This is a genomic window from Flavobacterium sp. GW821-FHT12A05, assembly GCF_058807735.1.
Map to the genome: position 1 here is coordinate 1 of NZ_JBXAQY010000007.1, position 115,343 is coordinate 115,343.

General features: G+C 33.7%; 104 protein-coding genes and 1 pseudogene (1 of these 105 running past the window's edge). 42 read left to right on the forward strand and 63 right to left on the reverse strand.

Translation table 11 applies throughout. The annotated features are described in order from the left end of the window. Positions 1-1,051: 1,051 nt before the first annotated feature. Entirely contained in the window at positions 1,052-2,287 is a 1,236-nt protein-coding gene (locus AC1RRQ_RS16470; RefSeq protein WP_493024126.1) for an ABC transporter permease, read from the reverse strand. 110 nt (positions 2,288-2,397) lie between these two features. Next, positions 2,398-2,892 (reverse strand): YkgJ family cysteine cluster protein, encoded by a 495-nt coding sequence (locus AC1RRQ_RS16475; protein WP_493024127.1) that lies wholly within the window; start codon positions 2,890-2,892, stop codon positions 2,398-2,400. 74 nt (positions 2,893-2,966) lie between these two features. On the opposite strand from AC1RRQ_RS16475, the gene AC1RRQ_RS16480 reads away from it, so the two are divergent. Both AC1RRQ_RS16480 and AC1RRQ_RS16485 read left to right on the forward strand, forming a co-directional pair. After that, positions 2,967-3,674: a class I SAM-dependent methyltransferase gene (locus AC1RRQ_RS16480; protein WP_493024128.1), complete on the forward strand. Its 708-nt coding sequence runs from the start codon at positions 2,967-2,969 to the stop codon at positions 3,672-3,674. Positions 3,675-3,697: 23 nt separating this feature from the next. Continuing rightward, positions 3,698-4,243, forward strand: a complete 546-nt coding sequence (locus tag AC1RRQ_RS16485) for a YfiT family bacillithiol transferase (protein ID WP_493024129.1) — start codon at positions 3,698-3,700, stop codon at positions 4,241-4,243. 78 nt (positions 4,244-4,321) lie between these two features. Here the strand turns inward: AC1RRQ_RS16485 and AC1RRQ_RS16490 are convergent, their stop codons facing one another. The 8 genes from AC1RRQ_RS16490 to AC1RRQ_RS16525 form a co-directional block, all read right to left on the reverse strand. Further along, positions 4,322-4,954 (reverse strand): 7-carboxy-7-deazaguanine synthase QueE, encoded by a 633-nt coding sequence (locus tag AC1RRQ_RS16490; RefSeq protein ID WP_493024130.1) that lies wholly within the window; start codon positions 4,952-4,954, stop codon positions 4,322-4,324. A 101-nt stretch (positions 4,955-5,055) separates the two neighbouring features. Beyond that, positions 5,056-6,726 (reverse strand): tetratricopeptide repeat protein, encoded by a 1,671-nt coding sequence (locus AC1RRQ_RS16495; RefSeq protein ID WP_493024131.1) that lies wholly within the window; start codon positions 6,724-6,726, stop codon positions 5,056-5,058. Between the two features lie 16 nt (positions 6,727-6,742). After that, positions 6,743-7,666, reverse strand: a complete 924-nt coding sequence (locus AC1RRQ_RS16500; RefSeq protein ID WP_493024132.1) for a PstS family phosphate ABC transporter substrate-binding protein — start codon at positions 7,664-7,666, stop codon at positions 6,743-6,745. 2 nt (positions 7,667-7,668) lie between these two features. Then, positions 7,669-7,899 (reverse strand): hypothetical protein, encoded by a 231-nt coding sequence (locus AC1RRQ_RS16505; RefSeq protein ID WP_056187437.1) that lies wholly within the window; start codon positions 7,897-7,899, stop codon positions 7,669-7,671. Then, complete coding sequence (locus tag AC1RRQ_RS16510; RefSeq protein ID WP_493024133.1) at positions 7,899-8,699, reverse strand: energy transducer TonB; 801 nt, start codon at positions 8,697-8,699, stop codon at positions 7,899-7,901. The genes AC1RRQ_RS16505 and AC1RRQ_RS16510 overlap by 1 nt, the downstream gene beginning before the upstream one ends. Positions 8,700-8,736: 37 nt before the next feature. Next, the gene (locus tag AC1RRQ_RS16515; RefSeq protein WP_493024134.1) at positions 8,737-9,294 is read right to left on the reverse strand and encodes an ExbD/TolR family protein; all 558 of its coding nucleotides are present in this window, start codon (positions 9,292-9,294) and stop codon (positions 8,737-8,739) included. Positions 9,295-9,313: 19 nt separating this feature from the next. Further along, positions 9,314-9,940, reverse strand: coding sequence for an ExbD/TolR family protein (locus tag AC1RRQ_RS16520; RefSeq protein ID WP_493024135.1), 627 nt, complete (start codon positions 9,938-9,940; stop codon positions 9,314-9,316). 56 nt (positions 9,941-9,996) lie between these two features. Continuing rightward, entirely contained in the window at positions 9,997-10,821 is an 825-nt protein-coding gene (locus AC1RRQ_RS16525; protein ID WP_056187425.1) for a MotA/TolQ/ExbB proton channel family protein, read from the reverse strand. Positions 10,822-11,200: 379 nt separating this feature from the next. On the opposite strand from AC1RRQ_RS16525, the gene AC1RRQ_RS16530 reads away from it, so the two are divergent. Beyond that, a complete protein-coding gene (locus tag AC1RRQ_RS16530) occupies positions 11,201-12,721 on the forward strand; it encodes a helicase HerA-like domain-containing protein (RefSeq protein ID WP_493024136.1) in 1,521 nt (506 codons plus the stop codon). Positions 12,722-12,890: 169 nt separating this feature from the next. Here AC1RRQ_RS16530 and AC1RRQ_RS16535 read toward each other — a convergent pair whose 3' ends face one another. Next, positions 12,891-14,234, reverse strand: coding sequence for an FAD-dependent oxidoreductase (locus AC1RRQ_RS16535; RefSeq protein WP_493024137.1), 1,344 nt, complete (start codon positions 14,232-14,234; stop codon positions 12,891-12,893). A gap of 225 nt (positions 14,235-14,459) precedes the next feature. Here AC1RRQ_RS16535 and AC1RRQ_RS16540 point away from each other — a divergent pair, with 225 nt between their 5' ends. From AC1RRQ_RS16540 to AC1RRQ_RS16565, 6 genes are all read left to right on the forward strand, one after another. Beyond that, positions 14,460-15,053, forward strand: coding sequence for a GNAT family N-acetyltransferase (locus AC1RRQ_RS16540; protein ID WP_493024138.1), 594 nt, complete (start codon positions 14,460-14,462; stop codon positions 15,051-15,053). A 76-nt stretch (positions 15,054-15,129) separates the two neighbouring features. Then, on the forward strand, positions 15,130-15,924 hold the full coding sequence (locus tag AC1RRQ_RS16545; protein ID WP_493024139.1) for a helix-turn-helix domain-containing protein: 795 nt from the start codon (positions 15,130-15,132) through the stop codon (positions 15,922-15,924). A gap of 75 nt (positions 15,925-15,999) precedes the next feature. After that, positions 16,000-17,508 carry a serine hydrolase domain-containing protein gene (locus AC1RRQ_RS16550; RefSeq protein ID WP_493024140.1) on the forward strand — a complete coding sequence of 503 codons (1,509 nt, stop codon included), beginning with the start codon at positions 16,000-16,002 and terminating at the stop codon, positions 17,506-17,508. Between the two features lie 43 nt (positions 17,509-17,551). Continuing rightward, positions 17,552-18,019, forward strand: a complete 468-nt coding sequence (locus AC1RRQ_RS16555; protein ID WP_493024141.1) for a nuclear transport factor 2 family protein — start codon at positions 17,552-17,554, stop codon at positions 18,017-18,019. 227 nt (positions 18,020-18,246) lie between these two features. Next, positions 18,247-19,707 (forward strand): serine hydrolase, encoded by a 1,461-nt coding sequence (locus AC1RRQ_RS16560; RefSeq protein ID WP_493024142.1) that lies wholly within the window; start codon positions 18,247-18,249, stop codon positions 19,705-19,707. Positions 19,708-19,855: 148 nt separating this feature from the next. Continuing rightward, a complete protein-coding gene (locus tag AC1RRQ_RS16565; protein ID WP_493024143.1) occupies positions 19,856-20,305 on the forward strand; it encodes a hypothetical protein in 450 nt (149 codons plus the stop codon). A 270-nt stretch (positions 20,306-20,575) separates the two neighbouring features. Here the strand turns inward: AC1RRQ_RS16565 and AC1RRQ_RS16570 are convergent, their stop codons facing one another. After that, positions 20,576-22,963, reverse strand: coding sequence for a penicillin acylase family protein (locus tag AC1RRQ_RS16570; protein ID WP_493024144.1), 2,388 nt, complete (start codon positions 22,961-22,963; stop codon positions 20,576-20,578). 117 nt (positions 22,964-23,080) lie between these two features. On the opposite strand from AC1RRQ_RS16570, the gene AC1RRQ_RS16575 reads away from it, so the two are divergent. Together AC1RRQ_RS16575 and AC1RRQ_RS16580 are read left to right on the forward strand one after the other, a co-directional pair. Then, positions 23,081-24,637 (forward strand): hypothetical protein, encoded by a 1,557-nt coding sequence (locus AC1RRQ_RS16575; protein ID WP_493024145.1) that lies wholly within the window; start codon positions 23,081-23,083, stop codon positions 24,635-24,637. A 192-nt stretch (positions 24,638-24,829) separates the two neighbouring features. Beyond that, entirely contained in the window at positions 24,830-26,641 is a 1,812-nt protein-coding gene (locus tag AC1RRQ_RS16580; protein WP_493024146.1) for a hypothetical protein, read from the forward strand. Between the two features lie 59 nt (positions 26,642-26,700). Here the strand turns inward: AC1RRQ_RS16580 and AC1RRQ_RS16585 are convergent, their stop codons facing one another. The 24 genes and pseudogenes from AC1RRQ_RS16585 to AC1RRQ_RS16700 form a co-directional block, all read right to left on the reverse strand. After that, complete coding sequence (locus AC1RRQ_RS16585) at positions 26,701-27,141, reverse strand: YMGG-like glycine zipper-containing protein (RefSeq protein ID WP_493024147.1); 441 nt, start codon at positions 27,139-27,141, stop codon at positions 26,701-26,703. 536 nt (positions 27,142-27,677) lie between these two features. After that, positions 27,678-28,955: a kynureninase gene (gene kynU / locus AC1RRQ_RS16590; RefSeq protein WP_493024148.1), complete on the reverse strand. Its 1,278-nt coding sequence runs from the start codon at positions 28,953-28,955 to the stop codon at positions 27,678-27,680. A 315-nt stretch (positions 28,956-29,270) separates the two neighbouring features. Further along, positions 29,271-30,320, reverse strand: coding sequence for a tRNA preQ1(34) S-adenosylmethionine ribosyltransferase-isomerase QueA (queA, locus tag AC1RRQ_RS16595; protein WP_071635323.1), 1,050 nt, complete (start codon positions 30,318-30,320; stop codon positions 29,271-29,273). A 350-nt stretch (positions 30,321-30,670) separates the two neighbouring features. Next, on the reverse strand, positions 30,671-31,900 hold the full coding sequence (gene aroA, locus AC1RRQ_RS16600; protein ID WP_493024149.1) for a 3-phosphoshikimate 1-carboxyvinyltransferase: 1,230 nt from the start codon (positions 31,898-31,900) through the stop codon (positions 30,671-30,673). 134 nt (positions 31,901-32,034) lie between these two features. After that, positions 32,035-32,361: a nucleotide pyrophosphohydrolase gene (locus AC1RRQ_RS16605; protein WP_012022600.1), complete on the reverse strand. Its 327-nt coding sequence runs from the start codon at positions 32,359-32,361 to the stop codon at positions 32,035-32,037. Positions 32,362-32,363: 2 nt separating this feature from the next. Then, complete coding sequence (locus AC1RRQ_RS16610; RefSeq protein ID WP_493024150.1) at positions 32,364-34,352, reverse strand: DUF3858 domain-containing protein; 1,989 nt, start codon at positions 34,350-34,352, stop codon at positions 32,364-32,366. A 4-nt stretch (positions 34,353-34,356) separates the two neighbouring features. Next, positions 34,357-36,375: a DUF3858 domain-containing protein gene (locus AC1RRQ_RS16615; protein WP_493024151.1), complete on the reverse strand. Its 2,019-nt coding sequence runs from the start codon at positions 36,373-36,375 to the stop codon at positions 34,357-34,359. 37 nt (positions 36,376-36,412) lie between these two features. After that, entirely contained in the window at positions 36,413-38,320 is a 1,908-nt protein-coding gene (locus AC1RRQ_RS16620) for a DUF3858 domain-containing protein (protein ID WP_493024152.1), read from the reverse strand. Positions 38,321-38,385: 65 nt separating this feature from the next. Next, positions 38,386-38,838: a D-aminoacyl-tRNA deacylase gene (dtd, locus tag AC1RRQ_RS16625; protein WP_493024153.1), complete on the reverse strand. Its 453-nt coding sequence runs from the start codon at positions 38,836-38,838 to the stop codon at positions 38,386-38,388. Positions 38,839-38,872: 34 nt separating this feature from the next. Further along, positions 38,873-39,235, reverse strand: a complete 363-nt coding sequence (locus tag AC1RRQ_RS16630; RefSeq protein WP_493024154.1) for a four helix bundle protein — start codon at positions 39,233-39,235, stop codon at positions 38,873-38,875. Positions 39,236-39,265: 30 nt separating this feature from the next. Next, positions 39,266-40,243: a ribosome small subunit-dependent GTPase A gene (gene rsgA / locus AC1RRQ_RS16635; protein WP_493024155.1), complete on the reverse strand. Its 978-nt coding sequence runs from the start codon at positions 40,241-40,243 to the stop codon at positions 39,266-39,268. Positions 40,244-40,512: 269 nt separating this feature from the next. Continuing rightward, entirely contained in the window at positions 40,513-41,595 is a 1,083-nt protein-coding gene (locus AC1RRQ_RS16640) for a bifunctional 3-deoxy-7-phosphoheptulonate synthase/chorismate mutase type II (protein ID WP_095928247.1), read from the reverse strand. 13 nt (positions 41,596-41,608) lie between these two features. Next, on the reverse strand, positions 41,609-42,469 hold the full coding sequence (locus AC1RRQ_RS16645; protein WP_493024156.1) for a prephenate dehydrogenase: 861 nt from the start codon (positions 42,467-42,469) through the stop codon (positions 41,609-41,611). 225 nt (positions 42,470-42,694) lie between these two features. Next, positions 42,695-43,840: a pyridoxal phosphate-dependent aminotransferase gene (locus AC1RRQ_RS16650; protein WP_493024157.1), complete on the reverse strand. Its 1,146-nt coding sequence runs from the start codon at positions 43,838-43,840 to the stop codon at positions 42,695-42,697. A gap of 183 nt (positions 43,841-44,023) precedes the next feature. Next, a complete protein-coding gene (locus AC1RRQ_RS16655; RefSeq protein ID WP_493024158.1) occupies positions 44,024-44,863 on the reverse strand; it encodes a prephenate dehydratase in 840 nt (279 codons plus the stop codon). A gap of 547 nt (positions 44,864-45,410) precedes the next feature. After that, positions 45,411-46,580: a DUF1501 domain-containing protein gene (locus AC1RRQ_RS16660; RefSeq protein WP_493024159.1), complete on the reverse strand. Its 1,170-nt coding sequence runs from the start codon at positions 46,578-46,580 to the stop codon at positions 45,411-45,413. 11 nt (positions 46,581-46,591) lie between these two features. Beyond that, on the reverse strand, positions 46,592-47,989 hold the full coding sequence (locus AC1RRQ_RS16665; protein ID WP_493024160.1) for a DUF1800 domain-containing protein: 1,398 nt from the start codon (positions 47,987-47,989) through the stop codon (positions 46,592-46,594). A gap of 182 nt (positions 47,990-48,171) precedes the next feature. After that, positions 48,172-48,396, reverse strand: coding sequence for a hypothetical protein (locus AC1RRQ_RS16670; protein WP_493024161.1), 225 nt, complete (start codon positions 48,394-48,396; stop codon positions 48,172-48,174). A 4-nt stretch (positions 48,397-48,400) separates the two neighbouring features. Beyond that, complete coding sequence (locus tag AC1RRQ_RS16675; protein ID WP_493024162.1) at positions 48,401-48,685, reverse strand: hypothetical protein; 285 nt, start codon at positions 48,683-48,685, stop codon at positions 48,401-48,403. A gap of 11 nt (positions 48,686-48,696) precedes the next feature. Next, entirely contained in the window at positions 48,697-49,002 is a 306-nt protein-coding gene (locus AC1RRQ_RS16680; protein WP_493024163.1) for a helix-turn-helix domain-containing protein, read from the reverse strand. Further along, positions 48,986-49,334: pseudogene (locus tag AC1RRQ_RS16685) on the reverse strand (type II toxin-antitoxin system RelE/ParE family toxin). Before AC1RRQ_RS16685 ends, AC1RRQ_RS16680 begins: the two are co-directional and overlap by 17 nt. 180 nt (positions 49,335-49,514) lie before the next feature. Continuing rightward, a complete protein-coding gene (locus AC1RRQ_RS16690) occupies positions 49,515-51,908 on the reverse strand; it encodes a ribonucleoside-diphosphate reductase subunit alpha (RefSeq protein WP_493024164.1) in 2,394 nt (797 codons plus the stop codon). Positions 51,909-52,175: 267 nt separating this feature from the next. After that, positions 52,176-53,153: a ribonucleotide-diphosphate reductase subunit beta gene (locus AC1RRQ_RS16695; RefSeq protein ID WP_493024165.1), complete on the reverse strand. Its 978-nt coding sequence runs from the start codon at positions 53,151-53,153 to the stop codon at positions 52,176-52,178. 337 nt (positions 53,154-53,490) lie between these two features. Then, positions 53,491-54,060 (reverse strand): DUF3109 family protein, encoded by a 570-nt coding sequence (locus AC1RRQ_RS16700; RefSeq protein ID WP_493024166.1) that lies wholly within the window; start codon positions 54,058-54,060, stop codon positions 53,491-53,493. A gap of 305 nt (positions 54,061-54,365) precedes the next feature. On the opposite strand from AC1RRQ_RS16700, the gene AC1RRQ_RS16705 reads away from it, so the two are divergent. The 3 genes from AC1RRQ_RS16705 (at position 54,366) to AC1RRQ_RS16715 (ending at position 55,859) form a co-directional block, all read left to right on the forward strand. Beyond that, complete coding sequence (locus AC1RRQ_RS16705; RefSeq protein WP_071635338.1) at positions 54,366-54,944, forward strand: MarC family protein; 579 nt, start codon at positions 54,366-54,368, stop codon at positions 54,942-54,944. 105 nt (positions 54,945-55,049) lie between these two features. Then, a complete protein-coding gene (locus tag AC1RRQ_RS16710) occupies positions 55,050-55,250 on the forward strand; it encodes a hypothetical protein (RefSeq protein ID WP_493024167.1) in 201 nt (66 codons plus the stop codon). Between the two features lie 3 nt (positions 55,251-55,253). Beyond that, positions 55,254-55,859, forward strand: coding sequence for an FAD-dependent oxidoreductase (locus AC1RRQ_RS16715; RefSeq protein WP_493024168.1), 606 nt, complete (start codon positions 55,254-55,256; stop codon positions 55,857-55,859). A gap of 114 nt (positions 55,860-55,973) precedes the next feature. Here AC1RRQ_RS16715 and AC1RRQ_RS16720 read toward each other — a convergent pair whose 3' ends face one another. From AC1RRQ_RS16720 to AC1RRQ_RS16740, 5 genes are all read right to left on the reverse strand, one after another. Beyond that, positions 55,974-56,291, reverse strand: coding sequence for a hypothetical protein (locus tag AC1RRQ_RS16720; protein WP_493024169.1), 318 nt, complete (start codon positions 56,289-56,291; stop codon positions 55,974-55,976). Positions 56,292-56,373: 82 nt separating this feature from the next. Continuing rightward, a complete protein-coding gene (locus tag AC1RRQ_RS16725; protein WP_493024170.1) occupies positions 56,374-56,739 on the reverse strand; it encodes a nuclear transport factor 2 family protein in 366 nt (121 codons plus the stop codon). Positions 56,740-56,757: 18 nt separating this feature from the next. Then, positions 56,758-58,335, reverse strand: a complete 1,578-nt coding sequence (locus AC1RRQ_RS16730; RefSeq protein ID WP_493024171.1) for a S41 family peptidase — start codon at positions 58,333-58,335, stop codon at positions 56,758-56,760. Continuing rightward, positions 58,335-58,766, reverse strand: coding sequence for a deoxycytidylate deaminase (locus AC1RRQ_RS16735; protein ID WP_493024172.1), 432 nt, complete (start codon positions 58,764-58,766; stop codon positions 58,335-58,337). Before AC1RRQ_RS16735 ends, AC1RRQ_RS16730 begins: the two co-directional genes overlap by 1 nt. A 5-nt stretch (positions 58,767-58,771) precedes the next feature. After that, on the reverse strand, positions 58,772-59,365 hold the full coding sequence (locus AC1RRQ_RS16740; RefSeq protein ID WP_071635344.1) for a HupE/UreJ family protein: 594 nt from the start codon (positions 59,363-59,365) through the stop codon (positions 58,772-58,774). Positions 59,366-59,534: 169 nt separating this feature from the next. Here AC1RRQ_RS16740 and AC1RRQ_RS16745 point away from each other — a divergent pair, with 169 nt between their 5' ends. Further along, complete coding sequence (locus tag AC1RRQ_RS16745; protein ID WP_493024173.1) at positions 59,535-59,966, forward strand: TerB family tellurite resistance protein; 432 nt, start codon at positions 59,535-59,537, stop codon at positions 59,964-59,966. 239 nt (positions 59,967-60,205) lie between these two features. On the opposite strand, the gene fbp is transcribed toward AC1RRQ_RS16745, so the two are convergent. Continuing rightward, a complete protein-coding gene (fbp, locus tag AC1RRQ_RS16750; protein WP_493024174.1) occupies positions 60,206-61,210 on the reverse strand; it encodes a class 1 fructose-bisphosphatase in 1,005 nt (334 codons plus the stop codon). 170 nt (positions 61,211-61,380) lie between these two features. On the opposite strand from fbp, the gene AC1RRQ_RS16755 reads away from it, so the two are divergent. From AC1RRQ_RS16755 to AC1RRQ_RS16765, 3 genes are all read left to right on the forward strand, one after another. Then, positions 61,381-61,869, forward strand: a complete 489-nt coding sequence (locus tag AC1RRQ_RS16755; protein ID WP_493024175.1) for a GNAT family N-acetyltransferase — start codon at positions 61,381-61,383, stop codon at positions 61,867-61,869. A gap of 129 nt (positions 61,870-61,998) precedes the next feature. Next, on the forward strand, positions 61,999-63,258 hold the full coding sequence (locus AC1RRQ_RS16760; protein WP_493024176.1) for an aspartate kinase: 1,260 nt from the start codon (positions 61,999-62,001) through the stop codon (positions 63,256-63,258). Positions 63,259-63,451: 193 nt separating this feature from the next. Further along, the gene (locus tag AC1RRQ_RS16765) at positions 63,452-63,802 is read left to right on the forward strand and encodes an SdpI family protein (RefSeq protein WP_493024177.1); all 351 of its coding nucleotides are present in this window, start codon (positions 63,452-63,454) and stop codon (positions 63,800-63,802) included. Between the two features lie 32 nt (positions 63,803-63,834). Here the strand turns inward: AC1RRQ_RS16765 and AC1RRQ_RS16770 are convergent, their stop codons facing one another. The 3 genes from AC1RRQ_RS16770 to AC1RRQ_RS16780 form a co-directional block, all read right to left on the reverse strand. Next, the gene (locus AC1RRQ_RS16770; RefSeq protein ID WP_493024178.1) at positions 63,835-66,234 is read right to left on the reverse strand and encodes a TonB-dependent receptor; all 2,400 of its coding nucleotides are present in this window, start codon (positions 66,232-66,234) and stop codon (positions 63,835-63,837) included. 121 nt (positions 66,235-66,355) lie between these two features. After that, complete coding sequence (locus AC1RRQ_RS16775; protein WP_493024179.1) at positions 66,356-67,402, reverse strand: helix-turn-helix domain-containing protein; 1,047 nt, start codon at positions 67,400-67,402, stop codon at positions 66,356-66,358. 3 nt (positions 67,403-67,405) lie between these two features. After that, a complete protein-coding gene (locus AC1RRQ_RS16780) occupies positions 67,406-68,467 on the reverse strand; it encodes a helix-turn-helix domain-containing protein (RefSeq protein WP_493024180.1) in 1,062 nt (353 codons plus the stop codon). A 184-nt stretch (positions 68,468-68,651) separates the two neighbouring features. Between AC1RRQ_RS16780 and AC1RRQ_RS16785 the strand changes: the two genes are divergently transcribed. After that, a complete protein-coding gene (locus AC1RRQ_RS16785) occupies positions 68,652-69,560 on the forward strand; it encodes a hypothetical protein (RefSeq protein WP_493024181.1) in 909 nt (302 codons plus the stop codon). A 563-nt stretch (positions 69,561-70,123) separates the two neighbouring features. On the opposite strand, the gene AC1RRQ_RS16790 is transcribed toward AC1RRQ_RS16785, so the two are convergent. Continuing rightward, positions 70,124-70,456, reverse strand: a complete 333-nt coding sequence (locus tag AC1RRQ_RS16790) for a helix-turn-helix domain-containing protein (RefSeq protein ID WP_493024182.1) — start codon at positions 70,454-70,456, stop codon at positions 70,124-70,126. A gap of 232 nt (positions 70,457-70,688) precedes the next feature. On the opposite strand from AC1RRQ_RS16790, the gene AC1RRQ_RS16795 reads away from it, so the two are divergent. The 3 genes from AC1RRQ_RS16795 to AC1RRQ_RS16805 all read left to right on the forward strand — a co-directional run bounded on the left by AC1RRQ_RS16795 (position 70,689) and on the right by AC1RRQ_RS16805 (position 76,111). Then, positions 70,689-74,120: a DUF8818 domain-containing protein gene (locus tag AC1RRQ_RS16795; RefSeq protein WP_493024183.1), complete on the forward strand. Its 3,432-nt coding sequence runs from the start codon at positions 70,689-70,691 to the stop codon at positions 74,118-74,120. A gap of 63 nt (positions 74,121-74,183) precedes the next feature. Continuing rightward, positions 74,184-74,729 carry a hypothetical protein gene (locus tag AC1RRQ_RS16800; protein WP_493024184.1) on the forward strand — a complete coding sequence of 182 codons (546 nt, stop codon included), beginning with the start codon at positions 74,184-74,186 and terminating at the stop codon, positions 74,727-74,729. 305 nt (positions 74,730-75,034) lie between these two features. Further along, a complete protein-coding gene (locus AC1RRQ_RS16805; RefSeq protein WP_493024185.1) occupies positions 75,035-76,111 on the forward strand; it encodes a glycosyltransferase in 1,077 nt (358 codons plus the stop codon). On the opposite strand, the gene AC1RRQ_RS16810 is transcribed toward AC1RRQ_RS16805, so the two are convergent. From AC1RRQ_RS16810 to AC1RRQ_RS16820, 3 genes are all read right to left on the reverse strand, one after another. Beyond that, positions 76,108-77,418, reverse strand: a complete 1,311-nt coding sequence (locus AC1RRQ_RS16810; protein ID WP_493024186.1) for a porin — start codon at positions 77,416-77,418, stop codon at positions 76,108-76,110. The genes AC1RRQ_RS16805 and AC1RRQ_RS16810 overlap by 4 nt on opposite strands. A 162-nt stretch (positions 77,419-77,580) precedes the next feature. After that, positions 77,581-78,666, reverse strand: a complete 1,086-nt coding sequence (locus tag AC1RRQ_RS16815) for a sensor histidine kinase (protein WP_493024187.1) — start codon at positions 78,664-78,666, stop codon at positions 77,581-77,583. Positions 78,667-78,984: 318 nt separating this feature from the next. After that, a complete protein-coding gene (locus AC1RRQ_RS16820) occupies positions 78,985-79,668 on the reverse strand; it encodes a response regulator transcription factor (protein ID WP_008465097.1) in 684 nt (227 codons plus the stop codon). A 233-nt stretch (positions 79,669-79,901) separates the two neighbouring features. On the opposite strand from AC1RRQ_RS16820, the gene AC1RRQ_RS16825 reads away from it, so the two are divergent. From AC1RRQ_RS16825 to AC1RRQ_RS16840, 4 genes are all read left to right on the forward strand, one after another. Then, positions 79,902-82,715 (forward strand): TonB-dependent receptor, encoded by a 2,814-nt coding sequence (locus tag AC1RRQ_RS16825; RefSeq protein ID WP_493024188.1) that lies wholly within the window; start codon positions 79,902-79,904, stop codon positions 82,713-82,715. A gap of 132 nt (positions 82,716-82,847) precedes the next feature. Continuing rightward, a complete protein-coding gene (locus AC1RRQ_RS16830; protein WP_493024189.1) occupies positions 82,848-84,065 on the forward strand; it encodes a beta-helix domain-containing protein in 1,218 nt (405 codons plus the stop codon). A gap of 108 nt (positions 84,066-84,173) precedes the next feature. Further along, positions 84,174-84,512: a T9SS type A sorting domain-containing protein gene (locus AC1RRQ_RS16835; protein ID WP_493024190.1), complete on the forward strand. Its 339-nt coding sequence runs from the start codon at positions 84,174-84,176 to the stop codon at positions 84,510-84,512. 244 nt (positions 84,513-84,756) lie between these two features. Then, entirely contained in the window at positions 84,757-85,737 is a 981-nt protein-coding gene (locus AC1RRQ_RS16840) for a LuxE/PaaK family acyltransferase (protein WP_493024191.1), read from the forward strand. On the opposite strand, the gene AC1RRQ_RS16845 is transcribed toward AC1RRQ_RS16840, so the two are convergent. The 3 genes from AC1RRQ_RS16845 to tyrS are packed head-to-tail and all read right to left on the reverse strand — an operon-like array spanning position 85,738 to position 87,529. Continuing rightward, positions 85,738-85,992, reverse strand: a complete 255-nt coding sequence (locus AC1RRQ_RS16845; protein WP_493024192.1) for a type II toxin-antitoxin system RelE family toxin — start codon at positions 85,990-85,992, stop codon at positions 85,738-85,740. It abuts the gene before it with no gap. Beyond that, positions 85,992-86,198 (reverse strand): RelB antitoxin-like protein, encoded by a 207-nt coding sequence (locus tag AC1RRQ_RS16850; RefSeq protein ID WP_493024193.1) that lies wholly within the window; start codon positions 86,196-86,198, stop codon positions 85,992-85,994. Before AC1RRQ_RS16850 ends, AC1RRQ_RS16845 begins: the two co-directional genes overlap by 1 nt. Before the next feature lie 35 nt (positions 86,199-86,233). Beyond that, positions 86,234-87,529, reverse strand: coding sequence for a tyrosine--tRNA ligase (gene tyrS / locus AC1RRQ_RS16855; protein ID WP_493024194.1), 1,296 nt, complete (start codon positions 87,527-87,529; stop codon positions 86,234-86,236). 184 nt (positions 87,530-87,713) lie between these two features. Between tyrS and AC1RRQ_RS16860 the strand changes: the two genes are divergently transcribed. After that, the gene (locus AC1RRQ_RS16860) at positions 87,714-88,715 is read left to right on the forward strand and encodes an NAD-dependent epimerase/dehydratase family protein (protein ID WP_493024195.1); all 1,002 of its coding nucleotides are present in this window, start codon (positions 87,714-87,716) and stop codon (positions 88,713-88,715) included. 2 nt (positions 88,716-88,717) lie between these two features. Here the strand turns inward: AC1RRQ_RS16860 and AC1RRQ_RS16865 are convergent, their stop codons facing one another. Genes AC1RRQ_RS16865 through AC1RRQ_RS16875 form a run of 3 tightly spaced genes read right to left on the reverse strand, consistent with a single transcriptional unit; the run spans position 88,718 to position 91,256 of the window. Continuing rightward, positions 88,718-89,170: a DUF4296 domain-containing protein gene (locus AC1RRQ_RS16865; RefSeq protein ID WP_493024196.1), complete on the reverse strand. Its 453-nt coding sequence runs from the start codon at positions 89,168-89,170 to the stop codon at positions 88,718-88,720. A gap of 9 nt (positions 89,171-89,179) precedes the next feature. Continuing rightward, positions 89,180-90,520, reverse strand: coding sequence for a dihydroorotase (locus tag AC1RRQ_RS16870; protein ID WP_493024197.1), 1,341 nt, complete (start codon positions 90,518-90,520; stop codon positions 89,180-89,182). Positions 90,521-90,530: 10 nt separating this feature from the next. Beyond that, positions 90,531-91,256 (reverse strand): polyprenol monophosphomannose synthase, encoded by a 726-nt coding sequence (locus tag AC1RRQ_RS16875; RefSeq protein WP_493024198.1) that lies wholly within the window; start codon positions 91,254-91,256, stop codon positions 90,531-90,533. 106 nt (positions 91,257-91,362) lie between these two features. On the opposite strand from AC1RRQ_RS16875, the gene AC1RRQ_RS16880 reads away from it, so the two are divergent. The 3 genes from AC1RRQ_RS16880 (at position 91,363) to AC1RRQ_RS16890 (ending at position 93,569) form a co-directional block, all read left to right on the forward strand. Continuing rightward, positions 91,363-92,031 carry a DUF4271 domain-containing protein gene (locus AC1RRQ_RS16880; protein ID WP_493024199.1) on the forward strand — a complete coding sequence of 223 codons (669 nt, stop codon included), beginning with the start codon at positions 91,363-91,365 and terminating at the stop codon, positions 92,029-92,031. Between the two features lie 14 nt (positions 92,032-92,045). Then, positions 92,046-92,795, forward strand: a complete 750-nt coding sequence (locus AC1RRQ_RS16885) for a uroporphyrinogen-III synthase (RefSeq protein ID WP_493024200.1) — start codon at positions 92,046-92,048, stop codon at positions 92,793-92,795. 303 nt (positions 92,796-93,098) lie between these two features. Next, the gene (locus AC1RRQ_RS16890) at positions 93,099-93,569 is read left to right on the forward strand and encodes an Lrp/AsnC family transcriptional regulator (RefSeq protein WP_035681816.1); all 471 of its coding nucleotides are present in this window, start codon (positions 93,099-93,101) and stop codon (positions 93,567-93,569) included. 224 nt (positions 93,570-93,793) lie between these two features. Here the strand turns inward: AC1RRQ_RS16890 and AC1RRQ_RS16895 are convergent, their stop codons facing one another. The 3 genes from AC1RRQ_RS16895 to AC1RRQ_RS16905 form a co-directional block, all read right to left on the reverse strand. Further along, positions 93,794-94,480 carry a zinc metallopeptidase gene (locus AC1RRQ_RS16895; protein ID WP_493024201.1) on the reverse strand — a complete coding sequence of 229 codons (687 nt, stop codon included), beginning with the start codon at positions 94,478-94,480 and terminating at the stop codon, positions 93,794-93,796. Between the two features lie 100 nt (positions 94,481-94,580). Further along, entirely contained in the window at positions 94,581-95,216 is a 636-nt protein-coding gene (locus tag AC1RRQ_RS16900; RefSeq protein ID WP_493024202.1) for a response regulator, read from the reverse strand. After that, a complete protein-coding gene (locus AC1RRQ_RS16905) occupies positions 95,209-97,221 on the reverse strand; it encodes a tetratricopeptide repeat-containing sensor histidine kinase (protein WP_493024203.1) in 2,013 nt (670 codons plus the stop codon). The genes AC1RRQ_RS16900 and AC1RRQ_RS16905 overlap by 8 nt, the downstream gene beginning before the upstream one ends. Positions 97,222-97,395: 174 nt before the next feature. On the opposite strand from AC1RRQ_RS16905, the gene AC1RRQ_RS16910 reads away from it, so the two are divergent. Next, on the forward strand, positions 97,396-97,797 hold the full coding sequence (locus AC1RRQ_RS16910) for a hypothetical protein (protein ID WP_493024204.1): 402 nt from the start codon (positions 97,396-97,398) through the stop codon (positions 97,795-97,797). Between the two features lie 61 nt (positions 97,798-97,858). On the opposite strand, the gene AC1RRQ_RS16915 is transcribed toward AC1RRQ_RS16910, so the two are convergent. The 4 genes from AC1RRQ_RS16915 to AC1RRQ_RS16930 form a co-directional block, all read right to left on the reverse strand. Continuing rightward, on the reverse strand, positions 97,859-98,455 hold the full coding sequence (locus AC1RRQ_RS16915) for a hypothetical protein (protein ID WP_493024205.1): 597 nt from the start codon (positions 98,453-98,455) through the stop codon (positions 97,859-97,861). After that, the gene (locus AC1RRQ_RS16920; protein ID WP_493024206.1) at positions 98,442-98,915 is read right to left on the reverse strand and encodes an RNA polymerase sigma factor; all 474 of its coding nucleotides are present in this window, start codon (positions 98,913-98,915) and stop codon (positions 98,442-98,444) included. The genes AC1RRQ_RS16915 and AC1RRQ_RS16920 overlap by 14 nt, the downstream gene beginning before the upstream one ends. Position 98,916: 1 nt before the next feature. Further along, on the reverse strand, positions 98,917-99,765 hold the full coding sequence (locus AC1RRQ_RS16925) for an alpha/beta fold hydrolase (RefSeq protein WP_493024207.1): 849 nt from the start codon (positions 99,763-99,765) through the stop codon (positions 98,917-98,919). 559 nt (positions 99,766-100,324) lie between these two features. Continuing rightward, positions 100,325-103,369: a leucine--tRNA ligase gene (locus AC1RRQ_RS16930; protein WP_493024208.1), complete on the reverse strand. Its 3,045-nt coding sequence runs from the start codon at positions 103,367-103,369 to the stop codon at positions 100,325-100,327. Between the two features lie 272 nt (positions 103,370-103,641). Here AC1RRQ_RS16930 and AC1RRQ_RS16935 point away from each other — a divergent pair, with 272 nt between their 5' ends. The 8 genes from AC1RRQ_RS16935 to truB all read left to right on the forward strand — a co-directional run bounded on the left by AC1RRQ_RS16935 (position 103,642) and on the right by truB (position 112,511). Continuing rightward, a complete protein-coding gene (locus tag AC1RRQ_RS16935) occupies positions 103,642-103,989 on the forward strand; it encodes a winged helix-turn-helix domain-containing protein (protein WP_493024209.1) in 348 nt (115 codons plus the stop codon). Positions 103,990-104,234: 245 nt separating this feature from the next. Then, positions 104,235-106,817 (forward strand): TonB-dependent receptor plug domain-containing protein, encoded by a 2,583-nt coding sequence (locus tag AC1RRQ_RS16940; RefSeq protein WP_493024210.1) that lies wholly within the window; start codon positions 104,235-104,237, stop codon positions 106,815-106,817. Between the two features lie 71 nt (positions 106,818-106,888). Further along, positions 106,889-108,889, forward strand: a complete 2,001-nt coding sequence (locus tag AC1RRQ_RS16945) for a TonB-dependent receptor plug domain-containing protein (RefSeq protein WP_493024211.1) — start codon at positions 106,889-106,891, stop codon at positions 108,887-108,889. A gap of 13 nt (positions 108,890-108,902) precedes the next feature. Further along, entirely contained in the window at positions 108,903-109,499 is a 597-nt protein-coding gene (locus AC1RRQ_RS16950; protein ID WP_493024212.1) for a molybdopterin-dependent oxidoreductase, read from the forward strand. Between the two features lie 207 nt (positions 109,500-109,706). Then, the gene (locus AC1RRQ_RS16955; RefSeq protein WP_493024213.1) at positions 109,707-110,582 is read left to right on the forward strand and encodes a cell division protein FtsX; all 876 of its coding nucleotides are present in this window, start codon (positions 109,707-109,709) and stop codon (positions 110,580-110,582) included. Between the two features lie 89 nt (positions 110,583-110,671). Then, complete coding sequence (locus tag AC1RRQ_RS16960) at positions 110,672-110,926, forward strand: DUF3098 domain-containing protein (protein WP_493024214.1); 255 nt, start codon at positions 110,672-110,674, stop codon at positions 110,924-110,926. Positions 110,927-111,021: 95 nt separating this feature from the next. After that, complete coding sequence (locus AC1RRQ_RS16965) at positions 111,022-111,819, forward strand: undecaprenyl-diphosphate phosphatase (protein ID WP_493024215.1); 798 nt, start codon at positions 111,022-111,024, stop codon at positions 111,817-111,819. Beyond that, positions 111,819-112,511: a tRNA pseudouridine(55) synthase TruB gene (gene truB, locus AC1RRQ_RS16970; protein WP_493024216.1), complete on the forward strand. Its 693-nt coding sequence runs from the start codon at positions 111,819-111,821 to the stop codon at positions 112,509-112,511. The genes AC1RRQ_RS16965 and truB overlap by 1 nt, the downstream gene beginning before the upstream one ends. A 354-nt stretch (positions 112,512-112,865) precedes the next feature. Here truB and AC1RRQ_RS16975 read toward each other — a convergent pair whose 3' ends face one another. Further along, the gene (locus AC1RRQ_RS16975; protein WP_493024217.1) at positions 112,866-113,483 is read right to left on the reverse strand and encodes a thioredoxin family protein; all 618 of its coding nucleotides are present in this window, start codon (positions 113,481-113,483) and stop codon (positions 112,866-112,868) included. A gap of 255 nt (positions 113,484-113,738) precedes the next feature. On the opposite strand from AC1RRQ_RS16975, the gene pyrH reads away from it, so the two are divergent. The 3 genes from pyrH to AC1RRQ_RS16990 all read left to right on the forward strand — a co-directional run. Then, complete coding sequence (gene pyrH, locus AC1RRQ_RS16980) at positions 113,739-114,446, forward strand: UMP kinase (protein WP_053472459.1); 708 nt, start codon at positions 113,739-113,741, stop codon at positions 114,444-114,446. 152 nt (positions 114,447-114,598) lie between these two features. Then, the gene (gene frr / locus AC1RRQ_RS16985) at positions 114,599-115,162 is read left to right on the forward strand and encodes a ribosome recycling factor (RefSeq protein ID WP_493024218.1); all 564 of its coding nucleotides are present in this window, start codon (positions 114,599-114,601) and stop codon (positions 115,160-115,162) included. A gap of 118 nt (positions 115,163-115,280) precedes the next feature. Beyond that, positions 115,281-115,343 carry the start of a DUF5686 family protein gene (locus tag AC1RRQ_RS16990; protein WP_493024219.1) on the forward strand. It continues 2,433 nt past the right edge of the window, so only the first 63 of its 2,496 coding nucleotides appear in the window; its start codon is at positions 115,281-115,283; its stop codon lies beyond the right edge, outside the window.

Below are 115,343 nucleotides of genomic sequence, written 5' to 3' on the forward strand. Positions count from 1 at the left end.
GCATGTGTTAAGCCTGCCGCTAGCGTTCATCCTGAGCCAGGATCAAACTCTTCATCGTATATTTTTTATATTATATTATCGATGCTTTATTCTAGTGGTCTTTTTCCGAATCTAACGATTCTATTACTCTTATTTTTGTTGTTTTGAAATCTCTTTCAAAACGGCTGTCAATTCAATATGTCTACGAACGTGTCTTCTTTTTTATTTTCGCTTGTTTCTCAAAGCGGGTGCAAAACTAAAACTTTCTTTTGTTTCTCGCAAGAAAAATTTAAAAAAATTTGAAACTTTTTTTCGTCTCATTTTCTTTGTTTTTCTTACCAGTCTATCAAGGAACTTTCCGTGTTTTACCTCACTTAACTTCTATTTAAAAAAGTGTTCGGTGAACTTCGTTTGCGGGGTGCAAATGTAACATCCGTTTTCCATTCTCACAAGCTTTTCTTAATCTTTTTTTTTCGAAAATTTCTTTTCGTCTTAATCTCGTCTGCTTGTCAGTCTTTCAGGGAACGTTTGTCGTTGTTGCGGGTGCAAAAGTACCACCTTTATTGAGTTAAACAAGCTTTTTTACGAGGTTTTTTTAATCTTTTTTATAAGTCGCTGGTTAGGCGTTTTTTACAAGGCAAAGTTTTTTTGGCTGTTTTATAAATATGTCCGTTTTCGGGCGGTTTTACCCTGCTCTGCCTTATTTTGCCGCGAAGACGCTAAGACACAAAGCTTGGTTTTCTACTCATGTTTTTCGAATCTCGCAAAGACGCAGAGGCGCAGAGTTTCTTTTTCAAGCCGTCTTTTCTTCTGGAAACCTGCTTTCTTCCCTGTATTTTCTTTTGGAAACGCATATCATAGCCCCGATAGTAGTGGAAATCCTTTTATTTTGGGGTTCAAAATAAAAGATTGCAGCGGATAGCAGGATTAAGCTCCTTATCATATATATATAAAAGGGCTTCGACTTCGCTCAGCCTGACAATTGAGAATCTATACTTATATGTTATATACAAAAAACAAACCCGACAGGTATTAGAAATCTGTCGGGTTGTGAGATGTCGTTTATCTAAGATCAATCGAAGCGAATTGCTTTTACTGGAGAGATTTTAGTTATTATATAAGAAGGAATTAATAAGACTAGGAAACACACTGTAATAGTTAATAAATTCAATAATGCAATATACCCCCAATTTAAGTATACGGGGGCTTGGTTGACATAGTAGTTTTCTGGATTTAAATGAACGATTCCGAATTGCTGTTGAATTAATAACAAAGAGATTCCAATTAAGTTACCCCAAAACAGGCCGCGAATTATCAAATAGAATGCATTGTAAAGAAATACTTTTCGGACTACCCAGTTGTTTGCTCCTACTGCTTTTAAAATTCCTATCATTTGTGTGCGCTCTAAAATAAGAACCAATAATGCCACAACCATATTAATTGTAGCAACCAAAATCATTATGCCTAGAATTACGATTATATTAAAATCGAAAAGCTGCAACCAATCGAAAATATAGCTGTACTTCTCTGTAATTGTTTTCGTATCGAGGTTTGAAGAGATTTTCTCGTAAATCTGATTTCCGGTTTGCTTAATTGCACTGAAGTCTTTAACAAAAACTTCAAAAGCGCCAACTTGATCCGGATTCCATTTATTGATTCGCTGGATATGACGAATATCTCCTATTATATAGGTTGCGTCAAAATCCTGAAATCCTGAACTAAAAATTCCGACAATTTTAAATCGGCGGCTGTTTGGTAATTTACCTTGTTCTTCTTTTATAAAAAAGGTATTAAAGCTGTCTCCTAATTTTAAATTCAGCCTGTCTGCAAGGAATCTTGAAATAATAACTTCTTCGTTTAATGTTTTAGAAAAATCAGGCAGTTTTCCTTCTACTAAATATTCTTTTATGTTATTCCAGTTGTAATCTGCTCCTACTCCTTTAAAAACAATTCCTTCAAAAGCATTTTCTGTTCTAATTATTCCGGCTTTACTTGCAATTGCCTGGATATGACTTACTTCTGGAACTGATTTGAAATTGGGATAAAAATCTTGTTTTTTTGAAATTGGAATTAAAGTTATCTCCGAATTATTATTGTCATAGTTCGAAATAATAATCTGTCCGTTAAACGCCGAAACTTTTTCACGTATTTTTTGCTGCAAACCAATTCCGGTTGCGACAGAAACAATCATCATAATAATACCAATTGCAATTGCCGAAATGGCAATTTTTATAATTGGCGCTGATATACTGCTTTTATAATCTTTGGCAGTAATGAGTCTTTTTGCTATAAAGTATTCTAAATTCAATTTAAGCTTTCTTATTATGGTTTTTACTTTCTGTACAATTTCAGATTATTCAAAAATACATTTAAAAAAGCATAATGTATAATCTTAAGGCAATAATGCGGGTGAAATGATTAAAGCGGTAATTTCTTTTTCATTTCTTCTACTATATTATAAGCTGCCGGGCAAATTGCAACGTTTTTTAAAGTTAAATCGGAAATTTGATGGAATTTCTTGCGGTCTGTATGCGGAAACTCTCGACAGGCTTTTGGTCTTACATCATAAATCATGCAATAATTTTCACTGTCTAAAAAAGTACAAGGAACACTTTTTAAAACATAATCTTTATCTTCATCGATACGTAAATACTGATCGATAAACTGCTGTGGTTTTTGTCTGAAAGATTTTGAAATTCTTTCAATATCAGCCAAAGTAAATAAAGGGCCAGTTGTTTTACAGCAATTAGCGCATTGCAAACAATCCGTTTTTTTAAATTCTGCATCATGCAAGTCCTGCATTACATAATCTAAATTCTTTGGCTGTTTCTTTTTCAGCTTATCAAAATACTTTTTGTTTTCGATATGCTTATCTTTGGCTAACTTATTTAAGTTATTTAAAATTTGTTTCAAGTTTACTCTTTAAAGTTGAACTGCAAAATTAAACAACTTTAAACTTGAAACCTTAAACTTTGAACTAAAATACGATGAAAGATCTTTTTGGGAAAGCGATGTACGATTTCCAGACTAATAATTCGCCCGAGGATATTGTTACCGAAACTTCAATTTCTGAAGAAGATGAAATGAGCGTGGAATATTTATTCCGTTCTTATGATGAAATGCCAAAAATTGAGCAGAAAGCTTTACAACTAGCTAAAGGAAAAACTTTAGACGTGGGATGCGGCGCCGGAAGCCACAGTCTTTCATTACAAAATGATCGTAATTTAGATGTTACCGCTATTGACATTTCAGAAAAAGCTATTGATACCTGTAAACTGCGAGGTGTAAAAAATGCTTTAGTAAAAAATATATTAGATTTTGAAGGCGAAAAATTTGATACTATTATTTTGCTAATGAACGGAACTGGTATTTTTGGAAAATTAGAAAACTGTAATACTTATTTATTGAAGTTAAAATCACTTTTAAATCCGGAAGGACAAATTTTAATTGACAGTTCGGACATCATTTATATGTTTGATGAAGATGAAGATGGCGGAAAATGGATTCCATCCGCGACAGATTATTACGGAGAATTGACTTTTACGATATCGTATAAAGGAGAAAAAGAAGAAACTTTTGACTGGTTATATCTTGATTATAATACGCTTCAAAATGCAGCAATTGCAAATGGATTAAAATGTGAGTTAGTTACAGAAGGCGAACATTACGATTATTTAGCCAGACTTTCTATTTAACACAATACAAAAAAATTGAGATCATGGAAAATTTAGATTTAGAAACGTTAAAATATCCAATAGGAAAATTTATTGCTCCTAATGAATATTCACTTGAATATATTTCAAACAAAATTGAAGAAATCGCTGCTTTTCCGGAAAAATTAAAAAACGAAACAAGTCATTTAAGCGACGAACAATTAGATACTCCATACCGTCCTGAAGGCTGGACCGTTCGACAAGTTATTCATCATTGTGCAGAAAGCCACATGAATTGTTATATCAGATTAAAATGGACTTTAACCGAAAACAATCCGATTATAAAACCTTACGACGAAAAATTGTGGTCTGAACTGCCGGATAGTTTAACTATGCCAATTGCTCCAACATTAAGTTTATTAGAAGCATTGCATTTTAGATTGTCTTTTATAATGAGAAATTTATCGGAGGCTGATTTAGCAAAATCGTTTATTCATCCTGAAAATAATTCCGAATACAGAATTAAACAAATAATTGGCATGTATGCCTGGCACGGAAATCATCATTTAGCTCACATTATCAATTTAAAAAAGTACAAAAACTGGAAATAAATAAAATTGTTTCTTTTTTACACAATGTGTATTTATTACATAAAAAACTCTCCAGAATTTGGAGAGTTTTTTTATGGCTTAAGGTATATTTAAATACTTATGTGTCTGGAGTGATACTCTCCATTTTGGATTGTTCATTACATAATCTACAATCAAAGGCGTCATTTCTTCTTTTTTACTCCATTCTGGCTGTAGAAATAAAATTGCATTGTCGTTAACCAATTCGGCCTGTTCTTCTGCAAAAATAAAATCATGCTTATTATAGATAATCACTTTTAATTCGTGTGCATTAGCATAAACATCCGGTGTTGGCAGTTTGTTTTTCTTTGGAGAAAGGCAAATCCAATCCCAGGTTCCAGTTAACGGATAAGCTCCAGAAGTTTCAATATGAACTTTTAAGTTTTTATCTTTTAATTCTTTTGTCAATAAAGTCATATCCCATGTAAGCGGTTCCCCGCCTGTAACTACAACAGTATTGGCATAACTTGAAGCATTATTTACAATTACATCGATATTAGTTGGCGGATGTAATTCTGCATTCCAGCTCTCTTTCACATCACACCAATGGCATCCTACATCACAACCTCCAATTCTAATGAAGTAAGCAGCAGTTCCTGTATGAAAGCCTTCTCCTTGAATGGTGTAAAATTCTTCCATCAAAGGCAGCATTGCTCCTTTATTTACTTCTAATTGTATTTCTTTTGATAACATTATTCTAATTTAAAGTGCAAAGATAGTCAATTAAATACGGAACAAAAAAACCGATAGTTCAAAGCGAACTATTGGTTTTTATAAATTAGTTTAAAACTATATTATTTTAAAGCTTTCACAGATTGAGAAGCGTAAGCATTTGTTGGATCTAAAACTAAAGTTTTATTGAAATATTCAACCGCTTTTGCTTTATCAGTATTAGCATAACTTGCACCAATACTATTGTATGCTTCAACTATTTTCTTAACTGTAGCTGGTTTTGCTAATTCTTCAGCACCTTTAGCAGTAATATTAGCCACATACGTTTCGTAGTTTTTAACAATCTGATCTTCTTTCTCTAATAAGTTACCTATTCTGCCTTTATAAAGGTAAGCTTCATCATAAGATGGAGAAGCTACTAAAACTCTGTCAAAAGCAGCATCTGCTTTAGCTAAATCAGCAGCAACTTCTGGAGAAGTCGCTTTTTTATCTAAATTGGCATAATAAAGAGAGATACCATAGTAAACATTATCAGTCAAATAATTTTTTGATTCTGAATTAGATGAGCTTAATTCATAAATAGCTGCAGCCTGTGCCCATTGCTTTTTACCGAATAATTCTTTACCATAATCACCAAGTTCTTCAACCACTAATGGCTCTAATTCAATAGCTTTTTTAATATTAGCAACACCAGAATCAAAAGAAACTTGATCTACAGCACCTGCAGCGTTTGTTCCTTTTTTAATTTTAGCTAATCCTAAGTACATGTAATCACTTCCAATTACTTTATTAGTTGGCACTTTAATGTAATCTTCTAGAGATTTAATTGCAACATCAACGTTTCCGTTTTCGTAAGCAGCATAACCTAAATATCTAAAGATTCTAGGATTTACTTTATCCTCAGCGATCATTTTGTTAGCAACAGTTTCTAAGCTTTTGTAATCTTTTACCAAGATTAAGAAATCTGCGTGACGCATTTTAGAATCTAAAGAGTAATCTGTTAAACTTAAGTATTTCTCGTAGTTTGTAATTGCATTTTGCAAATTAACTTTAGCTGTAGATGGTTTGTTTCTTCCCCATTTGTAGTAAGTCTCAGCTAATTCTCTGTAAACCGGACCATAATTTGGGTTTAAAGCGATAACTTCATTAAAAGATTTAATAGCTTCATCATAAGATTTTGCTCCTTTTAATAAAACACCTAACTGCATTTTAGCTCTTAAAAGAGTTGGATCTGCTGTAAAGGCATCACGGTAAGCTTTGTAAGCTTCGTTTTGGTTGTTTGCTCCGTAGTATGCATCACCAATAGCCAAAAGAGCACTTGCATTTTGCGGGTCAATTAATAATGCTTTTTTCAAACTTGCAATTGCATTATTATAATCAGGATTTACTGAGTTAGTATATGCTTTACCAATGTAAATGAATTCATCTACATCTTTACGTTTTATATCTTTTGTAGCCAAAGCAAAGTTAGCCTGAGCTCCTGCAGCATTTTTATTGTCAAGATCTAATTGTCCTAAACCAATGTAGTTTAAGTTTTTCTTATCTGATGCTTCTACTCCATTTAAATAATAAATTTTAGCAGAATCAACAATCGCTTGATTTAAATATACGTTTCCTAAAACAAAATTTGCTTCTCCATCAGAAGGCTTAGCCTTGATGATTGATTTAAGCAATGATTTTGCTTTCTGAAATTGCTCAGCATCGATTGCCTTTTTAGCTTCTTTGATATCTTGCGCTTTTACAACAGAAGCTGATGCAACTAAGGCAAGACTAAAAATTTTAAATTTATTCATCTCTAGTGTAATTAATTTATTCGTTATCTTTTAAAAGTTCATTTCTAATTTGAAGTTTTCTCCCCGGAGTTCTCACTGGCAGTAAACCTGATTTTAAAACTATACGCTGCCCAATATCTCCGGCAATAAATGAACCAAAGCCCATTCCTAAACCAGTATATCCCTGACAGTTTATAATAAACAAATCACGTGCCAAAGGATATTTTACTTCGGCAAGGTCATTTTGTGTAGGACTGTAATACGTATCGCTGTTTAGGCCTTTTACACTTAAAACATTAATTTTTTTCACGATGTCAACCATATTTGGTGACGGCTGTGACAGCCAATTTACTCCAACCACGCCAATCATTCCATTATTTTCAGAAACAAATTTAATTACTTCGTCATTTGTTTTGAAAGAAAAAACATTTTGTGTTGGAACATCTTTTACTTTAGCCAGTTCTTTCATATAGCGAACTGTGCTGGAATTAGGATTATCAAATACAAGACCTTTAATTCCGGTATTTGGTTTACCCTGCATAAAATCAATTACCGTTTTCAACGCAATTAATGTATCATTATTGCTTTTACTCGAAATAAATGCAATTGCATCTGTCGCAAAAGGAGTAACACGAGGTTTAATCTTACTTTTTTCAAACCTGCTTAACTCTTCTTTAGTTAAATTTCTGGTTGTTACAACAACACTCGTTTTTTGATTTAATAAATCGTTTATTAACTCTGCTTCAGATTTTGGTTTAACTGTAATCTTAGCCCCATAATAAGTTCCTTCAAAAACAGCAACCTGATCGTCTACAATTGGTTTTATAGTTTCATCAACTGTAATATCCAACGATCCTTTTAAAATTGTTTCTTTATCAGATTCCTTCTTGCTTGTTTGGTTGCACATGGCAAACAAAAAAACAAAAATAATCAAACCTAAAAACTTACTATATTTTAACATACTTATTCTGCATTTGAATTAATTAATCTTAGAAAACGTATTGCCGAATAAACGATTAGCAATCCGCCAAAAGCATATCTGTATTTAGGCTCCATATTCAAAGGGAGTTTTTCCCAAAACATAATCATTAAACCAAGCACAAGATATATTAAAAAAAACAGTATTCCTAAAACAAGAAGAAATCGCTCTTTGAGCGATTTCTTCTGAATATTATTAAGCATATCTTTTAACATTATTCTGCAGATTGAATAGTAATAGGCAGAGAGTAAAGTACCCTAACTTTTTTACCATTTTGCTCGCCGGGAGTCCATTTTGGACATTTTTTAAGAACACGAATTGCTTCTGCTCCTGTTCCGTAACCGATATCTCTTAAAACTTTAATATCTGTTAACGACCCGTCTTTTTCAACTACAAACGTAACGTAAACTTTACCTTTTAAACCTTCTTCTTCTGGAGTTTTATAATTGTTTCCTACGAATTTGTAGAATTTATCCATCCCTCCAGGGAAATCAGGTTTTACTTCGATACCAGCTGTGTTATATACACTGTTATCTTCTTCTACTACCTGAGAAACTGGTCCTTTACCTACTGGCTCATCTACAGTTAAAACTGCATCTGGATCTCCTTTGATAGTTTCAGAACCTACTTTTTTATCTTTAAGTTCTTCAATTTTAGGAGGATCTTCGGTAACCTCATTTGCCTTAGCAACAACCGGTTTCACAAACTTCACCTGATCCACTTTTGGTGGTGGCGGTGGTGGTGGCGGTTGGTTTGGTTTAATTTCCTCTTTTTTCGGAGGCAATTTTACTGTCGCAATCTTAATATCTTTATTCACATCTTCTTCTGTAGAATCTGGCAAAAAGCTTGCAATAAGAGGAGCTGCTACAGCAAAGCTAAAAATAACCGAACCTATGATAAGCGCTTTTACCGTAGTTTTTCCGTTCGATTTTCTTAACTCATATGCACCATATATCTTATTACGTCCTTCGAATACGATATCAAGCCACTGATTTTTTATAATATCTAATTTCATTTTTCTTGATTATTAGGATGTTAAAACAAGATAACTCTTATTTTTTATCTATCAATTTTGTTTCCTCAGGAGTAAACTCAGGAACAATCGCATAAGTATCAACTCCTGCAATCGCCATCTCATCCAACATATCAACTAAATTTCTATAAGTTGATTTTTTAGTTGGCTTAATAATAACGATGATTCCATTTTTAGGTTTCCCTTGAGCAGCAGAATATTCTAAAACTGATTTCTTTCTTTTAAGAACTTCTCTACGTATACCATCTTTACCATATGTGATGTCTTTAGGCCCAGCAATAGGAGACGCTAATAAACCCATATAATAAACCATTTTATTATTTTCTCCTAATATCACTGTCATCGTACGATTCTCATCTACTTTGATATCTTTGTTCTTAGTAGGATCATCGTCTTTATCTGGCAATGACAAATCCATCGATTGAGGTTTTGACAACGATGTGGTTAACATAAAGAATGTGATCAATAAGAATGCCAAATCCACCATCGCCGTTAAATCGACTTTCGAATTCTGCTTTTTACTTCTTACTTTGCCACCTTTTCCGCCACCACCGTCGCCGGTATTTAATTCAGCCATTTTAGTGTATCTTTTTTAATTAAAAGTCTTTTCCTCTCATACCTGTAACTAAGTTAAAGGAATTGATTTTTTGATCTTGTAAAATATCCATAATCTTTTTGATTTGTGGATATTGTTCTTTAGCATCTCCTTTAATTGCAATCTGCAATTCTTTATCATCAAGGTCAATCGCAGCTCTTCTTGAAACCAAAAGCCAGTCTTTTAATTGATTATCTAAAGAATCGATTGGAATTCCAGGTTGATCCGCTTTAACTCTATCGGAAGCTTTCAAATCGATGATTTGTTTTAAACCAGCAACTGGCACACCAAAATCATCCATTAAAGCAAATTTAGTTTTATCGTCTTCTGAAAAAGTCACACCAAATTTAGCTCCCATTCCTTCAAGAGTTCTTTTACGAATCTCTCTTCCTTTAATGTCGAAAAACACTTTACTTTTCCCGTCTTTTCCTTTACCTATTGTAATAATTGCCAAATCTGAATCTGGTAATTTACTTTGTACAGTAGAAGAAGGCATATCTACAGGAAGTGCTTCAGGCACCTTAGCAGTAGCGGTCAAGATAAAGAACGTAAGCAAAAGGAACGCAACATCACACATGGCAGTCATATCTGTCGATGTTGACTTCTTTTTCATTTTTATTTTAGCCATTATCTTTTATTTTTATTTTGATATAATTAATTGTAATTATTAATATCAAAAATTAATTATTGTTTCAAACTTCCTCTGAATCTTCTGTAAGTATTTACAATTGTAGTACCAGCCTCATCGATAGAGTAAGTTAAATCATCAATTTTAGCTGTAAAGAAGTTGTAAGAAACGATAGCTAAGATAGATGTAGAGATACCTGTTGCAGTGTTGATAAGTGCCTCAGAGATACCTGTTGCAAGAGCAGCCTGGTCTGGAGTTCCAGCAGAAGCTAACGCACCAAACGCTTTGATCATACCAGATACTGTTCCTAATAATCCTCCTAATGTACCTAAAGATACTAAAGTAGAGATAATAGTCATATTTTTTTCTAACATTGGCATTTCTAATGAAGTTGCCTCTTCGATTTCTTTGTGGATTACTTCTGAAGCTTCTTCACTGTTGAAACCTTCTTTTTTAACGTCTTGGTATTTAATTAAAGCAGATTTAATTGCATTTGCAACTGAACCTTGTTGTTTGTCACATGAAGCGATAGCAGCCTCGATGTTTCCTTCTTTAATACTTCCTTGAACACTTTTCATGAATTTGTCTAAGTTAGCTTTTCCTGCAGCTTTACCGATAACAATGAATCTTTCAATTGAAAAAACAACAACCATTAAAAACATACCTAATAATACTGGTACGATAAATCCTCCTTTATAAACTTGTCCTAATGTATTAATCGGATGACCTGTTTCTGGATTACCTCCTTCGAAGTTCGCAGCATCTCCCATGATTACTTTCCAAATAAACACCCCAACTAAAATACACGCTACAATAATGATTCCTGTAATCATTCCTCCTCCGTTTGAAGTGCTTTCTTTTTTAACTTTAACGTTTGCCATTTTTTTTAATTTTAATAGTTTTAAATAATTTTTATTTTTTAGTTATATTTAACTTGTAGAGGAGCAAATTTATACGTTTAGTTTAAATAAAAAAACTTTTTTTAATTTAATTGAACGAAATTTAACGTCAATTTAAAAAATATCTCATTAAATTGCCGGCATCATTTTTATGATAAAACAAAAATAAAGGCGAATAATAAAAAATTTACAACGTTTTAGTAATTATTCAAACAATCCTTTGAAATGTTCTTAAAAAGCTGCGAAATTATTTTTTATGTATTTTTCAATCAAAAAAGGCATTTTCCTACTAAAAAAAAGAAGTGAAAAATGTTAAAAAAACAAGCAAAACTCTTATAATCATCTAAATTACAAATAAAACATGAATAAAAAGGACAATTTCATTCAAGACATAAATAATGGATATTCATCTAAAGGCGACTCGATAATACTGGGAGGCGCCATCTTAGACGGAGAAGCAGTTGCTGAGGCTCATGTAAAAATTCCCTTAAAAACATTAAACCGCCACGGACTTATAGCCGGTGCAACCGGAACAGGAAAAACCAAGACAATTCAGGTTTTTTCTGAGCAGTTATCAAATGCAGGAATCCCGGTTTTAATGATGGATATTAAAGGTGACTTTAGCGGTATTGCAAAAGAAGGAAAAGAAGAAGCTTTTATTACAGAACGACATGCTAAAATAAACGTACCTTATAATGTATCCTCTTTTCCGGTTGAATTAATGTCATTGTCAAAACAAGACGGAGTTCGGCTGCGTGCAACGGTTTCTGAATTTGGCCCTGTTTTATTTTCAAGAATTTTAGATTTAAATGATACCCAGGCTGGCGTCGTGGCAGTTATCTTTAAATACTGCGATGACAAGCAAATGCCATTGCTTGATTTAAAGGACATTAAAAAAGTAATTAATTATATAACCGAAGAAGGTAAAGATGAAATTTCGGCCAGTTATGGCAAAATTTCTACTGCTACAACCGGAACGATTTTAAGAAAGATTATCGAACTGGAACAACAGGGCGGTGATTTATTCTTTGGTGAATTATCTTTTGAAACCGATGATTTAATGCGAATTGATGAAAACGGAAAAGGATACGTAAATATCATCCGCTTGACGGATATTCAGGATAAACCAAAATTGTTCTCCACTTTTATGTTGAGTCTTTTAGCCGAAATCTATCAAAAAATGCCCGAGAAAGGTGATGCTGAACAACCTGAATTAGTAATTTTTATTGACGAAGCGCATTTAATTTTCAATGAAGCCAGCAAAGCGTTATTAGAACAAATTGAAACGATTGTAAAACTAATTCGTTCCAAAGGTGTTGGTGTTTATTTTGTAACCCAAAACCCAATGGATGTACCAAGCGGGGTTTTGGCACAATTGGGATTAAAGATTCAGCATGCGCTGAGAGCTTTTACTGCAAATGACAGACAAGCAATCAAAAAAACTGCCGATAATTACCCTACTTCTCAATATTACAAAACAGATGAATTACTAACAAGTTTAGGAATTGGAGAAGCTCTTGTTACGGCATTAAACGAAAAAGGTATCCCTACACCGTTAGTGGCTACAATGATGCGTGCTCCACAAAGTAGAATGGATATTTTATCTGCTTCTGAAATTGAAGAAATAAACAGCAAATCTAAACTGGTAAAAAAATACAGTGAAGAAATTGACCGTGAAAGCGCCTTCGAAATCCTAACTAAAAAAATAGCCGATGCTGCCGAAGTTGCTTCTCAACAAGAAGAACAAGCCCCGGCGAAATCTACAAAAGCATCTGGGCCAAGTACTACAGAAGTTGTTACAAAATCAGTTTTAAAAGTGGTTACCAGCGCTACTTTTATAAGAGGTGTTTTTGGGGTTTTAACCAAAATCTTTAAAAAGTAAAAAAGGTATTTAAACCATATAAGTGATATAAGTTCATTTAATTTATATGTAGATTTCGTTGAGTATTTAAAATATCAAACCCGACAGATTTTAAAAATCTGTCGGGTTTATTATTTAGAAGCAAAGCATTTTATATAGACTTATACCACTTATATGGTTTAAAGAAAAATTATGCTTTTTCCAACAGCTCTAGAATTTTGCTTTCAACTTCTGGCGAGTTCCAGATATTTTCAATGTTATCTAGTTTTAAAACCTCTTCCATAATTCCGTTTTGGAAATCTCCAATTGCTAACGCTTCGGCATACGGACGGTCGCTAAAAGTAACACGGCTGTAAAGCGGAATCCATTTATCAGGATGTTTATCAGAAAAAACTTTTTCTATTTTCTTTTGCAATAAGAATTTCTCATCTGCCGTTTTGGTGCTCATTTCCATGAAATTTCGGTAAGAAAGTTCAGCAATTGCATCAGCATTTGGTTTACGAGAGATTTGGTATTCAGAAAAAATCTTTTTCCAGTCGTCTCCATATTTCTCGATCATTTCATTTAGAACCGTAATATCTTCAAAACCGGCATTCATTCCTTGTCCGTAAAACGGAACAATAGCATGGCAGGCATCTCCAATCAAAGCAATTTTATCTTCGTATGTCCACGGAAAACATTTCATGGTTACCAAAGTACTCGTAGGATTTTTAAAGAAATCATTTGCCAGTTCCGGAATCACTTCAATCGAATCCGGGAAGTTTTTCTCAAAGAAATCTTCCACCATTTTACGATCTGTAAGCGATGCAAAAGAGTTTTCGCCTTCAAAAGGCATAAACAAAGTACAAGTAAAACTTCCGTCAAGATTAGGAAGTGCAATTAACATATACTCGCCTCTTGGCCAAATATGAAAAGAATTTTTATCTAATTTATGTGTAGCATCAGCATTTGCCGGAATATTCAATTCCTTATATCCCATATTTAAAAATTCCTGCGAATAATTAAACATACTCTGACGCTGCATTCTGTGGCGGATTCTCGAAAAGGCTCCATCGGCACCAAAAACCATGTCGTATTTTCGTTCTTCCCACTCGCCTCTTTCGCTTTCGCCAATATGCAAAGTGGCATCGCTCAGGGTTACATCCCAGATTTTTTGCTCAAAATAAAATTCAGCTCCGGCATTTTCGGCCAAATCAATCATTTTTCTGTTTAGCTTACCTCTGGAAATTGAATAAATCGATTCGCCTTCCTGGCCATAATTCTGAAAATTCAGTTTATCGACCAAATGAATGGCGCGTTTATCCATTGGAATCGCGATTTCCCTAACCGAATCTCCAACACCAACGCCGTCAAGTGCTTTCCAGCCTCGGTTAGACATTGCCAGATTAATAGAACGACCAGAGAAATTTATTTTTCGAATATCAGGACTGCGATCATAAACATGAACCGTGTGACCTGCTTTTTTAAGATAAATTGCCAACAGCGATCCTACAAGTCCAGAACCTACAACAGCAATTTTTAGTGAAGTTTGCATCGGGGAAAATCTAATATATAAGATCGTAAAAATAAGTAATAATTGTACATGAGGTTTAAAATAAATAAATTATTTACCTCTTAAGTGTCCATAACGGTTTCGAATTTTTGTTAGGATTCAGAGTCGATTTAAAAATATAACAAAATGTTATTTTATTTGATTTATTTAAAGTTTTTAAACAATTAATTTCGCTTTCGGTTTTACCTTAATACATACATCAAAATTATGAACAGCGAAATCTTACAATCAGAAATTATTTTAGAAAACGACAAAGTAGTATTACTTCCGTTTGAAAATAAAAGAAACATCGAACTCAAAGAAATTATTTTCGATGATGAAATTTGGAAATATATGGGAATGTATGTTCGAAATGATCTGGATTTCGAGAATTATATACAAAATACATTAAAGCAAAAAGCAGACGGAATTTGTTATCCTTTCCTTATAATAGATAAAGCCACAAACCGAGTTGCGGGAAGTACCCGTTACGGATATTTAAATCACGCAAGCCAGAAATGCGAAATTGGCTGGACTTGGTATGGAAAAGATTTTCAGGGAACTGGTTTAAACAAAGCCTGTAAATACGAATTATTGAATTTTGGTTTCGAAAATATCCAATTTAAAAGAATACAATTCAGCGCCGATCTTGAAAATATAAGATCACAAAGAGCAATTGAAAACCTAGGCGCTTTAAAAGAAGGTTTATTTAGAAATAATTATATCGATTCTGAGGGAAACAGCAAAGACGATGTTTATTTTAGTATAATTTCAGAAGAATGGGCCAATACGAAACGGGATTATTTTGGGGAGTTTATTTAAATATTATGGTAATAGAAAAAATCTTAATTTAGTCTGGATTTTAAGATTTCAAATACCACATAGACAAAACCTCAAGATGAACCTATATTCAGAACATTATGTAACTCAAAAAACTGAAAGGTTTGTCAATAAAATTTGGTGTCTGGATAACAGCATCGGCGAAAGCCTGATCGAAAACAAACTCGTTCTGCCAAATGGCTGTTTTAATCTTGCTATTGTTAGCGGCAATGCAATAGAAGTTCATACCAGCAAAAAGAAATATGAAATGAACGAAGGCATTTACTTTTGTTCGCAAATGACCAATAACGTTTTGGTTAATATGCAGCCTAAAACTAAGGTTACGATTATACAGCTTCATGCTTGGACACTTTCGATGTTTCCTCAATATGATTTGAGCAATTTTACCGATTCTATTCTCAAAATTAATCCGTCAGAATTGCCTTTTGAAGTTCAAACCAGCTTTGAGATTGAGACTTTATTAGAAACTATTAATGTTTATTTTGAAGAATTAACGGCTTTACATTCGGATAAAAACATAATTGAAAAGATTTGCGAAATCATTAAAATTCAGGAAGAAGAAATCTCGGTTTCGGAAATCAGCACTGATTTAAATTCGTCTCAGCGATTACTTCAAATCAAATTTAAAATCGCAACCGGATTAACAATTAAACAATACATTCAGATTTTGAAATTCAGAAAATCGGTCGATCAAATGGTTAATTCTGATTTAGAAAAACTAAAACTGACTGATGTTGCGCTTTACAATAAATACTTTGACCAGTCGCATTTTATAAAAAAATTCAAAGATGTGACTAAAACGACTCCCAAAATGTTCGATCCAAAATCGTATTTTCTTTCTCAAAAAAGATAAGTTTTCGCATTTGTACAATTTTTGAAGTTTTGATTGCTGTATTATTGCACAATCAATCATCATCAATCAATCAAAATGAAAATCAATCACACTTTTTTCCAATTAAAAGTTTTTTTAGTTGGAATGCTACTCTTTCAAATCCAATTTGGATTTTCTCAGGAAGAAAAGAGTTCGGTTTTATACAAAACCATTATGTCAAAAGACAGTCTTCTTTTTAATATTGGCTTTAATACCTGCGACATAAAACAATTTGAAAATCTTTATACCGAAGATTTTGAGTTTTATCATGACAAAGACAGTATTTCGGACAAAGACAGGTTTTTAAAAACCTTTAAAAGTGGGATTTGTTCTCCAACAAGAAAATACAATTATCGTCGGGAACTACTTGACGAAAGCACCGAGATTTATCCGTTATATAAAAATGGTGTTTTATATGGCGCGATACAAATGGGTGTACATCGGTTTTATGAAAGTTCGTCTAATTCTACAGAACAAGCAGGAAGTTTTGCCAAATTCACACATCTTTGGCTGCTAAAAAACAAAGATTGGAAACTAGCCAGATCGCTAAGTTACAACCATCAAATGACGAGTTCTTCAGCGAGTAAACAGGATCTTTTTGATAACGATCAGGAAACTGAAAAATGGCTCAAAGAAAACAACGTTCCGGCTTTAGGAATTGGCATTATTACCGATGGGAAATTAAAACAGATTAAGGTTTTCGGAGAACTTAAAAAAGGCATTACTGCGCCATACAACACGATTTGGAATGTTGCTTCACTAACAAAACCTGTCACTGCCATAACGGTTTTGAAATTAGTAAGTTCCGGAAAATGGGATTTAGACGAACCGCTTTACAAATACTGGATTGATCCCGATATTGCAAAAGACCCGAATTTAAAATTACTGACAACAAGAATTGTTTTAAGCCACCAAACCGGCTTCCCGAATTGGAGGTCCTTTAACGAATCCGGAAAACTGGATTTTAAATTTAAACCTGGAACCAAATACCAATATTCTGGAGAAGGTTTTGAATATCTGCGAAAAGCATTGGAGAAAAAATTCCACAAAACTTTAGATCAACTAGCTGCCGAATTGGTTTTTGAACCTTTAAAAATGACAGATTCGCAATTGATTTGGAATGATAAAATTGATGTTTCGAAATATGCTATAAATTACGACAACAAAGGAAATCCTTATGAACCTACAAAAAACAAAACCGTAAATGCCGCCGATGATCTACTAACAACTATTGAGGATTACAGTAATTTTTTATGTGGTGTAATGAACAGCGAAGGCTTAAGCAAAAAAGTATTTGATGAGATGACTTCGCATCAGGTAACAACCAAAAAAGACAAATACTTTGGTTTAGGTTTTGAAATCTACGATTTAGGAAATGAGAATTATGCTTTATCACACGGCGGTGCAGACAAAGGCGTACAGACGATTTTTATTTTACTGCCAAAAACAAAACAAGGTTTGGTCATTTTTACCAATGTTGATGATGGTTATAAAGTTTACGAAAATATAGTCGTGCATTATCTGGGAGAAAATGGACGAAAAATAGTAGACATTGAAACCAAATAATCAGCCATAATAAAAACTTATAAAAAACACAGTCATGCCAAAAATGATCAATATACTAGTTCTCTTTATGTTATTTTTAAAAAGAGAAACCATCGCGCAAACAAATTCAGAAGTTTTAAAAATGGATCTTTTAAAAACTGAAATTATTAAAATGGACAGCTTGCTTTTTGATGTTGCCTTTAATCAATGTGATGCTGCTCTATTTAAAAAAATAATTTCAGAAGATGTTGAATTTTACGATGACCGCTCTGGATTGAATATATCGCAGGCCAATGAAATAAAGTCGCTGCTTTCAAAATGCGAAAGACCGGAAAAACTAACCCGAAAATTAAATTCCTGTACAATTGATAGACTAGGTGATTTTGGAGCTGTACAATTAGGAGAACATACCTTTTATGTAAACGATATTCCAAAAGGAACCGGGAAATTTGTTCATATCTGGGAAAGAAAAGATAACGAATGGAAGTTAAAACGAATTGTTAGTTACGAGCATAGACCTTATAAAAAGTAGCTTTGGTTTATGCTCAGATTCGTTTTGTTTTAAAATAAAATGAAAAAAATGGATGAATGTTGAAACCAAATCCTAAATCGATCGTCTAACATTTTAACAAGAGAGATCAATTCGAGGTAAAAAAATCGTAATTTCGATTCAACTTACTGAATATCTTTTTATTATAAGTTTCGATCATCAATCAAAAAGACAATCATTCATTAATTCTTTAACTACCATCATTAATCATGAAACAATCAATCAAACCAATCGCACTCTGTGTTATGTTCCTTCTTTTTGCAGTAACTATTTTTGCACAGGACAAAGCGCAGCAAATTGAACAGCTTTTGGCCAAATATAACGAATACGGGCAATTTAACGGTTCGGCTTTGGTGGCTCAAAACGGAAAAGTAATCTTTAAAAAAGGTTTTGGTTCTGCCAATATGGAGTGGAATATTCCAAACCAGCCCGACACAAAATTCAGATTGGGTTCTATTACCAAACAATTCACCGCCTTTTTAATTGTAAAACTGGCTGAAGACGGAAAACTAAAACTTGACGCGCCTATTACGACGTATTTACCAGATTACCCAAAAGAAACCGGAGATCAAATCACGATTCACCATTTGTTAACACATACATCCGGAATTCCAAATTATACGGCGACTCCAAATTTCCTTAGAGATAAAAGCCGTAATGCTTATGCTCCGGCAGACTTTGTAAAAACATTCAACAAACTGCCTCTTGAATTTAAACCAGGCGAGAAATTCAATTATAGCAATTCTGGTTATTTTTTACTGGGTTATATTATCGAAAAAGTTACCGGCAAAACTTATGAGCAGTATTTGCAAGAAACTATACTTACGCCTTTAAAAATGGAAAACACAGGTTTTGACCATAGTGAAGTAATTCTAAAAAACAGAGCGGCCGGTTATGAAAAGCAAGGCAAAAAAATGGTTAATTCTTCTTTTATCGACATGAGTATTCCGTATGCGGCGGGGTCTTTATATTCTACTGTTGAAGATTTATATATCTGGGATCAGGCGCTTTATACGACTAAACTGCTTTCAGAAAAATCGATGGAATCTTTGTTTAAGCCTTATATAAAAGCTTGGGATGAATCTTATGGTTACGGTTGGTTTATTTCGGAAGCAAATAACGGTGATAAAGGCAAGCTGAAAATTATTGAGCATGGCGGAGGAATAAACGGATTCAATACCATCATTTCGCGTGTTCCTGCTGATAAAAATCTAGTTGTACTACTAAACAATACCGGAGGAACTGTTTTAGGCGAAATGAACGATGCCATCCGCGCGATTTTATACAATCAACCATTTAATCAGCCCAAAAAATCTTTGGCTTTTGATTTATTAGATATTTTCTCTACAAAAGGTACAACAGCCGGAATCGATGCTTATAAAAAATTTAAAAACGATCCAACGTATGGTATTAAAGAAAGTGATATAAATCAGGCTGGATATCAGTTATTGCAAAGCGGCAAAAAGAAAGAAGCTATTGAAGTTTTTAAGATCAATGTGGAAACTTTTCCAAAATCTGGAAATGCTTATGATAGTTTAGGTGAAGCTTATTTAGCCGATGGAGATAAAAAACTGGCCATTGCTAATTATTCTAAATCGGTTGAACTAGATCCATCAAACGAAAATGGAAAAAAAGTATTAGAAGAAATTTCAAAAAGCAAAACGAAATAATTCTTAATTAAATCCTTAAGAAAACGCCGCTAAGATAGAATCTGATTCTGTTTTAGCGGCGTTTTTTGTTACAATTTCTAACATTCAATTTTGATGATTTAGTATTTAAAATAGTATTTTAGCCCTGCCCAAAATAACAATTTAACCTATGAAAAATTTTAAAAAACAGAGCTTTCTGGCTGTATGTTTATGCTTGTTTATTTCCTTCAATTGTTTATCCCAAACAAATACTCAGGCTCCGGCAATGCCTTCGCAGCAAAATAAAATTATAATTGACAAAATAGTCGAAGCCACACATTATAAAACCTATGTGATTGATTTTTGCGTATCTAAAATAAACGAAGCTTCAGCAAAAGAAGGGTGGAACGAACAAAAGTCAATGGAAATTACTCAAAGTATTAATTACAAAAATTTCAGAGACGCGATTTACAATAGTTTTGTTGTATTTGACGAGGTTGAATTAGAAACTTTATTAAATGCTTACGAAAAAGACACCACTTACCAAACTATGAATGTCATGACTAATAATAAAGTGTTAATTAATAATCTGAACATTTTTGCAAGTGATATTGTGAAAGGGAAGTATATTTCTAAGTAAAGGGTCTGAGGTTCTGAGTTGCTAAGGGGCTGAGTTTAGGTTCAAAGCTGCAAAGGTTCAGAGGGACAAAGGTTTTTTACTCTTAAACTTGTCAAACATTGCCCGTGGTTTCAACCACGGGTACGCAATTATCACACCTCGTATTGAATTCCCGTGGTTGAAACCACGGGTTATATTTGAAAATAGGACTTAAATTAGTTTACAGTTTTTCATTTCAGAGATGACAAAGATTGCGAAAACCTGAAACTTTAAACTTGAAACAAAAACAAACTATTTCCCTGGTTTTAAAACCAGCTTCGTTGATGTTTTTATAATCTCGTCTTTGTTCAATTTCATTTTTCTGAATTTCCCGGCATTGTACATTTCGGCTTGATCGCTGTAATGTTTACTGAACGGATTTCCGGATTGTCCGGTTGGGAGAATACTCCAGCTGTTTTCAATATCAGAGAAATCTACAATTCTTCTGGTCGAAGGACCTCCTTTTACGTAATACTTTCCTTCGTTGGTTAAACCAAAAAACAAATTATTAATTACTTCATTTGATCCCGGTGAAGCAAAAGGGCCAACGTTGAATAAACCGCGAAGCGCTGCTATTTTTCCTAACGGATGTTCATGTTCTACGGTATGGACTTTTTCCCATTTCCAATCGGCAATTGTGTTTCCTAATTGTTTTTGAAGATCTGAAATAGCTTCGTGAAATGATTTCGAGACAATATCTTTTCTAGTTTCTTTTACATTTTTAGTTTTGACGTTATCCCACCAAACCGAATTTTCGTTCTTAACCTGATTGGCAATTATTTGTTTCCCTGCAGAAATTCCTAAAAACAAATTGAAATTGTCTTCGCCCATTTCGTCTTCAAAAGTATTCTTCAAATAGAGATAAACCCATTTATTATAAATCGTTGGCGCAACATCTTCAAGATTTGTGGTCCCTTTCCATGATTTTAAAACAGTTAGAGCTTCTTTTTCTTCTGCCGAAATAGAAGAAATATCAATATTCGAAATTAGATTTTGAACCGTTTCAACCGCAACATCAGATGTATTGTCATAAATCATTTTGCTCATGGCTTCTTTATCCCAATCTGATTTGGCATCCATTAAACCTGAAATTCTTTTCGCACGATCCTCAGGAAGATAATATCCCGGATATAAATAACCATCAATCGCTTCGGGCTGATTATTTGCTGAATATACATAACCCCATTCTGGATTTTCAGCCGATGGATTTTTGGAGAAATCCAAATACTCCACAATATCCTCTTTTCCGCTTGAACCGTCCAAGATTAAATGTGTATTGACACCTTGATTGTGTTTGTACAATTTTCCGGTCGCCCACCAAGCCACATTTCCTTTTGCATCACCGTACATTACATTCAATCCCGGAGCTGCAACTAATTGTACTGCCTTCTTAAAATCGACTTTACTTTTAGCATGCGAAAGTCCGTAAACAGCATCTAAAATTTGAATTGGCTGATTCGTATACGTCCACAACATCGCAATTGGATTTTTGCGGTCTAATCGTTCCAGCAAATCATTCATAATTGGTCCGTGTCGGCTTGACTTAACCGTTAACACAACATCCGAAGTATCTTTTATCTTAATTGTTTTTTTTCTGATCTCGTAATTCGCAAAACCAGTCGGCGTTTGATATTGATTTGAATCTCCATCTTTATTTTTTTCCTGATAAAAATCGATATCATCATTTTCAAACATCGTTAAACCATAGGCATAATCACGATTGTGCGCCAATAACGGAAACGGAGTTCCAGCAAGATAACAACCATATAATTCATGTTTCGGTGTTACGATATGCGCTTCGTACCAAGTAGCCGGCTGCGAAAAAGCAATATGCGGGTCATTGGCAAAAATCACTTTTCCGCTCTTTGTTTTGCGCGGTCCGGCAATCCAGCTGTTACTTCCAATAAAAGGCGGAATTGGCGATTTGTCTAATAAAGCTGTAATCGATTTTGAAATAGTGGTATAATCTTCCGTATTTTCTTTTGAGCTTTTAATCTGCGTTGTATTAAATTCGCCTTCAACCCCTAAATCTTTCAAATAAGCTGCGCCATATTTATTACGAATGTCTGTCATCAAAGGATCGTTTTTTTGAGCCATCGCAAAACTAAAAGACATATAACCAAAGATATTGTAAACATCTTTTATGGTAAATTTTTCCTTTTTTACCCCAACAAGCGTAAACTCAATAGGAGTTGTACTTTCTTCTAAATATTGATTTATTCCGTCCAGATAAGCTTGAGTCAATTTATAACTTTCACTGTTTTTATCTAATTTGGTAATGGCTTTCGCCGAAGCTTCTTCGATACCAATTCCGGCAAAAAATTTATCATTCTTTAGCGCAACAGATCCAAATATTTCTGATAATCTCCCTGGCGCAATTCTGCGAAGCAATTCCATCTGCCATAATCTTTCCTGCGCATGAACATATCCAAGTGCTGTCATGGCATCCTTTTCAGAATCGGCATAAATATGAGGAACTCCAAATTCATCAAAATAAACTGTGGTTTCTTTTTCGAGATTTTTCAGCTGCAATTCCCCTTCATATTTGGGTTTCAAATGAAAAATATAGGCACATAAAGCTATTCCAATTACAACTATAAGTACTAATAAAACCAGCAGAAATTTTTTAAATCTTCTCATATTTTGCAAAAAGTATAAATAATTAGTTTTATAAAATGATGTAACCAAAAAGAAGAATAATGTAATAATCCTTCTTTTTAAAAGCCTAAATTTATGTATTTAAAATCAATCCTATAAATGTCAATCTATAAAAAAATAGCAATCGGTGTAATTTCTCTATTCCTTCTTGTGATTTTGGCCAATATTGGCCTGAATTACTGGATCAAAAAACAGCTCCCGATTATTATTCACGAGAAGAACAATACGCCATATAATATCAATTACGAAAAAATAGAAGTATCACTTTTATCTCGAAACATCAATGCACAAACTTTATTAGTAAGTCCGAAAAACCAGCCGAAAGACAGCAAGAATGGACTTTTCTCAAAAATAGAATCGGTAACCATTAAACATTTTAATATTTGGGATCTGGCTTTTCGCGATATTATTCAGGCCGAAAGTATCATCATCAATAAACCCCGCGTAATTTTATATAAAAAAGGCGAAAAACTTATAAATAACAGCAAGAGCATTAAAAACGAAATTATTGAACCGTTTCGAAAAATTGTTGCCGTCTCGAATATTTATTTAAATGACGGAACGGTCGATGTGGTTTCGTTAGATACGGAAAAACCTATTTTTAGCATCAAAAAAATTATTCTGAAATTAGAAGGAATTCTACTGACAGATGCTACTTTAAAAGAGAAAATTCCGATGCGATTTGAAAAATATACATTGGTATGCGACAGTCTTTTTTATCGTCCGAGTGCCTTTTACCATATTACAATTGGAAAAATAAGCTCCGAGAAAAACTTTTTAAAAATTAATAATTTCGCTAATCTTCCTCAATTTAACCGAAAAGATTTCATTAAACGTTTAGACAAAGAAAAAGATATTTATACCCTGAAATTTGATTCGGCTCAAGTTGCAAAAATGGATTGGGGGTTTAAAAATGATCAATTTTTTTTTAAAGCAAATTCGCTTGTAATCAATCATTTTGATGCCAACATCTATCGCGGAAAAATGCCGAAAGACGATTTAAGCAAAAAATATCTTTACAATCATTTATTGCGAAATATTAAATTTCCGCTTCAAATTGATACTTTACAGGTTTTGAAATCGAAATTGGTTTACGAAGAAGAAATTGATTTCTCTAAAGGCCCGGGAATTCTAAACTTTGACAAATTCAACTTGCAGGCAACCAACCTGCGAAGTGGTTTTGGATTGAAGAAAACCGACGATGTAAAAATCAAAGTCAAATGTATTTTCATGAAAACGTCGCCTCTTGATGTCGACTGGAGTTTTAATGTTCTGGATAAAAAAGATAGTTTTCATATTCAGGGCGTTATTTCAAATTTTGATGTTCGAGCGATGGGGCAATTCAGCAAGCCTTATATGAATGCTTCTTTTACCGGAGTTTTTAATAAATACCGATTCAATTTCTACGGAAATGATAATATCTCGAAAGGAAATGCTTCTTTAGATTATGACGATTTAAAAGTGAAATTATACAAAAAGAAACATCCGGAAAAAGAAGCTAAACTAAAATCAGCAATCGTCAATTTACTCGTAAAAGACGACTCAAAAGACAAACCCAAAACCGCCGATGTAGAACTGGAACGCATTCAGGAAAAATCATTCTACAACTTTTTATGGCGAAGCATTGCAGAGTCTTTGAAGAAGATTTTGATATAGTTTTTTTTTGCCACGAATTACACGAATTTTCACGAATTCATTTTTAATCTGTTAGAGAAAAAATTAGTGTAATTCGTGTAATTCGTGGCGAACATTTCCAATTAAATTCGTTGCCAATTTGAAACCTGACAATTATCAGGTTTTAAAAAAAGTTTTTTGTTTTCATTTGTCTCTATTTTAATTTGAAAACAAATGACAAAAAAGCCTTTACACACTTTTCATATACCGGTAATGGGTCTTGCTTATACTATTGACAGTCCTATTCGAGTGGCACAATATGGGATTTCGTCTGTTGTTTCGATCGCTGATGACGATTTAATTGAAAAGATGCGTAATTTTTACAGCACCAAATTCAATATTCCCTACGAAGAGATTACTCAGAAATTTCATGATTATCGGGCAGAAAGAATTACCTCTTACCTAAATTTGGTTGACAAAATTGTAAAAGAAAAATTCGAAAATTTTAAGACTGAATTATCCGAGAGCAAAACGGCACTTGACAACTTTATGTCAATGCTTCCTAATACTTCCGACATTAAAAAAGGATTTCAGAATTTATTAGATGATGGAATTGCTTTTAAAGAAAACATTCAAAACTATATTGAATCGCATCTTTTTCCGGGAGAAATTGATGTAAACATCATGACAAAACTGGATAAAGACAATTTTGTAAAAAACGAACAGCTTCCTATTGAGTTTAATGACGCTCATGCTGCCTTAAGAGGTTTTGCTAAAAGTAATTTAGAATCATCTGTTGTACTTTCTGCCGGAATGAATCCGAGATTGTACAGCTATTTTGAAAATTTCAAAGATTTTTTTCCAAATGAAAACAACAAGCTAAAAAAGAAAATTATTCTAAAAGTAAGTGATTTTCGATCGGCTATGATTCAGGGAAATTTCCTGGCTAAAAAAGGACTTTGGGTTTCTGAGTACCGAATTGAATCCGGTTTAAACTGCGGCGGACATGCCTTTGCTACGGATGGACTCTTATTGGGCACTATTTTAGAGGAATTCAAGCAAAAAAAAGAACAATTGGTACAATCGGCCCACGATTTAATGATTAAGGCTTTACAGCTCAAAAATCAAGTTTTTCCCGAAACGCCTTTAGAATTAAAAATTACGGTTCAGGGCGGTGTTGGAACTGCAGAAGAACATGAATTTTTATTAGACGAATACAAAGTTGATTCGATTGGCTGGGGAACTCCTTTTTTATTGGTTCCAGAAGCGACATCTGTAGATCAGGAAACGAGAAACTTATTAATGAAAGCCAAAGAAGATGATTTGTATTTAAGTCATATTTCGCCTTTGGGTGTTCCGTTTAATACTTTACGCGGCACAACAAACGAAGTTTTAAAACAAAAGCGCATTCACGAAAACAAAGCCGGAAGTTCATGCCCGAAGAAATTTTTAGCTTTAAGCAAAGAATATGATTCACACGGAATTTGTACAGCTTCAAAAAAATATCAGGATATTAAGCTGGAAGAACTAGAAAACATAAAAGATACTTTGTCTGCCGATGTATTTGAAAAAAGCAAAATCAAGATAACAGAAAAATCTTGTTTGTGTGTAGGTTTGGCAAATGCTTCTTATCTAGAAAATGGCATTAAAATAAAAGGCCAGGCTCAAGGCGTTGTAATTTGCCCGGGACCTAATATGGCTTATTTTGACCATGAAGTTTCTTTAAAAGAAATGGTACAGCACATTTATCAGGGAAAATCGGTTTTAAGAACCAATGAACGCCCGAATTTATTTGTGAAAGAATTAAAGATGTATGTTGATTATTTTAGAAATGAAATTGAAACAGTTTCTGGTGACATAACTGCGAATCAGCTTAAAAAATGGAATTCTTTTAAAGCAAATATTTTAGACGGAATTGAATATTATCAAAAACTGCTTTCTTCTACTTTTTACTTTAAAACGGAAGAAGAAAAAATCAAAAATCAATTTGAGTTCTATAAATCAGAATTAAATTCGATTAAGATTCCGGCACCGCAATTAGCATAAAATAAACGCCGATTTAGAAATTCTAAATCGGCGTTCTTTATTTATAGAGATTAAAAATCTTATTCTTTTTTCTTTTTACTGTCGATTACAGCTCCGGTTCCGGTTCCTAATGCAGCTCCGGCTAAACCACCAATAATAGCTCCTTCGCCTTTTTTCTTACTAACGATTGCTCCGGTTGCAGCTCCTACTCCGGCACCAATTACAGCACCTTTAGCAGTTGCACTCCAGCCTTTCTTTTTGGTAGTTGTAGTTGTTGTGGCAGTGTTTCCGTTGGCAGCCTGCTGATGTACAACAACGACTCTTTCTTTTTGAGATTCAACTTTTTGTTCCTCTTTTATCTTCGCCATTTCTGTCTTCATTGAATCGATAACACGTTGTTTGTTAATCTCAACTTTCATTGAATCAATACTGGCTTGTTTGGCTTTATTTATATCTTCCTTGCTCTGGTTTTGACAAGAACTTAAAAGAATTACTGCTAATATTATATATAAGCCTTTCATGATTGTAGTTTTTAATATTATACACTACAAAATACAGAATATCTGCTATATTAATTATTACAGAATTTTTCAGAAAGTTTATAAAATTAGAAGGTTTTGTTTTAATCTCGCAAAGTCGCAGAGTCGCAAAATTTTTTGTTTGCCACAGATTAAAAGGATTAAAAAAGATTATTTCTGAATTACCTTTAGCTGGAGGTATTAAAGATAAAACTATAAGAAGGCTTTAGCCAAACTATAGCCTTTTGGCTAAAGGCAGATTAAGCGCATTATTCTTTATCAAAAATCTGCGGAATCTGATTGAAACAAAAAAAATGCGATTTTATCTTACTAAGTTCAATAGCGTCCAGCGGGATGGGAAAATGACGAAAGAAAAAAGGCTTTAGCCAAACCTTTATTAAGTTTGGCTAAAGCCCTCTATAATTAATTCTAAATACCTCCAGCTAAAGCTAGAGGCAATTAAAAAATATCCTAATCTTTTTTAATAAAAAAAACTTTGCGTCTTGGCGACTTTGCGAGATTAATTCTTTTTTAAAGCTTTACTTCCCTAAAATTCCTTTTTTAAGAATTTGCCCAAAGTCGTACATATCTTCATAAGAACAATATAACGGAACTGGTGCAAGGCGAATTACGTTTGGTTCGCGCCAGTCTGTAATAACTCCGTTTTTCATCAAATAATCGAATAAGCTTCTTCCTTCTCCGTGAAGGAAAACAGATAATTGCGAAGCTCTTTCTTCTGGATTTGATGGTGTAATGATTTCAAAAGTACTTTCTACTTCTTTGTCGATTTCGTGTAAAATAAATTCCAAGTAAGAAGTAATATGATCGCGTTTTGCAATTAGCGCTTCCATACCAACCTCAGCAAACATTTCTACAGATGCCAAATAGGGCGCTAAAGACAGAACCGGAAGATTACTAATTTGCCACCCTCCTGCTCCGTGAACGGGATCAAAATTGGGTTCCATCTTAAAACGACGTTCTTTGTTGTGTCCCCACCAGCCGGCAAAACGCGGCAAGTCTGGATCGTTATGATGTTTTTCATGAACAAAAACTCCAGAAACATTTCCTGGTCCTGAGTTCATATATTTATAACTGCACCAAGAAGCGAAATCTACATTCCAATCGTGAAGTTCTAATTTGATATTTCCTGCAGCATGGGCTAAATCCCAGCCTACTTTTGCTCCAGCTTTTTGTCCGGCTGCAGTAATGGTTTTAATATCGAAAACTTGTCCGGTATAATAATTAACACCGCCAATTAAAACCAATGCCAATTCATCTCCAACTTCTTCAATTTTTGCTAAAACATCTTCAAGACGAATATTATGTTCTCCATCGCGACGTTTGATTTCTACGATTGCATCTTCTGGTTTGTATCCGTGAAAATGAACCTGGCTCTGAAACATATATTGATCTGATGGAAATGCTTTTTCTTCGCAGATAATTTTATAACGCTTCCCTTTTGGCTGATAAAAGGAAACCATCAACAAATGAAGATTAACCGTTAAAGTATTCATAACCGTAACTTCTGACGGAAGTGCTCCAACAATTTTACTCAACGGTTCTGCAAATCTTTCCTGATAATCCCACCACGGTTTTTGTGCATAAAAATGACCTTCGACAGCTAATTCTGCCCAATCGTTCATTACTTCATCTATATAGGCTTTGGTGCGTTTTGGCTGTAATCCTAAAGAATTTCCGGTAAAATAAATCACACGCTTGTCATTCACTTTAGGGAAAATAAACTGATCTTGATAATGATTCAATGCATCTTGTGCATCAAGTTGTTTCGCGAATTCGCGTGTATTTTGAAAAGTCATTGTGTTTTTGTTTTGTCTGCTAAAATAACAAAAATTGTTTGTTTTGTTTCAGGTTAAGGTTTCAAGTTGATATGCTTTGTGAAACTTAACCGCAAAGTTCGCAAGGTTTTTTTACTCAGTTTGTGTTTGCCAAATGCAAAAAGAACGCAAAGCTTTGCGAACTTAGCGTTTGTAAACGTTAACCTGAGTAAAAAAACCTTGCGAACTTTGCGTTTAAATTTTACAACAAACTTGAAACCTGAAACAAAACTATTAAAAACAAAAACCCGACAGGTTTTAAAAACTTGTCGGGTCTTTTTATAAGATAAACTCTAATTATAGAATTAACATCGCATCTCCGTAAGAATAGAATTTGTATCCTTCTTTGATCGCTTCGTCGTATGCTTTTTTCATTAAATCGTGTCCACAGAAAGCAGAAATCATCATTAATAATGTTGATTTTGGTGTGTGGAAATTGGTAATCATACAGTTTGCGATACTAAAATCGTGAGGAGGGAAAATAAATTTATTTGTCCATCCTTCGTAAGGATTTAAAGTATTAGCCGAAGAAACAGAACTTTCGATTGCACGCATAGAAGTTGTTCCTACTGCACAAATACGTTTTTTCTTTCCTTTTGCCTCGTTTACAATATCACAAGCTTGTTGGTTGATGATTAATTCCTCAGAATCCATTTTGTGCTTAGATAAATCTTCAACCTCAACTGGATTAAAAGTTCCTAAACCTACGTGAAGTGTTACTTCTGCAAAATTTACTCCTTTAATTTCTAATTTTTTCAAAAGGTGTTTTGAGAAGTGTAAACCAGCAGTTGGCGCTGCTACAGCTCCTTCTTCTTTTGCGTAGATTGTTTGGTATCTTTCAGCATCTTCAGCAGTAACTTCTCTGTTGATGTATTTAGGAATTGGAGTTTCTCCAAGTTCTGTTAATTTGTTTCTGAATTCTTCATAAGAACCATCGTATAAGAAACGTAAAGTTCTACCACGAGAAGTTGTATTGTCGATTACCTCAGCAACTAACGAATCGTCGTCGCCAAAATAAAGTTTGTTACCGATACGGATTTTTCTAGCCGGATCTACTAAAACGTCCCAAAGACGCTGCTCTGAATTTAATTCTCTTAATAAGAAAACTTCAATTCTAGCTCCAGTTTTTTCTTTGTTTCCGTACAAACGCGCAGGGAAAACTTTTGTATTGTTAAGAATTAAAACGTCTCCGTCATCAAAATAGTTGATAACATCTTTAAACATTTTATGTTCTATAGTTTGTTTTTGACGGTCAATTACCATTAAACGAGATTCATCTCTATTTTCTGCCGGGAATTCAGCTAAAAGTTCTTTCGGTAAATTGAAATTGAAGTGTGATAATTTCATATTTGAAGTTAGATTTTAAAATATCAATCTTAGACTTTTTTATCTAAAATTTTAAATCGAATGCAAATATACGATTGTGAGATAGGCGTTGTCAAGTGTTTTGACGTTTATTTTCAAAAGTCGTTGATTTAGTGGCATTTTGGCAACCATTAAAAATGTTTTTTGAACCATATAAGTTATATAAGTTCATTTAACTTTTATTTTTCTAAACAACTATTTAAACCCGACAGGTTTTAAAAACCTGTCGGGTTTGCTTTAGAATACGCATAAAAAAACCTCCGGTTAAAACCAGAGGCTAAGTTTTATTGAACTTTAATTAAATGAACTTATATAACTTATATGGTTCAAAACTACAATTCTGAAACTTGAAAATTTAAGGCTTTTAAATCGTTCCAGAAATCCGGATATGATTTAGAAACTACTTCGGCATCGTCTATAATTATTGGAACTTTTATCGCAAGAGGTGCAAATGCCATTGCCATACGGTGATCGTTGTAGGTTGCAATATGCACATTGTGATTAATATCTCCTGAACGCTCTAAAGTTAAACTGTCATTGGTAACCGAAATATTAGCACCTAATTTTGTAAGCTCAATTCGCAACGCTTCTAATCGGTCGGTTTCTTTGATTTTTAAAGTATGAAGGCCTGTTAAATGGCATCCAATTCCTAAACCTAAACAAGTTACTACAATTGTCTGTGCAATATCCGGCGTGTTATTCAATTCAAAATTTACATCTTCATAATTAAAACCAGCCACTTTTTCCAAAGTCATTTTATTGTTTTGGAAAGTCGTTTTGATTCCCATTTTCTCATAAAGAGAAACTAGTTCTGAATCTCCCTGCAGGCTGTTTTCTTTGTAACTGCTCAAGGTTATTTTTGCAGCATCGGCCAAAGCCGCAAGACTAAAGAAATACGAAGCCGAACTCCAATCTGATTCTACAACCATTTCTTTTGTTTCAACCGCATCTTTAGGAAAAACTTTAATTACGTTTCCTTCAAAACTGGTTTGAATATCTAAATCATTCAGCAAAGCTAAAGTCATTTTAATATACGGAATTGAAGTAATTTCTCCTTCCAGAGTCAATTCTAAACCATTTTCTAATTTTGAAGCTACTAATAAAAGTGCCGAAATATACTGACTGCTTACATTAGCTGCTAAAGTAACTTTTGAAGCGGTAACTTTTTTTCCTTTAATTCTTATTGGCGGATAACCTTCTTCTTTTTCATACGAGATTTCAACTCCCAATTGAGTCAAAGCTTCTACTAAAATTTTAATTGGGCGTTCCTGCATTCTGCTTGAACCTGTCATTACCACTTCTCTGCCTTCGTTTACTGCAAAATAAGCCGTCAGGAAACGCATTGCAGTTCCGGCGTGGTGAATGTCTACAATTTCGTCATTGCCAACAAGTGCTTTCTGCATTACTTCGCTGTCGTCTGAGTTTGAAGTATTGGCTAATGTAATATTTGGAAATAAAGCTTTTAGTAATAATAAGCGGTTTGTTTCGCTTTTAGAACCTGTGATATTTAGTTGCGAATCATCAATTGTGAATTGCGGATTCGTGCTTAATTTTAAATTCATTTTTTTAATTGTAAGTTGTGAACTATGAATTATGAATGATTAGAAACATAATTCAGCCCCGCAATTTACCACTCCCCATTCATAATTCAAAATTCAAAACTCATAATTCAAAACTTAGGAGTGATATTTCACAATTATTTTAATTTATCGTTGTTTTTATGACGATCTTTATCTCTAACTGATTTTAAGTCCATTTTTTTATCAAAAGCAGCCTGCAAATCGATTCCGGTTTGATTGGCTAAGCATAAAACTACAAAAACAACATCGGCTAGTTCTTCGCCTAAATCTTTATTTTTATCGCTTTCTTTTTCTGATTGTTCTCCGTAACGACGCGCAATAATTCTGGCCACTTCTCCTACTTCTTCTGTAAGCTGTGCCATATTGGTTAATTCGTTAAAATAACGAACTCCATGTTCTTTTATCCAGGTATCAACGTCTAGTTGTGCATTTTTCAAATCCATGATTATATTTTTTTAAGTACAATTTTTTCATTTTGACTGGCAATTATTTTCTGAAAAAAATCTTTCAGGCTGTCATATTGATTTGTTGCAAAAATACTACTGTTAATCTCTTTTGTGCAGCTAATTTGAATTTTGTTTCCTTCGGCAAAAAAATTAATTGTGTAAAGTATGGCTTTATCTTCCGAGGAAATTTTTACTGGTGTAGGCAGAGATTCTATTGCAAACCCTTCCGGAACTTCAATATTGATGTTGTATTTCTCTTGGTTTTTGTATCCAAAATAAACCGGCATAAGTCTCTGCTCCTGTTTAAATGGATTTTTACTTCTTGTAAAAAACAACAGCGGATTTACAAAAATTTTCCCCGCAATAATATCGGATTGACTATTTGATGTAAAAGAAAAAGTTTCTACTAAAGGATCTTTTAAGTTTGATTTTTGATTCTCGGTACGATAATTTGAAATATTTAAATTACCTAACTGTCCCTCTAGTTTCTCAAGATAACTATCTTGGCTTTTTGTATTATTCTCGACTCTAAATAGATAGGCATCATAATCTGTTCTCATGATTCTAACCTGGCCGTTCATTTTTCCTTCGCGATCTATTTTAACCATGACATTAAAGTTCTCTTTAGATGGATTTAAAGGATCTAAATCAATTTCTATAGAGGTTCCGTCATTTTTTATCAATCTGCCTTTCCAGTTTAAAACATTTAGAGGCAGAATATTGGGAGTTGTATATTTATGAGTTGCGTCGAGCAAGATTTGCTTACCGTTTATTTCTGCTGCCGCAATTACATAATTAAATCCTGTTCTGGTTGGGTAAACAGCTTGTCCGTTTTCGGTTGTACTAACCAAAACCGGATTTACCTCAACCCCAGCCAATCGAAGCATATTAATTAAAATAAAATTAATTTCGGCAACATTTCCTGTTTGTTCTGAATAGGCTTTTACAACACCTTTATCTGTATAATAACTACTGCTTTCATTCCAATTCATTTTGTTTTGAACATAGGCAAAAACAAGATTCAATCTTTCATTTAAAGAAGTTACATTGCCAATTAAACGCTTTACATCTTCTACTAAAAAGCTCTTTTCGTTTAGCTGTTTTCCAAAACTATCATCTTTGTAAATGGTTTTTGCAACTCCTTCCCAGGTCAAAGCATAATCTTTTACAGGCTGTTCCGGCATTCTTACTCTTTCGAGTTCGTGAATGATTCTTCCTCTGTAATTTTCAATATTATTTACATAGGGTTCTTCGATTAATGCGGGAATATTTTTTCCGGAGTAAAAGGCTTCAATTTGTCGATATGTAAATGAGGTGCTTTTACCGTGTTCATTATCGAAAGTTGTGCTGCCCGTAGAGAATTTAGATTCTGTTTCCAGCTGAATACCTCCAGTTAAAATGGGTTTATAAATGTAGAATTCCGGAATTTCAGTTTTATAGTAGAAATAGTTAACCGGTATTTCGTATTGAATATCAAAGTCAGGAAATTTTACAAGATTTTCAGATCTCAATATGTATTTATATTCGATAATAGATCCCACTTTTACATTAGGCAATGTAATTGCTTTTTCTTTCCAGTATTCATTGATTTTCTGTTTGAAGGCCCCTTGATTTTCAAGCTTAGTTTTTACAATTGCTCCTTTTTCGAGATTGTATGTAATAGCATCCTGAAACTGCAGTCTGTCTTCGTGTAAATTTTCATAACCAATATAAAATCGAACTTTTTGATTGGCCCATTTGAGTCCTTCTTTTTTGTAAATCTTGATTTTGATTTCGCAGACATGATTGGCAGAAAAACCAACATCTCTGTTATAGGTAAAAAAGGTTCTTCCTTTTCTAAACAAAACAGCAGCCGGTGCGCTGCTGTCTTTAGGATGTACTTTCTCTTCAAGTTCTGCAATAGTTACTTTTCCTAATTCGTAATTTTGGGATTGTACTTTTGCGATAAAAAGAAAAAATATTATGAATACAGAACTTAAAAATTTCATTTGATTAGATTCTTTTTAAAACTATTTTCTCTGTTTCTTTAGCAACCATTGCTTTGTAATATTCTTTTAACATTTCGTACTTTTCAGTACCAACGATTGCATCATTTATTTGATGCAGAATAGCCAATTGCAGCACATTACCGCTTGCCGCAATATTGTATCTAAAAGTTCCCAGATTTTCTTCCATTACTAATGCTGCCGGAGCTGGTAATGATTCTACAGAAAAACCATCCGGAATTTGAATCGTGATGTTGAATTTATCTGCATACGGATAACTAAAATCTACAGGATATTCGCGTACTTCCTGCTTAAACGGATTTTTGTCATTCGTAAAAAACAACATCGGATTTACATATATTTTACCTCCAATCACTTCGCACAAGTTTCCTGTAAACGAATAGGATTCAAGTGTTGGCATTAAAATTTCTTTTTCGTTTGTTCTGGTATATTCGCTGATCTCTATTTTATTATAATCATTTTCGAGTTTATCCAGATATTCTTCTTCTTTTAAACTGTTCATGTTTTGTCTGGTGATCATCGCATTATAATCTGTACATTGTCTTCTGGCTTTTCCTGTAACTTTCCCTTCTGCATCAATGGCATAATTCATAAATACATTATCGTTTGACGGTTTGCTTGGCATTAAATCTATTTCCTGCGATGTACCATCTTTACGTATTAATCTTCCTGACCAGTTTAAAACTTGTAGAGGCAGAATGTTTGGTGTTGAATATTTAGAAGTTGCATCGATCAAAATATTTCCTTCAGGTGTTTCGACAGCAGCGATTACATAATTAAAGGCTGTTCTGTTTGGAAATAAGGCAATTCCGTTTGAACGTGTACTTACTAATACCGGATTTGCTGTTAAACCAGCATAACGAAGCATTGCTGTAAGCATTAAATTAATATCAGCAATGTTTCCTGTTTTTTCTTTGTATGCTTTTTTCACACCGCTATCGCAGCTGTAGCCTGTATAACCGTTCCATTTTACATTCGATTTTACGTGGTTTAAAATAAGCCATATTTTTTCTTCCGGTTTTGTAATTCCTTTAAGCAAGTTGTTGATATCGTCTTCAAAATATCCGGTTTTATTTAATTCAGGTCCAAAATCATCGTATTCATAAATTGTTTTTACAACAGAATTCCAGTCTGTAGAATATTCTTTCATTGGAGAATTTGGAAATTTTGTCAAGGATAATTCATGCGAAACTGATGCCGTATAGTTATCAATATTATTTACGAAAGCTTCATCTTTCATTGCCGGCAGATCTGCAGCTATAAAAGTCGTTTGGTTCTCTATATAATCATGTTTCTCTGTTGAAAAACCAGTTTGTACAGCAGAAAACCCAGCTCCTCCAGTTCTTTCTTTATTAGTAAAAGTGATAGATTTTGGATTTTTTAATGTGGTTACTTTTGGAAAAAGATATCCTTTTTGTCTTGAATTAAAAACATAATATTCCGGGATATAAGTTGAAAATTCAGAATAATTTACAGGAATACTGGATTGAAAAGCCCATTCTCTAATCATTCTATCACTAGGACATTTTATGGTGTATCTAAACTCTATTACAGATCCTTCTTTTACATTTGGCATCGTCATTTTCTTCTGTCCTCTGTATTTACTCAATACTTCGTCAAAAACTCCGTCACTTTTCAGCTTCGTCTTTTCAATTTTACCATTTACCAAATTGTACGTAACAGCATCTGTAAAAAACACTTTTTCTTTAAAACTACTTTGATTATAATACCATACTTTTTGATTGGCCCAATCGTAGCCTTCTTTTTTATAAATTTTAACTCGGGTTTCAACATCCGTTAAAACAACAAATCCATCATTTGTGTCATACTCAATTCTTGATGCCCCTTTTCTATACAAGATAGCTGCTGCTGCAGATGAATCTTTGGGATGCACTTTTTGTTCTAGTTCTGCAATTGATACTTTTCCTAATTTAAATTCCTGCGCTGTTATTGTCGAAACGGCCAGCAATAGAAATAGTACGCTGAAAATTTTGATTGATTTCATTGGTTTTGTAATTTGATTTTTTTTTTTTAGTTTTTGATTAATTCTTGGTTAGTATGATTTTTGCATTATCGTTCTTAGATATCTGTTCTATAAAAAGGCGGTATTCCTCATATTCTTTATTTGAATATATCCCCTTATTTACAAACACAGATCGCTTGTAAACGAGTTTGCTATTGTCTTTTTTAATAATCTCCGTTTTATATTCTCCGAATTTTCCTTTCAGCTCAAAATTCTGAGGCAGAAATTCGATAGAAAAACCTGCCGGCAGATTAATTTCGATTTCATCTGTATCTAAATAACCACGTTGAATTTGGAATGGATTTTTGCGGTTTCTTATTCGCTTCACATTATCTGAATTTTTATTAAAAGCATCAACCGTAAAAATCATTTTATTTCCTGTAATGGCTCCATAATTTATGGCCGATAACTGCACCTCTTCAGAGAAACGAATATTCTCTTTATCGTTTGTAAATGTTATTTTTCCTAATTTGATGTTGTTTATATTATCCCAGTATTTTTTATAATGCGCTTCTTTTTCTGTTGGCTGCAACTTTTCAATTTGTTGTTTTAATCCATATTGCGAACCTTCAGAAATAATATTTACTTTTCCTGAAAACACCCCATTTTCATCTAAAGAATAGTTTCCTTTACTAAATTGAGTATTATCTTTTGGTTCATAAATCTTCGTTCTGATTATCTCTCCGCCATCAGGTTTAATCACAATAACTTTTCTATTATCTGTAAAATTTGCCTGATAACCAAACGGATCATATTGGCTTGTACATTCTAAAAAAACGTATTTGTCTTTATTTGGTACACATAAAATGGCATGATTTCCTTCTATAGAAAAGAAATCTTCATCAATATCTCTTAACTCGCGATCACCATATAATTCTGTGTAATAGGAAGGAACCCCAACAACATCTAAAAGTGCTCTTGTATAATTCGATAATGCTTTACAATCTCCGTATCCTAAACGGTCAACATCTGTTGCCAGCATAGGTTTAAAACCTCCAATACCTAATTGAATGCTTACATATCTGGATTTCTCCTGTACATATTGATAAATAATTTTTGCTTTTTTCATAGGATCTGATTCGTTTCCTACAAGCGATTTTATTTTAGTTTTAGTTTCCTCAGGTAATACTATAGTTTCTGTTAGTATTTTTTCTGAGAACCATTTTCCATATTCTTTCCAGTCTTTTGCATTCCCATCAATTCCTTCCAGGTTAAAATATTCCAGACTCATAACCACTTTTGGATATAATTCATTAAATGCAGGACTGTAATCCTCTGGTTTTTGAGCTAAAATATTTTTTGCGATGTATGAAAGCTGCTTGTCTGTATCATCTGTTTTTTTTATATCAAAAACAGATAAAAGACTTTCCTTTTTTCTGAATCCAAGATTATTAGGATATTTTACATTTAAAATTGATTTTTCTACACTTACATAATAGTTTTCCAAAGGATACCAACGCGGCAGAAAAGCTGTATTTGAGGTTTCTTTTTCACTAGTATAAACTATTGTAAACGGATATGAGGTTGGCGTATAATCTAAATAAACATATCTGGCATCTGAAGCCAGCGTAGCTCCGTCCGCAGCACTTACATCTTTAAAATCTTTTCGCTTGATTTTTTTTACCTCATTGCCAAATGCATCATAGACAATTGCCTCAATGTTTTTAACAGCACTTCTTTTGTTGTAATTTTCAACAGCATTAATGGCTCGTGTTCCTTTTTCATTAAAGACTGTAACAACTCTCTGCTTTTTGATATTCATGCTTCGCTGCGAAGCAATAGTAATGTCCATTTGGTCTAAACGAACAACGGCATTTGCATTTTCTTTAAGACTGTCAGAAATAGTAAGAGAAGAATATTCGCTTTTTTGAGCGGAAGAAATAAGGGTAAAAAGGAAAAAAGATAGCGCAAAAACGGTGCTTTTCATTAGTAAGTAATTTCGCCAAATATATATTATTTTTAGAAATTCTTAACATTTGTGAAGTAGATTTTTTATTCTCTGTTTTTACTGTCTATTACAATGGTTACAGGTCCGTCGTTCAAGAGATTAACTTTCATATCAGCACCAAAAATTCCGGTTTGAACTTTTTTATTAAACTCTTTTTCGAGCGATTTTACAAAGTTCTCGTACGTTGGAATTGCAAATTCTGGTTTTGATGCTTTTATATAAGATGGACGGTTTCCTTTTTTTGTAGAAGCATGAAGCGTAAATTGACTTACCACAATAATTTCCCCATCGATATCCTGAACCGAGCAGTTCATAACATCATTTTCGTCACCAAAAATTCTCATTTTTATGATTTTTCCAGTAAGCCAGTCAATATCTTCCTGAGTATCGGCATCTTCAATTCCAACTAAAACCAATAATCCTTTTTTAATATCGGCTGTTTTTTGGCCATCTACTGTTACAGATGCTTCGGAAACTCTTTGAAGAACAACTTTCATATGAATGGTGAATTGTGAATGGTAAATTGTGAATTTATGTAATACTTATTTTTTGCTTAGAAGTTATAATAATTGAAGCTAAAATTTTATTTATTTCTACAATATCAGACTTTATAGATTGAAATTGAGTCTCATTTAGGTAATTAGATTGGAAAAGCAATTCTAACCAATAATCTGTTTCATTTGCTTCTTTCTGGGCTATTGCAAGTTTATGAATAAAGTCCTTTTTACTTTCTGCCTGCTCAGATTCTCTAACTAATGCACCTATCGCTGTACCACTTCTTAGTAGTTGTTTACTTAGAGTATATTCTTTTTTATCATCTTTTAAAAATTGAAAAAGTTTAATTATCCTAAGTGCAAAATTAAAAGATTTCGTTTTTATTATGTTATCGGCCATAATTCACAATTTACCATTCACAATTCACAATTACTTGCGTGTTTCATCACTCGCAGCACGATCATCACCATAAATATCAGTACGGTAATGTTCTTCGTCGCCTTCGAGGATTTTAAGATAACTATTGTAGCGTGACCATGCTATTTCGTCTTTTTCTAAAGCTGCTTTTATAGCACAATGCGGTTCTTCTTTGTGTAAACAATTATTAAACTTGCATTGATCTTTCAGCTTGAAGAATTCCGGAAAATAACCGCTGATTTCTGTTGGCTCCATATCAACAATTCCGAAACCTTTAATTCCAGGCGTGTCAATAATTCGGGCATCAAAAGACAAATCATACATTTCGGCAAAAGTAGTGGTATGCTGTCCTTGTTTGCTTTGCTCTGAAATAATTGAAGTTTTTAAATGAAGACTTGGCTCCATCGCATTTACTAAAGTTGATTTCCCAACTCCCGAATGCCCTGAAAACATACTTACTTTACCCACCATCATTTCTTTAAGTTTATCAACTCCTTTATTTTCGGTTGATGATATTCTGAGGCATTTATATCCAATTTCGGTATAAATATGCTGTAAATAAAGCTGATCGTCTAAAGTCTGCTCGTTAAGTGTATCGATTTTGTTGAAAATCAAAACAGCTTCAATTCCGTATGCTTCTGCAGTAACCAAAAAACGATCTATAAAACTAGTCGTTGTTGGCGGGTTATCAATCGTAATCAGTAAAAAAACCTGATCGATATTAGACGCAATAATATGAATTTGCTTTGATAAGTTAACCGATTTACGAACGATGTAATTTTTTCTTTCGTGAATTTTATGAATTGTGCCCGTTAAGGTATCTGAAGTTTCTTCTAATTCATAATCGACAATATCGCCTACAGCAATTGGGTTGGTGCTTTTAATCCCTTTCATTCTAAACTTCCCTTTCATACGGCATTCTATAAAACCTCCTTTTTCAGATTTTACGGTGTACCAGCTTCCTGTAGATTTATATACGATTCCTGTCATTCTTTAATTTTAGATTTCTGATTTTAGATTTTTAGATTCGAACCATAAAATCTTTGCAAAGATAAATGAATAATTTAAACCATATAAGTAATATAAGTGAATATAACTGGGGAATATTCCTAAACAAAAAAATCCCCGCCACTTTTTTCAAAGCAATGGGGATTTTAAAAAAAACAATCTATTTTTAAAATTGTGATATAAGAAAACTAAATAACAAAGTTTAGAAAAAACTCAAACTATCTTATATCACTTATATATTTTAGAAAAAATTATGCATTGAAAATTTTCTCTTGATGACCAATACTTTCTTGGTGAATTGCTTTGAACATTCTCAAAACAAACTCTTCAGTAAGACCTTTTTTCTCTCCTTCAAGGATCATTTTTCCTAAGATTTCGTTCCAACGGTTGTTTTGAAGAATCGCAACGTTTGCATCTTTTTTCACCTGACCAATTTCATCAGCAACTTTCATACGTTTTCCTAACAATTCTAATAAGTTAGCATCAAGAACGTCGATGTTTGCTCTTAGTTTTGTCATTTTTTGACTGTACTCATCTGTAGTATCATCTGTTTTTCTGATAGTCAAATCTTTAATGATTTGTTTCAAAGAATCTGGCGTTACTTGCTGCGCAGCATCAGACCAAGCGTTGTCCGGATCGTAGTGCGTTTCGATAATCATACCATCGTAGTTCAAATCTAAAGCTTCTTGAGTTACTTCAAAAATCATTTTACGATCTCCAGTAATGTGAGATGGATCGATGATTAATGGTAAATCAGGGAATTTATTTTGTAATTCGATAGCAATCTGCCATTCTGGAATGTTTCTGTATTTTGTTTTTTCGTAAGTAGAGAAACCTCTGTGGATAACTCCTAATTTTTCGATTCCAGCCATATGTAAACGCTCAACACCACCTAACCATAAAGCTAAATCTGGGTTTACAGGGTTTTTAACCAAAACGATTTTATCAGTTCCTTTTAAAGTATCCGCAATTTCCTGAACAGCAAAAGGGTTTGCAGTTGTACGAGCACCAACCCATAAAACGTCAATATCATGTTCTAAAGCTAGTTTACAGTGCGCTGCAGTTGCAACTTCAGTTCCCATTAATAAACCAGTTTCAGCTTTTGCTTTTTGTAACCATTTTAAACCAATTTCTCCAACACCTTCAAACCCTCCCGGACGTGTTCTTGGTTTCCAGATTCCTGCTCTGAATACACTAACTTTTGAATCTTTCAATTCATGAGCAATTTTCAATACTTGATCTTCTGTTTCTGCACTACATGGTCCTGCTATCACAAGTGGGTGATTTAAATTGAAATCTTCTAACCACTTTCTCATTTCTTTCTTATTTTCCATCTTAATTTTAAATTTATTTCTTAGTTGTTGTTAATCCGTTTAATATTTCCTTGATCTTATTTGTGCTTTCCATTTCTTCAAAAATGGCGTTATAATTTTCATCTTTTAACAAATCCCTAAACCGACTGAGATTTGAAATATATTCTTCTAATGTTTCCAGAACATGTTCTTTATTCTGCTTAAAAATTGGTGTCCACATGGCTGGCGAACTTTTTGCTAAACGAACCGTACTTTCAAATCCACTTCCCGCCATATCAAAAATATCCTGTTCGTCTTTTTCTTTGTTCATTACCGTTTTCCCGAGCATAAACGAACTTATGTGCGACAAATGCGAAACGTAAGCGATGTGTTTGTCGTGCGAAGTTGGGTCCATATATCGAATCCGCATTCCTATTTCGCTAAAAAGCTTTAATGCCTTTTCCTGCAATTTAAAAGTGGTTTTTTCCACTTCGCAAATAATGTTTGTTTTCCCTCTAAACAACCCTTTTATTGCCGCCGAAGGCCCTGAAAACTCCGTTCCTGCAATTGGATGCGTTGCAATAAAATTTCTTCTTTTCGGATGGCTCGCTACAGCTTCACAAATTGGCTTTTTAGTCGATCCAACTTCAAAAACAATTGTTTTATCTCCAACCGAATCCAGAACTTTAGGCAAAACCGTCAGTGCAACATCTACTGGAACCGAAACGATTACAAAGTCGGCTTCTGCCAGATCTTCAAAGCTTCCTGCTTGATCGATAACGCCTAAATCAATGGCTTCCTGCAAATGTTTTTCGTTACTGTCGATTCCAAAAATTGTCGAATCAGGATGTTGGTCTTTGATGTCCAATACCATCGAACCGCCTATTAACCCTATTCCTATTACGTATACTTTCATATTTATTTTTATTAGAAGCTACTTCCTGCTATCCGTTTCAATCTTTTCCGCCGAACCCCGGCGCAAAAGGATTTCCACTACTATCAGGGCTAGGGCTTCTCGTTTTTTCAAGACCTTTAATTTTTTCTGTCACCCTGAGCGAAGTCGAAGGGCGCTCCAATTTGCACGGGCTTCGACTTCGCTCAGCCTGACAATTTAAAATCTAAAATCTGATATCTACAATTACTAAAATCGATCTATCGCTTCTTGAACCTTTTCTTCTTTTACACACAATGAGAATCTAATATATCCTTCGCCGTTGCTTCCGAAGATTGTTCCCGGTGTGATGAAAATGTGTTTCTCGTATAATATTTCATCTATGAACTTTTCTGCTGATGCTATTCCTTCGGGCAATTTTGCCCAAACAAAAAGCCCGACTCCCTCTTTATAAACTTCACAGCCTAATTTCTCTGCTAGTTTTTCTGTTAATTCTCTACGGCGTCTATAAATTTTGTTTTGATCTTCGAACCATGATTTATCGCAATTCAATGCTGCAACTGCACCTTTCTGGATTCCGTAAAACATGCCACTGTCCATGTTGCTTTTTACTTTTAGGACTGCATCGATAATTTCAGGATTTCCTAAAACCATCCCCACTCTCCAGCCAGCCATGTTAAAGGTTTTACTCAATGAATTCAATTCTAAAGCCACCTCTTTTGCACCTTCAACCTGTAGTAAACTCATTGGGTTATCATTCAAAACAAAACTATACGGATTGTCGTTGATCAATAATATGTTGTGTTTTTTAGCAAAAGCAACCAATTTTTCAAATAACGCTAAACTTCCTCTCGCTCCTGTTGGCATGTGAGGATATCCCAGCCACATAATTTTTACTTTCTCCAGCTCTAATTTTTCCAACGCTTCGAAATCCGGTTCCCAGGCATTTGCTTCTTTTAGATCATAATAAACTGGAACTGCTCCTACCAAATTCGTTACCGACGTATATGTTGGATAACCCGGATTTGGAATTAAAACGTGATCGCCTTCATTTAAAAATGCTAACGAAATGTGCATGATTCCTTCTTTAGAACCCATCAAAGGCAAAATCTCGTTATTCGGATTTAATTCAACACCAAACTGATTCTGATAAAAATCTGCCATCCCTTTTCTCAATTCCGGTAATCCCTGATAGCTTTGATAACCATGCCCGTTTTCGTCTTGAATTGCCGCAGCGACTGCTTCAATTACTGCTTTTGACGGACTCAAATCAGGGCTTCCAATTCCCATATTGATGATCGATTTTCCTTCAGACTGCAGTTGACGAACTTCTCTCAATTTTGAGGAGAAGTAGTATTCTTCAACTGTATCTAATCTTTTTGCTGTTGTAATCATGATTTCTATTTATATTTTGCTTTAGGCTTTAGGCCGTAAGCTTTATGCTTTTTCTCTTTTTGACTTGTCACTCTGAGCGAAGTCAAAGGGCTTTCCAATTGGAACGTGGGCTTCGACTTCGCTCAGCCTGACAATCTAAAATCTTAATTCGTTAATCTTCAATCTAAAATCAACTTTCCAACTTTATGACTCACTCAAAGGTTTTGTATTCTTATACTCTCCCAACACTTTAAAATATTCTGCCATTATGTTTAATAACGATTTGGCTTTTGCAAAATCTTCGTATTTCTCGAATGTTACATCTACGAAAAATGAATATTTCCAGGGCGTTTCAATTTTTGGAAGCGACTGGATTTTTGTCAAATTCAGTTTGCAGTCGCTCATTACATTTAAAACTGCAGCTAAACTTCCTCTTTTGTGATCTAATTCAAATTTGATTGAAGCTCTGTTGATTTCGTTTTCCGGCAAAAATGAATTTTGCTTTTTGATAATCACAAAACGAGTCATATTGTTTTTGATCGTTTGAATTTCTGGCGCGATGATTTCTAAATCATACATTTCCGAAGCTACTTTACTTCCAATTGCGGCAATTCCGGTTAATTGTTTTTCCTGAATTCTTCTTGCTGTTTCGGCTGTATCTTTATCCTCAACCAGTTTGATATTTGGAAATTGTTTCAGAAAATCCATGCATTGCAAAAGTGCCATTGGATGCGAATGAACTTCTTTTATATCTTCAATTTTCTGACCTTTCAGCGCCATTAAATTTTGGTGAATGCTTAAATAATGTTCTCCAATAATGTGTAAATTATTCTTGTCAATCAAAGCATAATTCGGAATAATTGGACCTGCAATCGAATTTTCAATTGCCATAACGGCCTGATCAGATTTTCCTGAAAGCAGGCTGTCAATCAATTCATCAAAAGACAAACACTCATCAATAGCCACATTTTCAGAGAAATACTCTTTCACAACCTGATGATGAAAAGATCCTTTTATACCTTGTATTGCAATTTTCGTTGTCATATATTCAAAAAAAAATCCTGATTTGCATCAGGATTGTATATTAGTTTTATTTGTCTTAAAATTTTTCTCAAATAACCATAGCACAATCCTGACTTCTACTAAAGAAGAAATAAAAATTGTTGCTAAAATAAAAACGGTTACTTGCCATTTTGTTTGTGTTATTTTGTAAATTCTTTGCGAATGTATAAATTATTTTTACCGCACCAAAAAAAATATTGCATTTTGTGAAACAAAAAAGGATTTCTTAACAAATTTAGCAGGTTTTGTATGATAATATAAAAATATCGGCTTAAAATGAGATATTTACAATTGGTTTTTTGAAGGTTCTGAGGTTCTGAGATGCTAAGGGACTAAGTTTTTTCGCCACGAATTCACGAATTAGCTCAAATCTTTGTGATCATTTAATTCAAGTTACACAAATTACTCAGTGTTTTGTCATTTCGACTGAAAGGAGAAATCACACTCATAAATCGACAAAGATTGGCGATATACTGTGTAGAATTTCTAGTGTGATTTCTCCTTTCAGTCGAAATCACAAAGATTGCGATTATGCAAACAACCCTGAAACCGGTTTATTCGAAATACCAATTTTAGAATAATCGAAACTCATTTTTTCTTTTAATAATGAAGCATAAACACTTCTAAAATCGATTTGGTGTTTTAAATCTCCGTTATCTAAGTCGGCTAGATTGGGGTTTGTTCCTAAAATGGCACCTTTATTATTTCCTCCAATAATAAACATTGGCGCTGCAGTTCCGTGATCTGTTCCGTTTCCGTTGTCTTTTACGCGTCTTCCAAATTCAGAAAAAACTACAATTGTAACATTCTGTAATAACTGAGCTTGTTTTAAATCAGAATAGAAACTAAATAAAGCATCATTCAAATCTGCTAATTTACGTTCGTGAATAGAAAGCTGATTATCGTGTGTATCGAATCCACCGAGCGATGTATAATATACTTTTGAATTTAGATTTCCTTTTATTAATCTCGCAATCCATTCTAGGTTTTTTGACAATTCGGTTTTCGGGTAACTGATTTCATTTTTAGATTTGGCCAAAGCTTTCTGAATTTCATCTGAACCTTCGGTAACGGAATTGGCAATTTTTCGAACAAAATCTAATTGCGGATTATCGGATAAGGTTATATTTTCTTCTTTATCTGATTTTACTTTAAATCGGTTTGGATCTTTTACCGTAATAAAATTGGGTTCATTTCCTTTTAAAGCCAAATTATCAATCGAATCTAAATTTATTCCGGCTGTTGCCTGATGTCCGTTACATTGAAGATCCAGAAATCTGCCCAGCCAGCCTTCATTTATATATTTATTAGAATCGGTTGCGGTCTGCCAGATTTCCTGACTTCTAAAATGCGACCGAATAGGCTCCGGATATCCAACATTTTGAATTACGGTTAAATCTCCGTTTTGCTGCATTTGAGCAAAATCTTTTAATGAGGGATGAAATGCCATTCCGTTATTCCTTCCAACAACAACATCTTTGTTTAAAGCAATTTTAGTTCTCAACTCATAATACAACGGATCTTCAAACGGAATAAAAGTATTCAATCCGTCATTTCCTCCATTTAACTGAACAAATACAATACACTGCTCGCCAATTACCAGATTGTTTTGCGAACCAAAAGCATGTAAAAAATCAGGAAGTACCAGCAATCCTCCGGTAAAAGTTCCTGTAAGCGTTAGAAAATTTCTTCTGTTCATAGCTGCGTTTTCTAAATTAATTGATATTCGGGCAGTTTTGTGATGTAATCAAAGAGTCGTATTACGGCAAAATTGGCGTGAGCTTCTTTTGGGTCAAAATCATACTTAAGTAAATTCTCCATGTCTTTTTGCATCGAATCATTTACTTTAAACAATAGTCTGTTTGACAATTCTGTAATAATGGTTTTATTATTTCCGTTAGGATCAAAATCTATTTTAACATCAATCTTTTCAAATTCTGCCTTTGGTTTTTCGGTATCCGACGTCATGGTATTCAATACTTTTCTGGTAATGCTTCTTCCGCTGCAAAGCAAATCAGATGTATTGTTTCGTTGTAAATAAATCTGCGAGGTCAGCCAGGAATTTCCGCCGTCCCAGCCTTTTACATTGACCTGATTGTACAAATCCATTCCTTGTTGTTTGAGAAAAAACAAAATAATTCCATCATCAAGATCGTCAATATGTAATTCATCCAGAAGCTGCAGTATATAAACCAAAGGGTCTTTGATTTTCGTTCCTGAATTTTCTTTTTTATATTCTTCGGTAAAAATTTTCGTTAGTAAAGGCTGTATTTCAAACTTTACTTTCCGGAAATAATCACCATAATAAGTCACTAAATCTTCTGATGGGTTATCGTAAATAAACCATTTTAGAATTTTTCGCGTAATGAGATATGGAATATTTTTCTGTTCAAAAATGATATCAACCAGATCATCTGAGTTCCAGTTTCCGGTTTTCCCGAAATAGGTTTTATTGGTATTGTCCTGCGCAAGACTTCTATACATTGCGCCATCGTCTCCGTAATTTAATCCCGCCAAAGCTCTTGCGCCTTCTTTGATATCACTTTCGGAATAATTTCCAATTCCGATGGTAAATAATTCTAGCAGTTCACGACTTAGGTTTTCGTTGTATTTTCCTTTTTTATTATCGACATTGTCCAAATATTTCACCATTGCATTCGATCTTACAATTTGCTTGGTGAGTTCTTTGAAGTTCCCAAAAGCATATTCACGCAAGATCATATTGTGCTGGTAAATCCAATAATTGACTTTTACTTTTTGAGAAGTTGAAACGAAATGATTGTGCCAGAAACAAACCATGTTTTCGCGTAACGGAAATTCATCGTTACGCATTTTAGCAATCCACCATTTCTTTAACTCAGCCGATGAATAAATTTCTTGCTTGAGAATTTTCTTTTTGGCTTCAGAATCTGCATTTTTTATCGATTCTCTCAGCTCTTTAAGTTCGATTAATGTTTTAGGATCGTCATTGAGAAAAGCCGGAAGCTGCGTGTCAAACTTGGAATCATAGGATTGCTTTAGAAATTTTTCTAATCCTAGTTTTTCAATTTTAGCGGCTTGTTTTCCTGAAAAACCTAATCGTAAGGACCAAAGATTGCTTTTTTTCATAATTCAGAAATTATTACAATAAGACTTGACTTTCTCTTAAAGGTTTAAAGAGAAGGTTCTGAGTTTCTTAGTTACTAAGGGACTAAGGGACTAAGCTTTAAAATCTTTGGTAATAATTAGAACGAGGATTTTTTGGGGATATTGCCGTTTTTAAAATTATGATTTTGTTTAATCCATTCTGTCTATTCCAGAATTTTACAATTTACACCAAGTCTATGTGCTTCAACTAAAAATTCTTGAGCAATAATTTCGTCTTCAATTTCGAGAATAACACTATGATCATCCAAAAGCATATCTACATTTCTTTTCGAATCTGTCAAAGACATTCCTAACTTTTCATTCTGTAATTTACTAAGAGATATTTTTTGAAGTCCTTCTCTCCAACTTTCTAAAATTACTTTTGTCATATCTTTAATTAAAGATTAAAAACTCATCTACAAACTCCTTTTTTTCATTAGCATATAAAATGTATTTACAATCACTTAATTCCTGTTCTTCTTTTTTATAAAGATCTAATCTAATTTCAATACATGGAGTTGGAATAAAATCGTGATCAATCAAAATCGAGATTGATTTTGAAATAATCTTATCGAATTGAATATCTTCATATTGTTCTGGATTTATATTACGAAAATATTCTAAAGCAAGATTGTAAAACTCTTTTTTATTATGGGATATTCTTTCTAATAAATCCATTTATTTTGAGTTTATAATTTAATTGACAGTTCTAGATGCCCTCCCAGACCAAGCTCTACAATTTTTTGAAGTGTCGAAAATTTAACTTCTTTTACATTATTCTCAATCTTAGAAATGTATGATTTTGTTGTCCCCGCTTTTACTGCAAGTTCTTCTTGGGTCATGCCTTTTTGAAGCCTTGCCTCTTGAAGTAATACTCCAATTTTAAAATTTTCATATCCAGCTTCTAGTTCATCACGTTTTGGTGTCCCAATTTTTCCGTAATGTTGTTCTACAAAATCGTCTAAACTAACTAAGTTTTTATTTTTCGTTTTCATATTCCTTTTTAATTTTCAAAGCTTTTTTTATTTCTTTCTTTGGTGTTTTCTGAGTTTTCTTTTGAAATCCATTAGCTAAAAACAACTAGTTTCCCTTCATCAAAAAAGCAAAAAACTCTAAATATGTTACTTCCAAGCTGAATTCTAATTTCAAAAAGTCCATCCGTATTTTCAATATGTTTTAAATATGTTGATGGAATTTTTTCAGCGTATTCAATTATTCTTATTGTCCAGATTATTTTTGCTTTAACTTTCTCTTCTTGCTTGTCAAAAAACTTTTTAAAATAATCTTTAAAGAAAAAAACAGACCGGAACTTTGAATTATCATTCATTTACAAATATATAAAAGTTGTTCTAAAGTGAAACTTTTTTGTTTTAAAAAAGCTTCTTTAAAACAAAAAATACAAGTAAAAAGCTACAAAATAAATATTCTTCATAAAAAAAGCAGCTATCATTACAATAACTGCTTTCATATAATTAAAATTCTAAAATCTTAAATCTAAACTCAAAAATTAACTTCCGCACATCTCACAATCTTCTGGATCTGCTGCTTGTGCTTTTAAAAGCATCGCTTTGTAATCCTCAACGCTGATTGCTTCAGTTTCTGCAACTAATGTTGGAGCTGTTTCTTCTTTTTTATCGTTGTTTAATGTGAATTTAATCGCATCTACAGCTGCTTTTGTTCTTAAGTAATACATTCCTGTTTTTAAACCTGACTGCCAAGCATAGAAGTGCATTGACGTTAGTTTAGAATAGTTGGCATCCTGCATGAACAAGTTTAACGATTGAGACTGGTCAATGAAATATCCTCTTTGACGAGACATATCGATAATATCTTTCATCGACATTTCCCAAACTGTTTTATATAAGTCTTTTAATTCTTGCGGAATAATGTCAATATTTTGAACAGATCCGTTATGACGCATGATTTCTTGTTTCAAATCTTCGTTCCATAAACCTAATTTTACTAAGTCTTCCAGTAAATGTTTGTTTACTACGATGAATTCTCCAGACAATACACGACGAGTGTAAATGTTTGATGTATATGGTTCGAAAGCTTCGTTGTTTCCAAGAATCTGAGAAGTTGATGCAGTTGGCATTGGCGCCACTAACAATGAGTTACGAACTCCGTGCTCTACCACTTCTTTTCTTAATGAAGCCCAGTCCCAACGGCCTGATAATTCTTCATCTTTCATTCCCCACATATTGTATTGGAATTCTCCTTGTGACATTGGAGAACCTTCAAATGTAGAATATGGTCCTTCTTCTTTTGCCATTTCCATAGAAGCGGTTACAGCAGCGAAGTATAATGTTTCGAAAATTTCTTGGTTTAATTTTTTAGCTTCATCACTTGTAAACGGCATACGCAGCATAATGAAAGCATCTGCCAAACCTTGCACTCCTAAACCTACCGGACGGTGACGCATGTTTGAGTTTTCCGCTTCTTGAACTGGGTAATAGTTTCTGTCGATTACTTTGTTCAGGTTACGAGTTACACGTTTTGTAACGTTGTAAAGCGCTTCGTGATCGAATTTTCCATTTTCAATAAACATTGGTAACGAAATAGAAGCCAAGTTACAAACTGCGATTTCATCTTTAGAAGTAAACTCCATAATCTCTGTACACAAGTTAGAAGAACGAATTGTTCCTAAGTTCTTGTGGTTCGATTTACGGTTTGCTGCATCTTTGTACAACATATATGGTGTTCCGGTTTCGATTTGAGATTCCAGGATTTTCTCCCATAACTCACGTGCACGGATTGTTTTTCTACCTTTTCCTCTAAATTCGTAATCTGTATATAATGCTTCGAATTCATCTCCGTAAACATCATATAATCCAGGACATTCGTTAGGACACATTAAAGTCCACGTTGTATCTTCCTGAACACGTTTCATGAATAAATCTGAAGTCCACATGGCGAAGAATAAATCTCTCGCACGCATTTCTTCTTTTCCTGTATTTTTCTTTAAATCCAAGAATTCGAAGATATCAGCATGCCATGTTTCGATGTAAATTGCAAAACTTCCTTTACGTTTTCCACCGCCTTGATCTACGTAACGAGCTGTATCGTTGAATACTCTCAACATCGGAACAATTCCGTTTGAAGTTCCGTTTGTACCACGAATGTAAGATCCTGTTGCACGAACGTTATGAATAGAAAGTCCAATTCCTCCCGCTGACTGCGAGATTTTTGCTGTTTGTTTTAATGTATCGTAAATACCGTCAATACTATCATCCTGCATTGCCAAAAGGAAACAAGAAGACATTTGCGGTTTTGGAGTTCCTGCATTAAACAACGTTGGCGTTGCATGCGTAAAGAACTTTTTAGACATTAAATCGTAAGTCTCAATTACCGATTTTAAATCGTCTAAGTGAATACCAACAGAAACACGCATTAACATGTGTTGCGGACGCTCTACGATTTTTCCGTTTATTTTTAACAAATAAGAACGCTCTAAGGTTTTAAAACCAAAGTAATCGTAATTAAAGTCTCTTGTATAAATGATATGAGAATCTAAAAAAGCTGCATTTTCCTGAATCACTTTAAATACGTCATCTGCAATTAATGGCGCATCTTGTCCATTTCTTGGATTTACGTAGTGATACATATCTTTCATCGTTTCTGAGAAAGATTTTTTAGTATTAGAGTGTAAGTTTGATATTGCCACACGTGCTGCCAATTGTGCATAATCCGGGTGTGCAATAGTCATAGATGCTGCAGTTTCTGCCGCCAGATTATCCAATTCAGAAGTCGAAACTCCATCATACAATCCTTCGATAACTCTCATCGCTACCTTTACCGGATCTACAAGCTCGTTTAAGCCGTAGCACAATTTTTTGATTCTTTCTGTAATCTTATCAAACATTACGGGCTCTCTGTGGCCATCTCTTTTTACTACATACATAAGCTTACCTTTTTAGTTATTGGAAAAAATGAAAGTAACTAGAAAACGAATTCCAGTACTTAAACATTGCGTGTTTTTAAATTATTTTTCGAGAATTACAGGATTCTCAATAGTTGTCCTTTCCCAGTTTGGAAATCAAACCGAAAAGCCGTTAAAATTGCCATTAAACCTCCGATTTGGGTGATAGAGATTTAACCTAATAAATTGTTCTGTAAATATTAATTCAGGCTTTAGATAAAATAGGCCGGAATTAATTTTGCTGTTGTTCTAAAAATCTGCGTCAAATGAAATTTTTTGAGCATCGCTGTCCGTGTTCATCACACCAGATTTTTGATACTCGGCAACACGTTTTTCAAAGAAATTAGTTTTTCCCTGAAGAGAAATCATGTCCATGAAATCGAATGGATTTGCTGATCCGTAAACACGTTCGCATCCTAATTCAACCAAAAGTCTGTCAGCAACGAACTCTAAATATTGTGTCATTAGAGCTGCGTTCATACCAATTAAACTTACCGGAAGAGATTCAGTTACAAACTGTCTTTCGATGTCCAAAGCATCAACAATAATTTCTTTAATTCTGTCTTTTGGTACTTTATTTACCAAATGGTGATTGTGCAAGTGAACTGCAAAATCACAATGTACGCCTTCGTCTCGAGAAATCAACTCATTAGAAAAGGTTAAACCTGGCATTAAACCACGTTTTTTCAACCAATAAATTGAACAGAAAGCACCGGAGAAAAAGATTCCTTCAACAGCAGCAAAAGCGATTAGTCTTTCGGCAAATGAATCAGATTCGATCCATTTTAAAGCCCATTCTGCTTTTTTAGCAATTGCAGGAAAAACTTCCAAAGCATTAAACAACTCTGCTTTTTCAGCTTCGTCTTTTACGTAAGTATCAATTAATAGCGAATAAGTTTCACTATGAATATTCTCCATCATAATTTGAAAACCGTAGAAAAACTTCGCCTCAGCATATTGAACTTCGTTTACAAAGTTCTCAGCAAGGTTCTCGTTTACGATTCCGTCAGAAGCAGCAAAAAATGCTAAAATGTGTTTAATGAAATATCTTTCGTCGTCATTAAGTTTATTGTTCCAATCTGTCAAGTCTTGGTGTAAATCAATTTCTTCAGCTGTCCAGAAACTAGCTTCCATTTTTTTATACCATTCCCAAATATCATGGTGTTTGATAGGAAAAATAACGAAACGATTTTTATTTTCTTGTAATATTGGTTCTACTTGCGACATGACGAATTCTGTTTAATTTTTATACCGAAATTTTACTTTTTCAGTAGACTACAAAGATTGTCATTTAACGCCAAAAATAAAAGTCAAACTTATTCACAATCTGGCGTAGTTTTTAACAACGCTAAAAATTTGAAACATTTTTCATACAATAATTAATTTACTGTAAATGAATAGCTTAAAACCAACAACTATACCTTAAAGCCCCGTAAAATATAGACTTTTTAATATAAAAAGCAAGAAATTTTTAATAGTTTTAAAAAAGTTTTTTTGAGTTAAAACTTTATTTTTTTGAGTCAAAATAGAATACCGCAAAAAGGTATTTATTACACTTCAAATTTTAAGAATTTTTAAGTTCCTCGGCTACCTTTTCGAGTTCCATATACCAATCCTGACCAAAACGACGAATCAGGGCTTCTTTTACAAATTTATATACTGGAACTTCTAATTCTTTTCCTAAAGAACAAGCATCGTCGCAAATATCCCATTTATCATAATTTACGGCTGCAAATTCCGTGAAGTCTTTTACACGAATTGGATACAAATGACATGAAACTGGTTTTTTCCAGTCTACAATTCCTTCGTTATACGCTTGCTCGATTCCGCAAAGAGCGGTTTTTCCATCAAAAATTACGTAGGCACAATCTTTATTATCGATAAGCGGTGTTTCAAGATCACCGTCGGTTCCGGTTACCCAGGTTCCTTGTGCTTCGATTGCAGCGATTCCTTCTTTTCTTAAAAAAGGTTTCACCTTTGGATAAATTTCTTCTAAGATTTTAGTTTCAGCCTCATTTAAAGGCGCGCCCGCATCTCCATCAACACAACAAGCCCCTTTACAAGCTGACAAGTTGCACACAAATTCTTTTTCCAGAATATCTTCTGAAATAATAGTTTTACCTAACTGAAACATGATAATAAAATACTCTAATTTATAAAGTGCAAAGATAGTCAAAGAAAGCAGATAAAACACTCTAAATATTTAACCGCAAAGCACGCAAGGAATTACGCAAAGAACACAAGCTTATTGCTTTTTTTCTTTGCGACCCTTTGCGTAAATCTTTGCGAATCTTTGCGGTTAAACTCTCAATTGTTACAAATATCACTTTTTTAACAAACAAAACGTGTTTTTATAACAAAAGTACATTGTATTGAAAAAACACCTAACTTTATTATCTACTTTTGCAGCAGTTTTTAAATCCTTAAAATCAAAGCAGTATGTTAGAAATAGACTTTAAAGAGATCGTTACAGTGAGTATGGTGCTTTTTGCAGTAATTGATATTGTAGGTTCAATTCCGATTATTGTAAATCTAAGAGCAAAAGTGGGTCATATCGAATCTGAAAAAGCTTCGATTGTTGCCGGAGCTATTATGATTCTTTTTCTTTTTGTTGGAGAAGGATTTCTAAACCTTATTGGTATCGATGTGCATTCATTTGCCGTTGCAGGTTCTTTTGTTTTGTTTTTCCTTGCTTTAGAAATGATTTTAGGAATTAGAATTTATCGCGACGAAGAACCGGGATCTGCTTCTATCGTTCCGCTGGCTTTTCCATTAATCGCCGGAGCCGGAACTATGACTACATTATTATCGCTTAGATCTCAATTTCATACTATTAATATTGTAATTGCAATTTTGCTTAATATTATATTGGTTTATATTGTTTTAAAGTCATCTAAAAAGATCGAAACTTTACTGGGAGAAAACGGACTTGGCGTAGTTCGCAAGACATTTGGAGTGATACTTTTAGCGATTGCTGTTAAATTATTCGCTGCTAATGTTAAAGGTTTGTTTGTCTAACATTTATTTTTATACTTTTACCCCCATTTAAATTTATAAATAGAACTTTAAGACATTTTTTTATTAAAGTTTTACTTTGATTTCGAGACAAACAAAACAACCAATATGAAAATCTTCACTTCAATCTTAGTGCTTCTGGCATTAGCTTTAATTGTTTTTAATATTACGCTATTAGACTTTTCAAATCCTTTTCAAGGGGATAGTATGGTAGCTTTTATTGGAATCGCAGCTTCGTTTTGCGCCGTATTGATTCTTTTGATTTTTAGAATTTCTAAAAGAATTGAAGAAAAAACAAACGGTCAATAATATATGTTTGACGTTTTAATTATCGGCGGAGGTGTATCGGGCATGTCTTGTGCCTTAGTTTTAGGATCTGCCAAAAATAAAGCTTTTGTTACCGATAAAAAGATCGGGATTTTTACTCATCAAAAGAATTCTTCTTTACAAGAAGCAATTTTCTACAATGCTTATGGCATTACGCCAGGAAAATTAGGCTCTGAATTACTGACGGAAAGTACGCAGGATTTAGCAGCAGCTTATCCGCATATTGAACAAATTGCAAACGAGAAAGTAATAAAAGTAGAAGGTTCTTTTCCTTCGTTTACTGTTATTACCAACAAAAACTCTTACCAGACAAAAAATATTGTTATAGGAATTGGTTCTGCCAATACTTTCGATATAGAAGGTTTAATGCAATACATAGAACCACACAAAAAAGCACTGCCGGAAAAACAACGCATTCAGCTTAAAAACGAAGATCATAAAGTTGCCGATGGCATTTATGTAATTGGAACTTTAGCCGGCTGGAGAAGTCAATTGGCTATTGCTGCCGGAAGCGGCGCCGCAGTTGCTACAGATATTCTGACTTTATGGAATAACGGTGTGCAGACTCACTCACACGACAGTATTCGATAATACTATATAAAATTATTAAACCATATAAGTTATATAAGTTCCTACAATTTATGCGTAAAGCATTAAATGAACTCATATAACTTATATGGTTATTTATTTTATTTTGTTCGAGTTTTATTTAACTGAAACAATCTGTGTTACCTTAATATGATTTTCGTCTTCGGATTTCCAGATTTCTCCTTTTACCGAAACTACATCTCCTATTTTCAATTGTTTGTAATTCTGCGGTCCGCCAAGATTTACAATGCTGATGGTTGCAAAATAAACTTCTTTGGTATCTGTATTTATTTTTGCTGTGTAACCGTCTTTTCCTCCTTCAATCGATTCTACTTTTCCTGAAACGGCATTGGCAGTATTATTTTTCATAGTAGTACAAGAGATTACAAAAGTCATTAGAACGACAAGGAAACTTATTCTTTTTAGATTTTTCATATTTTGATATTTTAACCGCAATCCCGATAGCTATCAGGAGTTAAGTTTAATTTATTATTAGTATTAAATTTCCTTTCAAAATTTATGCCAGCTGCGTACAGCTCCCGGCAATAACTTGTAAACTACCTTCAATTTGTTTCCAGACTCTAATATATTTTAAAACGCCGTTTATAGGATTTTGATCGTAAGTTCCTTTTAATGAAATTGTAACAGCCACAACTGCCGTATCTTCAATTACACTGATAATTTGATCTGTTGCTTCCAGCGAATCAACTTTCATTTTACCGGAACGATAGGAATTTAAATCGAATTCTTTCGTAATCGTTTGTCCATCGGGCAGATTAAAAAGCAGATCGTCGTGAAGCATTCGCTCTAAAACAGCTGTATCAGCATTTTTAATTGCGGTTAAAAGTTCGATTTCGGCAGTTACAATTAAATCTTTTTTCATCAAATATGGATTTTAAGATTATTTCTTCGGGTTCAAAATTGTTTTTATCATCGCGTCATCTTTTAAAATAACGTCATAATAATACATTTCGCCATAAAGCTGACGTGCAAATTCTGCAGTAATATATCTATTTACTAATGCTTTGGTTTTATCTAATTTAAGATCTAAACCAGTCATTAAAATATAGTTTTTAAACTTTTTAAAATAAGCATCTGAAGTTTTCATTTGATTTAAAAATTCAGCAAACTTAAGTCCCGCAAAAGCATCTCGGTTTTTATCTAATTCTTCAAAAACAAAATGACCAACGATTCCGGTTTGAAGCAAATAGGCCACGTTTTCATTTCCGTGCTCTGCTTCCATCGGAACAAAAATATCGGGAACAATCCCACCGCCGCCATAAACGATTTTACCTTTTGGCGTTTTAAACTTCAAAGAATCGGCTACTTTTATACTGTCTTTGGCATACAATTCTCCCGTTGTAATTCTGGATTCAGATTCTTTAAAGTACTCTTCATTTCCTTTTTTATACGGTTTTTGAATTGATCTTCCGGTTGGCGTATAATATCTCGCAACGGTAAGACGTACCGCAGATCCGTCGTTGAAATCCATTTCGCGCTGTACTAAACCTTTCCCGAAAGAGCGGCGTCCTACAATCGTGCCACGATCGCTGTCCTGAATGGCTCCAGCTAGAATTTCACTGGCCGATGCACTGTTTTCGTTAATTAAAACGTACACTTTTCCAGTTTCAAAACTTCCGGCTTTTGTGGCAAATGTTTTTTCGGTTGTTCCGTTTTTATTTTTGGTAAAAACAATCAGCTGTTTGTCTTTTAAGAATTCATCGGCAATTGCAATCGCTTCTTCCATATAACCGCCTCCATTGTCACGAAGATCTATTACAAGCGATTGGATGCCGCTTTGTTTTAATCTCGTTAAACCTGTTTTGAATTCATTAAAAGTAGTTTCGGCAAAACGATTGATTTTGATGTATCCAACATTATTTCCAATCAATAAAGAGGCATCAACACTTTTTATAGGGATAATATCTCTTTTTACTTTAAACTTCAATTTCTTTTGTTCCGATTTTCTAAAAACGGTCAATTCGATTTCAGAGCCTTTAATTCCTTTTAATTTCGAGAACAAACTGTCAGATGGAAGTCTTCTGCCATACAATTTCGTTTTTCCTGCATATAAAATTCTGTCTCCGGATTTTAATCCCGCTTTCGCAGAAGGTCCGTTTTCGACTGGTTTTATAATTGCAACAGAATCTTTGTACATATAAAAATTAATTCCAATTCCCACGAAATCCCCTTTCATGCTTTCGGCAACTTCGGCTTGTTCGCTTGACGGAATATAAACAGAATGCGGATCTAATTTTGAGAGTATATTATCGACTGTAAGGTTTACAATCGAATCTGTATTGACGCTGTCAACGTATTCGGTATTGATAAAATCAATTAATTTATTCAGCTTGGTTTTGGAGTAATTTTTAGCCAAAAGCTGATCATCTGCAGGACCGTTTGTTAAACTTCCTATCACCGTACCAAGAGCAAAAGTCGCCCCGATAACAATTGGCAGATATTTGGGATTAAATTTCATTATTCTTCTAAAACAGGAATATGTTCGACTTCGACACCCGCTTTTATTAAAAATTGAATTCCGGAATCATCACGATATCCGTCCTGATACACCACTCTTTTTATTCCGGATTGATGTATTAATTTACTGCATTCTTTGCAGGGCGAAAGTGTAATATACAATGTCGCTCCTTCGCAGGACTGTGTTGATCTGGCTACTTTCAGGATTGCATTTGCCTCGGCGTGCAAAACATCCCAGCGTGTTAATCCTTCTTCGTCTTCACAGCAGTTTTCAAATCCGGATGGTGTTCCGTTGTAACCGTCAGAAATAATCATTCTGTCTTTTACTATGATTGCGCCAACCTTCTTGCGCTTGCAATACGATAAAAGACTCCATTCTTTTGCGATTCGCAAATAAGCTTTATCGTATTTATTTAATTTTTTTACTTCCATTTATTTTATCTGTTCCAAATTGGACTTTCAATAATCATCGGAATTACAACTCCAATAATAAAAGCTGACATTACCAGTGCCCAATCGCGTTTTGAAAAACGAAATACTGTTTGTACAATATATGAGATTACCAAAACTACAAAAACAACCACCAATTGTGCCGCTTCAATTCCTAAAGCGAATTCTCCTAAAGGCAATAATTTTGAACTTGGCGAACCTCCTAAAATGGTTTTAAAATAGTTCGAAAATCCAAGTCCGTGTATGATTCCAAAGAACAAAGTCACAAAAAATATTAAATTTATTCCATCATTTTTAGTTGCTTTTCCTGCCGTAAAAAGATGAAACAAAGCCGTGATCAAGATCGTAATTGGAATTAAAAATTCGACAATGTTTACTTTTATAGCAATTATTCCGAAAACAGAAAGTATTAACGCCAAGGTATGACCGATTGTAAAAACCGAAACCAAAAGCAAAATACGTTTCCAATCTTTAAAAGAATATGGAACAGTTAATGCAATTAAAAAAAGAACGTGATCGTAAGCGTTAATATCTAAAACATGCTTTAATCCTATTTGAAAATAAATCCAAAATTGTGACATACGGGTAATACTATTAAATGATTAGGGGTTGTAAACTTACGATTTATTTTGAAGAATAAGTGATGTCATTTCTTAAAACAACAAGTAAAAATAAGTTAAATTTATGAGAATTTTAAAATTGTTAAATTAAAATAAGATTTATCTTTGTTCAACAAAAACACTTTTAATTATGCCATTTTCAGAATTATTTGATAACGAATTCAAACAAAGAAACAGAGGTCATTTCTCTGCAATTGTGCGTGTAGCATTTGCTGACGGTAAAATAAGCACAGAGGAACAGGAATTTTTAGATAAAATTGCTTCAACATTACAAATATCAGAAGAAGAATACAAAGAAATCCTTGCAGATCCGTGGAAACACCCAATAAACCCTCCTTATTTATATACACAACGTTTAGAGCGTTTATATGATTTAGCAAGAATGGTTCACGTAGATCACCATTTAGGAGATCAGCAGGAAGTTATGTTAGCCCGTATGGGATTAGCTCTTGGATTTACTCCAGGAAACGTAAATTATATTGTAGCAAAAGCCTTGTCTCTAGTCGATAAAAAAGTAGATTTAGATACTTTCCTTTTCGAAATGGAGAATATGAACAAATAGTGTTCAGTATTCAGTGTTCAGTTTTTAGTATTCAGTCGCAGTTTACAGTACTATACGAAGATTGAAATTTAATTGAAACCAAAAAATAAACCCGACAGGTTTTAAAAACCTGTCGGGTTTGCTATTTATAATTCAGACTGAATACCGCGACTAAAAACTGACCACTGTAAACTGACCACTGTAAACTGAGACTGAAAACTGAGACTGAAAACTGAGACTGAAAACTGAATACTGAATAGTTACTCAGCCGCCATAAACTCCTCTGCTTTTTCTACCATATTATAGCTTCCGCAGAAAAACGGAACCCTTTGGTGCAGTTCTGTAGGCTGGATTTCCATAATTCTTCCAAAACCATCTGTTGCTTTTCCTCCGGCTTGTTCTGCAATAAAAGCCATTGGATTACATTCGTATAATAAACGTAATTTTCCTTTTGGTGCTTTTGAACTTGTTGGATATAAATAAATCCCGCCTTTTATCATATTTCGATGAAAATCAGCTACCAGACTTCCTATATATCTAGAAGTATAAGGTCTGTCTTCTTCTTCACGCTGACAATATTTAATGTAGTTTTTTACTCCCTGCGGAAAATGAACATAATTTCCTTCATTAACCGAATAAATATTTCCGTTTTCCGGAAATTTCATGTTTGGATGTGAAAGGTAAAATGTACCAATTGCTGGGTTTAGCGTAAAACCATTTACACCATGACCGGTTGTATAAACTAACATGGTCGAAGTTCCATAAATTACATAGCCTGCTGCAACTTGATTGATTCCCGGTTGTAAAAAATCCTCGCTTGTTACCGGAGTTCCTATTGGCGTAATTCTTCTAAAAACAGAAAAAATTGTTCCCACAGAAACATTTACATCAATGTTTGAAGATCCGTCAAGCGGATCCATTAAGATCACGTACTTATTATTATGACTGTTGTCGCTCCCCTGAACAGTTATAAAATCGTCGTTTTCTTCAGAAGCAATACCACAGACAATCTCACGGTTTATTAACGTCTGGATAAATACTTCGTTTGCATAGACATCTAATTTTTGCTGGTCTTCTCCCTGAATATTCTGCTCGCCTGCGGCGCCAATAATATCCACTAGTCCGGCTTGGTTAACTTTATAGTTTACGACTTTTGCCGCCAAACGTATAGAGTTGATAATTCGGGAAAGTTCTCCCGACGAATACTGAAATGCTTTTTGGTTCTCAATAATAAACTCTCCCAGTGTTTTATTGCGTTCTTCCATTGCTATATCGTTATAGTTTTAATTTTAAGTCACAAATATCGCTTATTTTGTGAGAATGATTTAAAAATTATTTTGTTAGTTTGCTACTATTGTATATTTGCTAATTAATAGCAAAAAGTACCTTGTAAATAAATGCTTTTTTAGCTAATAAGTGATTAATAATAGGAATTATGAATATTAGAAAAGGAAATCCTGAAGACATGAAATCGGTTTTGGGATTAATACAGGAGCTGGCAATATTCGAAAAAGAACCAGATGCAGTTGTCATTACTGAAGAAGATTTAGTGCGCGACGGATTTGGAGAAAAACCTCTTTTTCAGGTTTTTGTAGCAGAGATTGATTCAAATGAAAACGAAAAGGAAATAGTAGGAATTGCATTGTACTATTACCGTTATTCTACCTGGAAGGGAAAAACAATACATCTTGAGGATCTAATTGTAAAAGAAAAAATGCGAGGAACGGGATTAGGATCTGCTCTTTATGCCGAAATTATGAAACAAGGAAAAAGAGATAATGTACGAAGAGTAGAATGGAATGTGCTTGCCTGGAATACCCCAGCCGTAAAATTCTATGAAAATTCAGGAGCTAAGATTCTTGAAGAATGGCAGGTTGTGCAAATGGATGAAGAAGGAGTTAATTCGTTTCTGGACAAACTGTAAAAATATATTTGCCACGAATTCCACAAATTTACACTAATTAAATTCGTGCTAATTCGTGAAATTGGCGGCAAAAAAAAGTATACTAGATTTCTTAATCTGAAATCTAAAATTAAAAATCTAAAATTAATAATGAGAGTATTTAAATTTGGTGGTGCATCAGTAAAAGATGCTGAAGGAATTAAAAACGTATACGACGTTTTACAAAAAGTGGGTTATGAAGATGTGATTTTGGTCGTTTCGGCAATGGGAAAAACCACAAATGCTCTTGAAGTTGTAATCAAGAATTATTTTGATAAATCGGCAGAGCTAAATGCCTCTTTGCAGGAAATAAAAAATTATCACAATCAAATCGTTGTAGATTTATTTAAAGACGAAAACCATGCTGTTTTTGCAGCTGTAAAAGCGCAATTCTCGGAATTAGAATATTTCCTGGCGCATAATAAATCTCCTAATTACAATTTTGTTTACGATCAGATTGTAAGTTTTGGAGAATTAATTTCGACTACTATTTTAAGTCATTTCATGAATTTCATGGGAATTCAGACGCAATGGCTGGATGTTCGCAATTTCATTAAAACCAACGCTAATTACAGAGATGCCGAAGTAGACTGGGAAATTACAGAACAAAACATCAGCAAAAATGTTCCAAGAAAAATCCTAAATATTACGCAAGGTTTCCTTGGTGCCGATGAGAATAATTTCACTACAACTTTAGGCCGTGAAGGTTCTGATTATACTGCCGGAATTTTTGCTTACTGCTTAAATGCCGAAAGTGTAACGATCTGGAAAGATGTTCCGGGAGTTATGAATGCTGACCCGCGTTATTTTGAAAACGCCAGTTTGTTAAACCAGATTTCGTATCGTGAAGCAATTGAGTTAGCTTTTTACGGTGCGACGGTAATTCACCCAAAAACACTACAGCCATTACAGAAAAAAGAAATTCCGTTATACGTAAAATCGTTTATTAACCCTTTACTAAAAGGAACTTGTGTTTCTAAAGGCGTTGATTTGGAACCGCAATATCCATGTTTTATCGTAAAAAGAGAACAGCTTTTAATTTCACTTTCTTCAATTGATTTCTCTTTCATTATGGAAGAAAACATCAGTGAGATTTTTGGTTTATTCCATGAATTTAAAATCAAAGTAAACTTAATTCAGAACTCTGCGATTAGTTTCTCTGTTTGCGTTGAAGATAAATTTGGAAATTTCAATGATTTGAATGCTATTCTTTCGAAAAAATTCAAAGTAGATTACAGTCAGAATGTAACCTTATATACGATTCGTCACTTTACGGAACAAGCCGCACAAACTGTTGAAGAAAACAAAGAAGTTTTATTGAAACAAGTGAGCCGCGAAACCATGCAGATTGTGACTAAAGAACTAAATTAATATCGCTTTATAAAAGGTAATTATTTCAATTCAAATATATTTTAGAAAGGCTTCACTTTATTGGTGAAGCCTTTTTAAGTTTCTGCCTATATTTAAATATTTGATAAATTTTCTATAGACAGTTAAGACTTGTAAGTTTTCTCCGTTTTATATAAATTTGAAAATAAAGTTTTCAAAAAGATTAAATATTAATATGGAAATAACAGCTCTTTTATTTAAAAATCCAATAGTAATTATCACATTACTCGTAATATTGACAACAAAACTGTTTCCGCCAAAAAATATAAATTCTTTATATGGTTACAGGACAGCTAATTCAATGAAGAATAAAGTTAATTGGGATTTCGCACAAAAATACAGCACTAACCTTTTCCTTCTATTATTGACATTTTTGTTATTTGTTCAAGTTATAGCATACACCATTTACGGCAGTACAACATTTACTGAATGCTCAATATTTGCTGGTTTGGTGTTATGTATTGCAATTGTTTTATATCAAACAGAAAGAAAGCTCAAACACAATCAATTTAAACATGACGAGTAACATCATTGCATTTAGAATACAAATAAAACAACCTATCTCGCCCTATTATTCTCACTCTGTTCAATTTCAGATTTTTTGTAAGTTGTCTTTTTTGAGTTGCCAAAACTATAGGTTGCAATCAGCTTAAAATAATTTGTAGTGTAGGTTCTATGATAATAAATTTGAGTCTGCCCTACTTCATAATTTCCCGAAACCATAAACTTATGAAAGATATCATTTGCTGTAAAATTGAGCTTTAAGGCATCTTTAAAAAAGTTTCTTTCGATGCCCAGCGTTACGGTTGAACGCGCATTTTCGCTTCGCAATCCGTAACTTTTATCGCCCAGATACCAGGTTAGTAATTGAATTTTAAAAAGATCCGGAATCGTAAAAGTATTATTAGAATACAAATAAATTTGAGGTTTTACCGGACCTAAAGCATATTCATAAAAATTATCGACTGATTTACTTAAGTTCATACTCACGGTATTGGTAGAATTCCACCATTTAACATTGAAAGATCTAGAAAGCGACGTAAAAAAAGTATGTTCTTTTTCGATGTTCAGTGATCTTAAAATATAGCTGTTTGGAGTATCTCCCCTTAAAGCGGCACCAGAAATGGGATCAATTTTATACGTATAACCAATTTTAAAATCAAACTTTTTATACATTGCTCCAATTTCAAAAGCGTGTGTTTTTTCAGGAAGTAAATTCGGATTTCCTTCAATTGTCGTAAACGGATCCTGATAAATAACATACGGATTTAAAGCTTGATATCGGGGTCTGGTAATTCTGGAAACATATGAAAAATGCGCTTTCCAGTCTTCGGAAATATCCATATTCAAAAGTAGATTTGGAAATAAGTTGGTATAATTTTTATCGAATTTCTGAATTCCGTTTACATTTGTATATAAATCATAGCTTGTTTTTTCAGCTCTTGCTCCAACTGAAAAATTAACTTTTTCATTCAGCGAAGTTCCATAACTAAAATAAGCCGCCGCAATTTTTTCGTTGTATGTAAAATCACTCGAAAGTTCTTCATTCAATTCAAAATTCATCACATTAGCATCGGCAGTAAAAAAATCCGTTCCTGATTTTATAGTCACATAACTGAACTTGGCTCCCATTTCCAGTTTTGTATTTTCGCTGATTTTCTTCGAGTAATCGGCTTGTGCAGCGGCGATATTTATGGTGTTTCCAACATTATTTTTCAAATATTTTTTGGCCTCTCCGGTTTCAATAAAACTATTTTCTTCAATAAAATCCCGAATTGTTTCGTTGTAATTAGAATATTGAGTTCCTATAAATAAAGACGATCCTTTGGCATCTGTTATGACATTGTAATTCAAATTAATAAACTGATTGAGCAGAACATCATTTTTAGCAATATCTGTAGCATAAAAACTACTCCCGGAATTATTTGTAATCGAATTTCTGCTTTTTACTGCGCCGCCTAAATCTTCAATATTGCCACTATAGGCCAATGAAATATAGCTTTTTTCAGAAAAAGTATATTGAAGTCCAAATCCAAAATTCGAGTAATTATTAAATTGTCTCTGCCAATCGGTTGTTAATACAGACTGCATATATTCGTCAGGATTTAGGCGTGTTCTTGTGGTGTACAATAATTCCCGCCCTTTGCCTAACTGGAGTCCGTAATTGGTAATAAAAGAGAATTTTCCTTTGCTATAATTAAAATCAAAAAACGTGTTGGTGCTTGTTCCTGCAAATTTTGAAACAGTCACATGCTGACTTGCCGATCCCAGAATTCCGTTTTCTATATTTTGTTTGGTAATAATATTGACAACCGCTTTTCCTTCGGCATCATATTTTGAAGAAGGGTTTGAAATTACTTCGATTTTGGCAATCTGCGAAACCGGAATTGCAGCAAAACGTTCGTAATTAATCAAAATTCCGTTGAGATAAATAATCGCTTCGCCTTTACCCAAAACGCTTATCTGCCCTTCTGAAACCACCACATTCGGAACCCGGCCCAACAATTCATTTACAGAACTGCTCGTTGCCAGAACTGTTCCTGTTACGTTAACATCGATCGTTCCATTAGCACCATATTTAAGTAATGACGGCTGGCTTTTTACTACTACTTCATTTAACTGATTGTTATTTTCTGAAACTATAATCGTTCCTAAATCGATGTTTGATGCATCTGAATAATTAACACGCACAAATCGATCTGTAAATTCTGCTGAAGTCAATTTTAGAATTACTTCTTTTTGATTAATATCAGATAATTGAAAAACGCCGTCTAAAAAATCCTGCTGTTTTATTACTAAAGAATCCCGAACAGACAGAACACTTGCCGTTCCCATCATCAATTCGCTATTTCTATTGACAACTTTTCCGGAAATTTTTAGAATCGTCTGCGCGTTCGAGACGAAAGAATTTAAAATAAAACAATACAGGTAAACGAGACCCAGAATTAAAAACCTCATAAAATTTAATGATTAAGATTTGACTTTTTGCAGTAACAAAAGTCAGCTCTAAATCGCGAAATGAGGTAATCGAAAGAGAAATCAGGAGTACGGATTTATAAATTAACACTCCATTTTATGGCTATAAAGCCTGAAGCTGATAATTTAAAGGCGTTGTTCCGGTATGTTTTTTAAAAGCCGCAAAAAATGTCGATTTCGAATTAAATCCAACATCATAACCTACAGATTCTAAAGTCAGTTTATAGTTTGAAGTAATAATTTCGCAGGCATTATTAATTCTGAATTCATTTATATAACTGGTAAAATTCTTTCCCAGATTGTTATTTAAAAATTGAGATAATTGATGACTTGACAGGTTTATTTCTTCGGATAAATCTCTTAAGCTCAAATTAGGATTTTTATACAATGCTTTTTCAATCATGATTTTTTCCAGTTTTTGAGATAAAACCAGTGCTTCTTCGTCATTTAGTTTTTTATCTTTTTGAATGTTGAGCACAAACAAATCATCGGTTCTTTTTCTGTATAAAAGAATTAAAACAATCAAATACAAAATAAAAGTAAAGGCGAATCCTCCGGTAATGCAGGAAACAAATGGAACTCTGACAAATCCTAAAAAGTAACTTATAAAGATCAGGACATTTCCTAACAACAGTGTTCCAAACCATTTTTCTGATGGAGCTGAACTATGGCGTTGCGTTATTTTTTGAAGTAACTCGCAGTTTTCAAAACCTGAAATAAAAAGATAAAAAAACCACTGAAAGAATATAAAAGCCACCAGATAATCGTTCCATAAAACGGAATAGTTTTGATACGGAAACAGGAAACCAACCAACAGAATTGCGAGGATCCAAATTGCTATATGCCATTTCCATTTTATTGAAGTTCGATTATTTCCCTGAATTCCTGATTTAAGCGAATAATACAAAAGAGGCCCAATTAACAAACAAGCCGAAAGACCAATTTGAAGATAGGTTTTAGCCAGATTGTTATTGAAATAAACGAAAACCGTAATGGTAATTCTAATACTCAATGCTAATAACGACGCACCAAGAAAAAGATTTGTGAGATATTTTTTCTTCGTAAAAAACAAAAAATACAGACTCAGAATAAATCCGTTGAAAGCGCCCAAAGCACCAAAAAAGAATAGTATTTCTTTACCAATACTCATATCTTAAGTTTGTAAAGCCTGAAGCTGATAATTTAAAGGCGTTGTTCCGGTATGTTTTTTAAAAGCCACAAAAAATGTCGATTTTGAATTAAATCCAACATCGTAACCCACAGCTTCTAAAGTTAATTTATCACTTGAAGTTATGATTTTACACGCTTCGTTTATTCTAAATTCGTTTACAAAACTGGTAAAATTCTTTCCCAGATTGTTATTTAAAAACTGCGATAATTGATGACTTGAAATGTTAATTTCCTTAGACAAATCCTGCAGATTCAAATTTGGGTTTTTAAACAAGCTTTTTTCGTTCATTATATTTTCCAACTTTTCGGCAATAATAACGGCTTCGGCTGCATCGATTTTTTTACCGGAATTTTTCTGACCATTCAATAAAAATAAATCATCCGTTTTCTTTCGGTATAAAAGAATAGAAATTATCAGATACAAAATAAAAGAAAAAACAACTGCACCGCCTATATAAGTTGCCGCCGAAGCGCCCATAATGGCCAAAAAGTAAAAAAGGAACAATAAAAAATTTCCCAGAAAAAGTGATCCAAACCAAATTTCTGACGGACTTGCTTTTTCTTTTCTGTTTACTATTTTCTTTAAAATTACTTTAATCGTAAACCCCGAAAAAACGATATAGGCAAACCATTGAAGATAAATGATTCTGACTAAATAAAAACTCCAAAGTGTTGGATAAGTTTGGTACGGATATAGTATTCCGATACCGAAAATTAGAATTGCCCAAAATAACAAAATCATTTTCCAGGATTTTGGCATTATGTTGACTTCTTCAACTGCCGATTTTAGAAAATAATACAAACAGGGCCCAATAAAAAAACAAGCTGTAAGTCCAAACTGCAAATACATTTTAGGCAGTTCCGGATCAAAATAAACAAACACCGATTTCCCTATCCGAATGCTTAATGCAAACAAAAGTCCTCCAAGGAAATAATTGGTCAGGTATTTTTTCTTCGTAAAAAAGAAAAAATAAACTCCCAGAATTAATCCGTTGAAAGTTCCCAATGCACTAAAAAAGAATAGAAGTTCTTTACCGGTATCCATAGTTTAACTTCGTTATATCCTGAACAAAGCTAAAAAAAAGATCGATTTCTCGAGAGAAAATAGTTTAATTCTATATAATTATGCAGATTCAGGTTTACAATACCCTGAATGCGCATAATACAATGACAATAAGACAACTAATTTTGCTTTTAAACTAATTATTAATCAGCAAAATTATTATCAGATGAAAAAAATTCTTTTAATTACAATCTTATTTATTGGTCTTTTATACTCATGCAGTAAAGATGAATCTATAAAAAATGAATCCGCAAAAAATATTAATTATACTGCTTTAAGTAAATCAGTAGACAATCAAATTAGTACATTTCAAAAATTAACCCTATCTAATATTGAGGATCAATATTTAAAATACTTTAAAATAAAACCAAAATCACCCAGTACAAACAAAAACATTCCAAAAGAAACAACAATTAAAATTGTATTAGCACCACATTACAATAACTTAGAGAGTCAATTTATGCTAAGCTTTTATCAAGATATGGCAAACTGTTATGATAATAAAATTATAGAACTTTTAAATTCAAAAAGAATATTACTTAACGCCGCTAATTTTTCATTAGACTTTAAAAATGAAGTAAATTTTATATTCAATACTATTGAGAAAACCACAAATGAAATAGGCAATATTCTAAACAAATCACAAACCAATAAAACAGGAAAAAGCGCAGGTTTTGGCGATTGTTTTTCTCAGAAAGGAAAAACTATAGGGAGAGCTATCGTTACTGGTGTCATCGTTGGTGGAGTAGGTGGAGCGATTACAGGTGCAACAGTAGGAACTGTATCGTTCCCCGGATTAGGGACTGCTAGCGGAGCCGTAGCGGGAGCAGTATTTGGTGCAGCAAAAGGAGCTATTACTGGTGGACTTGGTGAACTTACATGGGCGGCCTTAGATTGTGCAATGGAACGTCAAACCTTAGAAATTGAATATATGTTTGCCGATGATTTTTACAATGATTTCATAATTGCGTACGATTCAGATCAGCAAAATCTTTATATATTTGAAGATTACGAGTCTATACCAAATTTAGTTTTAAATACTTCAGAAGAAACGATTATAAAATTTATAGAGTAAATTATGACCTCAAATAATCTAAAAATACTTAATTTCATTAATAAGTACGTAATTAGCTTCATTTACATTATACTAATGTTTTGGTGCTTTTTCTTTGAAGGAGATTCTTTTTCTATAGAAAAAATAATTGCTCATAAAAATGATCCAAGAATGTACTTTGCTCTATTCTGGGCAATACTTAGCCTATTATTTTTTCGTTGGTGGATGAAATTTCCAAAAAAAAATAAAAATTAGACATTAACAGATAACTCTATAAATTAGAGAAAACTTCTTTTTTCTACCTTTATGAAATCAAATAATCAAAAGCATCAGGTTTTCATCTTTAACTACATTTGGAGTCCAATTATTGTCCTTATAATGACTGGTGTTTTCTTTTTTAAAGGAGGAGAAATATCAATTCAAAAAATGATTGATCACAAATCTGACCCAAAACTTTATGTAGCATTTGCATTAGCAATACTTTTTTTAGTATTACTTAGGCGAGGAATAAGGTTCCCAAAAAATAATCAAAACTAAAAATATTCTACAATTTTTTAATTAAAGCTTCATGATCATGAAGCCTTTTATGATTTACGTTCTCTCTTTAAATCCTTAATTACTTTTTTCAACTCCTTTATTCTCTTTTCATATTGTTCTATTACTTTTTCAGATAATTGAGAAACGGAATCAAACGGCGATTTAATTTTTAGTTCATCATCGATCTTTAATAATTCCTCTGGATTTATTTCAAAAATTTTAGCAATTTTTAAAATATGTGTCGCCCAAGAACTGCTTTCTCCGCTTTCTATTCTTGCATAAGCTGATTGGGATATATGAAGATAATCTGCTACTTCTTCTTGCGACATTTTTTTATTCTTTCTAAGTTCTTTCAATTTGTTACCAACAACCACATTCATAATATATAAATTTCTCCTTCAATATAATAGAGGACAAAATTGTAAATATATACTCACGAAAACATGATTATTTTTTAGTAAGACCATTAAAAACTTATACTACTTCAATAACAACATAATTGGCTTATAAGGAAAAAATCAAATTCAAATAAACATTATTCAGCATCCATATTCTACTTGAAGTTTTCCCAATTATAAATACTACTTTTGATTTTTGAGAGTTAATGTGTTTATGTTGAAAAAATTACTGTTTTTTGCGCTGCTGTTTTGGTATTCTGGGCTTATGGCGCAGGAAACAGAATCACTGTACAAAACAAAAAAAGTAATTGCCGTAAAAGATACAATCCGGCTAGAAAACGTGAGTATCAACTCCAGCTTTTTTGAACTTTTAAATAGTAAAAACCAACCTGTTGATTCGAGTTTTTATAAAATTGATTTTCAAAAAGGAACTCTTCTTTTAAACGAAAAATTCACTTCGGTTTCTGATACTTTAATTGTCAATTATCTTAATTATCCTGATTTCTTAACCAAAGAATATGGCCTTTACAAAGAAAGTCAGGTGGTAACGAATGATGTTAACTCTGAAAAATTATACAAAATCGACAACAGCAATGCTAAAAAAGTTACGCCGTTTGACGGCTTAAATACTTCCGGAAGTATTACGCGTGGTGTTACGATTGGTAATAACCAAAATACAGTTTTAAACTCCAACTTAGATTTACAAATTACAGGAAAAATTTCAGATAAAATCAGTTTGCGGGCTTCGCTTCAGGATAATAATATTCCGCTTCAGGATGGCGGTTATTCGCAAAAGCTCGATCAGTTTGATAATATTTTCATGGAACTTTTTACAGACGACTGGAATATTCGCGCCGGAGATGTTTTTCTTGAAAACCGGAAAACGCAATTTCTGAGTTTCAATAAAAAGGTTCAGGGACTTTCTGCCAGTTTTGATTTTGATACGGAGAGAAGCAAAACCAATGTTTTTGCCTCGGTTTCTTTTGTAAAAGGTCAATATGCCAAAAGTACTTTTACGGGACAGGAAGGAAATCAGGGGCCTTATAAACTAAAAGGACAAAACGGCGAATTGTATGTTTTGGTTATCTCGGGTTCTGAACGGGTTTATGTAAATGGTGTTTTGCTCAAACGCGGCGAAAACAACGATTATGTAATTGATTATAATGCGGGAGAAATTGTTTTTACTTCGCTTTTTACGATTACTTCCGAAATGAGAATTAATGTCGAATATCAATATTCAGAACGAAATTACAATCGTTTAGTGACTTACGCTGGTGCTACAACCGAAAGCAAAAGCTGGAGTTTTGGCGGTTATATTTATTCTGAAAATGATATGAAAAACCAGCCGTTACAGCAAAATCTATCTCCGGAGCAAGTTCAGATTTTGGCGCAGGCCGGCGATAATACTAATTTAATGAAAGCACCTTCGGCATTTGAAGACACGTATTCTGAAAATAAAATTTTATATAAAAAGATACTGGTAAATGCTGTTGAAGTTTATGAATATTCCAACAATTCTGTTGATGTTCTATATAATGTAAAGTTTAGTTTGATGGGGAATAATCTCGGAAATTATATCATTCAGAATAATACTTCTGTCGAAAGAATTTACCAATATGTTTCGCCTATTGGCGGAGTTCCGCAGGGAAATTACGAGCCTATTGTACAGCTGGTTGCGCCAATGAAAATTCAGGTTGCCACTTTTTTAGGAAAATACAATCCTGACGAAAAAACATTGGTCGATTTTGAAGTCGCAATGAGCAATAACGATAAAAACTTATTCTCCGGGATTGACGATTCTGACAACGAGGGAATTGCTTTTAAAACCAATGTTAAAAAACGTCTTTTTACCCGAGACTGGACTTTAGACGGTTTTGCCAATTATCAGTTTGTTCAAAAAGATTTTAGATCTGTTGAACGTTTGTATAATATTGAGTTTAACCGCGACTGGAATTTAAACGGAACGCTTTTAGGAAACCAAAGTTTATTGGTTACAGGTGTCAATTTTGATTTATTTGCTAAAAAAGAAACCTCAAATATTGGTTTGTTTTCGTATCAGTTTGAGAAATTAGATTTTAGCGAAAGTTATTCTGGAGCGCGCCATACGACAACGGCTTTATTCAAATTAAAAAAATGGACAATTGAAAATCAAGGCAGTTTTTTAAATTCTGATGCCACGGCTTCGACTTCAAAATTCATTCGAAATCAAACCAGAACGAAATATCATTTTGGTAAAAACTGGATTGGCGGCAGTTTACAAATTGAAGATAATCAGGAAAAAGATAAAGTAACCAATCAGTTTTCGGCTTTAAGCCAAAGATTCTCAGAATACGGTGTTTTCGTTGGGCGTGGCGACAGTACAAAAGTTTTTGTCGAGTTAGGATATTTACAGCGTAGAAATGACAGCTTGCAAAATGGTTTATTGCAGCACGTAAATAATTCCCAAACCTACTTTTTAAAATCAAAATTAATCCAAAACAAAACTACTGATCTGGCCGTTTATGCGAGTTATCGAAATCTGGATTTTACAGATTCAAACCGAAAAAATGAACCTTCGTTGAATTCCAGAATCTTATATAACGATAAGTTTTTTAATCAGTTTATGCAGATTGGAACGGCTTATGAAACCAGTTCCGGAACCATCGCCCAACAGGAATTTACCTATATTGAAGTTCCAACCGGACAGGGCGTTTATACCTGGAACGATTATAATGGCAACGGAATTCAGGAACTGGAAGAGTTTGAAATAGCGGCTTTTCCGGATCAGGCAAAATACATCCGGATATTTTTACCGAACCAGATTTACATCAAAACCAATCAAAATAAATTTTCACAGTCGGTTGTTTTAAATCCGCTGCAATGGCAAAACGAAAAAGGTTTTAAGAAACTGCTTTCTTATTTCTATAATCAGACTTCGTTTATTATGGACAGAAAGGTTCGCAGTAACGGCGATCGTTTAGAACTGAATCCATTTTATTCTTCAGATGAAAATATTCTGGGTTTAAATTCGAGTTTCAGAAATAGTTTGTTTTACAATCGCGGTAAACAAAAGCATTCGGTTACGTATTCTTATTTGGTAAATAATGGAAAAAATCTGCTTTCGGTTGGTTCTCAAAATGTCAAAAACAGTTCGCATCAATTGCAATACACACATCTGTATCAAAAAAGCTGGTTATTTAATTTCTTTACCAAAACCATAAAAACCAATTTAATCTCAGAAAATTTTGTCGAAAAGAATTATGATTTAAGAGGTTATCAACTGGCACCAAAAATCAGTTATTTATTTTCAAAAAACACGAGTCTGGATTTCTTTTATGAGTTTCAGAATAAAGAAAATCAAATTGGGAATTTTGAAACGTTGGTTCAAAACAGGTTGGGAACTTCATTTTCGTTTGCCGGAGAAAAAAAGGTTACTATAAATGGAGAGTTTTCTTTTTATGAAAATAAGTTTACCGGAAATGAATTTTCATCTGTAGGTTTTCAGATGCTGGAAGGGCTTCAGGAAGGACAAAATTTAGTCTGGAAATTGCTTTTGCAAAAAAACATTACCCAGTTTTTAGATGTTAATTTGAATTATCAGGGGCGTAAAAGTGAAACAGGAAATACGGTTCATACAGGAAATGTACAGCTTCGTGCTTATTTTTAATACTTTACGAAAAACATACGAATTAATTGCTTAATTTTAATTGGAATTTAAACTATAACCACCATGAAAAAATTATTATTACTTTGTTTTATAGTAGTTTTATCTACTAATTTCTACGCACAGGAAACTACTGCAAAAGCCGCTAAGAGCAAAACCGAGGCATCTGCTAAAAAAGCAAAATCTGACGCCGACAAAGCGAAGGCTGATGCTAAAAAAGAAGCCACAAAAGCGAAAAAAGAAGCTGCAAAAGCTACAGACGCATCTGCAGCTGCGAAAAAAGAATCGGCAAGTGCCACTAAAAAAACAGCCGACAAAGCAAAATCTGACGCTGACAAAGCAAAAGCCGATGCTAAAAAAGAAACAGCAAAAGCAAAAAAAGCTTCTGACAAAGCAGCAAGCGCAGCAGATGACGCGACAAAAGCTGTAAAAAAAGATGCTGCCTCAACAAAAAAGACAGCAACTAAAACGTTGAAAGAAACCAATGAAAAAGCTCCAAAAGTGGCTGATAAAGTTACAGGAGAATACAATGGTAAAAAAGTGTACACTGGTCCAAAAGGCGGCAAGTATTACATTAATAAAAACGGAAATAAAACTTATATTCAGGATTAGGGTTAAGGTACTGAGGTGCTAAGGTACTGAGATACTAAGATAGAAGACTTCGAAGCCGAACTTACGTTCGGCTTTTTTTATTTTGCTAAGTAAAAAATCTTAGAACCTTAGTATCTTAGCGACTCAGTATCTTATAAAGCGCTTAACATATAAGTAACCTTATTTTTCTAATCATCGTTTTTTCTTCTTCTTTTTAACGAAATATCAAGCCTGAAGCCTTGTATAGAGTTAATAATTTAGTAATATGTGCGAAATAACACAAAAAACATATTTCTTTATCTTCGTTTTTTAAAAGCGTTAAAAATATGAGCATTGACTATTCTGCTAACAAAACTATTTTAGTTGCTCCGTTAAACTGGGGACTAGGCCATGCCACAAGATGTATTCCTATAATTAAAGCGCTTCAAGAAAATAATTATATTCCAATTATTGCTTCTGATGGTGTTGCGCTGGCTTTATTACGAAAGGAATTTCCATACATACAAACTCTCGAACTGCCTTCTTATCATATTGAATATGCTAAAAACGGCAAAAACTTTAAATGGAAGCTGATTAAAAATCTTCCGAAAATGATTACGGCCATTTTAGACGAGAAAAAAATGGTAAACAGCTGGATTAAAAAACATGGTATTGACGGAATCATTTCAGACAACAGGCTGGGGGTTTTCAGTAAAAAAGTACCTTCTGTTTTTATGACACATCAATTGAATGTGATGACCGGAAACACTACTTGGTTTACAAGTAAATGCCATCAGCACATTATAAAAAAATATACGGAATGCTGGGTCCCTGATTCTGACGACAAAGTAAATCTTACAGGAGAACTTGGACATCTTAAAACTAATGAGTTGAATCTAAAATACATTGGCCCTTTAAGCAGAATGAAGAAAAAGGAAACGCCAAAAGTATACGATTTGATGATTATTTTATCTGGTCCTGAACCACAGCGTACTTATTTAGATGAGAAACTTCAAAAAGAAGCAGCAAAATATAAAGGTAAAGTTGTTTTTGTTCAGGGTGTTGTACAGAAAACACAAGAGAAATGGCAGGCCGGAAATGTTACTTATTATAATTTCATGAACTCTAAACAATTAGAGCAGACTTTTAACGAGAGTGATTTTGTTCTTTGCCGATCTGGTTACACGACGGTTATGGATTTGGCTAAATTAGGAAAGAAAGCCTTTTTTATTCCAACTCCGGGACAATATGAGCAGGAATATCTGGCGATAAAACTTCAGGAAGAAAATCTTGTACCGTATGCAATGCAAGACGACTTTACGATTGAAGATTTATCAAAAGTAAAGTCGTTTAATGGTTTGTCTCAATTTAAAAATGATATAGACTGGGACTTGTTATTTAGTGTTTTTGAAGATCACCTTTAGAAGTTAAACTGCGCTTGCAATCGCAATAAATTTCCTTGTTGTTTGTTTATTGGAAGCGCGCTGTCTTCAAAAGTTCTGTCAGCGATTACATATTCGGCTGTTAGTTCGAAAGCTTTGATTGGCTGCCATTCGATACCAAATTCGTAATCTCTTACGACATAACTTCTGGCGTCTTTTTCGTATTTTTTTCCTCCGTCGTAATATTGAAATTTGGCGAAAGGATAAATATGCTGTTTTTTAAGATCCCATTTGTAGTTTAATAAAACGTAACCTCCATTTAAATCTGTTTCATCAACAGTGTTGGTTAAGGTATTATAGCGAGGTCCTCGTCCTACATTATATTCTGTCTGAATTCCGAATGGTTTTGGATATAAAACAAAAGTTGCTCCTACCCTTTGATCTTTTACATATTGCGGATCATTTACTTTAACGCCTGGTGAAATTTCTCCGGTAAAAGCCCATTTTCCTGTATAAGCCTGGATTCCCGGTTCTATAATCTGATCACCAATTACGAATGGATACGTTACTCTGGCCACTACATTTATATCTCTGTTTCCGTCTAGTTTATTGGCAATTTGTCCGTTGTAAACTCCAAAAGCAAATACTCCATAATCACCTGAACCTTTATATCCATCTTTAACTAACATAGCAAAACGTTCTCTAATCTCGGCTGGAGCCCAATAAAAGAATATCCCCAAATCACGCTCATTTAATATGGCACTGTTCATTGCATCGTTTCGATCTAAAGCCAGACGCTGAGAACTTGACTGCATGTTTTCGAAACCGTAAGGAATTTTACTCTGCCCAACGCGAACGCGGTATTCTTTTTTCTTATCAAAAGATAGATCAAAATACAAGTCGCGAATTTGAACGAAATTCTGAATTCCGGTACTTGGAGAACTGGCAAAGTCGGGCTGAAAATAGAAAAATACATTAGGGTGAACCTGACCTGAAAATACTAAACGTGCACGACGAATAAAAAGTCCGTTGTTTGATTTTGCATTTGGTTCTGTAGAAGTTGTTCCCCAGGATTTATCACATTGTTCGCAGGAAACTTTGTCGTTTGTAGAGAATAAACCATTGTATCGAATTTGTGCGTAACCTCTCAAGGAGATTCTGTCGTACCAGTGTTCTTCGACTCCTCCACCAGATTTAGTCTCTGGAAGTTTTGCTTTGTTGATAGAATCTAAAATACGAAGTACTTCATTTTTTACATCCTGTTTGTTTATTTCCTTTTTGTCTGTTTCTTGTGCATTTGCAGCATAAGTAAGCAGCATTAAAACGGCTAATAGTTTTCTTTTTATCATTAGTTCTCTAATTCCCTTAATTTCAGGATGCAAAGATGACTCACCTATGTTAAGAAATCATTAACCAGATGTTACTATAATAAAAATTTAATGTTATGGCCGAAATTCGAATGTTGATTTATTGTTAAATACCCTGTTTTAAGGCATTTGACAAAAACTCAATTACAATTTTTTAACGTCGGCTTTTTGGCTTTTGAATGCTTTTTCGAGTGTAAAAGAGAATTCTGAACCAATTCCGAACTCACTTTCTACATAAACTTTCTCTTTATGCGCTTCAATAATATGTTTTACAATTGCTAAACCTAAACCAGAACCTCCTTCAGAACGTGTTCCGCTTTTATCAACCCGGTAAAAACGTTCAAAAAGTCTCGGAATGTTTTGTTTTTCAACTCCTTCACCATTATCACTTATACGAATTAAGACTTTTTTCTTTGTAAGGTTTACAACACCTACTTCGGTTAAACCGCCTTCTTTTCCGTATTTAATAGAGTTTACAATCAGGTTTTCTAAAACTTGCTGAATTCTGTCCTGATCTCCGCGAATAATAACCGATTGTACATTTTTGCTTTCAAAAGCTAATTTGATTTTCTTTTTATCGGCTTTCATTTCCAATAAATCAAAAACATTCTGAATTAGTTCTACGATATCAAAATCGGTCATATTTAAATCTAAATCTCCAGATTCTAATTTGGTAATCATATCCAGATCTTCTACAATATAAATAAGACGCTCTACTCCTTTTTCGGCGCGTTTTAAATATTTTTTTCTGATGTTTTTATCATCCATTGCACCATCAAGCAAAGTCGAAACATAGCCCTGAACCGTAAACAACGGGGTTTTTAATTCGTGCGAAACGTTACCAAGAAATTCTCTGCGGTATTGCTCACGAATTTCGAGCATTTCGATTTCCAGCTTTTTATCTGTAGCAAACTTTTTCACTTCTCGCGAAAGCGTTTCCATATCGGTATTAATAGGCTGGTTTATAAGTGTTGTAGATTCTAATAACGAAACCTCATCGTAAATTTTCTTTACTCTTCTGTAAATAAAGCGTTCTACACGATATTGTAAAACCAAAAAAGAGAATATATAAATCGATATTATGAAAATAATTCCAAATGCAATTTGATGTTTCAGCTGATTTTTATAAAATAACGACATTAATATCAGCACAAATCCTGTTGCAAAAAGACTGATATACAATGCCGATTTTATGGCAAACTTGTATGTTTTTTTAAAATTAATTTTCATTTAAATATTTAAAATAATAAAACTAAGAGGTTCTTTTTTTCTACCATATAAGTGATATAAGTTCATTTAAAAACAAGCTTACTTCTATGGATTACAAAACATTTTAAAACAGTAAATCTTTGTCAAAGTTCAAAACTTTGACAAAGATAAAATTAGATTTCAAAAGTATACACACTATCATTTAAATGAACTTATATCACTTATATGGTGCAAACTTTTACAGAATATATTTTAAAGCAATCTGAACAGATTTAAATTTTAACTAAAATTCAAAGCGCCTTAGCAGCTTAGTATCTCAGAATCTTAGTAACTTCAAATCTAAACTTCAAATTTATAGCCAACCCCTTTTATGGTTTTAAAAAGGTCTTCGCCTATTTTTTCACGAAGTTTTCTAATGTGCACATCGATTGTTCTTCCTCCTACTACTACTTCATTTCCCCATACTTTATCAAGGATTTCATCTCTCTTGAAAACCTTACCTGGTTTTGAAGCTAGTAAATAAAATAATTCGAATTCTTTTCTTGGCAGAGCAATTTCTACATTGCCTTTTATGATTTTATATTCCTCGCGGTTAATCTCAATTCCACCAACATTTAGGGTATCTGTAACGACTTCTTGTTCTTTTAACCTTCTTAACAAAGCCTTTACTTTAGACACTAATAATTTTGGTTTAATTGGCTTTGTAATATAGTCATCAGCACCTGCATCAAAACCAGCTACTTGCGAATAATCTTCGCTTCTTGCAGTCAGGAATGTTATGATAACATTATTTAACTCAGGAATTTTTCTAATGTGCTCGCAAGCTTCCATCCCGTCCATCTCTGCCATCATCACGTCCATGATAATTAATTCCGGCAATTCTTTCTGAGCCTTTGCTATAGCGTCTTTTCCGTTAGAAGCTGTAACAATCTGGTAACCTTCCTGAGCAAGGTTATAGCCAACGATTTCTAAGATGTCCGGTTCGTCGTCAACTAATAAAATCTTAGTTTGTGTTTTTTTCATAAATAGCAAAAATTGAGATTTTTACATCAAATATTCTTAATTATTTATCCGATGTTTTTTATTTCACGGGGTAAATATACTAACAAAAGGACCGTTAAAAATTAGTGTTAACGGTAATTTAATCTGGTAACAATTTGATAATCTAGAGAACACAAAAACATAACAAGTGGGTAACATGAACTTTACAGCGCGGTCATTTCTTTGCACAAAAATAAATTAAACACAACACACTAATGAAATTCAATTTAAGATTTCTATTTATTGCATTATTTATCTGTACGATTTCGGTCGCGCAAAACAAAGGTACAATTTCTGGAGTTCTAACAGACAAAGAAATGAACAATGATCCGTTACCTTTTGCAAATGTTTTGATTAAAGGTACGAACATTAACGTAAATACTGACGTTGATGGGAAATATTCCTTAAACGTAAATCCTGGTAACTATACTCTTATTTTTAGTTTTTTAGGATACGAATCTAAAGAAGCTCCAGTTTCTGTAAAGGCAAATGAAACTGTAGTTATGAATCAAGTACTTTCTTCTGGCAGTTTTACATTGAAAGATGTTGTAGTAAAATCAACAGCAAGTAAAGAAAAAGAAACTGCACTTTTACTGGAACAAAAAAATGCTGTTGTAATCAAACAAAGTATTGGTGCACAGGAAATGTCCAGAAAAGGTGTTAGCGATGTCGAAGAAGGTTTAACGAAAATTACCGGAATTACTAAAGTAGACGGAAGAGGTTTATTCGTAAGAGGCTTAGAGGATCGTTACAACAGTCTTTTATTAAACGACCTTGCTATTCCATCAAACAATCCATTTAAAAAAATTATTCCTTTAGATATTTTTCCAACTGATATTGTTAGTGTTTTAGAAACATACAAAACCTTCAATACTAACTTGTACGGAGATTTTGCAGGAGCTACTTTTAATATCATAACAGCTGCTACTGGAAAAAGTCAAACTAAAATTAATTTTGGTGCAGGTTATACTGTCAATAATAACCTGAAAAAATTCCTTATTTCTCAAGACGCAACTTCAACAGGTGATTTCTTTGGATTTTCAGGCAGCGAAAGAGATTTACCATCTGCATTGACTAAAACTCCAAGTAACCAAACCTTAACTACAGACCAAGCTGCAAACGGATTTGGTTCAGGGTTTGACGTTAAAAGTGACGTAGCTCCTTTAAATACAAGTTTTGGAATTACGCATTCAGAAAAATTCAACTTAGGCAAAAAACAAAACGTATTTCAATATCTAGTTTCTGTTAACTATGATAATAAATACCAAATTAGAAGTGGAGCTGACAGAATTTTCAATACTGCACAAGGTAACTATGATAATGATTTAGTTACAACGCAATATAAATTTATCACAAACTCATCTGTATTAGCAAGTTTAACTTATAAAACAAGCAGACTTTCTCTTACATCGAACACTATCTATTTAAAATCTACTGAAAACTTAATACAAGATCAGGTAGGTTATACAAACTCTAATGCTGCTCAAACAAATGGTTTCATTAGAATGAATCAATTGCAAGAGTCTACTTTTTTCAACACACAGTTATTTGGTAATTATAAAATAACTGAAGATGAAAGACATACTTTAAAATCTGGTATCTCATACTCTACAACACAATATGAGCTTCCTGACAGAAAATCTTTCAAGGGTATTAAAATGGACGACAATACAACGTCAATATCTTATACTGGTAACAGTATAACAAGACAATACCTTGATTTTAAAGGTGACGAACATGTTTCTGGTTTACTAGAATACAACTGGAAATTTGGAAATGAAGATCTAAGCAAATCTAACAAGTTTACAGCAGGTTACAGCGGATATATGAACAAAATGGGATCTGAATTTAGATTCCTGGTATCACAAAATCTAGACTCAAACAGTGCTACTTTCCCAACTAATACTCCTGATGCTACTCTAAAGGACCAAATCTTAAACAACGGTTTCACTTATAGAGAAGGAACAAACTCAACTTACAAAGCAATGTTAGAAGAGTTTATTAACGCTGGATATGTAGATTTAGCTTTAAAATTTTCTGATAAATTCGAATTAAATGTAGGCGCAAGAGCTGAACAGACTCATAGAGAAACAAAATACAAGTCAACAGGAAGTTTTGAAGATCCATATCAAAAAATAACTACTGATAAAACAGATATTTTACCATCTATAAACACAAAATATATCATAAACGATAAATCAAACTTAAGATTTGCGGCTTCAAAAACGATTACAAGACCTGTAATTATGGAATCTTACCCTCTTGAGTTCGTTAACCCTGATGGTACTATCGAAAGAGGTAATGAATTTTTGGGTAATAGTGCGAATTATAACTTTGATTTGAAATACGAATTATTCCCAACTAGTAAGGAATTAATTTCTGCTACAGTTTTCACTAAAATGATCGATAATCCTATTGAAAGATTATTTACAAACTCAGCAGGAAGCGGCGGACAAATTATAACATACGGTAATTCTAACAAAGCTGTATTATATGGTGCTGAATTAGAATTCTTATTCCAATTTGAAAGAATTTCAAAATCATTATCTAACTTCTCATTTGGTGCAAATGCTTCATTGATGGATACAAAAGTAACTATTGAAAAAGTTTTTGAAAATGGAGTTAACAATCCTGAAACCATTGCAGTTGATGCTAATCCATCTAGAAAACTACAAGGAGCTTCACCTTGGATCTTAAATGCTGATCTTAGATACGACTCTGAATTTAGTGAAAAATGGAAAAGCTCTATGACTATGGTTTACAACATCTACAGCAAAAGAATCTATGCCGTAGGTACAAATGGATTAGACAATTATTATGAAATGCCGTATGGTAAACTTGACTTCATCTGGCAAAACAAAATTTCAGACAAATTTGATGTTAAACTTTCTGTAGATAACTTATTAAACCCGGCTTATAAAATACAAATGGGTGACAAGAGCAGAATTCAAATAACTGAAAGCGACTTAACTGTAAGAGAATACAAAAAAGGAGTTGGTTTCTCTATGAATGTATCTTATACATTTTAAGAAACACTTAACAATTACAAAACACAAGCTTAAATAACGAGTAATGATTTGATAACATTCTCTTAAATAGATTGCAAGAGACTCAGATTAAATTTGTTGAAGATTGAAATAAATAAAACAAACACAAAACTTATGAAAAAATTAGTATTCTGCTTAGCAGTTTTAGGAAGTATCTTTACAGGATGCTCATCAAGTGACGATAATAACGATACACCGGTAAAACAACCAGTAACAGGAGAAATCTCTGCTAATATTACAGCTAATAAAACTTATGCTTACGGTAACTACACGTTAAAAGGAATGATTAAAGTTAGTAGTGGTGTAACTCTTACTTTCGAGCCTGGTTGTACAATTACTTGCGACAAATCTACAGGAGAAAACGGTCTTATTATATTAAACGGAGGAAAATTAATCGCTAACGGTACAGCAGATTCTCCAATCGTTTTTACTGAAAAATCAAAAGTAGGAGGTTCTTGGGCTGGTATCATTATGTATGGTGATGCTCCAATCGTAAACTCAGCAACTGCTCCTGCTCCACAAACAGCAGTTTCAGAAGATGGTTTAAACTTAACTTACGGTGGTTCAAATGCAGCTCACAATGGAGGTTCATTGAAATATGTAAGAGTTGAATACGCTGGACAAGTAATTACAAGTAACAGTAAAGAAAATAACGGATTCTCTTTCTACTCTGTTGGATCAGGAACTGTATTAGATCACTTAGTTTCATACAAAGGTAACGATGATGGTTTTGAATTTTACGGAGGAACAGCTAGTTTAACTAATGCTATCTCTTATGGTAACAGCGATGACTCTTTTGACTGGCAAGACGGATGGAGAGGTCAAGAAAACTCAAACTGGTATGCATACCAAACAGGTGTTGCTAACTACGGTATTGAAGTAGAATCTAAAAGTGTTGACAATGCATTCTGGCCAAAAGTTACTGGTATCACTCTTAGAAGAGCAGCTGGTACAACTACAGAAGCACAAAGCGAAATCCAATTAGATGCTATCCAATTCAAAAAAGAAGGAAATGGTGACTACAGCAACATCGTAATTGATGGTTATGTTAGCCAAACTACTCCAAAAGCTTACGAAGGTGGTGTAATTCAAATACAAGACAAAGCTACTTATGATCACCAAGTTGCTGCAGGAAAAATTAAATTAAACAACGTGAAAATCACTAACTCTCCTATCACATTCATTTCAGGAGTACCTGCTTCATTCACAGTAACTGCTGCTAGTTTTGTTCCTGCATCAAACTGGACAACTAGTACTACTGCTACAGGAGCTGTTTTAACTGGTGGTGCATGGGCTACAGTTGACGGCGTAAACTTATTAGCTAAACTATAAGTTCTTCACATATAAATTGTTAAAAACATCCTAATTTTTTAGGATGTTTTTTTTTGGCGTCATTTTTGTAATCTTTTTTTTGTATATTTACTTAATCAAATAAATGCGATGGCAAAAAACTACTTTTATATTACATTTTTATTGGCTTTTTTCTTTACTGTAAGTGTCTCGGCACAAGACAGTAAGCAATTACCAAAAACTCAAGACGCTGCGGGTATTGAGGGACTAAGCTTGTACCCTAACCCAGTATTAAATGGTAAGGTATATATTTCTTCCAAAAATGATTTAGAGAAAGAAGTAATCGTTTTTGATATTCTAGGAAAAAAAGTACTTCAGGCGCATTTAGTCACAAAAGAATTAAACGTTTCAGATTTAGTTCCGGGCGTTTACATCATAAGAATAAGCGAACAAAATGCCTCGGCAACCCGAAAGCTCATTATTCGATAAAATACTTTAAAAGCTCCTTTGTTGGGGCTTTTTTTAGTTTTCAGTATTTTCAGTAGTCAGTCACAGTATACAGTTTTCAGTCGCAGTTACCCAATTTTGACCGAGACTAATCTCCTCACTATGGGAAGAAACTGAACACTAGACAATGAGACTGAAAACCGTAAACTGAAAACTGAGACTGAAAACTGAGATCGAAAACCAAAAACCGAGACTAAAAATAAATTATCTTTGCACAAAAAAAGTTTTGATTACAGCAGCCGATATATTTACGATTTCAAGCCATAAACAATTTGAAAAAACAACACTAAAAGTGTTTCGTTTTCAATATGAGAATAATATAGTATATCGAGATTTCTGCGATTTCCTGAAAACAGATGTACAGCAGGTAAAATCATTAAAACAAATTCCTTTTTTACCTATCCAGTTTTTCAAAAGCCACGAAGTGGTATCAAACACAAATCTTCCTCAAGTAACTTTTACCAGCAGCGGTACTACCGGAATGGTTACAAGCCGACATTTGGTTACTGATGTTTCGCTTTATGAAGAAAGTTATAGAAAAGGGTTTTCTCAATTTTACGGCAATATCGAAGATTACGTTGTTTTAGCCCTTTTGCCGTCTTATTTAGAACGCGACGGATCTTCGCTTATTTATATGGTCGAAGACTTAATAAAACTATCTAATCAGGCTGAGAGTGGATTCTACCTCCACAATCACGACGACTTAATAAAAAAACTGACCGAATTAGACGAATCAGGTCAAAATGTGATTTTAATTGGCGTTACTTATGCATTATTAGATTTAATCGAAAAGCACCAATTCAATCTTCAAAATACCATTATTATGGAAACCGGAGGAATGAAAGGAAAACGCAAGGAAATGATTCGCGAAGAATTGCATGAAATACTCTGCGAAGGTTTTGGCGTAAATGCCATTCATTCTGAATACGGCATGACCGAACTTTTGGCGCAAGCGTATTCTTTAGGCGAAGGTGTTTTTGAGTGCCCGTCCTGGATGCACATTTTAGTTCGTGATCCCGAAGATGCTTTAACTTATATACAAGATGGAAAAACGGGCGGAATCAATGTAATTGATTTAGCCAATATCAATTCCTGTTCTTTTATCGCTACACAAGATTTAGGCAAAAAAAATCCCAACAACTCTTTCGAGGTATTGGGACGTTTTGATAATTCTGATATTCGCGGTTGTAATTTAATGGTATTGTAGTTATTCGTAAATATCTTTTCGGTGTCCTAAATCAATAACATCTATCAAAAGCACCTCATCGAATATTTCATAAATAACCCTATAATCACCTATCCTAATTCTATAACCAGGCCTTCCTTTTAATTTTTTACATCCTTTTGGTCTTGGATCATCGGCTAATTCATAAATGTTCTTTTTAATAGCCGAATAATAAGGCTCATTTATTTTAATTAAAACTTTCAGAACCTTACTACGAAATTCAATATTATAAGCCATTATTTAGCCAATTTTCTCTTTTCTTCAATAATTTTAAAAGCTTCATCTATTGAAATCCTAAAACCATCATCATTTCTTTTGGCCTCATCATACAACTTAACATCTTCTAAATCTTCCAGTTTTTCCAGAAGTTTATTATATTGTTTTATAGGCAGCAAAACAGCTGTTCTATTTCCTTTTTCATCTGTTATAAATTGTGTTTTCATAATCTGCTAAAATTTTTCCTAGTAAAGTTAGAAAATTATTTTGCTCTTATCACAAAATAGTTTTTCTTACCGCTTTGTAACAACACAAACTGATTGTTGATTAAATCATTTGATGTCAATACAAAATCTTCTTTTATTTTTTCTCTGTTTACAGAAATAGAATTTGCAGTCAAGGCACGTCTGGCTTCTCCGTTTGATTTAAAGAAACCCGTTTTTTCGTTTAAAACAGAGATAATATCCAATCCGTTTTCTAAATCAGCTTTTGTGATTTCAGCTTGAGGAACACCGTCAAAAACTTCTAAAAAAGTAGCTTCATCCAGTTTTTTCAAGTCTTCTGCAGTCGAATTTCCAAACAAGATGTTCGAAGCCTGAATTGCTTTTTCTAATTCTTCTTTGCTGTGAACAAAAACTGTAATTTCTTCCGCTAATTTCTTTTGCAAAATTCTTAAGTGCGGTGCCGTTTGGTGCTCTGCGATTAAAGCATCAATTGTATCTTTATCTAAAAAAGTAAAGATTTTGATGTATTTCTCAGCATCAACATCAGTTGAATTTACCCAGAACTGGTAAAATTTATAAACCGAAGTTTTATCAGCATCCAGCCAAACATTTCCACCTTCAGATTTCCCAAATTTAGATCCGTCTGCTTTTGTAATTAAAGGCGTAGTTAAGGCAAAAGCTTTCGCTCCTTCTCCACCCATCCTACGCACTAATTCTGTACCTGTTGTGATATTTCCCCATTGGTCAGAACCTCCCATTTGCAAAAGGCAGTTATTACTTTTATATAAATGATAAAAATCGTATCCCTGAATTAATTGATAAGTAAATTCAGTGAAAGACATTCCTTCACCTTCTCCGCTAAATCTCTTTTTAACAGAATCCTTCGCCATCATGTAATTTACCGTAATACGTTTTCCAACTTCACGGGCAAAATCAATAAACGAGAATTCTTTCATCCAATCATAGTTGTTTACCATAATTGGAGCATTTGCTTCTTTTGAATTAAAATCTAAGAAACGAGACAGAACACTTTTAATTCCGGCAACGTTTTTGGCCAAAGTTTCTTCGTTCAACAAATTTCTTTCGTCAGATTTTCCAGAAGGATCACCAATCATTCCGGTCGCACCGCCCACAAGAGCAATTGGCTGATGACCAAAATTCTTTAAATGAACCAATAAAATAATCTGAACCATACTGCCTATGTGCAGCGAATCTGCCGTTGGATCAAAACCAATATATGCCGCTGTTACCTCTTTTAGCAATTGTTCTTCCGTTCCTGGCATGCTATCATGGTATAAACCTCGCCATTTTAATTCTTCAACTAGATTCTTCATTTTTAAAATATTTTGCGCAAATATAAGCATTGGCAATGGCAATAACAAAAAGCAATTTCAACCACAAAAACTTTGTCCTTTAGAAACTTTGCCTCTTTGAACCTTTGAACCTTCGTAAAAAAACCTTTGCAACTTTGTCTCTCTGCAGCTTTGCACCTTAAAAGCAAAAACTTATCTTTACAAAATGGTATTAGTAACTGGAGGAACAGGCTTAGCGGGCTCACATTTATTACTTCATTTAATTGAAAATGGAGAAAACGTTCGGGCGATTTACCGAAACGAAAACAATATTCAAAAAACAAAATCGGTTTTTGAGTTATATAAAAAAGCCAACTTGTTCGATAAAATAGAATGGCTTGAAGCCGATATTTTAGATGTTCCCTCTTTAGAAATTGCTTTTACAGATGTCGATTACGTGTATCATTGCGCCGCTTTAATTTCATTTGATCCAAAAGATGAAGAAGCGCTTCGAAAAACCAATATCGAAGGAACAGCCAACATGGTTAATTTTTCTATTGCAAAAGGTGTAAAGAAATTTTGTTTCACGAGTTCTATCGCCGCGCTTGGAGATCTGGCCGCGCATGAAACTTACATAACCGAAGAAACCGATTGGAATCCGGAAAAACCCCACAGCGATTATGCCATTTCTAAATATGGTGCCGAAATGGAAGTATGGCGCGCACATCAGGAAGGTTTAGACGTAATTATTATAAATCCGGGCGTTATTTTAGGCCCAATTCCGAAAACAAAAAACAAACAGCAAGGCAGTGCCGAATTATATTCTAAAGTTGCAAACGGACTATCGTTTTACACACTTGGAAGCACTGGCTTCATTGCTATTGATGATGTGGTAAAAACGGCTTACCAATTAATGAAAAGCGAAATCAGAAATGAACGTTTCACCTTAATTGCCGATAATATTATTTTTAAAGATATTCTCGATACAATTGCCGAAACTTTAAAAGTAAAGAAACCAAGCATACATGCAAAGCCTCTTTTAATGAATTTCCTTTGGATTGCTGACGGAATATTTTCGACTTTATTTTTTCAAAAAAGAAGTCTTACAAGAGCAACCGCAAAAGCTTCGTATTCTAACAATTTGTACTCTAATGAAAAAATAAAAACCGCTCTGGGAACGGTTTTTTTAGATGTACATCAATATGTAAAAGACATTTCGAAATTATAAAATTATTTAACTTTCGGCTTTATCTTATTGTTCTTTATCGAATCATTATTAACTGTTTTTACAGCCTTTTTGATAGAATCTTTTGTTACTTTCGCTTTCTTTTTCTCTTCTATTGTAACAATAGAATCTGTTGCTCTTTGAAGCTTTGCTAATCGCTTTGACACTTCATCAAACATATCCTTGTAATTCTCGTAATCTGCAGCATAATACATATTGTTTTGCGCAAATTGCAGGCTGTCTATTTTATATTTTTTTAAAATAAACTTTGTTGGATTGGTTTCTGTAGAATCAATCAGCTCCGGATGCTGATATTTCATAGCATCAAGAAGAGACAAATCGTACATAATATCAATCATTTTATCTTTCTCAATAAGTTTTGCAGGCTCTTTAACAACGTCCTTTTTACAACTTACAGAAAGAAACAAAACCAATAATATAACTAAACAATTCTTCATTTCAGCTTTTTATCTATCAAACAATAATCGTTTTCCGGCGCGGATATCTTTTACTTTAAAATTATTGTAAACTAATTCTCCGTTTACAAAAGTGTGGGTAATTCTCGATTTAAAAGTAGTGTTCTCAAAAGGAGACCAGCCGCATTTGTATAAAATATTATCTGCATTTACGCTCCAAGGCTTACTTGGGTTTACAATTACCAAATCGGCAAAATAACCTTCTCGGATAAAGCCTCTTTTTTCTATTTTGAAAATTTTAGCCGGATTGTGGCACATTTTCTCTACAATTTTCTCTACGCTTATTTTCCCCTGGTGATGCGCTTCGAACATAGCCACAACAGCATGCTGCACAAGCGGTCCTCCAGAAGGCGCTTTTAAATATGACTGCTGTTTTTCTTCTTTAGTATGAGGCGCGTGATCTGTTGCAATAACATCGATACGTCCGTCATTTAAAGCTTTCCAAAGTTCAGCACGATCTTCAGCAGTTTTTACAGCAGGATTCCATTTAATATAATTTCCTTTTGTTTTGTAATCTTCATCAGTAAACCAAAGATGATGTACACAAACCTCAGCGGTGATTTTTTTATCTTCTAACGGAATTTTATTGGTAAACAATTCCATTTCTTTTGCTGTAGAAAGATGAAAAATATGCAAACGCGCGCCCGTTTTCTTTGCCAGCGCGACTGCTTTTGAAGACGAAAGATAACAAGCCTCGGCACTTCTAATTAAATTATGTGCCGTAACCGGAATATCGTCGCCGTATTTTTCTTTAAATTCTGCTAAATTATTCTGAATTGTAGTTTCATCTTCGCAATGAACTGCAATTAACAATGGCGTGCTTGAGAAAATTTTTTCTAAAGTTTCTTCTTTGTCAACCAGCATATTTCCTGTTGATGAACCTAAGAAAATCTTGATTCCCGCAACATTTTTGGGATTGGTTTTTAAAACTTCTTCTAAATTATCATTGGTTGCGCCCATCATAAACGAATAATTCGCAAATGATTTTTGAGCCGCAATTTGGTATTTATCTTCTAATATTTCCTGAGTAACAGCGTTTGGAACTGTGTTTGGCTGTTCGATGAAAGATGTAATTCCTCCCGCAACGGCCGCTCTCGATTCAGATTCTATATCACCTTTATGAGTTAACCCCGGTTCTCTAAAATGAACCTGATCGTCAATTGCACCCGGCATTAAATAACTTCCTTCGGCATCTATAACAATACAATCAGATGTTTTTAGACTGATGCTGTCTGCGACTTCAACAATCAAGTCGTTTTCAATCAAAACATCTCCGTCAAAAATAGACCCTTCGTTTACAATTTTGGCATTCTTTATTAAAATCCTATTCATTATCGTGGTATTATAATGTATTGACTAATTTTTTTAATCGAAGAGAGATTACGCCAAGAATTGCTTCCTTAATAATAGCGTTGCTCATTTTTGAAACTCCTTTCGTTCTATCTGTAAAAATAATTGGGACTTCTTTAATTTCAAATTTAGCACAATAGGTTCTGTACTTCATTTCGATTTGAAACGCATATCCAACAAATTTTATTTTGTTAAGATTAATTTTCTCTAAAACTTCTCTTTTATAACAAACAAAACCGGCTGTTGCATCGTGAATTTTCATTCCGGTAATAAACTTAACATATACAGATGCAAAATACGACATTAAAACTCGGCTTAAAGGCCAGTTTACTACATTTACTCCTGTAACATAACGGGATCCAATTGCCAGGTCGGCACCACCAAAATGACAAGCGTCATATAGTTTTTCAAGATCATTTGGATTATGCGAAAAATCGGCATCCATTTCAAATATAAAATCATATTTACGTTCTAACGCCCATTTAAAACCATGAACATAAGCGGTTCCTAAACCTGACTTTTTCATTCTTTTTTCAAGAAATAATCTGTTAGGAAATTCTTCCTGCAAAGCCACCACTTTATCAGCAGTATGATCCGGCGAATTATCGTCGATTATTAAAAGATCAAAAGGTTTATGCTGCGAAAGTACGGCTCTCACTATACTTTCTATGTTTTCAATTTCGTTATAAGTAGGAATTATGACAATACTATCATTCATTTTTTCTCGGTAATTTCACCGCAAAAGTAAACTTTTTATAGCATTCGGTTCATAATAAATACATAATAAAACTATTGATACAAAAAATTACTAATTTTGTGACGCTATGATTGAACACCTTCATCCTCGAATTATTGAAAACAAAGACTGGGCAACTGCTTTATTTGTCCTGACCTTTGCAGTTGTTGCTATGACTAAATCTGCTTACGAAACTCGTTTTGCAGAATTCAGCAAGCTGATTTTCTCAGATAAATATGCTAAAATTTATCGCGATAACAGCCACATGAAAAACAGCTTTACAGTTGGGTTATTTTTTGTGCAGGTTATTTCGTTTGCCTTTTTCATTCAGCTTACGATGAATATTTTTGGACATGCATCAAAAACGGACTGGGTATTGTTCATTCAAATTGCCACTTTCTTACTTTATTTTATTCTGGCAAAATTTTTAATTGAAAAAATTGTAGCAGCTTCTTTCAACATCGACGACTTTGTAGAGCTTTTTAATTTGCAAAAAGTTACTTACAGAACTTACATAGGCGTTTTAATCCTTCCAATTAACGCTATTTTGTTTTATTATGAAAATATTCCAACAATTGTACCGCTTGCAATCATAGGCATTTCGCTGTGTATCAGCCTGTACTCTTATTTTATTTCAATTAAAACATATCAAAACGTAATTATCGGTAAGTTATTTTATTTTATTTTATATCTTTGCACTCTCGAAATAGCGCCTTATTATTTTCTTTATTATTGGATAACAAAAGGGAGTGCTTAGAAAATGTTTATAATATGAAAGTGAAAACAATTTTGGTGTCACAGCCTGAACCTAAAGTGGAGAATTCTCCTTACTTTGAGCTCCAACAAAAACACAAAATAAAAATTGATTTCAGACCATTTATTCATGTGGAAGGGGTTAGCGCAAAAGAGATTCGATTGCAAAAAATCGATCTTAATCATTACACTGCGATCATTTTAACAAGTCGAAATGCTGTAGATCATTTTTTTAGAGTGGCTGATGAAATGCGTTACAAAGTTCCTGAAGGATTGAAATATTTTTGTCAATCTGAAGCGGTAGCATTTTACCTGCAAAAGTATGTTGTTTACAGAAAACGTAAAATTTACGTTGGTGCAAAAGATTTTGCAGACTTATCTCCTCTTATTAAAAAGTACAAAGACGAAAAGTTTTTGCTGCCAGCATCTGACCAGTTAAACGCAGACGCTCCTATTACATTAAACGGTCTAAAAGTAGATTGGGCTCAAGCTATTTTTTACAAAACTGTAATGAGTGATTTATCTGATCTTGCAGATGTTTATTATGATGTTTTAGCGTTTTTTAGTCCAACCGGAATTAAATCCTTATTTAAAAACTTCCCGGACTTTCAACAAAACAACACCAGAATCGCTGTATTTGGAAGCACAACTCAAAAAGAAGCTTTAGATCACGGTTTAAGAATCGATATTCTTGCTCCAACACCTGAAACACCTTCTATGACAATGGCTCTTGAAAAATATATTGCCGAAGCAAACAAAGGAAAATAAACCTGACCAACAGAAAATATTTAAATTCCAAATTCCAACTTAATCACTTGGGATTTGGAATTTTTGTTTTTATCCGTCTTCAACTTCTTTTTCTCTTTGTCAAAGTTTGAAACTTTGACAAAGATTACAACAATGTACTCACCCGTTTCCCGTGGTTGAAACCACAGGTTATATTTGAAATTTGAGGTTTCAAGTTTGGAATTTGGAATTTAAAAATTGAAATTTCATTATTTAAAGCCTTTTAACTACATTTGATTTCTATTCTAAACCCAAATCACAATAAATAGTTTCAAATTATAAGTTATGAAAATCAACTCCCTTTTAATCGAAATTGACGGTATCGACAAAGAAATTCTTAGATACCTAATGGACGATGCCCGAAAACCTATTTTACAAATCGCTAATAAAATTGGTATCTCCGGAGCTGCAATTCATCAACGATTAAAAAAACTAGAGCAATCCGGTGTTATTTCGGGATCAAAATTTACTGTAAACCCAAAAGTTCTGGGCTATAACACAATGGCTTTTGTAGGTGTTTATCTGGACAAAGCTTCCAGAAACTCCGAAGCTGTAAAAGATTTAAAGAAAATCCCCGAGGTCCTCGAATGTCATTACACTACTGGTAACTGGTCTGTATTAATTAAAATCATTTGTCGTGATAACGAACATTTAATGCAGCTTCTAAATACTAAAATCCAGGCAATCGAGGGAGTTTCAAGAACAGAAACGTTTATCTCCTTAGATCAGCAGATTGACAGGCAGATTCAATTGTAAATTTGATAATGTGTCAATTAGATAATTAGATAATTCTTATAAAAAAACTGTCATCCTGAGTCGAAGACTTATTACAAAACAAGGGCTTCGACTACGCTCAGCCTGACAGCAAAAAGCAAAACGATTATAAAATAAAAACCCGACAGGTTTTAAAAACCTGTCGGGTTTGCTATAAATTATCTAATTTTCTAATTTTCTAATTAACTCATTATCTAATTGCCAAATTAGTTCCTTCTGCTTCCAGAATAAATCGAAATATAGTACAACAACGTTGCGATCGATCCTAAAGCAGCTACTACATAAGTTCTTGCCGCCCATTTTAAGGCATCTTTAGCTCCGGCCTGTTCTTCCTGTGTCAGCATGTGTTTATTTTCAAGCCAGGCCAAGGCTCTGTTACTAGCATCATATTCTACCGGCAATGTTATGATCGAGAATAATGTTGTTACCGCGAAAATAACAATTCCCACTAATAACAACTGCGGAAAAGTTCTAATCATCAAGATTCCCGCTAACAAAACCCATTGCATGTAGCTTGACGCCACATTAACAATTGGAACCAGTTTAGAACGCATAGTTAACCATTCGTAACCTATTGCATGCTGCACCGCGTGTCCGCATTCGTGAGCCGCAACTGCTGCCGCTGCTGCATTTCGATGATTGTAAACTGCTTCGCTTAAGTTTACTGTTTTATCTGACGGATTGTAGTGATCTGTTAACTGCCCCGGAGTCGAAATAACACGTACATCTCTAATTCCGTTATCAGCCAGCATTTTTTCAGCGATTTCTGCACCGCTCATTCCGTTTCGTAATTGCAGTTTAGAATATAATTCGAATTTACTTTTTAGTTTTGAACTCACCATCCAGCTAAATAACATTATAGCTCCGGCAAGTATTAAATATCCACTTCCCATATTTTTACTTTTTTTGATTGAAATTTAAAGTTACGAAACAAACCGCAATTTCTGAACCAAACTCAAAAAATGTCATTTTGGCATTTTAACGGACAATTTTTCAATCTAAAAGATTATTTTTTAACAACAGCGTGATTAATTCTGCGACATTTTTGGTTTTATATTTTTGAAGAATATTGCGCCTGTGAGTCTGTACGGTTAAAAAGCTCAAAAAAAGTTCATCGGCAATTTCCTGAGTTTGTTTTCCTTTTGAAAGCAAAACAGCGATATCTTTTTCTCTTCTGCTTAAACTCGGAATCGTATCTAAATCTTCAGACAAAGGCTGGCTCACAATTGTTTTAACCTCATCGCTGAAAACAATTTCTCCTTCAATAGCTTGATTGATACAGTTTTTAAATTCCTCAAACGAAGCGCTTTTCAAAATATATCCATTACCGCCATTCTGAATAAACTGCATTACCAGACTTCGTTCAGACTGACTGCTCATCCCGATAACAATTACCTGCGGATATTTCTGCTTTATAGCTTTACACAAATCAATCCCAGTTATTACAGGAAGAAAAATATCCATTAGAACTAAATCTACTTTGTTGCTTTCGATATAATCTAATAGTGCAACGCCAGACTGCATTTTTTCGATAATCTCAATATTTTCCAAATCAGATAAAAGACCTGAAATACCCGAAATCACAATAGGATGATCGTCAACCACGACCATTTTATATTTTTCACTCATTTTTCTGATTTTCGTTGATAACATTTAATTCAATATAAGCCGATGTTCCTTCGTTTAGTTTACTGTCGATTTCTAATTTTCCATTTAGAAATTCCACTCGGTTTTTGATGTTCTTCAATCCCATTCCGTTTTTATTTTTTGGGTCCGAAATATCAAAACCAACTCCATTATCTTCTACTGTAATAAAAAATACATCTTTGTTCTGAGAACAGGAAACCAAAACCTGAGAGGCTTTTGAATATTTTAAAGCATTATTCAATAACTCCTGAATAATTCTGTAAATCATGATTTCGGAATTTTTAGGAAGCTTAGATTTTTTTATCAAATACTGAAATTCAACTTTAGTAACTGCATTAGAATTTGCTGCGCATAAATCTCTTAAAGCGTGTTCCAAACTCAGTTCTAATAAACTTTCCGGCATTAAATTCTGCGATATGTTACGAAGTTCTTTAATCGAATTATCAAGCAGCGCATCTACTCCGTTTACAGTTTCAGGATTTTCTTTTTTAACCTGGTTTAAATGAATTTTTACCCCAGAAAGCATACTTCCAAGACCATCATGAAGATCTCTTGCAATTCTTTTTCGCTCCATTTCTTCTCCCTGAATCAAAGCCTTAGAAACCGAAAGTTTGTGGCGGTCTTCAAAAGCAGACAATTCCTGCTTAAGATTAATTTCTTTTTGAATACTTAATTTCTTTTGGTTTTTGTTGAAAATCCACAAAAACAAAACAATCAAAAGCAACAGAAAAGACAAACCGGCAAAAAGCAGCGAATTTAAACGGTTGGTAGACACCATTAAAGCTGCTTTGTTATTTAGCGATTCCAGCATTGTGATTTTTTTCTCGCTTTCGGCTTTTTTATATTTAGCTTCCAGTTCTACAATTTCGCTTTTAAACTTCGTGTTGTTCAAACTATCGTTTATCGCATTGTATTTATGTGAATAAAAATAAGCTTTATCATATTCTTTTGTGGCGTTGTATACCTTAGCCAGTTCGTTATAATAATTCTTTTTGTCTACAACAAAAGGCGTATTTTTTAAAAGATAATCGAGGTTCTTTTTTGATTTCTCATAATTCTTCAACTTAAAAAGCACTTCATACTCGGCAAATTTTAATCGGTTTAAGGCGATTGCATTTTGATGTTTCTCAGCCGATTTTATTCCTTTTTCATAACTTTTTAAAGCGTCTGTATTTTTATTTTGCTTGGCATAATACAGTCCTTCAGAATAAAAATAAGAATCGTTTAGGTTCGATTCCGGAAAATTTTTCAATGTCGAAAAGGCTTTATCCAGTACTTTTTGGGCATCATAAAAATGCTGTAACTCTACTAAGTTTTCGGCATTAATAATATATGTTTCCATTTTAGACTCGGCAAGTGTAGGCGTTTTTTTAATGGCCCTTTCAATATAACGCTGCGCTTCGCTTAAATATTCGTTCGCTTTTTCACGTTCGTTATTATTCATAAAAATAATCGCAACCGCTTTGTACAAAGCACTTATAAGTTCATAATCCCGGCTTTTTTTGGCAACAGGAATAGCTTCATTTATAAGGAGCTTCATATACGCCTTTTCATTATTCTTACGTTGCTGCATAATACCGTAGTTCTGCAAAATAATAGCCCGCAGTCTATAAGCTTCGGTATTATAGTATTTTTTGAGTTTATTGTTGGCGTCCAGCAGTGTTTTTTCAAAACCATCAACATCGCCTTTTTCTAAAAAACTATATGAATTATAAAATAATCCGGCATCGTTTAAGAACGGATATTTCCCTTTCAGCTGGTTGGCCTGCACCAGATATTCCTTTGATTTTTTTGCATCCTGAACCATCAAATACAGTTTAGACAATCTAAAACTATACAAGCATTTGATACTATCGGATTGTGTGTTTTTGGTGACTTTAGCAATACTGTCTATGTAAACCGAATCGTCGTCTAGAGAAAGAATAACCTGTGAATGTAAAACGGCTGATAAAAATAGAAATAGTGTTAGCAAGTAGTTTTTCTTCATAAACATTAAGGTGGTATTTATTCAAATTTATTAATTAAAAATTGTTTAAAAAGGAATTCTCTCACTTTTACCTGATATCAGGTAGTTAAAAATGCATTTTATCAGGTATTGTCGTCTCTTTAATAAGGGTCTAATTTTGTTAAAACCGAATATTAATTATTTAAAGAATTTATTATGAAATCAATTATGAAAACAGCCGCACTTGTATTAACTCTTGCTTTTACAGTAGTTTCTTGCAGCAGCGACGACGACGATAACAACTCAGGAAATGCTTCAAGAGATGTAAGATATGAAGTAACAGGAAACTATACAGGAAACCTGGATGTAACTTATACTGAAGCTGGGGGCGGTGTACTTAATGAAGACATTACTTCTCTTCCTTGGAAAAAAGAATTTACTGCTGCCGCAAACACTAACGGAGTAACATTATCTGTTGGCGGACATGGAGGAAGCAAAGATCAAACTGTGACGATAAAAATATTTGTAGGAGGAAAAGAAGTTCGAAACCTGCCTGCAACTGCAAATAGTGACGGAATTATTGTTGCTGTTCCACAGCCTTATGTTTTTGGAATGTAAGGTTTAAACTTTAGTTTATGGCAAAAGAAAAAGCTTCGTAACATCACGAAGCTTTTCTTTTTTATGGTTCCAGCTGATGGTTGATTTCTTCAAACTTCTCAATCAGACTGTTTATTTTTGACTGCTGTTTTTTTATTTTTCTTGGGCGAAGATAAAACCAATTAAAGGCTATCCAGGACAAAGTTATTCCGTAAGCCAGACAAAGGTTTAAAAATGTCATTCGGCTGGCATATTCGTACATATACAAACAAATTCCAATAGTCAGTGAGATAAAGTAAAAGCTTATCATTTTAGTCTGCAGAAACTGCTGTTTCTTTTTAATCAAAATTAAATTCTGTAAATACTCCTGATTGGTTTGTGTGGCCTCTATATTTCTATATTTACCCAGCAATTTATTATGCACAAATAAATAAATCATCATAGTAAGCACCATTAAAACAATTCCTATTTTAGTAGAAATAAATTGCGGCTGATAGTAATACCAAACAAAAATATTGAAAATGCAGGTTACAAACAGCAAAACATTTAAAATCCAGAAAGTTCTCATACTTGTTTTTTTAAACTTCTTTAAACGCCCTAACAAATCCTGCATATCCGGCTGACTTACGGATTGTCTTTTCCATAAATCTTTAAAATCTATATTGTTATCGTTGTCCATTTTCTTTAAATTTTTGAGTCAGTTTTTCTTTTATTCTGTGAATTTTCACTCTCACATTTGCTTCAGAAAGCCCTACAATCTTGGCAATTTCTGTTTGCTTTACATCTTCTAATTCCAGCGAAATAATGATACGTTCTGTTTCTGGCAATTCGGCAATACATTTATATAAAAACTGAATTTGAGGTTCTAATGAAGTCTGCTTTTCTTCAGAAAGGTGAATGGGTAATTCTGATTTCGGAAAACGTTTCTGCTTTTCAATCTGCCTCAAACAATTATTAGAAGCAATTCTAAAAATCCAGGTTCCAATCGCCGATTCGTTTCTAAAAGTTTCCAGTTTCTGCCACACAATTATAAACGTTTCCTGAGCCAAATCCTGCGCAGCATCATAGTCGTTTACGAAACCCATGCAAAGCCTAAAAATTCTATCCCAATACGTTTTATAGATTTCTTCAAATTCCATTTTAAGATTTTATAAAAGTGTTTAATTGTGCCAAATACCAAGCTGTATCGTCGTACATTATAAAATGTAATCCTTTAGCAGCGTATTGAAAATTAGCTGTTTTTAGGTTTTTATACTGCCCTTCGATTGCAGGTTTTAAATTTATAAAATAGGATTCTAATAAAATTAATGCCGGACATTTTATTGTCGAGATTTTGTCTCTCAAATCTACATTGAAGAAATCACAATACATTTGAGCAAAGGTCGTTCTGTCTGATTTCACGCTCCAATCTACTACCATTTCCAGCTTTGATGCATCTTGCAAAAGTCTCGGCATGGTTTGTTTCTGCATATCATAGAATTGCTTTTCGTTCATTGCCGTCATTTGTGTCACAATTGGCGCACAATCATTATTTTCTTTTGATTTAAAAGAAGGATCGCTCAAAGCGGCTAAACACGGCAAGGCATCAACCACCACAATTTTACCAATTAATTCCGGATAATCGGCTGCGATGGCAAGCGCTAATCCGCCGCCCATGCTGTGGCCAACTAAAATTGGTTTTTCTATTTTATTTGCTTTGATGTAATTGGCGATTTCTGTTTTCCAGTTTTCAAATGATGGATTTGGCTGTGGTTTTACTCCGGCAAATCCAGCCATTGTCAGTGTATAACAGGTAAAATCTTTTTCGAATGCGGTTTTGGTTTCGTTCCAGACTTCACCGGAAGAAGCAAATCCAGGAATGAAAATTATAGATTGTTTGCCGCTTCCGGTTTTAATTACTTCGAAAGGATATGATTTTGTTTGTGCAAAAACATTTAGACATAATGCTGAGAATAAGAATGCGATAATTAAGATAATATACTTTTTCATTTTTAATAGTTTTAAGTTGTTAATTTAATCGGATCCATGCTTTTGATACGACAACTATTAAAATGTTACAACTGAAATGAAAATTTTAATAAAAAAATTCCAAATTCCAATGCTGGTGAGGTTTTTAACCGCAAAGTGCGCGAAGGTTTACGCAAAGAACGCAAGGTTTTTTTGCTCGCAAAGACGCTAAGTCGCAAAGTTTTTTTCCCAATCTTGTCATTTCGACGAAGGAGAAATCTTCGCGAGAAGCTCCACATTCAAAATCGCCAATCTTTGTAGAGTTACTTGTGGAGGTTTCTCGTTCCTCGAAATGACAAACTGTACGTTATTGTCAGTCTGAGCGAAGTCGAAGACCACGTGAGAAGTTCCGCAAACTGAATCGCCAATCTTTGTCGAGTTTCGCGTGTGATCCTTCGTTCCTCAGGATGACAAACTAAGCGTTTTTAAAAATAAAAATTCGTGTAAATTAGTGCAATTCGTGGCGGAAAAAATAAAAAAAATCCCAAACCCCAATCGAAAAATTGGAATTTGGAATTTTTATATTGAAATTTTAAAAATATTACCCTACAAGGTTGATAATTTTACCCGGAACGATAATCACTTTATTTGGCGTTCTTCCGTCTAATTGTCTTTGTGTTCTTTCGTCTTTCATTACGATTTCTTCGATTTGTTCTTTGGTTAAATCCAAAGGCAATTCGATGGTGAAACGCATTTTTCCGTTAAAAGAAACTGGATATTCTTTATTCGTTTCAACTAAATGTTTTGCATCAAAAGCCGGGAAAGCAACTTCTGAAATTGAAGTTGTATGTCCTAACTGCGACCATAATTCTTCTGCGATATGCGGTGCATAAGGCGAAACTAATATAGCCAATGGCTCTAAAATCGCTCTTGAATGACAGTTTTGAGAAGACAATTCGTTTACACAAATCATAAACTGAGAAACCGAAGTATTGAAAGAGAAATTCTCGATATCTTCTGCTACTTTTTTGATTGTTTTATGCAATGATTTTAAGTTGTCTTTTGTTGGTTCGTCGTTGTTTACGATTAAACCGTTATCATCAAAATACAATCTCCATAATTTTTTCAAGAAGCCAAATACTCCAGAAATACCAGCCGTATTCCAAGGTTTTGCCTGCTCTAACGGACCTAAGAACATTTCGTATAAACGTAACGTATCTGCTCCATATTCGTCACAAATATCATCTGGTGTTACAACATTGTATTTCGATTTCGACATTTTTTCGACTTCACGGCCTACAATGTATTTTCCATTATCATCTAGAATGAATTCAGCATCAGCATAATCTTCTCTCCAAGCTCTGAATTTTTCTATATTTAATTCATCCGAAGAATTCACCATTGAAACATCTGAGTGAATTGGCGTAACACTCAAAACATTAATATCTTTAGTTAGAATTTCATTCCCTCTTTCTAATAAGCTATTAAAAGGCTCAAAAATTGTTGTCTCTAACTTACTAACCATTAATTCCTTCACACCATTTAATCCAACTTTATCATATATGTTTTTAGAAACTAAAACTTTTTTCAAAGATATCTTTTCATTATCTCCAGAAGAAGAATCATTAGTTCCTACTGATAAATCAATATCATATTCGACTCTATAAACAAAAGCACTTGTACCCAAAATCATTCCCTGATTAATCAGTTTTTTGAATGGCTCTTCGGTTGGCGCAAAACCTTTATCTTTTAAGAATTTGTTCCAAAAACGAGAATACAATAAGTGCCCAGTTGCGTGTTCGCTTCCACCAATATATAAATCTACATTTTCCCAGTAAGCTAATGCTTCTTTGCTCGCAAATTCATTTTCGTTGTGTGCATCCATATAACGCATCCAATACCATGAACTTCCTGCCCAGCCTGGCATAGTGTTTAATTCTAAAGGAAAAATAGTAACATTGTCTACCAAATCAGTATTAACAACTTTATTGTTTTTAGTATCCCAAGCCCAAACTGCTGCATTTCCTAATGGCGGCAATCCGTCTTCTGTTGGTAAATATTTCTCTACTTCCGGTAAAATAATTGGCAAATGCTGTGCATCGATCATTTTAGGCAATCCGTTTACATAATAAACAGGAAAAGGCTCTCCCCAATAACGCTGACGAGAGAAAACAGCATCACGCAAACGGTAATTTGTTTTCCCAGTTCCTTGTCCGATTTCTTCTAATTTAAGAATCGCTTTTCCAGAAGCATCTTTATAATTTAATCCGTTTAAGAAATCAGAAGCTGTGATTTCAACATTGTCTTTTGATCCGTAAGCGGCTTCAGAAATATCAACATTAGCGAAAATGTTCTTGATTTCCTGCATACCTTTTTGACCTTTAAAGAAATTAGCAAAAGCATAATCTCTTTCGTCTCCGCAAGGAACCGCCATTACAGCACCAGTTCCGTAACCTGCCAAAACGTAATCACCAATCCAAACCGGAATGGCTTCTTTTGTAAAAGGATGTTCCGCATAAGCTCCTGTAAATACTCCCGAAATAGTTTTTACATCGGCCATACGCTCACGCTCCGAACGTTTTGCTGTTTTTTCGATATAGGCTTCAACTGCTTCTTTTTGTTCTGGAGTTGTAATTTTAGCAACCAAATCATGTTCTGGTGCCAAAGTCATAAAAGTAACTCCAAAAATAGTATCAGGTCTTGTCGTAAATACTTCGATTACTTCATCATGATTTTTCACATTAAAAGTAACCAAAGCACCAACTGATTTCCCTATCCAGTTTCTTTGAGATTCTTTGATTGACTCACTCCAATCGATATCATTTAAACCTTGAAGTAAACGTTCCGCATAAGCAGAAATTCGCATACTCCATTGTGTCATTTTTTTTCTTATAACAGGAAAACCTCCACGTTCCGAAACTCCGTTTACAATTTCGTCATTTGCCAAAACAGTTCCTAAACCTGGACACCAGTTTACTTCGGTTTCTGCCAAATACGTCATTCTGTATTGCAATAAGATTTTCTCTTTTTGATCTTCAGAATAAGATTTCCATTCATCCGCAGTAAAAATCGCAACATTGTCGTCACAAACCGCTTCAACCAATGCATTACCGCTTTCTTCAAAAACAGTTACCAGATCTTTAATATCAAATGCCTGTCCTTGTTTTTTGCAATACCAAGAGTTGAACAATTGGATAAAAATCCATTGTGTATGTTTGTAATAATCAGGATTTGAAGTTCGCACTTCACGGCTCCAGTCAAAAGAGAATCCTATTTTATCTAATTGTTTTCTGTATCCGGCAATCTGCTTTCCTTCTTTATCTACACCACCATCAATATTTACACGTGTTGTATCTTCCGGACGTTGTCCTGTCTGGATCGCATATTGTTCAGCCGGCAATCCGAAACTGTCGTAACCCATTGGGTGCAAAACATTGAAACCTTGATGTCTCTTGAAACGAGAATAAACATCTGAAGCGATGTAACCCAGCGGATGCCCTACGTGTAATCCTGCTCCAGAAGGATAAGGAAACATATCGAGAACATAATGTTTAGGTTTTTCAGAGTTATTTTTTGCTGCAAAAGTTTGATTTTCTGCCCAATATTTTTGCCATTTGGCGTCAATTTCGTTTGGATTGTACTTCATTTCTAAGTGACTAAGATTCTAAGTTACTAAGGTTCTAAGCTTTTCACTAAATTAATTAAGCCGCAAATTTACATTTATTGTCGTTTGTACCAAAGCTATTTCGCTGACAAACAAATAAAATAACAAATTACTTATTTTTAATTACGTAAAAATACTTATGTTTGCATTTTTATTACGTAGTTCAAGTTCTTTTCGGGCTTTATATTTCCTATAAAACGAAAGAATAGATTTACAGAAAAAACAATTACTTTTACAAGTAAGTAAAAAATGAAATGAGCAGCGAAAAAAAATATTCGATTGAAGTCCGTGTTTGGATTGAAGAAGCGGCGGGACCTTTTTTAGGAATTGGTAAAATCTGGCTTTTAGAAAACATTCAAAAAACAGGTTCTATTACAAATGCTGCAAAAGAGATGAAAATGGCGTATCGTCAGGCCTGGGAGTTGGTTGAAGAAATGAATCAGCATGCCGAAAGTCCGCTGGTTGAAAAATTATTAGGCGGAAAAGGCGGTGGCGGCGCAAAACTAACGGAAGCAGGCGAAAGAGCCATAACTGTTTTTTATGAAGTAGAAAAACGCATTAAAGATTTTGCTCAAAAAGAAATGCAAGGCTTAAAATTTTAGTCTCTGCTTCATTTAAATCCTAAAGTATGATTTTAGTCACATTTTAGGTTAAAAAAATATAGTTTTTTTGTCAAGCGAAAAAATAGCTGCAATTTAATACATGTTAATCAGGAATATCATTTGTAATATATTTCAGTATTCCTTTTAAAACATACTGATGTTTCGGCATCAATAACAAATTAAGCATCATCATTTTTTTAACAAGCAGTATTCATTTCAAAACATACTGGATTAAAAGCAAATTTATGAGTCAAAAAATATATTTCATTTTACTTTTTATTAGTCTGAAAAGCTTCTCTCAGATTGAAAATCCTAATACTAAACAAGATACAATTAAAAAAGAAGAACTTAACGAAGTGGTCATTACAGCTTCACGCCGTTCTGAAAATTTAATGCGTTCGCCTATAAGTATCGAACAATTAAAATCGGCGGAAGCCAAAAAAATGGGATCGCCAAGTATTTACGAAGCACTCGAAAATGTAAAAGGAGTACAAATTATTACACCGAGTTTAGGCTTTAAAGTGATTAATACCCGTGGTTTTGCCAATTCAACCAATGTTAGATTTGCTCAATTGGTTGACGGAATCGACAATCAGGCACCGCATTTGGGCGCACCAATTGCCAATGCACTAGGCGCTAATGATCTCGATATTGATAAAATTGAAATTGTTCCGGGAACAGCCGCCGCTTTGTACGGAATGAATGCTATTAATGGTTTAGCCAACATTCAAACTAAAAATCCATTTGAATACCAAGGAATTAGTATTCAACAATTGACTGGTGTAAATCATGTTGGAAATATCGACAGATTTTCGCCTAAAATATATTCGCAGTTTAATTTGAGATATGCTCAGGCTTTCAATGAAAAATTCGCTTTTAAAGTAAACGCTTCTACAACGGGCGGAACTGATTGGGTTGCTGATGACAGAACCGATTTAGCTCCAAATGCAAATGCTTCAACAGGTTTATTTGGTGCCGATAATCCGGCTTATGATGAAGTGAATGGTTACGGAAATGAATCGGCAAACCGAAAAACTTTAAACTTAAATGGCAAAAATTATGTCGTAGCCAGAACGGGTTATCGCGAAACGGATATTTCTGATTATGACATTAAAAATTACAAAGCAGATATTGGATTTTACTTTCGCCCGAAAAAAGGACATGAACTGGCTGTAACGTATAAAACCGCTCTTATCAATACAATTTATCAGCGTTCGAATCGATTTAGACTTGACAATTATACCTTAAATCAATTTGCGGTAGATTATCATACTCCTATTTTTCAGGTAAAAGCGTATGCCACAACCGAAAATACCGGAAACTCCTATAACATGCGTTCTTTAGCCGAGAATATGGATCGCGCATACAAATCAGATGATAAATGGTTTGCCGATTATGCAACGGCCTACAAAAATGCAATTACAAACGGCGCAGATGTTGCCAGTGCGCATAAAATTGCCAGAACAACATCTGACCAAGGCAGGTTTGAACCCGGAACCGAGGCTTACGAAGAAAAGAAAAGTGAGTTAATTAACATTAACAATTGGGATATTGGTGCCGCTTTGCGTGTAAAATCGACTTTGGTTCATGGCGAAGGTTTGTTTAATTGGGATAAAGCTTTTTCTTCTTTCTTCGAAAAAATCGAGGCTAAATTGTTAAGTGGTTTCGATTACAGAAATTATATTATTGTTCCTGATGGAAATTATTTTATAAATCCGGTTAATGCTTCTGAAAATCTTACCTATCAAAAAACGGGAGGTTTTACTCAATTAACAAAGGACATTTTCGATCATAAGCTTCGATTGAGTGCTACACTGAGAATTGATAAAGCCGATTATTTTGATACTAAATTTACGCCTCAATTTACTGCTGTTTATTCTCCAAAAGAAACCATTAATTTTAGGGCTTCCTATCAAAATGGGTATCGATTCCCAAGTATTTTCGAAGGCTTTTCTAACGTAAATTCAGGCGGTGTAAAACGTGTGGGCGGTTTGCGAATCATGTCTGACGGAATTTTCGAAAACTCTTATACAAAAGCTTCTATAGATAAATTTCAGGCACAGGTAAATACTGATGTGAACACAAATGGTTTGACTCAAGCGCAGGCGATCGAAAAAAACAAAAACACAATTCAAAAAAATCCATATACCTATTTACAACCTGAATTTGTAAAGTCTTTTGAATTTGGTTTTAGAGGAATCGCTCTGAATAGAGATCTTTATATTGATGCCGATTTTTATTACAACTCGTATAAAAACTTTATTGCTCAGGTCGAAGCCAGTGTTCCAAATACTTCAGATCCAAACTTGATTCCGACTGCTTTATATTCTAAAAACTCCCAAAATCGATATCGATTATGGACCAATTCTAAAAGTAAAATTTACAATTACGGCGGAAGTCTGGGTTTAAAATATCGCTTTAACGAAACTTTTTCTGGTTTAACCAATCTTACCTACACCAAACTTGACAGAACGGATGATAAAGACGGACTTGAAGATGGTTTCAATACACCTGAATTTAATGTAAACGGAACTTTGATCGCTCAAAATATCTGGAAAAATCTTGGTACAAGTGTAACGGCACGTTATCAAAACAATTTCGATTATGTTTCTTTTTTAGTGAGCGGTACGGTTCCCGCGTATTGGTCTATGGATGCTCAGGTTAATTACTATTTCAAAAAATCAGGTATTACAACTAAATTAGGAGGAACAAATGTTCTTAATAAAGCTTACACTTCTATTTTGGGCGGACCATCTATTGGCGGATTGTATTATTTGTCTCTAGTCTGGGAAACCCGGAAAAATCTAAACTATAACCCAATAAACTAATCATAAACAACCAAAAATCATTTTTTAACCATCAGTATTCATTTTAAAACATACTGAAAAATTGTAAATTTATGAAAGCAAAATTTATTGCCTTACTGCTCTTTCCGCTCATCGGATTTTCGCAGCAAAACAATTCAAACCAAACCGATTCTTTAAAAGTTTCTAATGTTTTTATTTTGGGAGAAGTTATCGTAACCAATCATCAAAACAGAGACACCTTAAGCCGGGTAACCACAAAAGAAATGCAATCTCAAAACAAAGTAGACGTTTCGAGAGCATTAAACATGCTTCCGGGAATTAGTTTAACAGCATCCGGACCACGAAATGAATCGATGGTTTCTGTTCGAGGTTTTGATTTAAGACAGGTTCCGGTTTATATGGACGGAATTCCGGTTTATGTTCCTTATGATGGTTATGTAGATTTGGCGAGATTCACCACTTTTGATTTGGCTGCGATTGATGTTTCAAAAGGATTTTCCTCGATACTTTATGGACCAAATTCGCTTGGAGGCGCGATTAATCTTGTTTCCAGAAAACCTTCAAAGAAATTAGAATACGACGGTTCTTTAGGAATGATCAACGAAAACGGATACAAAGGAAACATCAACATTGGTTCTAAGCTGGATAAATTCTATTTTCAGGGCGGTTTCTCTTATTTAGACCGAGATTCATTCAGAATGTCTTCTAATTTTGTTCCAACAGCAAATGAAAACGGAGGGCAAAGAGACAATTCATATCGAACAGATCAAAAAATCAGTTTTAAAGTGGGCTGGACTCCCACCGAAAAAAGCGAATATGCATTTGGTTACATCAATCAGCAGGGCGAAAAAGGAAATCCTGTTTATACCGGAAACGATCCTTTAAATACGCTTTTACTGAAACCACGATATTGGCAATGGCCGGATTGGGATAAGGAAAGTTTTTATTTTATTTCGAATTCTAGTTTCGATGACAAAAACAGTTTCAAAACCAGATTGTATTTTGATCGTTTCAAGAATACGCTCGACAGTTACGACGATGCCACTTATTCGACACAAACCAAACCTTATGCTTTTGAAAGCATTTACAACGATTATACCTATGGCGGGAATTTAGAATACAACACCAGGTTTATCCCAAAAAACGAGCTAAAAGTTGCTTTTCAGTTTAAAGAAGATGTGCATCGTGAGAACAATCTTGGAGAACCTGTACGTCATTTTATAGACAATACCGTTTTAATTGGAATCGAAGATATTTACAAAGTAAATTCTAAACTTACCATAATTCCCGGCGTGAGTTACAACATCAGAAAAAATACAGAAGCCGAAGATTACAACAGCACTACAAAAGTAATTTCAGATTATCCATCGGCAGATGCAAGTGATGCTTTTAATGCTCAGATAGGTTTCTTTTATCATTTAAATCAAGATCAGAAATTGGGCGCAACGGTTTCTCAAAAAACAAGATTTGCCACCATCAAAGACCGATATTCATACCGAATGGGAACGGCAATTCCGAATCCGGATCTAAAACCGGAGAAAGCTACTAATTACGAATTAAATTATACGGCCAATTTATTCAGCAAAGTTACCTTTCAAACCGCATTTTTCTATAGTTCTCTAACCGATGCTATTTTAAGCGTAAGCAACGTACAGCCTGGAAAATCTCAAATGCAGAATTTTGGCAAAGCCGAATATCTTGGCGTTGAAGCACAAATTAATTATACTGTTTTAGATAATCTTTCGCTTAACTTCAATTATACTTATCTTGAAAGAAACAATATCACAAACCCAAATATTCATTTTACCGATGTTCCAAATACAAAAGTTATGGGTACTATAGAATATCAGCCTATTAAAATACTGCGATTTATCGCTAATTCTGAATTTAATTCTTCTCGTTTCAGTACAAGTTACGGCGCAAGAGTTCCAGACTACACGCTTTTAAATTTTTATGGTTCGGGTAAAATCGCTAAAAATTTCAGCATCGATGCCGGAATCAATAATATTTTCGACAAAAACTATTGTCTTGTAGAAGGTTATCCGGAAGAAGGCCGCAATTTTTTCGTAACTCTTCGCTTTTTCAATAATTAAAATCAAAAAAAATATGAAAACACAACATTACATTCTCGTTCTTCTAATTGCATTTTCATGCACAATGTGTAATTCTTCTAAAAAAGAAAAAGAAGATACTGCAATAACCGAAAAAGTTTCTAAACCAGATAACGACAAACATCCGGTTCTTACCCCAGCCGATAGTTTAAAATTAGTTAATCATGAAATTGAAGTAAAAGGCGATGTCGAATTTCCACTTCGCTTAAGTGTCGATTCTTTAAAAAAGATGAAAGTGGTTACCATCGATAACTTTAAAGTGGTGTGTCAAAGCGGTCAAGTTAAAAAAGACGATAAAGTTTGCAAAGGTGTTCTTTTAAAAGACATTCTAGAAAAAGCCAAAATCAAACAAGACGGACATAAAGACCGCAATTTTTATATCGTAGCCAGAGCTTCAGACGATTATAAAGCTACTTTCTCCTGGGCAGAAATTTTTAATAATCCAACTGGAGAAAACACTTATGTTCTTTTTGAAGAAAACGGAAAACCGGTAAAAAGCGGTGAAATGATCTTAATTTGTAAAAACGATATTAAAACCGGACCAAGACATGTTTACTGGTTAAAAAGTATTGAAGTTAATAGAGTGAAATAGTTTTTTTTTAAGGTTCAGAGATACAAAGTGGCAAAGGTTCAAAGTCTTTTGTCACTTTTTTTTACTAAACAAACGCAAAACTTTACACACTTTGCTGTTAAATAAAACTTTATTCGATATCTAATCGTACATTTATAGTATAAAAGTTCGTTAATAACTTTAAATAAAGAAATTCTTTATTATTTTTACCACATAATTTTAGCATATATGAGTTCTAACTTTGATAAATTTCAAAAACGCAGGTTAATTTCCTCTTATTTTTCGGTAGTCTTAAGTGTTTTCTTGGTTTTATTCCTTTTAGGAGTACTGGGATTATTCATTATTAATTCCAAAAAACTGGCAGATGATTTTAAAGAAAAAATCGCCATGACAGTTTTCTTTAAAAATGAAGCTAATGACAGCGTTATCAAAGCTTTTAATACCGAATTAAAAAGAGCTCCTTTTGCCTTATCTTATGTTTATGTAACCAAAGAAAAAGCGGCAAAAGAACATACCGATATTATTGGCGAAGATTTCCTAACTTTTTTGGGCGAAAACCCATTATTGAATTCGTACGATATTCACTTAAAAGCCGATTACGTAGAACGTGACAGTATCTTGAAAATAGAAAGTGCTTTACGCAAAAACACTATGATCGAAGATATTGTTTACGACAAACAATTGGTAAATCTGGTAAATGACAACATCAAAAAAGTAAGTATGTGGATTTTGATTATCAGCGGTTTCCTTACTGTAATTGCTGTTTTGTTAATCAATAGTTCACTTCGTCTATCTATTCACTCGAATCGTTTTATCATTAAAACCATGCAAATGGTGGGCGCTACAAAATCGTTTATTCGTAAGCCTTTTGTAACTCGCAGCGTAAAACTAGGAATGCTTGGCGCTTTATTAGCGATTATCGCTCTTATTGGTCTTTTATTCTATGTAGAAACGAATTTCCCTGGATTAGGAATTTTAGAAGACAAAGCTTTAATCGGATTGGTATTATTAGCCGTTTTCGGATTAGGAGTTTTAATTACATGGGTAAGCACGCATTTTGCAACACAGCGTTTCTTAAATTTAAGAACTGACGATCTTTATTAATTTTAGATTGTTAGACTGTAGATTTTAGATTAAAATATAAACTCATATAAAATAGAGGATAAGATTGCTTGGTTCCTCGCAATAACAAAATGAAAAATAACAATAATAAAGAAGAAGTACAACAAAAACAGGAATTCCTTTTTGACACTGTCAATTACAAAATCTTATTGATTGGAATTGGGGTAATTGCATTAGGATTTATTTTAATGTCTGGCGGCGGAAGTGATAATCCAAATGTTTTTAATGAAGATGTTTTTAGTTTTAGACGTATCCGTTTAGCTCCAACAACTGTTTTAATTGGTTTTGGAATCACGATTTATTCTATTTTCAAAAAATCTAAATAGACAACTTAGACATTTTAGATTTCTTAGATCTTTAGAATAATCTTTTCTAAAAAATCTAAGAAGTCTAATATTCTAATAATCTAACAATCTAATAAATGAATACATTACAAGCTATCGTTCTTGCCATTATTGAAGGAATCACAGAATTTTTACCTGTATCTTCAACTGGACACATGATTATTGCGTCTTCTTTTTTTGGAATCGCACACGACGATTTCACTAAACTTTTTACCATTGTTATTCAGCTTGGCGCGATACTTTCGGTTGTAATTTTATACTTCAAACGTTTCTTTCAGACTTTTGATTTTTACTTTAAACTTTTAGTTGCTTTTATTCCAGCTGTAGTTTTAGGATTATTATTAAGCGATTTTATCGATGGCTTATTAGAAAACCCTGTTACAGTTGCTGTTTCACTTTTAATTGGAGGTCTAATTTTATTAAAAGTTGACGAATGGTTCAATACTCCAAACACAGCAGAAACTTCACAAGAAATCTCGTATTTACAAGCTTTTAAAATTGGTTTATTCCAATGTATCGCCATGATTCCGGGAGTTTCCAGAAGTGGTGCAAGTATCGTGGGCGGAATGTCTCAAAAATTATCTAGAACAACTGCTGCCGAATTTTCATTTTTCCTTGCAGTACCAACTATGCTGGGAGCAACAGCAAAAAAATGTTACGATTATTATAAAGCCGGATTCGATTTATCTCACGATCAAATCAATATGTTGATTATAGGAAACATCGTTGCTTTTATTGTAGCACTTTTGGCAATCAAAACCTTTATTGGATTTTTAACTAAAAACGGTTTCAAAGTTTTTGGTTATTATAGAATCATTGCCGGAATCATTTTATTATTGATTCACTTTTTCATTCACCCGCTTACCATTATATAATGACACCTGAAGAATATTTAGACGGACAAGTTTTACTGATAGACAAACCTTTAAAATGGAGTTCGTTTCAAGCTGTCAATAAATTAAAATACCTTTTAATCAATAAAGTCGGGCTTCCTAAAAAATTTAAAATTGGTCATGCCGGAACTTTAGATCCTTTGGCATCTGGCCTTTTATTAATCTGTACCGGAAAATTCACCAAAAGAATTTCTGAACTTCAGGGGCAGGCAAAAGAATATACGGGAACATTTTATATTGGAGCCACTACTCCATCGTATGATTTAGAAACCGAAATCGATCAGACTTTCCCAACGGAACATATCGATGAGGCTTTAATTCACGAAACGGTAAAACAATTTTTAGGTGAAATCGATCAAAAACCGCCTATCTTTTCGGCCATTAAAAAAGACGGTATTCGTTTATACGAGCATGCACGTGCCGGAGAAACAGTAGAAATTGCAAGTAGAAAAACGACTATTCACGAATTTGAAATTACAAGAATCGCATTGCCAGAAATAGACTTTAGAGTAGTATGTTCTAAAGGAACTTACATTCGTTCTTTAGCTTATGATTTTGGAAAAGCCATGAATTCTGGTTCGCATTTAACGGTTTTACGCCGAACTAAAATTGGCGATTATGATGTAAAAAATGCGATTGATATTACTTTGTTTGAGGAGAGTTTAACTTCTTAAAAACAAGAAGCACATTACATATGTGATTTGTAATGTGCCTACTTCTAAAAATAATGTTGCTCCATACTTGTTTGCTTTTTAATAGTGAGGAATATTTTTGCCTCCAAACAAGTACGTTGAAAAAAAATCGTAAAACCTTTCGAATAACTTTTTCATGATAGTGTTTTTTAATTGTTAATATTAATAGACACCAATAAAAAGAGTAAATCAAAAAATAAATAATAGAAGTGGGTTCAAAGAGCAAGATACATAATTTTGCCTTACAAAAAAACATTTTAGCAAAACATTATCATATTTGTTATCAACACATTACAAACAACACACTGTAAACTATTATTACAAATAAATTTCAAGCTATAATCTGTTATATTTGATATTTTCCATGATTTCGACTATTTCCTGTTGAACAGAAACTCCTTTATCTGCCAAATACCATAATTGCAAATCGGTTTTAATTTTTTCATCAATAGCACCAACTTCTCTTTTATGTTTCGCCATTAATTCAGATGCACCTTTTGGTCTTGGTCCCCAATCTGCTCTTACAATTCCGGCTTCTTTACAAATTACGATAACTTTTGGGATCGCTTTTCCGCCATTTGTTAAGTATTGATTCATTAATTCTTCATTTTCGTCGCGAAGTACAATTCTCAAATCAATCTTTTTATCAGACTCGTGAGCCATTTTATTTAAAATAGGAAGAATCTGCGCTGCATCGCCGCACCAGCCTTCAGAAATTACCAGCCAGATGTAGTGATTATCTAAATGCTGGAGTTTTGAAATCACATCTTCAGAAATCTTGATCGTCTTTTCTAAACGATTCATTCTGGCATCGTTCAGTTTAGAATAATTGGTCAGACTTTCGGATTGTTCATTTCCTGTTGATTTTCCTTCAGATAATAAATCGGTAACTAATTTTCGATATTCAGCATAAGAATGGCTGTTGAATAATGCTTTGGCTACAGTACTTTTCATAGAGGTTTATTTTGCTAAGTATAAAATTAATGATTTTAACAAGACGCAGGAATGACTTTTGTCACATTTGGAGATTATATTTTACGATGAAATTCATTCGTAAATTTTTATTTCCTGTATCAAATTAAAAAACAAATGTATTTTTCCTACAAAATTAAAAAATTATATTCAAATTGAAATAAAAATTTATTTTGTCAACATTATTTTTAAAAATCAGAATATGTCTATATTTGCACAAATTAACGCAACACAAACATGAAATATAAAAGAATTCTTCTAAAACTTAGCGGCGAGGCATTAATGGGTGATCTACAATACGGGATTGACCCTAAAAGATTAGCCGAATATGCAGATGAAATTAAGCAGATTCACGCAAAAGGAGTAGAAATTGCTATCGTTATTGGAGGAGGAAATATTTTTAGAGGCGTTGCTGGTGCCAGCGCAGGAATGGACAGAGTGCAGGGTGATTATATGGGAATGCTTGCCACTGTTATTAACGGAATGGCTTTGCAAGGCGCACTTGAAGATAAAGGAATGAAAACGCGTTTACAGACTGCTTTAAAAATGGAGTCTATCGCAGAACCTTATATTAAAAGAAGAGCTGACCGCCACCTTGAAAAAGGCAGAATTGTAATTTTTGGAGCCGGAACCGGAAACCCATACTTTACAACTGATACTGCAGCTGTTTTAAGAGGAATCGAAATTAATGCTGATGTGATCTTAAAAGGAACTCGTGTGGATGGTGTTTACGATTCTGATCCGGAAAAAAATGCTTCGGCTGTAAAATTTGATTTCATCTCGTTTGACGATGTCCTTAAAAAAGGATTAAACGTAATGGATACAACTGCTTTTACTTTAAGCCAGGAAAATAAACTGCCAATTGTTGTTTTTGATATGAACAAAATTGGAAACCTATTAAAAATCTGCGAAGGCGAAAACATCGGAACTGTAGTAAATATTTAGACTGCTTAGATTATCCGAAGATTAGATTAATAACAATCTTTATAATTTTCAAAAGCAATTTCAAAAAATAAAATAACATCGTTAGCAAATTAGAAGAATACATTTTTAAGTCTAAAAATCTAACCTTCTAAAAATCTAAAAATCTAAAAAAAATGAGTGAAGAAATAGATTTTATATTAGAAAGTACTGAAGAATCTATGAATGGTTCTATTGCACACTTAGAAAAAGAATTTCTAAATATTCGTGCAGGAAAAGCATCTCCAGCAATGTTAGGGAGTGTTTTTGTAGATTATTATGGTTCAGCAACACCACTTTCTCAAGTGTCAAAAATTAGTGTTCCTGATGCAAGAACAATTACTTTACAGCCTTTTGAAAAAAACATGCTGCAAGTTATTGAAAAAGCAATCATGATTGCTAATATTGGTTTTAACCCAATGAATAATGGTGATGTTATCATCATCAGCGTACCGCCTTTAACAGAAGAGCGCCGCCGCGATTTAGCGAAACAAGCAAAAGCGGAAGCGGAAGATGCTAAAATTGGTGTTCGTAATGTTCGTAAAGACGCAAATACTGATATCAAAAAATTAGAAAAAGAAGGAACTTCTGAAGATGTTTGTAAATCTGCAGAAGAAGAAGTTCAAAACTTAACCAATACATACATTAAAAAAATTGATGAGTTATTAGCTGCAAAAGAAGCTGAAATCATGAAGGTTTAAGTATTTGGAAATGAAATTAAAAAAATCCGTCTGGTAAAATTATCAGACGGATTTTTTTATTCTTATTTTTGCATACCAAAATCAAATACTTTTCGTTTTTGAATCTATATAATTCTCTATGAGGCTATTTTGTTTATTGACTTTATTTTTCACGCTTACCATTCAGGCGCAATTTCAAGTA

Coding starts and splice junctions, on each gene's coding strand:
- AC1RRQ_RS16480 (WP_493024128.1), top strand. CDS start 2,967: ATGAAAGATCTTTTTGGGAAAGCGATGTACGATTTCCAGACTAATAAT.
- AC1RRQ_RS16485 (WP_493024129.1), top strand. CDS start 3,698: ATGGAAAATTTAGATTTAGAAACGTTAAAATATCCAATAGGAAAATTT.
- AC1RRQ_RS16490 (WP_493024130.1), bottom strand. CDS start 4,954: ATGTTATCAAAAGAAATACAATTAGAAGTAAATAAAGGAGCAATGCTG.
- AC1RRQ_RS16495 (WP_493024131.1), bottom strand. CDS start 6,726: ATGAATAAATTTAAAATTTTTAGTCTTGCCTTAGTTGCATCAGCTTCT.
- AC1RRQ_RS16500 (WP_493024132.1), bottom strand. CDS start 7,666: ATGTTAAAATATAGTAAGTTTTTAGGTTTGATTATTTTTGTTTTTTTG.
- AC1RRQ_RS16505 (WP_056187437.1), bottom strand. CDS start 7,899: ATGTTAAAAGATATGCTTAATAATATTCAGAAGAAATCGCTCAAAGAG.
- AC1RRQ_RS16510 (WP_493024133.1), bottom strand. CDS start 8,699: ATGAAATTAGATATTATAAAAAATCAGTGGCTTGATATCGTATTCGAA.
- AC1RRQ_RS16515 (WP_493024134.1), bottom strand. CDS start 9,294: ATGGCTGAATTAAATACCGGCGACGGTGGTGGCGGAAAAGGTGGCAAA.
- AC1RRQ_RS16520 (WP_493024135.1), bottom strand. CDS start 9,940: ATGGCTAAAATAAAAATGAAAAAGAAGTCAACATCGACAGATATGACT.
- AC1RRQ_RS16525 (WP_056187425.1), bottom strand. CDS start 10,821: ATGGCAAACGTTAAAGTTAAAAAAGAAAGCACTTCAAACGGAGGAGGA.
- AC1RRQ_RS16530 (WP_493024136.1), top strand. CDS start 11,201: ATGAATAAAAAGGACAATTTCATTCAAGACATAAATAATGGATATTCA.
- AC1RRQ_RS16535 (WP_493024137.1), bottom strand. CDS start 14,234: ATGCAAACTTCACTAAAAATTGCTGTTGTAGGTTCTGGACTTGTAGGA.
- AC1RRQ_RS16540 (WP_493024138.1), top strand. CDS start 14,460: ATGAACAGCGAAATCTTACAATCAGAAATTATTTTAGAAAACGACAAA.
- AC1RRQ_RS16545 (WP_493024139.1), top strand. CDS start 15,130: ATGAACCTATATTCAGAACATTATGTAACTCAAAAAACTGAAAGGTTT.
- AC1RRQ_RS16550 (WP_493024140.1), top strand. CDS start 16,000: ATGAAAATCAATCACACTTTTTTCCAATTAAAAGTTTTTTTAGTTGGA.
- AC1RRQ_RS16555 (WP_493024141.1), top strand. CDS start 17,552: ATGATCAATATACTAGTTCTCTTTATGTTATTTTTAAAAAGAGAAACC.
- AC1RRQ_RS16560 (WP_493024142.1), top strand. CDS start 18,247: ATGAAACAATCAATCAAACCAATCGCACTCTGTGTTATGTTCCTTCTT.
- AC1RRQ_RS16565 (WP_493024143.1), top strand. CDS start 19,856: ATGAAAAATTTTAAAAAACAGAGCTTTCTGGCTGTATGTTTATGCTTG.
- AC1RRQ_RS16570 (WP_493024144.1), bottom strand. CDS start 22,963: ATGAGAAGATTTAAAAAATTTCTGCTGGTTTTATTAGTACTTATAGTT.
- AC1RRQ_RS16575 (WP_493024145.1), top strand. CDS start 23,081: ATGTCAATCTATAAAAAAATAGCAATCGGTGTAATTTCTCTATTCCTT.
- AC1RRQ_RS16580 (WP_493024146.1), top strand. CDS start 24,830: ATGACAAAAAAGCCTTTACACACTTTTCATATACCGGTAATGGGTCTT.
- AC1RRQ_RS16585 (WP_493024147.1), bottom strand. CDS start 27,141: ATGAAAGGCTTATATATAATATTAGCAGTAATTCTTTTAAGTTCTTGT.
- kynU (WP_493024148.1), bottom strand. CDS start 28,955: ATGACTTTTCAAAATACACGCGAATTCGCGAAACAACTTGATGCACAA.
- queA (WP_071635323.1), bottom strand. CDS start 30,320: ATGAAATTATCACACTTCAATTTCAATTTACCGAAAGAACTTTTAGCT.
- aroA (WP_493024149.1), bottom strand. CDS start 31,900: ATGAATTTAAAATTAAGCACGAATCCGCAATTCACAATTGATGATTCG.
- AC1RRQ_RS16605 (WP_012022600.1), bottom strand. CDS start 32,361: ATGGATTTGAAAAATGCACAACTAGACGTTGATACCTGGATAAAAGAA.
- AC1RRQ_RS16610 (WP_493024150.1), bottom strand. CDS start 34,352: ATGAAATTTTTAAGTTCTGTATTCATAATATTTTTTCTTTTTATCGCA.
- AC1RRQ_RS16615 (WP_493024151.1), bottom strand. CDS start 36,375: ATGAAATCAATCAAAATTTTCAGCGTACTATTTCTATTGCTGGCCGTT.
- AC1RRQ_RS16620 (WP_493024152.1), bottom strand. CDS start 38,320: ATGAAAAGCACCGTTTTTGCGCTATCTTTTTTCCTTTTTACCCTTATT.
- dtd (WP_493024153.1), bottom strand. CDS start 38,838: ATGAAAGTTGTTCTTCAAAGAGTTTCCGAAGCATCTGTAACAGTAGAT.
- AC1RRQ_RS16630 (WP_493024154.1), bottom strand. CDS start 39,235: ATGGCCGATAACATAATAAAAACGAAATCTTTTAATTTTGCACTTAGG.
- rsgA (WP_493024155.1), bottom strand. CDS start 40,243: ATGACAGGAATCGTATATAAATCTACAGGAAGCTGGTACACCGTAAAA.
- AC1RRQ_RS16640 (WP_095928247.1), bottom strand. CDS start 41,595: ATGGAAAATAAGAAAGAAATGAGAAAGTGGTTAGAAGATTTCAATTTA.
- AC1RRQ_RS16645 (WP_493024156.1), bottom strand. CDS start 42,469: ATGAAAGTATACGTAATAGGAATAGGGTTAATAGGCGGTTCGATGGTA.
- AC1RRQ_RS16650 (WP_493024157.1), bottom strand. CDS start 43,840: ATGATTACAACAGCAAAAAGATTAGATACAGTTGAAGAATACTACTTC.
- AC1RRQ_RS16655 (WP_493024158.1), bottom strand. CDS start 44,863: ATGACAACGAAAATTGCAATACAAGGTATAAAAGGATCTTTTCATCAT.
- AC1RRQ_RS16660 (WP_493024159.1), bottom strand. CDS start 46,580: ATGAACAGAAGAAATTTTCTAACGCTTACAGGAACTTTTACCGGAGGA.
- AC1RRQ_RS16665 (WP_493024160.1), bottom strand. CDS start 47,989: ATGAAAAAAAGCAATCTTTGGTCCTTACGATTAGGTTTTTCAGGAAAA.
- AC1RRQ_RS16670 (WP_493024161.1), bottom strand. CDS start 48,396: ATGACAAAAGTAATTTTAGAAAGTTGGAGAGAAGGACTTCAAAAAATA.
- AC1RRQ_RS16675 (WP_493024162.1), bottom strand. CDS start 48,685: ATGGATTTATTAGAAAGAATATCCCATAATAAAAAAGAGTTTTACAAT.
- AC1RRQ_RS16680 (WP_493024163.1), bottom strand. CDS start 49,002: ATGAAAACGAAAAATAAAAACTTAGTTAGTTTAGACGATTTTGTAGAA.
- AC1RRQ_RS16690 (WP_493024164.1), bottom strand. CDS start 51,908: ATGTATGTAGTAAAAAGAGATGGCCACAGAGAGCCCGTAATGTTTGAT.
- AC1RRQ_RS16695 (WP_493024165.1), bottom strand. CDS start 53,153: ATGTCGCAAGTAGAACCAATATTACAAGAAAATAAAAATCGTTTCGTT.
- AC1RRQ_RS16700 (WP_493024166.1), bottom strand. CDS start 54,060: ATGTTTCAGTTAGGTAAAACTATTATTTCAGAAGATATTCTGGAAAAA.
- AC1RRQ_RS16705 (WP_071635338.1), top strand. CDS start 54,366: ATGTTAGAAATAGACTTTAAAGAGATCGTTACAGTGAGTATGGTGCTT.
- AC1RRQ_RS16710 (WP_493024167.1), top strand. CDS start 55,050: ATGAAAATCTTCACTTCAATCTTAGTGCTTCTGGCATTAGCTTTAATT.
- AC1RRQ_RS16715 (WP_493024168.1), top strand. CDS start 55,254: ATGTTTGACGTTTTAATTATCGGCGGAGGTGTATCGGGCATGTCTTGT.
- AC1RRQ_RS16720 (WP_493024169.1), bottom strand. CDS start 56,291: ATGAAAAATCTAAAAAGAATAAGTTTCCTTGTCGTTCTAATGACTTTT.
- AC1RRQ_RS16725 (WP_493024170.1), bottom strand. CDS start 56,739: ATGAAAAAAGATTTAATTGTAACTGCCGAAATCGAACTTTTAACCGCA.
- AC1RRQ_RS16730 (WP_493024171.1), bottom strand. CDS start 58,335: ATGAAATTTAATCCCAAATATCTGCCAATTGTTATCGGGGCGACTTTT.
- AC1RRQ_RS16735 (WP_493024172.1), bottom strand. CDS start 58,766: ATGGAAGTAAAAAAATTAAATAAATACGATAAAGCTTATTTGCGAATC.
- AC1RRQ_RS16740 (WP_071635344.1), bottom strand. CDS start 59,365: ATGTCACAATTTTGGATTTATTTTCAAATAGGATTAAAGCATGTTTTA.
- AC1RRQ_RS16745 (WP_493024173.1), top strand. CDS start 59,535: ATGCCATTTTCAGAATTATTTGATAACGAATTCAAACAAAGAAACAGA.
- fbp (WP_493024174.1), bottom strand. CDS start 61,210: ATGGAAGAACGCAATAAAACACTGGGAGAGTTTATTATTGAGAACCAA.
- AC1RRQ_RS16755 (WP_493024175.1), top strand. CDS start 61,381: ATGAATATTAGAAAAGGAAATCCTGAAGACATGAAATCGGTTTTGGGA.
- AC1RRQ_RS16760 (WP_493024176.1), top strand. CDS start 61,999: ATGAGAGTATTTAAATTTGGTGGTGCATCAGTAAAAGATGCTGAAGGA.
- AC1RRQ_RS16765 (WP_493024177.1), top strand. CDS start 63,452: ATGGAAATAACAGCTCTTTTATTTAAAAATCCAATAGTAATTATCACA.
- AC1RRQ_RS16770 (WP_493024178.1), bottom strand. CDS start 66,234: ATGAGGTTTTTAATTCTGGGTCTCGTTTACCTGTATTGTTTTATTTTA.
- AC1RRQ_RS16775 (WP_493024179.1), bottom strand. CDS start 67,402: ATGAGTATTGGTAAAGAAATACTATTCTTTTTTGGTGCTTTGGGCGCT.
- AC1RRQ_RS16780 (WP_493024180.1), bottom strand. CDS start 68,467: ATGGATACCGGTAAAGAACTTCTATTCTTTTTTAGTGCATTGGGAACT.
- AC1RRQ_RS16785 (WP_493024181.1), top strand. CDS start 68,652: ATGAAAAAAATTCTTTTAATTACAATCTTATTTATTGGTCTTTTATAC.
- AC1RRQ_RS16790 (WP_493024182.1), bottom strand. CDS start 70,456: ATGAATGTGGTTGTTGGTAACAAATTGAAAGAACTTAGAAAGAATAAA.
- AC1RRQ_RS16795 (WP_493024183.1), top strand. CDS start 70,689: ATGTTGAAAAAATTACTGTTTTTTGCGCTGCTGTTTTGGTATTCTGGG.
- AC1RRQ_RS16800 (WP_493024184.1), top strand. CDS start 74,184: ATGAAAAAATTATTATTACTTTGTTTTATAGTAGTTTTATCTACTAAT.
- AC1RRQ_RS16805 (WP_493024185.1), top strand. CDS start 75,035: ATGAGCATTGACTATTCTGCTAACAAAACTATTTTAGTTGCTCCGTTA.
- AC1RRQ_RS16810 (WP_493024186.1), bottom strand. CDS start 77,418: ATGATAAAAAGAAAACTATTAGCCGTTTTAATGCTGCTTACTTATGCT.
- AC1RRQ_RS16815 (WP_493024187.1), bottom strand. CDS start 78,666: ATGAAAATTAATTTTAAAAAAACATACAAGTTTGCCATAAAATCGGCA.
- AC1RRQ_RS16820 (WP_008465097.1), bottom strand. CDS start 79,668: ATGAAAAAAACACAAACTAAGATTTTATTAGTTGACGACGAACCGGAC.
- AC1RRQ_RS16825 (WP_493024188.1), top strand. CDS start 79,902: ATGAAATTCAATTTAAGATTTCTATTTATTGCATTATTTATCTGTACG.
- AC1RRQ_RS16830 (WP_493024189.1), top strand. CDS start 82,848: ATGAAAAAATTAGTATTCTGCTTAGCAGTTTTAGGAAGTATCTTTACA.
- AC1RRQ_RS16835 (WP_493024190.1), top strand. CDS start 84,174: ATGGCAAAAAACTACTTTTATATTACATTTTTATTGGCTTTTTTCTTT.
- AC1RRQ_RS16845 (WP_493024192.1), bottom strand. CDS start 85,992: ATGGCTTATAATATTGAATTTCGTAGTAAGGTTCTGAAAGTTTTAATT.
- AC1RRQ_RS16850 (WP_493024193.1), bottom strand. CDS start 86,198: ATGAAAACACAATTTATAACAGATGAAAAAGGAAATAGAACAGCTGTT.
- tyrS (WP_493024194.1), bottom strand. CDS start 87,529: ATGAAGAATCTAGTTGAAGAATTAAAATGGCGAGGTTTATACCATGAT.
- AC1RRQ_RS16860 (WP_493024195.1), top strand. CDS start 87,714: ATGGTATTAGTAACTGGAGGAACAGGCTTAGCGGGCTCACATTTATTA.
- AC1RRQ_RS16865 (WP_493024196.1), bottom strand. CDS start 89,170: ATGAAGAATTGTTTAGTTATATTATTGGTTTTGTTTCTTTCTGTAAGT.
- AC1RRQ_RS16870 (WP_493024197.1), bottom strand. CDS start 90,520: ATGAATAGGATTTTAATAAAGAATGCCAAAATTGTAAACGAAGGGTCT.
- AC1RRQ_RS16875 (WP_493024198.1), bottom strand. CDS start 91,256: ATGAATGATAGTATTGTCATAATTCCTACTTATAACGAAATTGAAAAC.
- AC1RRQ_RS16880 (WP_493024199.1), top strand. CDS start 91,363: ATGATTGAACACCTTCATCCTCGAATTATTGAAAACAAAGACTGGGCA.
- AC1RRQ_RS16885 (WP_493024200.1), top strand. CDS start 92,046: ATGAAAGTGAAAACAATTTTGGTGTCACAGCCTGAACCTAAAGTGGAG.
- AC1RRQ_RS16890 (WP_035681816.1), top strand. CDS start 93,099: ATGAAAATCAACTCCCTTTTAATCGAAATTGACGGTATCGACAAAGAA.
- AC1RRQ_RS16895 (WP_493024201.1), bottom strand. CDS start 94,480: ATGGGAAGTGGATATTTAATACTTGCCGGAGCTATAATGTTATTTAGC.
- AC1RRQ_RS16900 (WP_493024202.1), bottom strand. CDS start 95,216: ATGAGTGAAAAATATAAAATGGTCGTGGTTGACGATCATCCTATTGTG.
- AC1RRQ_RS16905 (WP_493024203.1), bottom strand. CDS start 97,221: ATGAAGAAAAACTACTTGCTAACACTATTTCTATTTTTATCAGCCGTT.
- AC1RRQ_RS16910 (WP_493024204.1), top strand. CDS start 97,396: ATGAAATCAATTATGAAAACAGCCGCACTTGTATTAACTCTTGCTTTT.
- AC1RRQ_RS16915 (WP_493024205.1), bottom strand. CDS start 98,455: ATGGACAACGATAACAATATAGATTTTAAAGATTTATGGAAAAGACAA.
- AC1RRQ_RS16920 (WP_493024206.1), bottom strand. CDS start 98,915: ATGGAATTTGAAGAAATCTATAAAACGTATTGGGATAGAATTTTTAGG.
- AC1RRQ_RS16925 (WP_493024207.1), bottom strand. CDS start 99,765: ATGAAAAAGTATATTATCTTAATTATCGCATTCTTATTCTCAGCATTA.
- AC1RRQ_RS16930 (WP_493024208.1), bottom strand. CDS start 103,369: ATGAAGTACAATCCAAACGAAATTGACGCCAAATGGCAAAAATATTGG.
- AC1RRQ_RS16935 (WP_493024209.1), top strand. CDS start 103,642: ATGAGCAGCGAAAAAAAATATTCGATTGAAGTCCGTGTTTGGATTGAA.
- AC1RRQ_RS16940 (WP_493024210.1), top strand. CDS start 104,235: ATGAGTCAAAAAATATATTTCATTTTACTTTTTATTAGTCTGAAAAGC.
- AC1RRQ_RS16945 (WP_493024211.1), top strand. CDS start 106,889: ATGAAAGCAAAATTTATTGCCTTACTGCTCTTTCCGCTCATCGGATTT.
- AC1RRQ_RS16950 (WP_493024212.1), top strand. CDS start 108,903: ATGAAAACACAACATTACATTCTCGTTCTTCTAATTGCATTTTCATGC.
- AC1RRQ_RS16955 (WP_493024213.1), top strand. CDS start 109,707: ATGAGTTCTAACTTTGATAAATTTCAAAAACGCAGGTTAATTTCCTCT.
- AC1RRQ_RS16960 (WP_493024214.1), top strand. CDS start 110,672: ATGAAAAATAACAATAATAAAGAAGAAGTACAACAAAAACAGGAATTC.
- AC1RRQ_RS16965 (WP_493024215.1), top strand. CDS start 111,022: ATGAATACATTACAAGCTATCGTTCTTGCCATTATTGAAGGAATCACA.
- truB (WP_493024216.1), top strand. CDS start 111,819: ATGACACCTGAAGAATATTTAGACGGACAAGTTTTACTGATAGACAAA.
- AC1RRQ_RS16975 (WP_493024217.1), bottom strand. CDS start 113,483: ATGAAAAGTACTGTAGCCAAAGCATTATTCAACAGCCATTCTTATGCT.
- pyrH (WP_053472459.1), top strand. CDS start 113,739: ATGAAATATAAAAGAATTCTTCTAAAACTTAGCGGCGAGGCATTAATG.
- frr (WP_493024218.1), top strand. CDS start 114,599: ATGAGTGAAGAAATAGATTTTATATTAGAAAGTACTGAAGAATCTATG.